The organism is Acinetobacter venetianus RAG-1 = CIP 110063 (assembly GCF_000368585.1).
Taxonomy (GTDB): domain Bacteria; phylum Pseudomonadota; class Gammaproteobacteria; order Pseudomonadales; family Moraxellaceae; genus Acinetobacter; species Acinetobacter venetianus.
In genome coordinates this window covers 759,941-840,695 of the sequence record NZ_KB849557.1, presented here as the reverse complement: position 1 = coordinate 840,695, position 80,755 = coordinate 759,941, and the positions used below count along the sequence as shown (strand labels likewise).

At 41.7% G+C, this 80,755-nt stretch carries 73 protein-coding genes, 2 tRNA genes and 3 rRNA genes; 41 read left to right on the top strand and 37 right to left on the bottom strand.

The window, feature by feature from the left end:
• Window positions 1–175 precede the first annotated feature (175 nt).
• The 8 genes from F959_RS05490 to F959_RS05455 all read left to right on the top strand — a co-directional run bounded on the left by F959_RS05490 (window position 176) and on the right by F959_RS05455 (window position 7,085).
• Window positions 176–1,712, top strand: a 16S ribosomal RNA gene (locus F959_RS05490).
• Window positions 1,713–1,771: 59 nt separating this feature from the next.
• A tRNA-Ile gene (locus tag F959_RS05485) sits at window positions 1,772–1,848 on the top strand.
• Window positions 1,849–1,919: 71 nt separating this feature from the next.
• A tRNA-Ala gene (locus F959_RS05480) sits at window positions 1,920–1,995 on the top strand.
• Between the two features lie 329 nt (window positions 1,996–2,324).
• Window positions 2,325–5,216: ribosomal RNA gene (locus F959_RS05475) — 23S ribosomal RNA — on the top strand.
• 157 nt (window positions 5,217–5,373) lie between these two features.
• Window positions 5,374–5,488, top strand: a 5S ribosomal RNA gene (gene rrf / locus F959_RS05470).
• The 16S, 23S and 5S rRNA genes sit together here with 2 tRNA genes alongside, the layout of an rRNA operon.
• 80 nt (window positions 5,489–5,568) lie before the next feature.
• Window positions 5,569–6,021: a GNAT family N-acetyltransferase gene (locus F959_RS05465; RefSeq protein ID WP_406564418.1), complete on the top strand. Its 453-nt coding sequence runs from the start codon at window positions 5,569–5,571 to the stop codon at window positions 6,019–6,021.
• A 75-nt stretch (window positions 6,022–6,096) separates the two neighbouring features.
• The gene (locus tag F959_RS05460; RefSeq protein ID WP_004878232.1) at window positions 6,097–6,498 is read left to right on the top strand and encodes a cytidine deaminase; all 402 of its coding nucleotides are present in this window, start codon (window positions 6,097–6,099) and stop codon (window positions 6,496–6,498) included.
• A gap of 275 nt (window positions 6,499–6,773) precedes the next feature.
• Window positions 6,774–7,085: an ankyrin repeat domain-containing protein gene (locus F959_RS05455; protein WP_004878230.1), complete on the top strand. Its 312-nt coding sequence runs from the start codon at window positions 6,774–6,776 to the stop codon at window positions 7,083–7,085.
• 294 nt (window positions 7,086–7,379) lie between these two features.
• Here F959_RS05455 and F959_RS05450 read toward each other — a convergent pair whose 3' ends face one another.
• Window positions 7,380–8,075, bottom strand: coding sequence for a TIGR04219 family outer membrane beta-barrel protein (locus F959_RS05450; RefSeq protein WP_004878228.1), 696 nt, complete (start codon window positions 8,073–8,075; stop codon window positions 7,380–7,382).
• 130 nt (window positions 8,076–8,205) lie between these two features.
• Between F959_RS05450 and F959_RS05445 the strand changes: the two genes are divergently transcribed.
• The 3 genes from F959_RS05445 (at window position 8,206) to F959_RS16440 (ending at window position 11,619) form a co-directional block, all read left to right on the top strand.
• On the top strand, window positions 8,206–9,648 hold the full coding sequence (locus F959_RS05445) for an aldehyde dehydrogenase family protein (protein WP_004878226.1): 1,443 nt from the start codon (window positions 8,206–8,208) through the stop codon (window positions 9,646–9,648).
• A gap of 381 nt (window positions 9,649–10,029) precedes the next feature.
• Entirely contained in the window at window positions 10,030–11,508 is a 1,479-nt protein-coding gene (locus tag F959_RS05440) for a sodium-dependent transporter (protein ID WP_004878225.1), read from the top strand.
• A 9-nt stretch (window positions 11,509–11,517) separates the two neighbouring features.
• Entirely contained in the window at window positions 11,518–11,619 is a 102-nt protein-coding gene (locus F959_RS16440; protein ID WP_004878224.1) for a methionine/alanine import family NSS transporter small subunit, read from the top strand.
• A gap of 56 nt (window positions 11,620–11,675) precedes the next feature.
• On the opposite strand, the gene rsmB is transcribed toward F959_RS16440, so the two are convergent.
• On the bottom strand, window positions 11,676–12,983 hold the full coding sequence (gene rsmB / locus F959_RS05435) for a 16S rRNA (cytosine(967)-C(5))-methyltransferase RsmB (protein ID WP_004878223.1): 1,308 nt from the start codon (window positions 12,981–12,983) through the stop codon (window positions 11,676–11,678).
• A complete protein-coding gene (gene fmt / locus F959_RS05430; protein ID WP_004878222.1) occupies window positions 12,980–13,942 on the bottom strand; it encodes a methionyl-tRNA formyltransferase in 963 nt (320 codons plus the stop codon). The genes rsmB and fmt overlap by 4 nt, the downstream gene beginning before the upstream one ends.
• A gap of 210 nt (window positions 13,943–14,152) precedes the next feature.
• On the opposite strand from fmt, the gene ilvD reads away from it, so the two are divergent.
• From ilvD to F959_RS05415, 3 genes are all read left to right on the top strand, one after another.
• On the top strand, window positions 14,153–15,982 hold the full coding sequence (gene ilvD / locus F959_RS05425) for a dihydroxy-acid dehydratase (RefSeq protein ID WP_004878219.1): 1,830 nt from the start codon (window positions 14,153–14,155) through the stop codon (window positions 15,980–15,982).
• Window positions 15,983–16,162: 180 nt separating this feature from the next.
• Entirely contained in the window at window positions 16,163–17,452 is a 1,290-nt protein-coding gene (locus tag F959_RS05420) for a hypothetical protein (RefSeq protein WP_004878218.1), read from the top strand.
• Between the two features lie 79 nt (window positions 17,453–17,531).
• Window positions 17,532–18,263, top strand: a complete 732-nt coding sequence (locus F959_RS05415) for a sulfite exporter TauE/SafE family protein (protein WP_004878215.1) — start codon at window positions 17,532–17,534, stop codon at window positions 18,261–18,263.
• Window positions 18,264–18,266: 3 nt separating this feature from the next.
• Here F959_RS05415 and F959_RS05410 read toward each other — a convergent pair whose 3' ends face one another.
• Entirely contained in the window at window positions 18,267–19,166 is a 900-nt protein-coding gene (locus F959_RS05410; protein WP_004878214.1) for a LysR family transcriptional regulator, read from the bottom strand.
• A 124-nt stretch (window positions 19,167–19,290) separates the two neighbouring features.
• A complete protein-coding gene (locus F959_RS05405; RefSeq protein ID WP_004878213.1) occupies window positions 19,291–20,193 on the bottom strand; it encodes a LysR family transcriptional regulator in 903 nt (300 codons plus the stop codon).
• A gap of 128 nt (window positions 20,194–20,321) precedes the next feature.
• Between F959_RS05405 and F959_RS05400 the strand changes: the two genes are divergently transcribed.
• Window positions 20,322–21,077, top strand: a complete 756-nt coding sequence (locus F959_RS05400) for an SDR family oxidoreductase (RefSeq protein ID WP_004878212.1) — start codon at window positions 20,322–20,324, stop codon at window positions 21,075–21,077.
• A 43-nt stretch (window positions 21,078–21,120) separates the two neighbouring features.
• On the opposite strand, the gene F959_RS05395 is transcribed toward F959_RS05400, so the two are convergent.
• The 3 genes from F959_RS05395 to F959_RS05385 form a co-directional block, all read right to left on the bottom strand.
• The gene (locus F959_RS05395) at window positions 21,121–22,416 is read right to left on the bottom strand and encodes a solute carrier family 23 protein (RefSeq protein WP_004878210.1); all 1,296 of its coding nucleotides are present in this window, start codon (window positions 22,414–22,416) and stop codon (window positions 21,121–21,123) included.
• 309 nt (window positions 22,417–22,725) lie between these two features.
• Complete coding sequence (gene ppc / locus F959_RS05390; RefSeq protein ID WP_004878209.1) at window positions 22,726–25,407, bottom strand: phosphoenolpyruvate carboxylase; 2,682 nt, start codon at window positions 25,405–25,407, stop codon at window positions 22,726–22,728.
• Window positions 25,408–25,491: 84 nt separating this feature from the next.
• A complete protein-coding gene (locus F959_RS05385; RefSeq protein WP_004878208.1) occupies window positions 25,492–26,115 on the bottom strand; it encodes a TetR/AcrR family transcriptional regulator in 624 nt (207 codons plus the stop codon).
• A gap of 153 nt (window positions 26,116–26,268) precedes the next feature.
• On the opposite strand from F959_RS05385, the gene F959_RS05380 reads away from it, so the two are divergent.
• The 6 genes from F959_RS05380 to F959_RS05355 all read left to right on the top strand — a co-directional run bounded on the left by F959_RS05380 (window position 26,269) and on the right by F959_RS05355 (window position 33,953).
• Complete coding sequence (locus F959_RS05380) at window positions 26,269–27,369, top strand: efflux RND transporter periplasmic adaptor subunit (protein WP_004878207.1); 1,101 nt, start codon at window positions 26,269–26,271, stop codon at window positions 27,367–27,369.
• A gap of 2 nt (window positions 27,370–27,371) precedes the next feature.
• Entirely contained in the window at window positions 27,372–30,500 is a 3,129-nt protein-coding gene (locus F959_RS05375; RefSeq protein ID WP_004878206.1) for an efflux RND transporter permease subunit, read from the top strand.
• A gap of 132 nt (window positions 30,501–30,632) precedes the next feature.
• The gene (locus F959_RS05370; RefSeq protein WP_004878205.1) at window positions 30,633–31,010 is read left to right on the top strand and encodes a hypothetical protein; all 378 of its coding nucleotides are present in this window, start codon (window positions 30,633–30,635) and stop codon (window positions 31,008–31,010) included.
• Window positions 31,011–31,153: 143 nt separating this feature from the next.
• Window positions 31,154–32,266, top strand: coding sequence for a molecular chaperone DnaJ (gene dnaJ / locus F959_RS05365; protein WP_004878204.1), 1,113 nt, complete (start codon window positions 31,154–31,156; stop codon window positions 32,264–32,266).
• A 115-nt stretch (window positions 32,267–32,381) separates the two neighbouring features.
• Window positions 32,382–33,203 carry a 4-hydroxy-tetrahydrodipicolinate reductase gene (dapB, locus tag F959_RS05360; protein ID WP_004878202.1) on the top strand — a complete coding sequence of 274 codons (822 nt, stop codon included), beginning with the start codon at window positions 32,382–32,384 and terminating at the stop codon, window positions 33,201–33,203.
• 102 nt (window positions 33,204–33,305) lie between these two features.
• Entirely contained in the window at window positions 33,306–33,953 is a 648-nt protein-coding gene (locus F959_RS05355) for an START domain-containing protein (protein ID WP_004878199.1), read from the top strand.
• Between the two features lie 36 nt (window positions 33,954–33,989).
• Here the strand turns inward: F959_RS05355 and F959_RS05350 are convergent, their stop codons facing one another.
• Both F959_RS05350 and dkgB read right to left on the bottom strand, forming a co-directional pair.
• Window positions 33,990–35,177 (bottom strand): MFS transporter, encoded by a 1,188-nt coding sequence (locus F959_RS05350; protein ID WP_004878197.1) that lies wholly within the window; start codon window positions 35,175–35,177, stop codon window positions 33,990–33,992.
• A 2-nt stretch (window positions 35,178–35,179) separates the two neighbouring features.
• Complete coding sequence (gene dkgB / locus F959_RS05345) at window positions 35,180–35,986, bottom strand: 2,5-didehydrogluconate reductase DkgB (protein ID WP_004878196.1); 807 nt, start codon at window positions 35,984–35,986, stop codon at window positions 35,180–35,182.
• 136 nt (window positions 35,987–36,122) lie between these two features.
• Between dkgB and F959_RS05340 the strand changes: the two genes are divergently transcribed.
• Entirely contained in the window at window positions 36,123–37,025 is a 903-nt protein-coding gene (locus F959_RS05340; protein WP_004878194.1) for a LysR family transcriptional regulator, read from the top strand.
• Here F959_RS05340 and F959_RS05335 read toward each other — a convergent pair.
• A complete protein-coding gene (locus tag F959_RS05335) occupies window positions 36,973–37,383 on the bottom strand; it encodes a hypothetical protein (protein ID WP_004878193.1) in 411 nt (136 codons plus the stop codon). The genes F959_RS05340 and F959_RS05335 overlap by 53 nt on opposite strands.
• Before the next feature lie 90 nt (window positions 37,384–37,473).
• Here F959_RS05335 and F959_RS05330 point away from each other — a divergent pair, with 90 nt between their 5' ends.
• Window positions 37,474–38,889, top strand: a complete 1,416-nt coding sequence (locus F959_RS05330) for an aminotransferase-like domain-containing protein (RefSeq protein WP_004878192.1) — start codon at window positions 37,474–37,476, stop codon at window positions 38,887–38,889.
• Here the strand turns inward: F959_RS05330 and ahr are convergent.
• From ahr to F959_RS16435, 7 genes are all read right to left on the bottom strand, one after another.
• Window positions 38,886–39,911, bottom strand: a complete 1,026-nt coding sequence (gene ahr / locus F959_RS05325) for an NADPH-dependent aldehyde reductase Ahr (protein ID WP_004878190.1) — start codon at window positions 39,909–39,911, stop codon at window positions 38,886–38,888. The two genes, F959_RS05330 and ahr, sit on opposite strands and share 4 nt — an antisense overlap.
• Window positions 39,912–39,947: 36 nt before the next feature.
• The gene (locus F959_RS05320) at window positions 39,948–40,502 is read right to left on the bottom strand and encodes a DNA-3-methyladenine glycosylase I (protein WP_004878188.1); all 555 of its coding nucleotides are present in this window, start codon (window positions 40,500–40,502) and stop codon (window positions 39,948–39,950) included.
• A 37-nt stretch (window positions 40,503–40,539) separates the two neighbouring features.
• Window positions 40,540–40,791: a hypothetical protein gene (locus tag F959_RS05315; RefSeq protein ID WP_004878185.1), complete on the bottom strand. Its 252-nt coding sequence runs from the start codon at window positions 40,789–40,791 to the stop codon at window positions 40,540–40,542.
• A 9-nt stretch (window positions 40,792–40,800) separates the two neighbouring features.
• Window positions 40,801–41,298 carry a M23 family metallopeptidase gene (locus tag F959_RS05310; protein ID WP_373278697.1) on the bottom strand — a complete coding sequence of 166 codons (498 nt, stop codon included), beginning with the start codon at window positions 41,296–41,298 and terminating at the stop codon, window positions 40,801–40,803.
• Between the two features lie 75 nt (window positions 41,299–41,373).
• Window positions 41,374–42,411, bottom strand: a complete 1,038-nt coding sequence (gene mutY, locus F959_RS05305) for an A/G-specific adenine glycosylase (protein ID WP_004878183.1) — start codon at window positions 42,409–42,411, stop codon at window positions 41,374–41,376.
• 493 nt (window positions 42,412–42,904) lie between these two features.
• The gene (locus F959_RS05300; RefSeq protein WP_004878182.1) at window positions 42,905–43,642 is read right to left on the bottom strand and encodes a dienelactone hydrolase family protein; all 738 of its coding nucleotides are present in this window, start codon (window positions 43,640–43,642) and stop codon (window positions 42,905–42,907) included.
• Window positions 43,643–43,804: 162 nt separating this feature from the next.
• Entirely contained in the window at window positions 43,805–43,963 is a 159-nt protein-coding gene (locus F959_RS16435; protein ID WP_004878181.1) for a DUF1328 domain-containing protein, read from the bottom strand.
• Between the two features lie 191 nt (window positions 43,964–44,154).
• Between F959_RS16435 and F959_RS05290 the strand changes: the two genes are divergently transcribed.
• From F959_RS05290 to F959_RS05265, 6 genes are all read left to right on the top strand, one after another.
• Window positions 44,155–44,607, top strand: a complete 453-nt coding sequence (locus F959_RS05290) for a YcgN family cysteine cluster protein (protein WP_004878180.1) — start codon at window positions 44,155–44,157, stop codon at window positions 44,605–44,607.
• A 103-nt stretch (window positions 44,608–44,710) separates the two neighbouring features.
• Entirely contained in the window at window positions 44,711–45,874 is a 1,164-nt protein-coding gene (locus F959_RS05285) for a PQQ-dependent sugar dehydrogenase (protein WP_004878178.1), read from the top strand.
• A 26-nt stretch (window positions 45,875–45,900) separates the two neighbouring features.
• The gene (gene blaAVDC, locus F959_RS05280) at window positions 45,901–47,079 is read left to right on the top strand and encodes an AVDC family class C beta-lactamase (RefSeq protein ID WP_004878176.1); all 1,179 of its coding nucleotides are present in this window, start codon (window positions 45,901–45,903) and stop codon (window positions 47,077–47,079) included.
• A gap of 91 nt (window positions 47,080–47,170) precedes the next feature.
• Window positions 47,171–48,445, top strand: a complete 1,275-nt coding sequence (locus F959_RS05275; protein ID WP_017196846.1) for a replication-associated recombination protein A — start codon at window positions 47,171–47,173, stop codon at window positions 48,443–48,445.
• A 105-nt stretch (window positions 48,446–48,550) separates the two neighbouring features.
• Window positions 48,551–49,438 (top strand): aromatic amino acid DMT transporter YddG, encoded by an 888-nt coding sequence (yddG, locus tag F959_RS05270; RefSeq protein WP_004878173.1) that lies wholly within the window; start codon window positions 48,551–48,553, stop codon window positions 49,436–49,438.
• A gap of 166 nt (window positions 49,439–49,604) precedes the next feature.
• The gene (locus F959_RS05265) at window positions 49,605–51,344 is read left to right on the top strand and encodes an amidohydrolase (protein WP_004878170.1); all 1,740 of its coding nucleotides are present in this window, start codon (window positions 49,605–49,607) and stop codon (window positions 51,342–51,344) included.
• A 58-nt stretch (window positions 51,345–51,402) separates the two neighbouring features.
• Here the strand turns inward: F959_RS05265 and purC are convergent, their stop codons facing one another.
• The 3 genes from purC to dapA are packed head-to-tail and all read right to left on the bottom strand — an operon-like array spanning window position 51,403 to window position 53,670.
• Window positions 51,403–52,122, bottom strand: a complete 720-nt coding sequence (purC, locus tag F959_RS05260) for a phosphoribosylaminoimidazolesuccinocarboxamide synthase (RefSeq protein WP_004878168.1) — start codon at window positions 52,120–52,122, stop codon at window positions 51,403–51,405.
• A gap of 36 nt (window positions 52,123–52,158) precedes the next feature.
• Window positions 52,159–52,761, bottom strand: coding sequence for a hypothetical protein (locus tag F959_RS05255; RefSeq protein WP_017196845.1), 603 nt, complete (start codon window positions 52,759–52,761; stop codon window positions 52,159–52,161).
• Window positions 52,762–52,776: 15 nt separating this feature from the next.
• On the bottom strand, window positions 52,777–53,670 hold the full coding sequence (gene dapA / locus F959_RS05250) for a 4-hydroxy-tetrahydrodipicolinate synthase (protein WP_004878166.1): 894 nt from the start codon (window positions 53,668–53,670) through the stop codon (window positions 52,777–52,779).
• Between the two features lie 289 nt (window positions 53,671–53,959).
• Between dapA and pncA the strand changes: the two genes are divergently transcribed.
• The 3 genes from pncA to F959_RS05235 all read left to right on the top strand — a co-directional run bounded on the left by pncA (window position 53,960) and on the right by F959_RS05235 (window position 55,991).
• On the top strand, window positions 53,960–54,592 hold the full coding sequence (gene pncA, locus F959_RS05245; protein WP_004878165.1) for a bifunctional nicotinamidase/pyrazinamidase: 633 nt from the start codon (window positions 53,960–53,962) through the stop codon (window positions 54,590–54,592).
• A 93-nt stretch (window positions 54,593–54,685) separates the two neighbouring features.
• The gene (locus F959_RS05240; protein WP_004878164.1) at window positions 54,686–55,150 is read left to right on the top strand and encodes an Lrp/AsnC family transcriptional regulator; all 465 of its coding nucleotides are present in this window, start codon (window positions 54,686–54,688) and stop codon (window positions 55,148–55,150) included.
• Window positions 55,151–55,352: 202 nt separating this feature from the next.
• Complete coding sequence (locus tag F959_RS05235) at window positions 55,353–55,991, top strand: YitT family protein (RefSeq protein WP_007480826.1); 639 nt, start codon at window positions 55,353–55,355, stop codon at window positions 55,989–55,991.
• Between the two features lie 74 nt (window positions 55,992–56,065).
• Here F959_RS05235 and glmS read toward each other — a convergent pair whose 3' ends face one another.
• The 8 genes from glmS to F959_RS05195 form a co-directional block, all read right to left on the bottom strand.
• Window positions 56,066–57,904, bottom strand: coding sequence for a glutamine--fructose-6-phosphate transaminase (isomerizing) (gene glmS / locus F959_RS05230; protein WP_004878162.1), 1,839 nt, complete (start codon window positions 57,902–57,904; stop codon window positions 56,066–56,068).
• Window positions 57,905–57,916: 12 nt separating this feature from the next.
• A complete protein-coding gene (gene glmU, locus F959_RS05225) occupies window positions 57,917–59,281 on the bottom strand; it encodes a bifunctional UDP-N-acetylglucosamine diphosphorylase/glucosamine-1-phosphate N-acetyltransferase GlmU (protein ID WP_004878161.1) in 1,365 nt (454 codons plus the stop codon).
• Window positions 59,282–59,303: 22 nt separating this feature from the next.
• Entirely contained in the window at window positions 59,304–59,825 is a 522-nt protein-coding gene (locus tag F959_RS05220) for a phosphatidylglycerophosphatase A family protein (RefSeq protein WP_004878160.1), read from the bottom strand.
• The gene (gene thiL / locus F959_RS05215) at window positions 59,803–60,720 is read right to left on the bottom strand and encodes a thiamine-phosphate kinase (protein ID WP_004878159.1); all 918 of its coding nucleotides are present in this window, start codon (window positions 60,718–60,720) and stop codon (window positions 59,803–59,805) included. Before thiL ends, F959_RS05220 begins: the two co-directional genes overlap by 23 nt.
• Window positions 60,721–60,735: 15 nt before the next feature.
• Complete coding sequence (nusB, locus tag F959_RS05210; RefSeq protein ID WP_004878158.1) at window positions 60,736–61,185, bottom strand: transcription antitermination factor NusB; 450 nt, start codon at window positions 61,183–61,185, stop codon at window positions 60,736–60,738.
• Window positions 61,186–61,188: 3 nt separating this feature from the next.
• On the bottom strand, window positions 61,189–61,659 hold the full coding sequence (gene ribH, locus F959_RS05205) for a 6,7-dimethyl-8-ribityllumazine synthase (RefSeq protein WP_004878155.1): 471 nt from the start codon (window positions 61,657–61,659) through the stop codon (window positions 61,189–61,191).
• A gap of 11 nt (window positions 61,660–61,670) precedes the next feature.
• Window positions 61,671–62,792, bottom strand: a complete 1,122-nt coding sequence (ribBA, locus tag F959_RS05200; protein ID WP_004878154.1) for a bifunctional 3,4-dihydroxy-2-butanone-4-phosphate synthase/GTP cyclohydrolase II — start codon at window positions 62,790–62,792, stop codon at window positions 61,671–61,673.
• Window positions 62,793–62,953: 161 nt separating this feature from the next.
• Window positions 62,954–64,264, bottom strand: a complete 1,311-nt coding sequence (locus F959_RS05195; RefSeq protein ID WP_171056593.1) for a hypothetical protein — start codon at window positions 64,262–64,264, stop codon at window positions 62,954–62,956.
• A gap of 61 nt (window positions 64,265–64,325) precedes the next feature.
• On the opposite strand from F959_RS05195, the gene serB reads away from it, so the two are divergent.
• The 3 genes from serB (at window position 64,326) to F959_RS05180 (ending at window position 66,915) form a co-directional block, all read left to right on the top strand.
• On the top strand, window positions 64,326–65,546 hold the full coding sequence (gene serB / locus F959_RS05190) for a phosphoserine phosphatase SerB (protein ID WP_004878150.1): 1,221 nt from the start codon (window positions 64,326–64,328) through the stop codon (window positions 65,544–65,546).
• 405 nt (window positions 65,547–65,951) lie between these two features.
• On the top strand, window positions 65,952–66,287 hold the full coding sequence (aciT, locus tag F959_RS05185; protein ID WP_004878149.1) for a ciprofloxacin tolerance protein AciT: 336 nt from the start codon (window positions 65,952–65,954) through the stop codon (window positions 66,285–66,287).
• 148 nt (window positions 66,288–66,435) lie between these two features.
• Window positions 66,436–66,915, top strand: coding sequence for a hypothetical protein (locus F959_RS05180; RefSeq protein WP_004878146.1), 480 nt, complete (start codon window positions 66,436–66,438; stop codon window positions 66,913–66,915).
• Window positions 66,916–66,961: 46 nt separating this feature from the next.
• Here the strand turns inward: F959_RS05180 and dtd are convergent, their stop codons facing one another.
• Window positions 66,962–67,402, bottom strand: a complete 441-nt coding sequence (gene dtd, locus F959_RS05175; protein WP_004878144.1) for a D-aminoacyl-tRNA deacylase — start codon at window positions 67,400–67,402, stop codon at window positions 66,962–66,964.
• A 152-nt stretch (window positions 67,403–67,554) separates the two neighbouring features.
• On the opposite strand from dtd, the gene pncB reads away from it, so the two are divergent.
• The 4 genes from pncB to F959_RS05155 all read left to right on the top strand — a co-directional run bounded on the left by pncB (window position 67,555) and on the right by F959_RS05155 (window position 71,255).
• Complete coding sequence (gene pncB / locus F959_RS05170) at window positions 67,555–68,760, top strand: nicotinate phosphoribosyltransferase (protein ID WP_004878143.1); 1,206 nt, start codon at window positions 67,555–67,557, stop codon at window positions 68,758–68,760.
• 302 nt (window positions 68,761–69,062) lie between these two features.
• Window positions 69,063–69,911 (top strand): sulfurtransferase, encoded by an 849-nt coding sequence (locus tag F959_RS05165; RefSeq protein WP_004878142.1) that lies wholly within the window; start codon window positions 69,063–69,065, stop codon window positions 69,909–69,911.
• Window positions 69,908–70,759: an archaetidylserine decarboxylase gene (gene asd, locus F959_RS05160; RefSeq protein ID WP_004878141.1), complete on the top strand. Its 852-nt coding sequence runs from the start codon at window positions 69,908–69,910 to the stop codon at window positions 70,757–70,759. Before F959_RS05165 ends, asd begins: the two co-directional genes overlap by 4 nt.
• Before the next feature lie 121 nt (window positions 70,760–70,880).
• Window positions 70,881–71,255 (top strand): hypothetical protein, encoded by a 375-nt coding sequence (locus F959_RS05155; protein ID WP_004878140.1) that lies wholly within the window; start codon window positions 70,881–70,883, stop codon window positions 71,253–71,255.
• A 384-nt stretch (window positions 71,256–71,639) separates the two neighbouring features.
• Here F959_RS05155 and F959_RS05150 read toward each other — a convergent pair whose 3' ends face one another.
• Window positions 71,640–72,524 carry a LysR family transcriptional regulator gene (locus F959_RS05150; protein WP_004878139.1) on the bottom strand — a complete coding sequence of 295 codons (885 nt, stop codon included), beginning with the start codon at window positions 72,522–72,524 and terminating at the stop codon, window positions 71,640–71,642.
• A 93-nt stretch (window positions 72,525–72,617) separates the two neighbouring features.
• Here F959_RS05150 and F959_RS05145 point away from each other — a divergent pair, with 93 nt between their 5' ends.
• On the top strand, window positions 72,618–73,070 hold the full coding sequence (locus F959_RS05145; protein WP_004878138.1) for a PACE efflux transporter: 453 nt from the start codon (window positions 72,618–72,620) through the stop codon (window positions 73,068–73,070).
• 97 nt (window positions 73,071–73,167) lie between these two features.
• Here F959_RS05145 and F959_RS05140 read toward each other — a convergent pair whose 3' ends face one another.
• The 4 genes from F959_RS05140 to F959_RS05125 form a co-directional block, all read right to left on the bottom strand.
• Window positions 73,168–73,635 carry a DUF2147 domain-containing protein gene (locus F959_RS05140; RefSeq protein ID WP_004878137.1) on the bottom strand — a complete coding sequence of 156 codons (468 nt, stop codon included), beginning with the start codon at window positions 73,633–73,635 and terminating at the stop codon, window positions 73,168–73,170.
• 120 nt (window positions 73,636–73,755) lie between these two features.
• On the bottom strand, window positions 73,756–75,114 hold the full coding sequence (phoR, locus tag F959_RS05135; protein ID WP_004878136.1) for a phosphate regulon sensor histidine kinase PhoR: 1,359 nt from the start codon (window positions 75,112–75,114) through the stop codon (window positions 73,756–73,758).
• Between the two features lie 8 nt (window positions 75,115–75,122).
• On the bottom strand, window positions 75,123–75,833 hold the full coding sequence (gene phoB / locus F959_RS05130) for a phosphate regulon transcriptional regulator PhoB (protein WP_004659793.1): 711 nt from the start codon (window positions 75,831–75,833) through the stop codon (window positions 75,123–75,125).
• 249 nt (window positions 75,834–76,082) lie between these two features.
• The gene (locus F959_RS05125; RefSeq protein ID WP_004878134.1) at window positions 76,083–76,757 is read right to left on the bottom strand and encodes a TetR/AcrR family transcriptional regulator; all 675 of its coding nucleotides are present in this window, start codon (window positions 76,755–76,757) and stop codon (window positions 76,083–76,085) included.
• 189 nt (window positions 76,758–76,946) lie between these two features.
• Here F959_RS05125 and F959_RS05120 point away from each other — a divergent pair, with 189 nt between their 5' ends.
• Window positions 76,947–77,774, top strand: coding sequence for an SDR family NAD(P)-dependent oxidoreductase (locus F959_RS05120; protein ID WP_004878132.1), 828 nt, complete (start codon window positions 76,947–76,949; stop codon window positions 77,772–77,774).
• 71 nt (window positions 77,775–77,845) lie between these two features.
• Here F959_RS05120 and F959_RS05115 read toward each other — a convergent pair whose 3' ends face one another.
• Window positions 77,846–79,213: an MATE family efflux transporter gene (locus F959_RS05115; protein WP_004878129.1), complete on the bottom strand. Its 1,368-nt coding sequence runs from the start codon at window positions 79,211–79,213 to the stop codon at window positions 77,846–77,848.
• Between the two features lie 98 nt (window positions 79,214–79,311).
• A complete protein-coding gene (locus F959_RS05110) occupies window positions 79,312–80,466 on the bottom strand; it encodes a pyridoxal phosphate-dependent aminotransferase (protein WP_004878126.1) in 1,155 nt (384 codons plus the stop codon).
• Between the last annotated feature and the right edge of the window lie 289 nt (window positions 80,467–80,755).

The window sequence follows — 80,755 nt, the reverse complement described above, 5'->3', positions numbered from 1 at the left end:
AGATCATTAAGAGAATAGAAGAACAACTTGTGTGGATTTTTACTAGTTGATCAATCGATATATATTATCATTGATAATTGGTAGAAATTTCTCGAAGTTTATTTGAGCAAATTTTTTGTCAGTAATTGATGAGCCAGAATTAGCACCTTGTCTTAACTAAGGTGCAAAATGATTTTAACTGAAGAGTTTGATCATGGCTCAGATTGAACGCTGGCGGCAGGCTTAACACATGCAAGTCGAGCGGGGAAAGGTAGCTTGCTACTGGACCTAGCGGCGGACGGGTGAGTAATGCTTAGGAATCTGCCTATTAGTGGGGGACAACATTCCGAAAGGAATGCTAATACCGCATACGTCCTACGGGAGAAAGCAGGGGACCTTCGGGCCTTGCGCTAATAGATGAGCCTAAGTCGGATTAGCTAGTTGGTGGGGTAAAGGCCTACCAAGGCGACGATCTGTAGCGGGTCTGAGAGGATGATCCGCCACACTGGGACTGAGACACGGCCCAGACTCCTACGGGAGGCAGCAGTGGGGAATATTGGACAATGGGGGGAACCCTGATCCAGCCATGCCGCGTGTGTGAAGAAGGCCTTATGGTTGTAAAGCACTTTAAGCGAGGAGGAGGCTACTAGTATTAATACTACTGGATAGTGGACGTTACTCGCAGAATAAGCACCGGCTAACTCTGTGCCAGCAGCCGCGGTAATACAGAGGGTGCGAGCGTTAATCGGATTTACTGGGCGTAAAGCGTGCGTAGGCGGCCATTTAAGTCAAATGTGAAATCCCCGAGCTTAACTTGGGAATTGCATTCGATACTGGATGGCTAGAGTATGGGAGAGGATGGTAGAATTCCAGGTGTAGCGGTGAAATGCGTAGAGATCTGGAGGAATACCGATGGCGAAGGCAGCCATCTGGCCTAATACTGACGCTGAGGTACGAAAGCATGGGGAGCAAACAGGATTAGATACCCTGGTAGTCCATGCCGTAAACGATGTCTACTAGCCGTTGGGGCCTTTGAGGCTTTAGTGGCGCAGCTAACGCGATAAGTAGACCGCCTGGGGAGTACGGTCGCAAGACTAAAACTCAAATGAATTGACGGGGGCCCGCACAAGCGGTGGAGCATGTGGTTTAATTCGATGCAACGCGAAGAACCTTACCTGGCCTTGACATACTAGAAACTTTCCAGAGATGGATTGGTGCCTTCGGGAATCTAGATACAGGTGCTGCATGGCTGTCGTCAGCTCGTGTCGTGAGATGTTGGGTTAAGTCCCGCAACGAGCGCAACCCTTTTCCTTACTTGCCAGCATTTCGGATGGGAACTTTAAGGATACTGCCAGTGACAAACTGGAGGAAGGCGGGGACGACGTCAAGTCATCATGGCCCTTACGGCCAGGGCTACACACGTGCTACAATGGTCGGTACAAAGGGTTTCTACCTAGCGATAGGATGCTAATCTCAAAAAGCCGATCGTAGTCCGGATTGGAGTCTGCAACTCGACTCCATGAAGTCGGAATCGCTAGTAATCGCGGATCAGAATGCCGCGGTGAATACGTTCCCGGGCCTTGTACACACCGCCCGTCACACCATGGGAGTTTGTTGCACCAGAAGTAGGTAGTCTAACCGCAAGGAGGACGCTTACCACGGTGTGGCCGATGACTGGGGTGAAGTCGTAACAAGGTAGCCGTAGGGGAACCTGCGGCTGGATCACCTCCTTAACGAAAGATTGGGGACTGGTAAGAATCCACAACAAGTTGTTCTTCGAAGATGTATCTGAGGGTCTGTAGCTCAGTTGGTTAGAGCACACGCTTGATAAGCGTGGGGTCACAAGTTCAAGTCTTGTCAGACCCACCACTACTGACGAAGTGATAAATAATCACAAGCTGCTAGATGAGAAGATATGTCGTTCATTATGATTGTAAGCTGGGGACTTAGCTTAGTTGGTAGAGCGCCTGCTTTGCACGCAGGAGGTCAGGAGTTCGACTCTCCTAGTCTCCACCACGTACTTTACGGAGTACGGGCTAAAGATTACAGAACTTAGTAAGTTGAAAGCTTATTAACTTCTGTGATTTATCACAGTTTACTACGCACCGACGAGGTGGTAGTTAATCATTAACAGATTAGTAGAATTGAGTCTGAAATAAATTGTTCACTCAATTCATTCGAAAGAATGAAATTGAGAACTAGCAAAAACACTGAATCAAGCGTTTTGGTATATGAATTTAGATTGAAGCTGTATGGTGATTAAGTTCACAGACAACGAATAGTAGCAATTAAGTTTGCAACGGTAACACTCACTTGTATGTGTTAACGACTGTTTGGGGTTGTATAGTCAAGTAATTAAGTGCATGTGGTGGATGCCTTGGCAGTCAGAGGCGATGAAAGACGTGATAGCCTGCGAAAAGCTCCGGGGAGGCGGCAAATATCCTTTGATCCGGAGATTTCTGAATGGGGGAACCCACCCGCTATAAGGCGGGTATCAATAACTGAATACATAGGTTATTGAAGCGAACGAGGGGAAGTGAAACATCTCAGTACCCTTAGGAAAAGAAATCAATTGAGATTCCCTTAGTAGCGGCGAGCGAACGGGGAGCAGCCCATTAAGTTGTGTGTGTTCTAGTGGAACGCTCTGGGAAGTGCGAACGTAGAGGGTGATATTCCCGTACACGAAAGGGCACACACAATGATGACGAGTAGGGCGAGGCACGTGAAACCTTGTCTGAATATGGGGGGACCATCCTCCAAGGCTAAATACTCCTGACTGACCGATAGTGAACCAGTACCGTGAGGGAAAGGCGAAAAGAACCCCTGTGAGGGGAGTGAAATAGATCCTGAAACCGCATGCATACAAGCAGTGGGAGCACCTTCGTGGTGTGACTGCGTACCTTTTGTATAATGGGTCAGCGACTTACATTCAGTAGCGAGGTTAACCGAATAGGGGAGCCGTAGAGAAATCGAGTCTTAATAGGGCGTTTAGTTGCTGGGTGTAGACCCGAAACCAGGCGATCTATCCATGAGCAGGTTGAAGGTTGGGTAACACTAACTGGAGGACCGAACCCACTGTCGTTGAAAAGCCAGGGGATGACTTGTGGATAGGGGTGAAAGGCTAATCAAGCCTGGTGATAGCTGGTTCTCCCCGAAAGCTATTTAGGTAGCGCCTCGGACGAATACCATTGGGGGTAGAGCACTGTTTCGGCTAGGGGGTCATCCCGACTTACCAAACCGATGCAAACTCCGAATACCAATGAGTACTATCCGGGAGACAGACTGCGGGTGCTAACGTCCGTAGTCAAGAGGAAAACAATCCAGACCGCCAGCTAAGGCCCCAAAATCATAGTTAAGTGGGAAACGATGTGGGAAGGCATAGACAGCTAGGAGGTTGGCTTAGAAGCAGCCACCCTTTAAAGAAAGCGTAATAGCTCACTAGTCGAGTCGGCCTGCGCGGAAGATGTAACGGGGCTAAAACTATGTGCCGAAGCTGCGGATGTATACTTAGTATACGTGGTAGGGGAGCGTTCTGTAAGCCGATGAAGGTGTATTGAGAAGTATGCTGGAGGTATCAGAAGTGCGAATGCTGACGTGAGTAACGACAAAACGGGTGAAAAACCCGTTCGCTGAAAGACCAAGGGTTCCAGTCCAACGTTAATCGGGGCTGGGTGAGTCGACCCCTAAGGCGAGGCCGAGAGGCGTAGTCGATGGGAAATTGGTTAATATTCCAATACTTCTGTGTAATGCGATGAGAGGACGGAGAAGGTTAAGTCAGCCTGGCGTTGGTTGTCCAGGTGGAAGACAGTAGGCATGCATCTTAGGCAAATCCGGGGTGCTCTATGCTGAGAGTCGATAGCAAGCTGTACTTGTACAGTGAAGTGGCTGATACCATGCTTCCAGGAAAAGTCTCTAAGCTTCAGTTACACAGGAATCGTACCCGAAACCGACACAGGTGGTCAGGTCGAGTAGACCAAAGCGCTTGAGAGAACTCTGCTGAAGGAACTAGGCAAAATGGTACCGTAACTTCGGGAGAAGGTACGCTGCTGACGGTGATGGGACTTGCTCCCTGAGCGGTTGGCAGCCGCAGAAACCAGGCCGCTGCAACTGTTTATTAAAAACATAGCACTCTGCAAACACGAAAGTGGACGTATAGGGTGTGATGCCTGCCCGGTGCTGGAAGGTTAATTGATGGGGTTAGCGTAAGCGAAGCTCTTGATCGAAGCCCCAGTAAACGGCGGCCGTAACTATAACGGTCCTAAGGTAGCGAAATTCCTTGTCGGGTAAGTTCCGACCTGCACGAATGGCATAATGATGGCGGCGCTGTCTCCAGCAGAGGCTCAGTGAAATCGAAATCGCTGTGAAGATGCAGTGTACCCGCGGCTAGACGGAAAGACCCCGTGAACCTTTACTGCAGCTTGACATTGAACTTTGACCTTACTTGTGTAGGATAGGTGGGAGGCTTTGAAGTTGGAACGCTAGTTCCAATGGAGCCGTCCTTGAAATACCACCCTGGTAATGTTGAGGTTCTAACTCTGCCCCGTAATCCGGGGCGAGGACCATGTCTGGTGGGTAGTTTGACTGGGGCGGTCTCCTCCTAAAGAGTAACGGAGGAGTACGAAGGTGCGCTCAGCGTGGTCGGAAATCACGCGTAGAGTATAAAGGCAAAAGCGCGCTTAACTGCGAGACCCACAAGTCGAGCAGGTACGAAAGTAGGTCTTAGTGATCCGGTGGTTCTGTATGGAAGGGCCATCGCTCAACGGATAAAAGGTACTCTGGGGATAACAGGCTGATACCGCCCAAGAGTTCATATCGACGGCGGTGTTTGGCACCTCGATGTCGGCTCATCTCATCCTGGGGCTGAAGCAGGTCCCAAGGGTATGGCTGTTCGCCATTTAAAGAGGTACGCGAGCTGGGTTTAGAACGTCGTGAGACAGTTCGGTCCCTATCTACCGTGGGCGCTGGAAATTTGAGAGGATCTGCTCCTAGTACGAGAGGACCAGAGTGGACGAACCTCTGGTGTACCGGTTGTGACGCCAGTCGCATCGCCGGGTAGCTATGTTCGGAAGGGATAACCGCTGAAAGCATCTAAGCGGGAAGCCTACCTCAAGATAAGATTTCCCTAGGAATTTATTCCTCTAAAGAGCCGTTCGAGACTAGGACGTTGATAGGTTGGGTGTGGAAGTACGGTGACGTATGAAGCTGACCAATACTAATTGCTCGTGAGGCTTGACTATACAACACCCAAACAGTTGTTGTATTCAAGATAAATTCAATACATAACTTGATTTAGTGAAGAAACTAGTTACAATACAGACCAATTTAACTAATCCGTTAATAACTCTTTCGGTACTAAGTGGCAAAACGTAAGACCACCGAAAGCCAAAACAGTTTGCTGGCGACAATAGCAAGAGTGAACCACCTGATCCCTTCCCGAACTCAGAAGTGAAACCTCTTAGCGCTGATGGTAGTGTGGCACTTGCCATGTGAGAGTAAGTCATCGCCAGCTTTTAAATCTAAAACACCCCCATTCGTATGAGTGGGGGTGTTTTTTATTGCATGATGGAAAGTAGTTGAATTAAATACAATATCGTTGGAAAAATTGCGAAATGGCACTATCACCTCTTCGGTCATCTCTCTTTAGAGATGACCGAAGAGGTGATATACCAAAAGGTGTTGGAAAAAGCAGCTCATTGGGATGTTATTCCTTTAGCAATCGTAGTCCACCATGAAAAAGAGTTGATTGGTGTCTTAGAGCTTAAGCGACATGAGAATAAAAATTACCCAGAATATGAATATTGGATTGGAGGTGTATTTGTTGATCCTGTATGGAGAGGACAAGGGATCGCAGGCAAAATGATTGCAATGGCAAAAGAAAAAGCCAAGCAATTAGGTATCACTACGCTCTATTTACAATGTGAAAGTCACAATATCGATTTATATCAAAGACATGGTTTTAAAATAATTCATCAAGCTTCCTACCATAACATTGAAACGACTATTATGCAGTTTGACGTTTTATTGAATCATAAAACAACATAAATAAAAGTGTAAAAGCAACAATTATGAGATATCAATAATAAGAATAGAGAGGCTATAACTCTGTTAGGAGGCAAAATGGAACAGAAATTATTTCAAGCTGCAAAAGCATTAATGGTGAGGCGTTATCCTACAGGTTGGGGTGGTGTTGCGGCATTAGTTACAGAGAGCGGAAAAATTCTAACAAGTGTTGCTCCTGAAACGCAGAATGATGCATTAGCACTCTGTATGGAAGTTGGCGCATGCTTAGAGGCATACAAAATCAATGAAAAAGTTACTCATTCTCTCTGTATCTGTAGAGAGTCAGAAAATGCAAATATTCTAATTTTAACACCTTGTGGGATTTGCCAAGAACGGCTTTCTTATTGGGGTGGTGATGTTCAAGTTGCAGTAAGTACACTGGATAATAGATTGCTATTTAAACAGTTAAGAGAACTGATGCCGTATCATTGGTCGATTGTGAATGGGATTAGTTTGTAATGTTATGTGGAGAACGCTGGAAGAATGAAGCATCAGGGTATGAAGTATAGCTAGCCTATCTTTAAAATTTTATACAGTTGATGAGGAGTAGTAGCGAATTGATGTTGTGGATATTCTTCGTGATTATCTAGATTCATCAAGACTATTTATTGGGGGTATTATTTATGGAATCTCAACAAGTTTTGTAGAACTTTATCGTAAAGTGCTTCATGAATATATTGCTTCTGTCATTCTGATGGAACGAAAACTAATTTTTTTTAAATTTGAGGAAGTAAATGAAACTCAACTCTTTTTCTCCAGTCCCTGAAGACGATGGAGAGTTAAATCTTCCTGAGCTGGTGTATTGGGCATCTCTTGGTGATGTGGAACAAGTCGAGCAACTATTGGTAGAGGGAATAGATCCAAACCAGACCGATGATGAAGGCTATAGCGCGTTACAGGCGGCTGCCGAGAATGATCATTTAGAGGTAGTGAAGCTGCTAGTGAGTAAAGGTGCAAATGTGGCGTATAAGAGCGAATATACAGCGCTACAGCTTGCTGAAATGGCAGAGCATAGTGAAGTGATTGCCTATCTAAAAAGTCTTTAAAATCGCAGATAAAAATGATAGATAAAAAGAAGCCCCATCATCCTGACGGGGCTTCTTCATATTCCGTTTATTGTCGTTTATATTCCTTATGAACGACCGCTTCCTGCGCATCTTGTTATTTTCAATGAGACTTCCTGTCTCTCTATGATTTGTATGATAGGCGAAAAGTTTGGATTGGGATATTCGCCAATTACTGCGATTGTTGTAGGTTTTGGCGTACACCAATAGAGAATGATGAAATGATTCGCTATAAAAAACGGAATCAAGAGATTCCGTTTCTATTTAATTTGGATCTTAGAAATGAACATCTAAACCGATATAAGGACCTTTAAAATTAAATTTAAGGTCATTTTTTTCGTAGTCATCTAATTTAATATCAAGAATACGATAACCTGCTTTTAAGCCGACATCGACCAATAAATTATCAATAAAGTTATATTGTAATTCGGTTTGGGCATCCGTAATTTTAGTGTCATTCACATTGCTATATAGCAATTCTGCTTTCGCACTTAGACCTGTAAATGGCAGTTTTACGCCTGCTGATCCATAGATAACAGGAATTGTTTTATCAATATCTGTTTTATTTAAGCCAAGCGTCTTAACATCACCATTGAGGTTACTCGCGCCAAAACCAATGTCTGCATCTACGATATTATCCAGTATTTCGTAATACAAAATAAAATCAGTATGGTCGATATCTAAGTCATAAACAGGTTGACCTGCAACTTCATTTTCGGTCTGTGTTTTTAAATTCACATAGCGAATTTTTGCATTTGGGATCAGTGGAATTGGATGTTCAATAGCCAATGAAATTTGTGCTGAACCTTTTCGGTCAAGATCTTGATCGGGTGCTGAGGTTTGTGCTGTCATATTGGCTTCACCATTGTAGTTCCAGTAGCTAAGATCGCCTTTTACACCGATCACATCGGCTTGAGCTAAACCACAAACGCTTGTCCCTAAAGCAAGTAGCGTTAATTTTAATAGTTTCATTGCATTGTCCTAATTAATATCAAAACCGTAATGAATTGTTATGAATTCACCCTAGATTGGACGCATCATATAGTGATCTTGAGCAATATGCAGTAGTCTAATTTTAAATTATGTGAAAAGAGAATAAATAATGACAGAAGTAGAATCGTGTGTGGATTACCCTTTATATGTAGCAGGGAAAGCAATTACAACAGGACAATGGCTCGAGGTACAGCATAAATATCAGCATACTGTCTATGCACGGGTTGCTTTAGCAGATGCAAAAGTTTTGGAAAAAGCCATTGCTGCATCGGTAAAAGCTGAAGCAGAAATGGCGGCATTAAAACCATATCAAAAACAAAAAATTTTATTGCACTGTGTGAAGCGGTTTAACGAATTAAGGGAGGAACTCACCGAGATTTTAATTGCGGAAGGTGGAAAGCCTCGCGGTGCTGCGAGTGCTGAAGTAGAGCGCTTAATTAATACTTTTCAACTCGCTGCGGATGCGGTTACTCAACTTGATGATGGTCGAATGTTACCTTTGGCGGTTACACCTGCTGCGGCACGTTTTAGAGGAATGGTGAAACATGTACCTGTTGGTGCGATCTCGTTAATTAGCCCATTTAATTTTCCATTAAATTTGGTGGCGCATAAGATTGCCCCTGCGATTGCGGCAGGTTGTCCTTTTGTTTTAAAGCCTGCCAGTTTAACTCCGATTAGTGCATTAAAAATTGCCCAAGTCTTAGCTGAAACCGATCTTCCAAAAGGTTCTTGGTCGGTATTGCCGTGTGATCGTCAAGCGGCGGATATTTTAGTCACGGATGATCGCTTTAAACTTTTGAGCTTTACTGGTTCAGATCAAGTCGGCTGGGACATGAAAGCACGCGCAGGTCGCAAGAAAGTCACCTTAGAACTGGGTGGAAATGCTGCGGTATTAATTGAGCCAGATACTCCCGTTGATGATGCTTTGATTGATCGTTTGGTTGGAGCGGCTTATGGTCATGCAGGTCAGATTTGTATAAGTGTGCAACGAATTTTAATTCATGCAGATATTTATACGGAGGTTAAAAAGAAATTACTCGCGAAAGTGAAAAAAATCAAAGTTGATGATCCAAGTTTAAGCACAACCTTGGTTGGTCCGATGATTAAGGAAGCAGAAGCAGTGCGCTTGAAAAAGTGGATTGATAAAGCGGAGAAAAAAGGGGCAAAAGTACTGATAGGGGGGACATTACAAGGTGTTCTATTTGAACCGACACTTTTGGAGAATGTAGATTCAAAGCTTGAGGTGTATAAAGATGAAGCCTTTGGTCCAGTTGCGATTTTAGAAAAGTACAAAGATTTTGAACAAGGGATCGCGACGATTAATCAAAGTCGTTTTGGGCTACAAGCAGGAGTTTATACACAGAATCTAAATAAGATGCTGTATGCATGGGATCATTTGCATGTGGGTGGTGTCATTATCAATGATGTACCGACTTTCCGTGTGGATAATATGCCTTATGGCGGTGTAAAAGACTCAGGCTTAGGTCGAGAAGGAATTCATTCGGCCATCCGAGATATGCAAGAAGAACGGTTACTCGCAATTAAACAATAAGCAATAATTTAGATAAGAGGGCGTGATGATTTTAATGATTGATTATTTTATAAACTTATCCTGTAAAACTTGACTGTCAGGTCAATATTGCAGTGAATTGAAAAATAATCAATCGTTCGAAAAATATAGTTTTTTCGTCCAGAATTTACAGTAAAAAGAAATAAAAACGGGTATTGTTCAGCTATTAAGTAGCAAAAAATGGACAAAGCTCTTTAAGGAAGAATTTTCTATTTTGCTCGTTTGTTCTGAAGAATCAATCTGCCCAAAAGGTGATGCTCTTTGACAAACAACACAAAATTTTTGTGGTACTTTTCTTGCTTGTAACAAAAAAATAAAGTGTAGGCAGCATTAAAAGTAACCTTTATCGTATTTAGGTGATTTATGACAGATACTCGTGAAAACTGGTCTGCTCGATCTGGTTTTATTATTGCGGCGGTTGGATCTGCTGTTGGTTTGGGTAATATTTGGCGCTTTCCCTATGTCGCTTATGAAAATGGCGGCGGCGCGTTCTTAATTCCTTATTTAGTTGCGCTTTTGACAGCAGGTTTACCGCTGTTATTCCTAGACTATGCCGTGGGTCATCGTAGTACAGGTGCACCTCCAAAAGCTTATGAACAATTGACTAAAAAAGCTGAGGCTTTGGGTTGGTGGCAAGCTTGTGTATGTATCATCATCGGTCTTTACTATGCCAGCGTCTTGACGTGGGCTGGTAGCTATATCTATTTCTCGTTCAATCAATCTTGGGGTGCTGATCCTGAGGGTTATTTCTTTAAAGCTTTCTTAGCAACTTCAGATGCCGCTGGTTTTGACATGACTTTTATTAGTCATTTGTTATGGCCATTGATTGGTGTTTGGGCGCTTGTGCTCGTGATTTTATACGGTGGTGTTCGGAAAGGGGTTGAGCTTGCAAACCGTATTTTCATGCCGCTTTTAATCGTTCTTTTTAGCATACTCGTGATTCAAGCATTACGTTTACCAGGTGCTTCAGAAGGTTTAAATGCATTCTTTACGCCGAACTGGGAAGCGATGAAAGACTATAAAGTATGGCTTGCTGCTTATGGTCATATCTTCTTCTCGTTATCTGTTGGTTTCGGGATTATGGTGACCTATGCCTCGTATCTCAAACCAAAAACGAATTTAACTGGTTCTGGTTTCGTTGTTGGTTTTGCAAACTCTTCGTTTGAATTACTTGCTGGGATTGGGGTGTTTGCTGCATTGGGCTTTATGGCACATGCTGCGGATAAGAGTGTTCAAGATGTGGTAAGCGGTGGTATTGGTCTTGCGTTTATTGCATTCCCTAAGATCATTTCAAGTTTAGGAGCGGGTGCTGAATTATTCGGTATTTTATTCTTTACTTCATTGTTCGTTGCAGGTGTAACGTCAATGGTGAGTATTTTAGAAGTGCCAATTGCAGCGATGCAGGACAAATTAAAATGGGGCCGTGCGAAAGCCGTAACCATTATTGGTGGTGGTACTGGTATTGTTTCTATTGCACTGTTCTCAAGCGCTAATGCCATTAAATTAGTTGATATTATCGATCATTTTATCAATAACTTGGGTATTGTTTCTGGTGCACTTGTTTCGATCATCATGGTGTCTTGGTTCAAGCGTTCATTGATGCGAGAGCTTGAGTTACACGTAAATAGTATTTCGACAATCAAGTTAGGAAAAATCTGGGAATTCACGTTGACCGTGATCACGCCAGTAGTGTTGTTATCTACGCTTGGTCTTGCTTTAAGTGCTTTATTGCAAAAAGGATATGGCGATTACTCAATGAGTTTACAGCTTTGGTTTGGTTGGGGCTGTATCTTGTTCTGTGCAATCGGTGCTTTATTCATGTCTAGTTTAAAAAATCGCTAGGAGAGTGAAATGACGACTTCAGCTATTATCATGTTAGTGATTGCAATTGCTTTACTATGGGGTGGTTTATCTCTTTCGATTTTGCACTTATTGCGCAATCCTGAAGACTAAAATCACGCTGAGATACTTAAAAAGTAAAAAAAGCAGGCTTAAAGCCTGCTTTTTTACTATGCTAATTTTTTAATTAAGCAATAATAGAAACCATCACCAGATTGTGCAGCAGGAAGTAACTGACGCCCATAGGTCTGTTCAATGCCCCAATCAGCTTCAATTTTGACTTCTTCTGCATCAGCATGTTCCGCAAAGAATGTCGCCATTTGCTGCTCATTTTCAGCTTTAAGAATTGAGCAAGTGATATAGAGCAATGTACCGCCGACTTTAAGCTGTTGCCACATTTGTTGCAAAATCTGCTGCTGTAAAGCGACTGTTTGCGCAATATCAGTGGACTGTCTGAGTAAGCGAATATCAGGATGGCGACGAATTACGCCTGTTGCCGAACAAGGTGCATCTAACACGATACAGTCGACCAGTTGCTGCGTCTGCCATGTAGTGGCATCTGCCTCGATAATCTCAACTTCGGTTTGATCTAAGCCAAGACGTTCGATATTTTCAGAAACACGCAATAAACGTTTCGCATCATGATCAAGGGCAATCAATTTTTTAGGGTTAAAGCGCTCAAGGATATGTGCTGTTTTGCCGCCAGGTGCAGCACAGGCATCAACCACCACTTTGCCATCTAGGTTCGGTAAAAGCGTGGCACACAATTGTGCATGTTCATCCTGAACAGAAAAACCACCTTCTTCAAAACCCGGTAAATGGGTAATATTGCCCGTTTGTTCCAAAACAATACCAACATTTGAAAGCATGCAAGGACGAGCATCAATCTGTTCCTCGTCCAAAATCTCTAAATATTCGTCACGACTGACTTGGCGTTCATTGACACGAAGGGTGAGCGGTGCGACTTGTTTTAAGGCTTGGCATAGAAGCTCTGTTTGCTCAGGCCAATCTTTTTTGAGTCGTTTGAATAACCAACTTGGTAAACCATGCGTATTATTCAATGCTGTTTGAAATTCATCTGTTTCACGTGAAACACGACGCAGAATCGCATTCACTAAACCACTCATTGGCTCGAAACCGAGTTGCTTGGCCGCATTTACCGTTTCTGAAATCGCGGCATGTACTGGAATACGAGTGCATAGAATTTGATATAAACCAAGATATAAACAACTTTCTAGTGCTTCATTGTCTAATGGCTTTGTGAGCAATGGTAAGGTAATGGCTTTTAATGAATGCCATTGGCGTAAGCAGCCTAAAGTGAGTTCATGATATAAACCACGGTCACGTTCAGAAACCATATTGATATGTTGATTTAAAACGGAAGACAGAGATTGCCCATTTTGAACCGCCAAAAGCGTTTTGACGACTTGAGCACGCAGATTCAAATTTTTTACAGAGGATTGATTTGATTGGCTCATGGGAGAATTTGTCCAATATGTAATTTTTGGGTTTGGGCAATTTGAACTGGATTGAGGGCTTTAGCACCCGGCCACTGAAGACTGGTGAGGCAGACTGCCGTATTGTCGCCACAAGCAACGTGTACACCTTGTTTGTCCATGGCTACAATCTCACCGACTTGAGCATCGGTTTTGCTGTGGGAAGAAAGCATAGAGCCCCATACACGCAGTGCATTGTTTTCATCCAGTTGAATAAAGGCAACTGGCCACGGGTTAAAAGCACGGATATTACGGTCGATTTGAATGGCATTTTGTGTCCAATCGATACGCGCTTCTGCTTTCACGAGTTTGTGGGCATAAACAGTGAGTGCTTCATCTTGCACTTCACGTTTCGCAATAAAATCTTGCAGGCTTTGTTCTGATTCAAGCACAGTACAAATCGCTTCTGCACCCTGATCTGCCAATTTGTCATGCAAGCTGGCAGAGGTATCTTCTGCTGTAATTGGGCAATAGGTTTTATACATCATATCGCCTGTATCTAAACCAGCTGCCATCTGCATGATGGTAATCCCTGTTTCATCATCACCCGTCGCGATTGCACGTTGAATCGGTGCAGCACCACGCCAACGCGGTAATAGCGAACCGTGAATATTCAGGCAGTCATACTTCGGTGTATCTAAAACCGCTTGCGGTAAGATCAGACCATAAGCTGCGACGACCATCACATCAGCACCCAAAGCTGCCAATTCTTGTTGAGCTGCTAGGCCTTCTTCAGTCGACGCTTTAAAATGCAAAGGTTGATAAACAGGTAAACCGTTTTCAAGCGCCAATTGTTTAACAGGAGATGGCGTTAATTTTTGCCCACGCCCTGATTTACGGTCAGGTTGGGTATAAACAGCAATGATCTGGTGTGATGTTTTTAATAATGCCGCCAATGCGGTTGCCGCAAATTCAGGCGTACCAGCAAAAATGATTTTCACAAAGATAATCCAACTAAAACTTGCTGCAAATTATAAGCGAAAAAGCCACTAGTCCCTAATTCGATGGATTGAATTGCTTTTGTGCAAAAAAGATAGGTCCACTGGTCATGAGTTAAACGATAACTTGTAGTATGATGGAAAAAGCTCAGTATCATTTCGCTAGAGAGAAAGCCCTATTTTTCTCGAGCACACACTTGTTGGGAATAAAAAATGCCTGATTATCGTTCGAAAACATCAACACATGGAAGAAATATGGCCGGCGCGCGTGGCTTATGGCGTGCGACAGGTATGAAAGATGAAGATTTTGGCAAGCCAATTATTGCGGTGGTCAACTCATTTACCCAATTCGTTCCAGGGCATGTGCATCTTAAAGATTTAGGGCAACTCGTTGCGCGAGAAATTGAAGCATCGGGTGGTGTTGCAAAAGAATTTAATACCATTGCGGTTGATGATGGTATTGCGATGGGTCATGACGGTATGTTGTATTCATTGCCTTCGCGTGATTTGATCGCTGACTCAGTTGAGTACATGGTCAATGCACACTGTGCCGATGCAATGGTTTGCATCTCAAACTGTGACAAGATCACCCCTGGAATGTTGATGGCAGCAATGCGTTTAAACATTCCAGTAGTATTCGTTTCTGGCGGTCCAATGGAAGCGGGTAAAGTGAAGTTCCGTGGTGATGAAAAAGCCATTGACCTTGTTGATGCCATGGTTGTTGCGGCTGATGAAAGCTATACCGATGAAGAAGTCGCTGCTTTCGAACGCTCTGCATGTCCGACTTGTGGTTCATGTTCAGGGATGTTTACTGCAAACTCGATGAACTGTTTGACAGAAGCGCTTGGTTTGTCTTTGCCAGGCAATGGTTCAATTGTTGCGACGCATGCAAATCGTGAAAAATTATTCCTTAAAGCGGGTCGTTTAGTGGTTGAACTGGCGAAACGTTATTATGAACAAAATGATGACAGTATTTTGCCACGTTCTATTGCAACCAAAGCTGCATTTGAAAATGCCATGACTTTGGATATCGCGATGGGCGGTTCGACCAACACTGTATTGCACTTACTTGCTGCTGCGCATGAGGCAGAAGTTGATTTCACGATGGATGATATCGACCGTTTGTCACGTCAAGTGCCTGTATTGTCAAAAGTTGCGCCTGCGAAATCAGACGTACATATGGAAGACGTGCATCGTGCGGGTGGCATCATGGCGATCTTGGGTGAGTTAGATCGTGCCAAGTTACTCAACACTGAATGCCCAACTGTACATGAAAAAACACTCAAAGATGCCTTAGACAAATGGGATATTATTCGTACTGAAGACGCAGATGTGTATGAATTCTATCGTTCATCTCCGGGTGGTATTCCAACGCAAGTTGCATTCTCTCAAAACCGTTATTACTCAACTTTAGATGGTGACCGTGAGAAAGGCGTGATCCGTAATGCTGAACATGCCTTCTCTAAAGATGGTGGTTTGGCAGTACTTTACGGCAACATCGCGCTGGATGGCTGTATCGTAAAAACTGCGGGTGTAGATGAGTCAATCCTTAAATTTACAGGAACTGCACGCGTTTTTGAAAGCCAAGATGCTGCTGTAGAAGCCATTTTAGATCATAAGATCGTTGCTGGTGATATCGTGGTCATTCGCTATGAAGGCCCACGCGGTGGACCGGGTATGCAAGAAATGTTATATCCAACAAGCTATTTGAAATCTAAAGGTTTAGGTAAAGACTGCGCCTTGATTACGGATGGTCGTTTCTCTGGTGGTTCTTCAGGTCTATCGATTGGTCACGTTTCTCCAGAAGCTGCGGAAGGTGGTGCAATCGGTTTGGTTGAAGATGGTGACACCATTCAAATCGATATTCCAAATCGTACGATTCATCTTGATATTGATGATGCAACGATGGCACATCGCCGTACGGTACAAGATGCTAAAGGCTGGCAACCAGCAGAAGAGCGTAAGCGTAAAGTATCTAAGTCGTTGAAGATTTATGCGATGCATTCGACTAGTGCTGCGAAAGGTGCGGTACGCGTTTTGTAAAATTCCTTTGCTGATCTAAATGCTCAGCATCGCTCTCCTTGTAATGCCATCGTTGTGTTACAAGGAGAATTTTTTGATGTTTGATTTTTATAATATAAAATACCATTGGTTCTCATTTAACAGTACACTTGGGAAATATATCTTCTTTTCTATCATTCATTACGCTTAGAGGCGATTGACATGTCTTTGTTACGTCGTTGGTTTGATCCCATCCGATCGAGTTGGTTCTATCAGAAACCTTCTCGTCAGGCGGTTTTACCTACGGAACAGGGTTTAAGCATTTACCTACGTCTAGACGATGTTTATAGCTATCTTGCGGTGCAACAACTTGATCAGCTCAATGAAATCTTGAGTGATGAGCTCAAGCCGCTGAAAGTGATTATTTCGAGGCAAGATGCAGAGCCTCCGAATGGTATGTCTGCACAAGATTGGCAGCAATATTGTTTAAATGATGCCAAAATTTTAGCCAAGCAACATCGTTTTGGCTTTGACGATACTCCCGAAATTCCAAGCGCTGAAGCATTACAACAAGCTGAAACAATTCTAAGAAATACGCCGTTAAGAGAACAAAACTTCCTACATCTACTTGAAGATGTCTTTCATATGTTGTGGCAACAACAATATGGTAAATTGCGTACCTTACATACCATGGCCAGTAAACATCAAACCCCACAGCATTATCCCGAACGTATTTTTAGTGACGTTCCTGTAGCTGCGAGCTATTTCGAATTTGGTGAGCGTAAATATCAAGCCGTTGATGATTTATTGCGCTTAACACGTCGCCTCAAACAACAGAAGTTGTTGACAGGAAATCCAATTTTCTTGATCAATCATATCGAATGGCGTGAGCATTTGATCAATGATGGCGAGGCACTGAATGAAGTGCAAGCGATGCATCCAGAGTTAGATCTTTATATTGCACTTGAAGATCCAATGAGCTGGTTACTGTTGGCATATATCAAAGAAGAACTGGCCAATTATTATAATATTCAGTTGAAAGTATATCCTCTGAGCTATCATGGTCGAGATTGGTTTGATTGGAGCTTAGCAACACGTGTATCTAAGCGAACACAAGTTGCCTTTACACCGTTCTGTCGCCCAACCAAAGAAGCCACTTATGAAATGGCTAAGCTGTTTTATAGCGTGCCTGAAGAGCAGCAAGTGGATGTTGTACATCAGATCTTAGAAAGTGTTTGGACACATGGCAAAGATATGTCCTTCAAAGCACATTTCCAACGGATGCAAAAACGTTTAGAGATCGAGCAACTGACTGAGCAAGATGTTGAAGTGTTGTTAAAACAAAATGATGAACTTTGCCAGCAAAAGCATCAGCCTGATTTTCCAGTCTTAGAATTGCGAATTGACGGGCAAAGTTATGTGTTTAATAGCTTATATCGTGTTTGGATGATCGAGAGCATCATCAGTAATGTGTTAGAAGATAAATACAAAATGGCCTCAAGCTCTGCCTGAGGCTGACTCCCAAAAATAAGAATAGGGCAGTACCTCAGTTTTTCGTAGCATAACTCCGATCTATCCATGGAGTATGTCTGTGACCTTTATCGCAATTATTGTATTCGTCTTTATCTTTGCAGGGATGATTAAGGGCATGATCGGTCTTGGTTTACCTGCCGTGTCGATGGGACTATTAACAATTGCAATGAGTCCTTTTCAAGCCGCTTCTTTACTCATAGTCCCATCCATGATGACGAACATTTGGCAGCTATTTGCAGAGGGTCGAGTTTGGACATTTATCTGCCGCTTTTGGTCATTGCTGATTGGAATTGTGGTGGGTTCTATTTGGAGTTTCTTACCGACCTTGAATCAAAGCCATGGACAAAGTAGTGAGCTTTTATTGGGCAGTATGTTGGCACTGTATGGTATTTACGGACTGTGCGTAAAAGCATTACCTGATCTAAGTCGATATGAAACTTGGTTATCCCCTCTGGTGGGCTATATCGGGGGAGCTGTGACTGTGGCAACTGGGGTGATCATTATTCCAGTTGTGCCTTACTTGCAATCTTTGCATTTGCAACGCGATGAGTTGGTACAAGCTTTGGGATTAACCTTTACCGTATCGACGATTTGCTTGGCTGTTTTTTTACATCACAACCCAATGGCTGGTGTCACACTCGATTATCGTCTTTCCATTGTGGCTTTGGTTGCGGCCTTAGTCGGGATGTGGTTGGGTAAAAAAATTCGCTATCAACTCAATGAACAACGTTTTCGCCGCTTATTTTTTATTGGCTTGGTGGCATTAGGGGCTTATATGTTATCGCATTAAGCGCTATTCGGATAAAGGGCGATGCTGCAATAAGAATTCTGCAAATTGTTGGTAATTCAAAGAAAGTTGATTGAAATCCTGTGTGGCGAGTAATAGTTTACGGTTCGCCCATGCCCCTCGCAATTGTACCGTATGAAAATGATAGTCAGCTTGCAAGCGTTGCGCTGCACGAGCAGGCATGATGGCAATTCCAACGCCCTGATCAACGACTTCGGCAATAGCGGAAAAATTAGGCAATCGCAAACGGTACTGAATATTAAAACCAAGTAATTTTGCTTGGGTTTCAATAGATTGTTGCAAAGAATGATGTGGCATTAAACCAATGAATCCATAGTTCAATGCATCGAGTAAATTTAATTGTTCAGAGTGTTGTAATGCATGAGCAGCAGGACATATCAAAACCAAAGGATCACTTGCAAACTCTTGTGTTTGCAGATGTTGTGTATCAAAAAAACTAGAGACTAAACCAAGTTTGGCTATGCCTTTCGTTAATGCCGCAACAATATCGGAGCTTTCAGCCTCATGTAAGTCGATATTAATTTCAGGGTGATGCATTAGATATTGGGGTAACAAGGTCGGCAAATATTCACTTTGTGCCGATGAGTTACACCATAGTGTTAATGACTCAGGCACTTGCTGCCGAAAGCGCTGCATGTCTTGTTCGAGTTGCTGCTTTTGAACCAGTAACAACCGCGCATGTTCAGCCAACGCATGTCCAGCGCTGGTCAATTCAACCCCTGTACTATGTCGAATAAATAGCGGCGTATCGAAATATTGTTCGAGCTTTTTAATCCGCTCACTGGCTGCTTGCAAAGAAATAGCAGAACGCTCAGCACCTTTGGTCAGACTGCCTGTTGTTACGATGTGTTGGAGTAATTGGATATCAAAAAAATCAAAACGCATATGAGCAACGCATTGAAATGCAAAAACTCATCATACTAAAAATGCTTGAAATAAAGATAGGGCGCTTCATTCCAAGCCAAAATAGTTTGATTGACTCAGCATTTGTCTGAAGATAAGAAAAGATTTAATTATTGTCTAAAGGATATTGTTCAAATAATTGTACGATCCAATCGATAAAGACTCGCTGTCTCGGTGACACTAAAGTTTTTGAAGGATAGAGTAAAGAAACAGGTAGAGAGGGAACTTGATATTCCGTCAATAATGGGCAGAGTTCGCCACTCTCGATGTCTTTTAAATGACCATAACGAGGGACTTGGATAATCCCAAAGCCTTCTACGGCGGCTGATGAATAGGAATGAGCGCCATTCACTTGAATCATCGATGTTAAATCATAAGTCTCTAGCTGTTGATTGACGATAAATTCTAGAGGGAGTGGTTTTTGTCGAGCAGTCGAGTAAAAACCAATCATAAAATGCTGTTTTAAATCGTTTAATGTGTTGGGCCTACCATATTTTTCTAAATATTTTGGGCTTGCGAGTGTTACTTGCTGAATATGTCCAAGATGTCGAACCACCAGTTCACTGTCATTTAAATATCCAATACGAATAACGCAATCAATGCCTTCCTTAATCACATCGACATAGCGATCACTCTCGGTGAGTTGTAGCTGGATTTGCGGATATTCAGTTAAAAATGCATGTAGCTTTGGAATAATAAAGTGAGCAGCAAAAATCCCATGTACTTCAATTTTTAATGCGCCTTGTGGCTTAGCATGTAAAAAGTCATGATCAGACTCATCAATATAACTCAGAATGTATTTACAACGTTGATAGTAAAGATTGCCCTCATCCGTAGGGTTGACCTGACGTGTCGTGCGAAACAAAAGCCGCGTATTGAGTTGCGCTTCGAGTTGTTTAATCGCATCCGTGATTGTTGAGCGAGGTAGGTTCAGGAGTTGTGCTGCTTTGGTAAAACTTCTTTGCTCGACCACATGTATAAAAACAGACATTGCATTCAATTTATCCATGTCACAGTGCTCATTATTTTGTTCGGAAAATTCGGACAAACATGCCGAAATATGATGGATTATCTTCTTTTATAAGAACAGTAGCATAGATCGTATCCAAAGATAAATTTTTTGATATGAGGTCAAATATGGATACTTTAGTAAAACCAGCTGACGACAAAAAAGTGATTTTAATTACAGGTGCATCGCGAGGGATTGGTGCTTTTACTGCTGCATTATTGGCGCAGCAAGGGCATAAAATTGTGATTAATTATGCTAATAATGATGCCGAGGCAACGCGGGTCGTTACACAAATTGAAGCGCTCGGTGGCGTTGCGAGTTGCTTTAAAGCTGATGTGAGTAAGTCCCAAGATGTTAGCGCACTATTTGATTATGCCATTCAAAGCTATGGCAAAGTAGATATCCTCATTAATAATGCAGGCGTGATGTGTTTTAAAAAGATCGAGGCTTTGGATGATGAGACGATTGAACGAGTGCTCGCGATCAACCTGAAAGGTTCGCTATATACCATGCGAGAAGCTGCAAAACGACTTGAACATGGTGGCAAGATTATAAACCTGTCGAGCAGTGTGATTGGAATGAAGCTTGAAGGCTATGGGATTTACACTGCGTCTAAAGCGGCGATAGAGTCGCTGACTGCTATTTTAGCGAAAGAATTAAGAGGTAAAAATATCACGGTGAATGCGATTGCTCCGGGGCCGACAGCAACAGAATTATTCTTTGAAGGCAAAAGTGATGAGCTAATTGCTCAGCTTAGCAAAGCGGCACCTTTAGAGCGTTTAGGTACGGTAGAAGATATTGCCGCCGTGATTCAATTTGCGGTAAGCCATCAAAGTGATTGGATTAATGCACAAGTCATCAGAGCAAATGGTGGCATTGTATAGTTCTACATTGCATAAAAAAGGCAGCTTACGCTGCCTTGGTTTTCTAGTTTTTATCTTTTAGGCTAAACAATAAGTTCAGGAAAATCGCAGCAAAAGTTGCGGTTCCGATCCCACCTAAATTGAAGTTACCAAAGAGCAGTTCGAAGTTACCTGCACCTAAAATAATGGTGACAGAAGCGATGATCAGATTTTTATTATTAGAGAAATCGACTTTATTTTCGATCCAGATTTTTGCGCCAGCAATGGTAATTAAACCAAAGACGACGATAGAAGCACCTGTCAGTACCGCCGTTGGGATGATGCTAATCACTGCGCCAAATTTTGGTGAAAGACCTAGAAAAATCGCAAAAACACCTGCAATCACAAAGATAATCGTCGAATAGACACGCGTCACAGCCATGACACCAATATTCTCGCCATAAGTGGTCATGCCGGGTGCTCCGACACTGCCTGATAATGTGGTTGCGAGACCATCTGCAACAAAGGCTTTACCCAACTGTGGGGTTAAGTTTTCACCTGTCATTGCACCGACTGCTTTGATATGACCAAGGTTTTCAGCGACTAAAATCAAGGCAACTGGCGCAATAATCAAAATCGCGTTTAAATCAAATTTCGGATGCGAGAACGTTGGAATACCAAACCAAGGCGCAGCAGCGATTTGGGAGAAATCAATCGGCTTGCCATACCCCAGAATATTGGTTGCAATTGCATAGATCGCATAAGCAATCAATAATCCAACGAGAAGCAATAAACGCTGCAATAAACCTTTGGTAAAGACTGCGATAATGCCCATACTGAGTACAGTGATCAGTGCCATCCACATTTCAAAAGGTTGACCTGCAACACCTTTAATCGTGACAGGAGCAAGGTTGAGACCAATAATCATCACGATCGCACCTGTAACCACAGGTGGCATCAATTTTTCGATCCAGCGTGTTCCTGTGAGCATCACAGCAAAGCCAATCAACGCATAAAAAATACCGCAGGCAACAATACCACCTAAGGCGATGGCTAAATTTGGATTCGCACCTGAGCCTGTGACATGACCTGTTGCGGCTGCCACAACACCAATAAAGGCAAAACTTGATCCTAAGTAACTTGGAACGCGTCCACCAGTGATGAGGAAGAAAATAATGGTACAGATCCCTGACATGAGGATCGCAAGGTTGGGGCTAAATCCCATCAACAATGGTGCAAGAACAGTTGCTCCAAACATTGCGAATGCGTGTTGAACCCCGAGCACCGCGCTTTGTAAGGGCGGTAAATATTCATTTGTCGCAACAGGACGATGATCAATCTTTCCCTGATACGGCTGCCATTTTGGAAACCAATTTGACATAGATGAGACTCATTATGTGATATCAGCGCGTATCATACTCTGTCTTAAATCGCGCTTTCACCTATCCTCGTCTGAGAATATTGAGTGCTAAGGCTTTGAAGTTGATAATTTTTACCTTTTGGTAAAATAAGCATTAAAATAACTTATCGGATTTATTATTTATTTTGCTTCGATCATATGAAAAGTGAAATAACAACTTGAGAAAATAAATTTTAAAAAAATTCTAAAAATTTTTATAAAAGTGGAATATTTTGCCAATCGAATTATCAGCAGACATCATTATCCGCTGATAACTCATTCAAAGAGTATTTAGCCCGTATTACGTAAACCTGCTGCAATCCCTGCAATACTGACCATAAGTGCATGATCAATAGGGGTGTGTTCAGATTGATGAGTACTTAAATACAAACGACGACGCTTCATCAATTCTGCCTGTAATAGATGTAATGGCAACAGATAAGGTTTGCGCACTTGCATCGATTGATCAAGTACCTCATTATTACTGAGTAGCTTAGATTCACCTTTGAGACTCAACAAGGTATCTACGGCATTTTGTAGACGTTGGCGTAGTTCAACGCCAAGCAGTTTTAAGTCCTGGTCTTGGGTGAGGTGTGACTCGTAATACAGCGCAATATCCGCATCTGATTTAGACAACACCATTTCCAGCATGTCGATCAGGGTTTGGAAATAAGGCCATTGTTCTAACATCTCATCCAGTGTGTTTTTGTGCTGCTCATGGACTTGATTAATCGCCGTCCCTGTTCCAAGCCAAGCAGGGAGCATAAGACGAATTTGTGTCCATGCAAACACCCAAGGGATGGCGCGCAGTGACTCAATACCACCACTGACTTTACGTTTGGCAGGACGTGAGCCGAGCGGAAGCATTTGCAGCTCAAGCTCAGGCGTGACTGTACGCAGATAACTCACAAAATGAGGGTTTTCACGAACGGTTTGACGATAGACTTTTACTGATAAATCGGTCATTTGATTCATCAATGCACGCCATTCTTGTTTTGGTACAGGCGGCGGCAAGAGTGTCGCTTCTAATGTTGCCGCGGTATAGATCTCTAAGTTCTGTAAGGCAATGCCTTCTAGTCCGAATTTAAATCGAATCATTTCACCTTGTTCAGTGACACGAATTGCACCTGAAATCGATCCTGGTGGTTGAGAGAACAAAGCTTGTTGTGTCGGCGCGCCACCGCGACTAATCGAACCGCCACGACCATGGAATAATGTCAGTTGTACACCATGCTTTTGAGCGATCGCAGTGAGTTCTTCCTGCGCACGATACTGTGCCCAGTTTGCTGACATAAAGCCTGCATCTTTGGCTGAGTCCGAGTAACCAATCATGACTTCGTGTTTGGCATCAATATGTTGCTTATACCAATGCATACTAAACAGCGTATCCATGGTTTTTGCTGCGCCGTCTAAATCTTTAAGCGTTTCAAAAAGTGGAACCACACGTAATGGTTGCTGAATCCCTGCTTCTTTTTGCAATAACAAAACAGCAAGGACATCACTTGGATATTCAGCCATAGAAATGATATATGCACCCAAACTTTCAGGCGGTTGTTCCGCTAAAGTTCGCATTGTTGCAAATACTTCCAATACATCAGGATGCTGAATCAGGCTACCTTCAGGCTCATTTAAATATTTTGGCAGCAGTGGACGCTTACTTTGTAATTCTTGGATCAAGAAATTTTGACGCGCTTGCTCAGTCCAAGATTCGAAATTGCCGAGACCTAAATATTCCGTAATCGCTGAAATGGCTTGGCGATGTCGTCCAGATTCCTGACGAATATCGAGTTTGAGTAGCTCGATTCCAAAACAATTCACCCGATAGATGAAATCTAACAATTGACCATTGGCAATTTCGGCTAAATTACTGTCAACCAAAGAGCGATAGCACAGCAATAATGGTTGTAGCAATTCATCCTTATGACGAATGATATTTCGATCATCTGCTTCTAAACCTTGTAAACGTTGCCCTAAGCAATAACGAGTTGCTTTTAAACGTTCACGTGTTTCACGCAAATATTCACGATACGGTTCAGGGTGTGGCTCACCCAGTGCTTGCGCGAGTTCATCAGAACAATGCTGAATCGACAGTTCCCAGCGTAAGTTTTCAATATCACGTAAATATAAGTCCGCTGCTTGCCAACGGGATAGCCATAATACTTCTTGCGTTATTTTATGAGTAACATTTGGATTACCGTCACGATCACCACCCATCCAAGAAGCAAAGCGAATCGGTGCAACTGTCAACGGTAAGTTTTGCTCACAATGTTGTTGTGTGAGCTCATTGAGTTCACGAACGAATTTGGGAACTGCATTCCATAAGGTCTGTTCAATGGTTGCAAAACCCCATTTAGCTTCATCTACTGGCGTTGGGCGATGTTGGCGAATTTCATCTGTTTGCCATGCCGAACTAATCAATTGCTTCAATGTCGCAAGCGTTTGTTGGCGCTCACGGGGTGTCAACTTTTGCTGATCAAGCTGAGACAGGCAATCGGTAATATCATCATATTTTTGAATTAAGGTACGGCGACTGACTTCGGTTGGGTGCGCGGTGAGCACTAGCTCAATTTTGAGATCACAGAGCTGTTGGAACAGTTGTTGTTCATTGATTTGTTGGGTTTTGAATTTTTCAAATAAATGCGGTAATGGATTCGGGCTTGGTGCTTGTTCATCAAACTCAGCCTGACGACGACCACGAACCACATTATATTGCTCTGCAATATTGGCGAAGTTGAGAAAATGAGAGAAAGCACGGGTGAGGGGCAAAATCTCTTCATCTTTTAAGCCAAGGAAAAGTTGTTCTAATTGTTTTTCTGCTTCGATTTGACCGTCTCGTGCGCCTTTGGCGAGTGCACGGATTTGCTCAACTTGATTAAACAAATCTTGCCCAGCATGTTGCTTTAAGGTTTCACCAAGTAAATTGCCCAATAAGCGGACATCTTCACGTAATGGAGCCGTGATTTGCTGAATCATTCTATTTCTCCTGATGTTCTCATTTGACTATAGCGCGATTGAGAGACATTCCAAGTGGAGAACGTAAATAAATGTGAAATTTATTTAAATTTTAGTTTGATATTTAAGCAAAAATAGCTCAACTGCTTGTTGAATCATCTGATCGATTTCAATTGCGGTTGGTACCGTATCTAAACCTAACAATACACGGTAGTGACGTAAGCCTAGCATCAAGGACACAATCATTTCTGTTTGTTTAAGTGGGTCATCGGCTTTGATAAAGTTCAAGTGGATGGCTTGTCGGAAAAAATCACACCAAACATTACTCATCCGTGTATGTGATGCATCAAAAAACTGTTGGGTCAGCGGACTCTGTTCCGCGGCGAGTTCAAACAGCACACGATCAAGTTTCAGCGCTTCAGGAAGATAAATAATACTAAGTGCACGGTGACACATCACATACAGCGCTTGTTCGAAGTTACTTTCCTCGGTGAGGACAATTTCTTTGGCACAAATGGATTCTTCACAACTTTCTTCAATCGCACAAATAAACAGATTGGCTTTGTCTTGAAAGTGGTTGTACACCGTCAGTTTAGTCACGCCTGCGTCTTTGGCAATTTGATTCATATTGGTGGCGTGGTAACCCATTTTCAAAAAAATAGATTTTGCAGCCTGTAAGATTTTGGCTCTTTTCTCTAAATCTTTTGGGCGACCACTGTTGTTTTGCACGCTGTCATTCTCTTTTAATTAAATTAAAAATCAATTAAATAACTTTATTTTTTAATTAATGTACTCATGGGTATATTAATTAAAAAATAAACAATTTATCATGATATGCATATTGTGCCTTAAAAAATCAATCTGAATAAGAGCGAAAAAGAGATGAATCTGCTAAATCATGTAATTGTGGGGTTGCTCGTACTCAGCAGTGTCACTTTATCCGCATGCCAAAAAGAGGTTCCCAAGACTGAGGAAATTCCGTATGTCATGGTGACGCAACCGAGTAGCACGCATGTTGATCAAAAGAGCTATGCTGGCGATGTGCAGGCGAGGCAAGAAACGGCTTTGGCATTCCGTGTCGGGGGACAAATTACGGAACGTTATGTTGATGTGGGTGATCGCGTTAAAGTTGGGCAAGTCTTGGCAAAGTTAGATGTTAAAGATGCACAACTGCAAATGAATGCTGCAAAAGCGCAACTAGATAGTGCGCAAGCCGCAGCAAAAATTGCAGCGCAGGAATATCAACGTTATCAGCAATTACTTCCAGTCAATGCGGTGAGCCGTTCGCAATTTGATGCGATCAAAAATCAGTACGAATCAGCTCAAGCAACCTTACAACAAGCGCGCTCGAATTATGAGGTGTCTTCAAACCAAACAGGTTATAACCAACTTGTTTCTAATAAAAATGGTGTGATTACTCAACGGCAAATTGAAATTGGACAAGTCGTCTCTGCTGGACAGCCAGCGTATCAACTTGCAATTGATGGTGAGCGTGAGGTGGTATTTGGTGTGCCTGAACAAGCAGTCAGCCAAATTAAAGTCGGTCAGTCAGTTTGGGTCACGCTATGGTCACAACCTGAAGCACGTTTTGCTGCCAAAGTTCGTGAGGTTTCACCCGCAGCTGACCAGTCCAGAACGTTTACGGTGAAAGTCTCATTGTTGGAAGGGCAGTCTTCGATTCAGCTGGGGCAGAGCGCTCGCGTCTTCTTTGTCACGCAACAAAACAACGTACTGAGCGTGCCTTTGTCTAGCGTCACTGCCAATGGTCAAGATGCTTATGTATGGGTTGTGAATGCGAATAACACCTTACGTAAAGTGGCTGTGAACTTGGGGGCATATGGACGTGATAGTGTGCCGATCATTTCAGGTTTAAAAGCAAATGATTGGGTTGTGGTCGGTGGGGTACATTTACTTCGCGATCAGCAAAAGATTCATCCTGTAGATCGTGATAATCGTGAAGTCACAGTCAAAACGGGAGGTTAAACATGAAATTTAACCTTTCAGAATGGGCACTTAAGAATAAGGGCATTATTCTCTATTTTATGCTGTTACTTGGCATTGTAGGGATCATGTCCTATTCGAAACTCTCACAAAGTGAAGATCCACCATTTACCTTTAAAGTGATGGTTGTCCAAACCTATTGGCCGGGTGCAACTGCGAAAGAAGTTTCCACACTGGTGACTGATCGCATCGAAAAAGAATTGATGACCACGGGCCAGTATGACCGCATCATGGCGTACTCTCGCCCTGGCGAGTCTTTGGTTACTTTCGTTGCTAAGGATTCGCTACCATCAAGCAAAATTCCTGATGTTTGGTACAACGTCCGTAAGAAGGTCAATGACATTCGTCATCAGTTACCGAGTGGTGTACAAGGTCCATTTTTCAATGACGAATTTGGCGATACCTTCGGCAATATCTATGTCCTCACGGGCAAGGATTTTGACTATGCAGTAATGAAAGAATATGCCGATCGTCTACAACTGCAATTGCAGCGTGTTAAAGACGTGAGCAAGGTCAATCTCGTTGGCTTACAAGATCAAAAAATCTGGATTGAACTTTCCAACACCAAAGCGGTTCAGCTCGGTGTGCCTGTCACTGCCATTCAAGAAGCGATTCAAAAGCAAAATGATATGGCATCTGCGGGTTTCTTTGAAACAGGTACAGATCGTATCCAAATTCGTGTCAGTGGGCATTTACACAGTGTTGATGACCTGAAAAAACTGCCATTGTTGGTGGGTGATAAAACCATTCAGTTGGGGGATGTCGCTGAGATTTATCGCGGCTTTAGTGAACCTGCACAACCACGTATGCGTTTTATGGGCGAGAACGGGATTGGTATTGCGGTATCGATGCGTAAAGGCGGTGACATTATTGCTTTGGGTAAAAATCTCGAAACTGAATTTACCCAATTGCAAAAGACTTTACCTTTAGGTATGAAGCTGCAAAAAGTTTCTGATCAGCCCGTCGCGGTACAACGTAGTATTCATGAGTTTTTAAAGGTATTGGCTGAAGCAGTCATTATCGTGCTGTTAGTGAGTTTCTTCTCACTGGGTTTCCGTACAGGCTTAGTGGTGGCGCTATCCATTCCACTGGTGCTTGCGATGACCTTTGCAGGCATGAATTTATTTGATGTCGGACTACATAAAATTTCTTTAGGCGCTTTGATTCTCGCATTGGGTCTGCTGGTCGATGATGCCATTATCGCAGTTGAGATGATGGCAATCAAAATGGAGCAGGGCTATAGCAGGCTTAAAGCTGCTGGTTTTGCGTGGCAAACGACGGCTTTCCCAATGCTGACAGGAACACTGATTACCGCAGCGGGTTTCTTACCTATCGCGACTGCGCAATCTGGAACGGGAGAATATACCCGTTCTATTTTCCAAGTGGTGACGATTGCGCTGATCGTATCGTGGATTGCTGCAGTTTTGTTTGTTCCCTACCTTGGTGAAAAGCTGTTGCCTGACTTCACCAAACAACAGCAACAAGCCGCATGGTATTTACGTCTATGGGCGAAATTACGTAAGCAGCCTGCGCCTGTGGTTGAGGCACATGGCCAACACCATGACCCTTATCAATCGAAGTTTTATCAATCGTTCCGCCGTGTGGTTGAAGTTTGTATCACTTATCGTAAGACGGTGATTGCAGTGACGGTTGGAATCTTCATCTTTTCTGTCGCAATGTTTAAGTTTGTACCGCAGCAATTTTTCCCACCATCCAACCGTGCCGAAATTTTAGTGGACTTGAAACTAGAGGAAGGCGCATCGTTGACGGCAACCGAGCAAGCCGTACATAAAGTCGAAAAATTCCTCTCTAAGCAGAAAGGGATTGATAACTATGTAGCTTATGTAGGGACAGGTTCACCACGGTTCTACTTACCGTTGGATCAACAGTTACCGCAGGCGAGTTTTGCTCAGTTTGTAGTATTGGCATCTTCTTTAGATGATCGTGATGAAATTCGACGTTCTTTAGAAATGCAAATTAAGCAGCTCTTGCCACAAGTGCGCACGCGTGTGTCATTACTCGAAAATGGCCCACCTGTCGGTTATCCATTGCAGTATCGGGTTTCGGGTGAGGATTTAGCGACAGTACGTCAATGGGCACAAAAAGTGGCCAAAGTATTGAGTGAAGATCCAAACACCACCAATGTACATTTGGATTGGGGTGAACCAAGTAAGATTATTGCGATTGAGATAGATCAAGATCGTGCGCGTCAGATGGGTGTTTCTAGCGCTGATTTGGCAAATTTCTTAAATGCCTCGGTTACGGGTACGGTGATGAATCAATACCGTGAAAAACGTGAGTTGATTGAAATTCGTCTACGTGGTGATAAAACGGAACGTGCTGAAGTTGCTTCTCTAGCCAGTTTAGCTGTTCCAACGACTCAAGGCACGACAGTTCCATTAGCGCAAATCGCGAAAATTGAATCACGTTTTGAAGAAGGCTTAATTTGGCATCGTAACCGCTTGCCAACGATTACTGTCCGAGCAGATATTCGTACGCATTTACAACCTGCAACGGTTGTTCAACAGTTGGCTGATCAAATGCAGGCTTTACGAACTGACTTACCGAATGGTTATCTACTCGAAGTTGGCGGTACGGTAGAGGAATCGGCGAAAGGACAAAGTTCAGTCAATGCGGGGATGCCTTTATTCCTTGCGGTGGTGATGACTTTATTGATGATCCAATTGCGTAGTATGTCGCGTGCAACCATCGTGTTGCTGACAGCACCACTTGGCTTAATTGGTGTCGTGGCGTTTTTGTTATTATTCAATAAACCCTTTGGTTTCGTCGCAATGCTTGGAACGATTGCCTTGTCTGGCATGATTATGCGGAACTCGCTGATTCTCATCGATCAGATCGAACAAGATATACATGCTGGGCAAGCGCCTTGGGATGCGGTGATTGATGCAACCATGCGCCGATTCCGTCCAATTGTTCTTACTGCATTGGCTGCTGTTTTGGCAATGATTCCGTTATCACGCAGTATTTTCTTTGGTCCAATGGCTGTTGCAATTATGGGCGGATTGATTGTTGCGACCTTATTAACCTTATTTTTCTTGCCTGCGCTCTATGCCGCTTGGTTTAAGGTGAAAAAAACAACATATCTATCGTAATTATTTTGTGAATAAAGGTGCGAAATATTGAAAATTTCAATATAGTAGCACCTATATTTAAAGACCAAAAAATAATTGAATTTCATTGCATGACAAATTTGGCAAAATGCACTGGATGAGGTGATATAGAGCATGGGGCAAGACAATATTGAGCAGCATCGCCGCTATGTGGCGATTTCTTACGTGTTCATGTTTCTTGCATTATTTACAATAGTGTTTGCAGCGTTTGCATACCTGTTAGCACGCAAAGTTGCGATTGTGGATAATGCAGAGGTATGGATACATGCGCATGCACTCTGGATTATGCGTAATGTGCTGCTATTTATCTTGATGGCATTTTTTGCCGCCCTTTGGTTTATTCCTCTATTCTTTTTTGCATGGGATAGCGCAACTTGGGTGACCGCAATGACGGTTGCTGGTGTGGTATTTAGTTCAATTGCATGGTTATTTTTATTGAATGCTTGGATTCAAGGTATTGCTAAATACTTTAAAAATAAAGCAGTTTTTTAAATTTATTGCTTTTTTATTGCGATAGACCTTGTAAATTTATCATACAGCCCCTATTAAGGCTCTGTTGACTTTAGAAATAAAAAGTCAGCAGAGCTTATTTGTTTGTATAGATTTAATAAATTCCGTGAGGAGCATCGCCAACCATGGCTAAACGTGATTATTATGAGGTTTTAGGCGTATCGAAAACCGCAGGTGATGATGAGATCAAAAAAGCCTATCGTAAGTTGGCGATGAAGTATCACCCTGACCGCAATCCTGACAACGCTGAAGCTGAAGACAAGTTTAAAGAAGCGTCTGAAGCGTACGAAGTTCTTTCAGATAGTGAAAAGCGTAGTATGTATGACCGTGCGGGTCATAGTGCTTTTGAAGGTGGCTTTGGCAGTGGTGGCTTCGGTGGCGGTTTTAGCGCTGAAGATATTTTCAGCCAGTTCGGTGATATCTTTGGTGGTGCGTTTGGTGGCGGTGGTCGTCAGCAACAACGTCAGCGCCGTGGCTCAGACCTTCGTTACGTGATGGAATTGACGCTTGAAGAAGCAGTCAAAGGCGTGAAAAAAACCATTACTTTCACTGCGCCAGCGCCATGTGAAACCTGTGATGGTAAAGGATCTAAAAATCCAAATGATGTAGAAACTTGCCGTACTTGTCACGGTGCTGGCCAAGTGCGCATGCAACAAGGTTTCTTCTCTGTTCAGCAGACGTGTAGTACCTGTCGTGGTCAGGGCAAGATTATTAAAAATCCTTGTAATACATGTCATGGATCTGGTGTATCAGACCGTCAGCAAACGCTTGAAGTTACTATTCCTGCAGGTGTAGATAATGGTGATCGCGTACGTTTAACGGGCAAAGGTGAAGCGATTCGTGATGGTCAATCAGGTGATTTATACGTAGAAGTTGTTGTTCGTGAACACGAAATCTTCCAACGTGATGGCGCTGATTTATATATGGATGTTCCTGTGAGCATTGCCGATGCTGCATTAGGAAAAGAAATTGAAATCCCGACCCTAGAAGGGCGTGTGAGCTTGAAAATTCCTGAAGGCACTCAAACAGGCAAATTGTTCCGCTTGCGTGGTAAGGGTGTTCGTCCAGTACGTAGCAGCATGGTCGGCGACCTATTGTGCCGTATCGTGGTAGAAACACCAGTGAATTTAAATAACCGCCAACGTGAATTGCTGAAAGAATTACAAGCTTCTTTTGATGGTGATGGACATGTTTCATCTCCAAAGAAAAAATCATTCTTTGATCGTTTATTCGATTAATTTGCATCAACAAAAAAACCTGCTTCGGCAGGTTTTTTTGTGGGAAATTTTTTAGCGGAGCGACAGAGTTTTGCTATAGTAGCTGGATTGTTTAAATAAAAGACTGGGAAATATTATGTCAACTTCTCCACGCATTGGGATCTTGGGTGCAGGCGGACGCATGGGGCGTATTTTGATTCAAGCCGTACAACAGGCGGGTTATCAGCTTGCGGCAGCAGTTGAGCGTCCTGAAAGCAGCTTGGTGGGTGCAGATGCAGGGGAACTTGCAGGCATTGGCAACATCGGTGTCAAGATCGTGGGAAGTTTGAGTGAAGTCTTGAAAGACTGTGATGTGGTGATTGATTTTACTGCACCTGTTGCAACTGAACAGCACTTAAAGTTATGCCGTGAAGCGGGTGTGGCCATGGTGATTGGCACCACAGGGATGTCGGATGAGCAAAAAGCATTCCTTGATGAAACAGCAACACAGACACCTGTGGTGTACGCTGCCAATTATTCAGTTGGAGTGAACGTTTCGATCAAATTGTTGGAACTCGCAGCGAAAGTATTTGGCGATACAGTTGATATTGAAATCATTGAAGCACATCATCGCCATAAAGTAGATGCTCCATCTGGTACGGCATTCATGATGGGTGAAGCGATTGCAGATACACTTGGTCGCAATTTGAAAGAAGTCGCTGTATATGGTCGTGAAGGTTATACAGGGCCTCGTGACCGTCAAACCATTGGTTTTGAAACGATTCGTGGTGGTGACATCGTAGGTGAACATACCGTGATGTTTATTGGTGAAGGCGAGCGCGTTGAAGTGACACATAAAGCGACGAATCGTATGAACTTCGCTGCGGGTGCAGTGCGCGCAGCAGCATGGGTGGTCGGACGTGAAGCTCGTAAATACGATATGAAAGATGTTTTAGGCTTTAACGATATTCAAGTATAAAAAGTTCCTTTTTTGCACTATAAAAAGAGCTTGTCGAGCTTTTTACTGGATCGTTCTAAGTGAAAACAAGCTCTCTTCATCATTAAAACAATCGAGCATGACATGAATAAAAAGCATATTGTTCTTGCTACGCTGCTCAGTCTGACGAGCTTTGTCGTAACTGCTGCCGAAGCCCCAAAACTGAGTTTACATCGTAATAATATTAAGGTTTGGACGTACCAGACTGAAAATAATCCCGTTTTTCAATATAAAGCAGAAACCACATTTGATGTGCCATTAGAGCGTGCAGTTGCTGTGGTTCTTGATGTTGAACGGACACCACAATGGGTGCCTTATGTTGGGAAAGCACAGCTGCTTTCTCGAGATGAGAAGAAAGGTGAGTTTACACTTTATATGGTGCTTGATTTTCCATTTCCTCTGAAAGATCGTGATGTCGTGATTAAGGGGAAAATGACTAAGAATGCCGATGGCAGTATTAGTATTAAAAATAATGCTGTGCAAAATAATTATCCTGAACAGCCTGATATTATCCGTTTAACCAAATATGCGGGGGATTGGACATTCCAAAAACTTGCCAATAATAAAGTCAAGGTGACAACCACAGGTTATGCTGATCCAGCAGGTGCGATTCCTTTGAGTTTTGTGAATATGTTTGTGCAACAGCAACCCTATCAAATGCTGATGAAGATGAAGAAAGAAATTTATAATCCATTGTATGCGCAACCGAAGTTGCCCGATGTTTTAAAATAGAAAAATGCCTGATTCAAAATCAGGCATTTTTTTCGGTTAAATTTGAGGGCATTGCTGATAATCAGTACTTTCTTGTTGAGATAATTTAATCTGAATAAAAACTAGGATTAAGCCGATCCCTGCGAGTAAAGCACCAATCATCGACACTGCGGCATAACTTAGCCCTAGGCTGAGTACCGCTCCACCCGCTGCTGCACCAATGGCATTGCCCAAGTTAAACGCACCAATATTCACGGAAGAAGCAAGGCCAGAGGCTTCGTGTGCCACCGACATCACGCGCATCTGTAATGGTGGTACGATGGCAAAGGCAGCTGCGCCCCAGATTACTAAAGCAAGGGCTGCACCTACTTGTGTTTGAGCAAGGATTGGGAAAATGAGCATCAATCCGATTAATAAGCCTAAGAAACCAATTAAAGTTTTATTGATAGAAAGGTCAGCAAATTTGCCACCGAAATGGTTACCAATTGAGAAACCAATCCCGATGAGCACGAGCATCATGGTAATAAAGGTCGGCGAAGCATGCGTAAATTCAACCAAACTTGGTGCGATATAGGTGTAAAGCGTAAACATTGCCGATGCACCAAACACCGTCGTAAGTAATGCCAAGATCACAGGTAGACGAGTAAGCACGCGAAGTTCCATTTTTACATTCGGTTTTTGGCCTACAGAGCCAACGGGTAGTGCTTTCCACAGTGCGAACATGGTAATCACACCGAGTGCTGAGATAGCAAGGAAAGACATTCGCCAGCCAATGTTTTGCCCGACCCAAGTTGCCAAAGGCACTCCACCAATATTGGCAATCGTAAGCCCCATAAACATCATCGCGACGGCACTGGCTTGTTTATTGGCAGGAACGACACTAGCAGCAACAACTGAACCAATACCAAAGAATGCACCATGATTGAGGCTAGTGATCAATCTAGCCCCCATTAAGCTCATGTAGTTAGGTGAGAAGGCAGCAATCAAGTTCCCGATGGTAAAAATAGCCATCAATAGAATCAGCGCATTACGACGCGCAAAACCACCAAACCATAGGGTCATGATGGGAGCACCCAACATTACCCCTAAAGCATATCCCGTGATCAGCATCCCAGCACTAGGAATTGAAACACCGAGATCATTGGCAATGTTCGGTAATAAACCCATAGGTGAAAATTCAGTAGTTCCAATTGCAAACGCACCAATAGCTAATGCGAGCAAAGGAAGATTGATGCGTTGCTTCATATTCATTTATCCCATACTGGTGCAAGTTCAGGAGGGTCAATTTCACGACCATTACGTTCTAATTGAGCAATCATTTGCATTTCTTCAGCACTCAGTTTTAAGTCTTGTGCCTTTAAGTTGCTGATTAGATTCTCACGTTTAGTGGATGAGGGGATCACGGCATAACCTTGTTGTAAGGCCCATGCTAAAGCGACTTGTGCGCTTGTCGCTTGGTGCTGTGCTGCGATTTCCAGTAGGGTTGGATCATTGAGTACCTTGCCATAAGCAAGGGTCATATAGGACGTTACATCAATATTTTGTTCCCGTAGATAATCGACTAAATGCTGGTTCTGCAAATAGGGACTCAGCTCAATTTGATTGGTTGCGATATGTTCAACACCAATGCTATCAATCGCTTGTTGGGTCAAGGCAATATTGAAGTTTGAGATGCCAATCTGTTGAGTTAAACCTTGTTGTTTAGCTTCTAATAATAATTGCATCACTTCTGTGATATCAGTTCCTTGCGATGGAGCTGGCCAATGAATCAAGGTCAGATCAACTGCATCGGTACCTAATTTCTGCAAACTTTCTTTTAAGCTTGGAATGAGGCGTTGTTCAGAAAAGTTATTGATCCAAATTTTCGTTGTTAAAAAAATGTCTTTACGTGCGATGCCACTTTCACGGATTGCTTGTCCTACGGCAGCTTCATTTTCATAAATTTGTGCTGTATCAATAGCGCGATATCCGACATCTAACGCAGTTTTGACTGAATTAATGAGGATTTGATCATTTAAACGATAGGTGCCTAAACCAAACTGAGGGATTTGCATATTCTTCATCTCATCTTTTAAATGCTCCACGGAGCATATTTTGCTAATGATCGAAATTTTGCATGGATTATCATTGCTAAAAAATATATGGATTAGCAAAATATAGTTGACTAAATATCAATAATGGACAGCATGAATGAAATCAACAATTGAGGAGTTACTGACGTTTATCACGATTGTCGATACAGGTTCTTTTATAGCGGCGGCAGAAAAATTAGAACAAACCTCATCTGGGGTAAGCCGTGCATTGAGTCGATTAGAAGCAAAACTTGAAGTGACTTTGTTGGAAAGAACCACGCGTAAATTGAAACTGACACAGGATGGTCAAAACTTTCTTAATCATGCCCGTAAAATATTAAATGATCTCAATGCTGCTGAAGAAGCACTACAAAAATCGGATCAAGATACAGCTGGACTAATTCGAATCGATTCTGCCAACCCCTTTATTTTGCATGTGATAGCGCCGTTGATACATGCATTTCAACAGCGTTATCCAAATATTGAACTTGAATTGAATAGCAATGATCAAGTGATTGATCTATTGGAGCATAAAACGGATGTCGCATTTCGGTTTGGTGAGTTACATGACTCAAGCTTACACGCCAAACTGTTGTGCACAAGTCGCATATATATCGTTGCAAGCCCTGACTATTTGGCGCGTGAAGGAATGCCTCAACAAGCTTCAGAACTTTTGACACATGAAGTGATCGGTTTCTCTCGACCAGTTAGGGTGAATCAGTGGCCAATAAAAGTCGAGGGTGAGTACTTTTTCGCGAAGTCTAAAATAAAAGCCTCAAGCGGTGAAACGGTTAGACAGTTGTGCTTACGGGGCTTAGGAATAGCACGATTATCTGAGTTTGAGATTTGGAAAGATCTACAAGAAGGTCGTTTAGTTGCGCTGTTTGAAGATCAAATTGAGCACTCTTATCAAAGCATCCATGCTGTTTATTATCAACAAGAGCATTTACCCAAACGCGTGCGTTTGTTTATTGAGTTTCTGAGCGAGCAACTAAGTCAGGGTTTCTCGGTGTGTCGTTAGTTGGCTTAGGTAAAATAACTTCCAAAACTTGAAGGTTTTTCCCTGTCGGTTGCGCGACAGAAACGACAATATGTTGTTGTTTCAATGTGCATTCAAGTTCTACTGTTGGCAGTAATAAACCCGTTAAAACCAGTCCGTTTTCATTTGGTTTTTTATAGATCAGCTTTAATGTGTTTTGCTCAGCTTGGTTTGGAATCTGCTCTAATTTCCAAAACTCATAGGTCTGCTGATTTTGTGTTTTGAGATACCCTTCAGAAAGTGTCTTACATATTTCCTGTTGCTGATGTGTTTTTTGATCAGTGATTTGGCATCCAGTAAATACAAGGCTGCATAATATAAATAAGACTTTATTTTTCATTGCTTTATCCTCCTGTAGTTGATTTTTATAGCTTAACGGTGTTGTATAAACCAATACAGATACAGAAATTTCTAAAAAAGCAGTACAGAAATGAGTTTTCAATATCAAAGATTGGCAGATCAACTTGCCCATAAGATTTATCAACATGAGCTTCAGCCTCAACAAAAGCTGAGTTCTCTAAGAGAATTTGCTCGTCAGCAAGAGGTTAGTTTGAGCACAGCTCAACAGTGCTATGAGTTGTTGGAGGCAAAAGGGCTGATTTATGTCAAAGCAAAATCGGGTTATTTTGTTAGCCCTCGACAATATCAAAGTGCTATTCCTGATAGTCCCCATTTTGAATCTATGCCGAGACAAGTATCAAATTTAGACCTGCAAAATCAGATTCAGACCGCTTCGATACAAAGCCATTTGACACCGTTAGGCGCAATTCAGTTGTCACCGCATCTGATTCCAGTGGATGGTTTGCGCCGCTCTTTACAACGTGCGCTCAAGCATTGTCAGCCTGAGGATTTCTTATATTGTAATAAGCAAGGACATATGCAATTGCGTCAGGCACTGTCTGATCATTGGCGTGAAGACGGAATTTATGTGGCGATTGAGGATATTTTTATTACCAATGGTTGTATGCCTGCTCTTTCATTGCTGATTCAGCAAATGACCAAAGAGGGCGATAGTATTCTTATTCCTACTCCAACATTTAATGGTCAACTGCAAATGTTGGCGGGATTAAAGCGGAAAATTATTGAAATCCCTGCGGATCATCAAGGGATTGATCTTGAGCGACTGGAATCGTTTATGCGACAGGGGGCTGCGAAATTATGCTTACTCACCGCTAATTTCCAAAATCCATTGGGTTATTGCCTAAGCAATGAACAAAAGCAGCATATCGCGCAGCTGGCCGAGAAATACCAATGCTTTATTTTAGAAGATGATATTTATGGAGAATGTAGTTTTCAAAAAGAACGACCATTGCCGATTCGCTATTGGGATCAACAAGGCTATGTGATTTGGTGTGGCTCGGTGTCTAAATCGCTATCCAGTGCTTATCGCGTTGGATGGTTTTGTTTAGGACAACAGTTGCAGCATTTACGTCCACAGTTGATGGCAAATAATGTTGGTGTGAATACACCGTTGCAATTGGGTTTGGCAGATTTTATTTATAGCCGTGGTTATCGCGAGCATTTGGAGCGCTTACGTCCAAAATTGATGCAGCAGGTTGAACAGTATCGAGCCTATATCTTAGAAGCTTTCCAAGGGCTGCCAATTGCCTTGAGTCAGTCTGAAGGGGGATATGCACTGTGGTTACAGTTACCGAAATCAATTTCAGGCTTAGAACTCTATTATTTAGCTCAAGCAAAAGGGATTAATATCGTGCCTGGTGAAGTGTTTGGTGAAGATAAACGTTATCAGCATTTTGTGCGTTTAAATGCGGGACATGCTCTAACAGAAGAAATCCGCCAAGCGCTTCAGCAGTTGGCGGATTGGGTTCGGAAAAGCTTACATTAATCAAAATCTGCTTTGAGGACGATACGATAACGTGCTTGTCCTGAATGTAGCCGCTCAATCGCGTCATTGAGCTGAGACATTGGATAAAGTTCGATTTGCGGTGCGATATTGCGTCGCGCAGCAAATTGCAACAGTTGGCGCAGTGCCAAAGGAGAACCAGTCGGTGAGCCTGTGACAGACTTTGCGCCATCGATCAATGCACCGACCGATACAGGCACAGGTTCTAATGTAAGACCTAGAAAATGTAATGTTCCATTCGGCGCTAAGGTACTTAAATATGCCTGCCAGTTCAACGTCACATTGACCGTACTGAGCAGTAAATCGAATTTACCTCGTTGTGCTTTGATGGCTTGAGCATCACGGCTATTGACCACATGGTCAGCCCCCATCGCCTTGAGTTCATCTGTTTTATCAGGGTTTGAACTAAACGCCGTAATTTCACAGCCCCATGCTTTGAGCAGTTTAATTGCCATATGACCTAAGCCACCGATACCGATGACAGCAACATGATGTGTCGCTTGGATTTTATGTTTGAGCAAAGGATCAAACACCGTAATGCCACCACAGAGAAGAGGACCTGCACTTTCTGGATCTAAATCATCAGGTAGGGGAATGATCCACTGCCAGCCTGCACGGACTTTATCTGCAAAGCCTCCCGCATGTCCGACGATTGTGGCAATACTTTCGCCTGTACATAAGACTTGATTGCCACCGATACATGGATCACAAGCTTGGCAGGTTTCTGCTGTCCATCCAATCCCAACACGTTGCCCCAATTTCAGTCCTTTTGCTTCAGAACCGAGTGCAACGATCGTTCCGATAATTTCGTGTCCTGCAATCACTGGATAACTCGATGAGCGCCAGTCATTATTGATCACAGAAATATCAGAATGGCAAAGACCACAATATTCAACTTTAACTTCAACTTGATGGGCTTGTAATTCACCTGCATCGAATTGATAAGGAACCAGTTGCTCACCAGCTTGCATGGCTGCATAAGCACGTATTTGGTTGTTACTCATGGACAGACTCCTATGGAAGGAAAATCGAGAGAGAATTTATTTGAAATGACAGTGATTTTCATGGTCATTGACCATCCCAACCGCTTGCATAAATGCATAGCATGTCGTTGGCCCGACAAATTTAAAACCGCGCTTTTTGAGTGTTTTAGATAAGAGTTGACTGATCTCAGTTTGGGCAGGTGCAGCACGATAATTTTCAACATCATTATCCAGTGCTTGATGATCTACAAAATTCCATAACCAAGCGGATACATTGCCGACTTCTTGCTTTAATGCTTGCCAAGCAATCGCATTATCACGAATGGCTTTGAGTTTTCCTAAATGGCGAATCAATCCAGCATCTGTGAGTTTGAATTCAAGTTGATCATCGGTCAGCGCCGCGACCTGCTCAATCGGATGTTGGAAAAAATGAGAACGATAGCCTTCACGTTTTTTAAGAACCGTAATCCATGATAAGCCTGCTTGCTGACCCTCAAGACAAAGCATTTCAAATAAGCGAGCTTCATCGTGTTCAGCTTTGCCCCATTCTTCATCATGGTAAGCAATATACAGTGGATCATCTGAACACCATCCACAACGTCGAATTGTCATTTATTGAAGCTCCTTATTGTTATTTGCAAGTGATTATTTAAAGTGTAAAAGGTACCCATTCATTTGGGCGAGTATCCCAATAAAAGAGTTCAGTTGTTTCTAATTCTAAGTCTGTAAATTTAAGCCAAAAGTCTTTGCCTGATTTGTCTGCAAAGCCAGTGCTAATCAACAATGCATCCTCTGTGATTTCCATGATCCAGCCCTGATAGCTAGTCCCATTGATGATGATTTTTTGTTGATTTCCAGACTCTGCAAACGTCACCAGACGTTCAATCAATGCTTCTGACATTGTGGATTCCTAACGTAAATATGGGTATGGATTAACAGCTCCACGCCCTTTGCCATTTAAATAAATGCCATAGTGTAAATGTGGTGCAGTGTGGCGTGCATTACCTGTATTTCCCACATACCCAATCAAATCACCTTTGCGGACAGTGTCACCGACGCTTAAACCACGTTTGTGTCCATCAAGATGTGCGTAATAATGCCAAGTCCCCGCTGGACCAAGAATCCAAATGACCTTTCCGCCTAAATTATTATTGCGTAAATCCGCAACGAGACCTTCGGTAGCACTATACACTTTCGTGCCACGCTCTGCCATGATATCAATCCCTTCGTGGCTTCGCCCTTGACTACGGGCAGCTCCCCACGTATCACGAAGTTGACTTCGACTAACGCCTTTGACAGGAACAGGCAGGCGATTATCCAAGCGCATATTTTTAAGTTTATTGACTTGGGTATTGGGTAAAGGTGTTGGTTTCTTAGGGGCGGTGGCGCATGCTGATAATAAAACCATCACTACACCAAGAACCGTATAAGAAATTGAATGTCGCACGCAAACTCCTTGCAGTTAATATTCAGCGTTCGAGTTCTAAGTCTTCTGTTTTGCTGTAATCAACTTTTTCATGGCTGTTGGAATGCCTTTGGCAATCGCATTTTCAGGACTTAACCATATGCCATTTAACTCGATACTGAGTTGTTCTTTTTGGTCGTGTTCCACGTGGAACAGTTTTTCATTCAGCAACCAAGTAAAGTGTGTGAAGCTATGGCTAATCTGCAATGATGATACTTGAGCTTGTAGTTTAAAGTGCTGTTCAATCTGTTGTAATTCGGTTGCTTGCTCAATGATGGGGAGGCAATACAAACCGCCCCAAAGTCCATGAGATTCTCTTTGTTGCCATAGCCACTCGTCACCCGATTGTATTAGCAATACATCGGCAGTTTTGATGGGTACAGGTTTTTTTGCTTTTTTAAATGGTAGTTCTTGTTCTAAACCTTGTTGATACGCTTGGCAATGTTGCTGCATTGGACAGTATAAACATAGCGGTTTTTTCGGGGTACACACGGTTGCGCCTAAGTCCATGATCGCTTGGGTATAATCATGGTTACGCTGTTGTGGGCATAGTTCCTCTGCGATATTCCACAAGGCGCGTTCATGTTGTGGTTTAGAGAGGTCATCTTCAATGGCAAAGAAGCGTGCTAAAACACGTTTCACGTTACCATCCATAATCACACCATATTGACGTAACCCCAGCGACATTAATGCGCCAGCGGTAGAACGTCCGATCCCAGGCAGTTCGATCCATTGTTCTAGAGTTTCAGGGAAATGACCCTGTTGGCTAACGATGCTTGCTGCTTTATGTAGATTTCGCGCGCGTGCGTAATAGCCTAATCCTGCCCAATAGGGGGCAACGTCATCCCAACTAGCTTTACCCAAATCTTGTACGGTTGGGAAGCGCTCAATAAAGCGGTCGAAGTATTGTAGAACTGTTTTGACTTGGGTCTGTTGTAGCATGATTTCTGAGACCCAAACTTTATAGGGATCGTCGGCAACTTGCCATGGTAAGTCGTGACGACCATGTTGGTCGAACCATGTGAGCAGTGCATCAGAAAATGAAAAATCAGACATGAATCAGAACAGTAAAAAGCAGAAGTGTAGTATAGCGGAAATGGAGAGGCGAGTTGGTGAATGCAAACAAATTCGTTATTAAATTCTCATTAATATTCGCTGGTGCACAGGCGGCATGGATGCTGCCCATTGAGCTGTGGTATCAGGGATGTACCATCAGCTAAATAGAGGTGTTTTGTTACTTTTGACCCATCAAAAGTAGGTGCTATTCTGCACGAAAATATTTGCATTTGGGAATGAAAGTGTGAGCAGTGATAGTATTACGGAATTCTCATCCAGTTTCAGGATATGCCTTTGGCAAGTTACTTTGGTTTTGCCCAAAGTAACCAAAGGCATTTGTTGGACTGACATTACATCCATGTAATGCAGTCCAACAGGCGACATCCATGTCGCCTTAGCACCAGTAATATTTACAAGATTTTAATGTTCAGACTTCCTAGTAGCCTAGTAAATGTTTTCAAGGTTTTTTGAGTGCAGTTTAGAGTTCGACTTTTTATTTTAAATGCTTATCTAACAACTCATACATGGCTTCAAGACCCTGACGTTCAGCCTCAGCGTTATAGCCTAAATCCACGTTATTCGCTTTAGCACGTTCATCCGCAAGCGGATTACTAAAACCATGTTTTGCATCTTCAAAAATCACGACTTCATGATCAACGTCAGCATCGTGCATTTCCTGACGGAAACTTGCTACATTGTCCAAAGTCACCATGCTGTCTAGTTCGCCATGTAACACAAGAATCTCAGCTTTCACTTTGCCTTTTTCCGCTGGGGCGCTTGCTGCCAACACAGCATGGAACGTTACAACGGCTTTAATATCAGCACCTGAACGTGCTAAATCAAGAACCACTTTACCACCGTAGCAAAAACCAATCGCCGCTAATTTTTCAGTATTCACTTCGGGTTGCGCAGCTAAAGTTGCTAAACCTGCTTGTGCTCGATTAACGATGGTGTCCGCTTGTTCAAATGTTTGATTCATCCAAGCCGATGCTTGAGGAACTTCTGTGGTGACTCGTTTATCGCCATACATATCAATTGCGAGTGCGGCGAAGCCATGCTCAGCAAGCTCACGAGCACGTTGTTCTGTGTATTCATTACGTCCCCACCATTCAGGTGCAACAATCACACCTGCGACAGGCTGATCAGTCGTTGGTGTAGCAAAGTAACCAATTAAGCGTTGACCATCTGGGGCAGTGTATTCAATTTCACGTGTGGTAATCGGGAAGCTCATGATGTAAGTCCTAATCTGTTCTTTTAGAATGTATTGATTAAAGCATAAAAAAGAAAAATTGATGACACCACAAAATTATAAATGGTGGATTGTTGGTATCTGAAAATAAAAAAGAAGAATACGAGGATTCTTCTTTTTTATAATGTTTTTAAGCGGAAGTCGTTAGACTTTACCTCTTGAGAGGAAGCCCACAACAGCCAAAATAGCAGCAACAACAAGTAGGATAACGGCAAAGTCTTTGGATAAACCTGCGACACCACCAAAACCGAGTAAACTGGCGATTAATGCAATCACTGCAAAAATAATAGCCCAACGGAACATTTTGTACCCTCCTAATTTTTTCATTATGTTTCCACTATAGCGTGTGTTTTTTGAACAAAATGTGGTGTTTATGTGGTTGAAGTGTTCAATCCTTAAAGAAATGTTAATCGGATAAGCCATTTAAAAACGGAGATTATTGCGAAGCAATGCTATAATTTAGAACTGTTTCTGATGTCTCAAAAAAGCCTTTTATGTCCACTGAATTACGCCCAAATTTTTGGAAAAAATATTCACTCGATCAACTCAGCAATACTGAGTGGGAAGCGTTGTGTGATGGTTGTGGGCTCTGCTGTTTAGTGAAATTAGAGGATGAAGAAACCGCTGAAGTTGCTTACACCAAAGTATCTTGTAAATTGTTGGATTGTAAGACTGCACGTTGTTCAGATTATGCCAATCGTCAGGAACAGGTTCCTGATTGTATTCAGCTAACACCTGAACGTTTACAAACAATTACGTGGTTACCACCAAGTTGCGCATACCGACGTTTAAGTGAAGGAAAAAATTTACCTTCATGGCACTATCTCAATACAGGATCTCGTCAGAGCGTGATCAAAGCCAAGAAATCAGCTGCGGGTCGCTGTATCTCTGAAACCGAAGTAGATGAAGAACAAATCGAGGATTATGTCGTTCGTTGGGTTCGTTGAGAGCCATTTAACTCATCTATTTGTTAATTATAAGCACAACACTTTTACAGTATTTTTATTTGCTTAACCCCTTAAGATAAAGACTCAAATAGGGAGATAAGCAATGAATAAACTGTTAGTAGCACCTGTGCTGTGTAGTGGCTTTTTATTATTGTTGGCTTGCGGTTCAAATAATAGTAATTCTAAAACCTTGGAACAAAATACAACGCAGCAAACTGAAAATAACAAGATTGCACAAAGCTATCAGATTGAGACCGTCACCGCATTCAATGAACCTTGGGCAATCACAAGCCTACCTGATCAACGTCTATTGATTACAGAGCGCAAAGGGCGATTAAAACTATTTGATCCGAAAGCAAAGACCACAATCAATGTGTTAGGCGTGCCGAATGTAAGTTACGGGGGACAGGGTGGCTTGGGCGATGTCATTTTGCATCCTGATTTTGCTAAGAATCATTGGATTTATTTAAGTTATGCTGAACGAGGGGCGAGTGGAGATGGCGCTGTGATTGCGCGTGCAACATTAGATCTCGCTGATCCTGCACAGCCCAAACTGGTTGATGTAAAGCGCATATGGGAGCAAGTCCCAAAAGTTTCAGGGCAAGGGCATTATGGACATCGGATGCAATTTGGTCCTGATGCACAGCTTTGGGTGAGTTCAGGGGAACGACAAAAATTTGATCCTGCTCAGGATTTAGAAAGTAATTTAGGAAAAGTTTTACGCTTAAATGATGATGGCACGCCAGCAAAGGGAAATCCGTTTGAAAAACAAGGTGGTGTCACTGCTGAGATTTGGTCACTGGGACACCGTAATCCACTGGGAATGGCATTTGATGCTCAAGGGCAACTTTGGGTTGTAGAAATGGGGCCAAAGGGTGGCGATGAATTAAATCGCATCGTAAAAGGGGGAAATTATGGCTATCCAGTGGTTTCAAATGGCGACCATTATTCAGGATTGCCTATTCCAGACCATCACACCCGCCCAGAATTTAAAGCCCCTGAAATTGATTGGACTCCCGTTATCTCACCATCGAGTCTTATCATTTATTCAGGAAAACAATTTCCGCTTTGGAAAGATAAAGCTTTGATTGGTGGTCTTTCCTCTAAATCGATTGTTGTTGTCGATCTTAAATCAAAACCTGTACGTGAAGTTCAGCGTTTGGATATGAAACAGCGTATTCGTGGTTTGCATCAAGCTCAAGATGGCTTGATTTGGGTGATTGAAGATGGTTCTCGAGCAAAATTACTCAAGCTCAGTGCTGAGTAAAGTATTAACTAGAAGTGAAATGATAAATGACTAAACCGAAACACCTTTCGATGAATTTGAAAAAATTGCTGATCGTTGCTGGCGTATTTTCTGTTAGCTCAACGCTTTGGGCAAAAGACTTGACAGAGCAGCAAGTCAAAGCTGTGATTGATCAGCAATTTAAACCCTTATTAGCACAATACAATATTCCGGGTTTAGCTGTTGCTGTCACGCTGAATGGTCAGCATTATTTTGTTAATTATGGTGTTGCATCCAAGCAAAGCCAGCAACCTGTTCGCAATGATACGCTATTTGAACTTGGATCCGTCAGTAAAACTTTTAATGCTACTTTAGCTGGATACGCGCAAGCACAAGGGAAATTGTCTTTTTCAGATCACCCTGCGAAGTATTTTCCTGAGCTAAACAATACCGCAGTTAATCGTGCGACTATTTTAAATCTCGGTACTTATACTGCAGGTGGCTTTCCATTGCAGTTTCCTGATGAGGTGGTTACTCAGCAGGATATGGTCAAGTATTTTCAAAAATGGCAGCCTAAGACAAAAATTAGCGTCGCTCGTCAATATTCCAATCCAAGTATTGGCTTAATGGGCTATGTCACAGCGTTAGCAATGAAAAAGCCATATTCCGAGCTGATTGAAAAAACACTGTTCCCTGAGCTTGGGTTGAAGCAAAGTTTCATTCATGTTCCAGAGTCACAGATGAAGAATTATGCATGGGGTTATAAAAATGATCAGGCAATGCGTGTCTCCGCTGGAATGTTTGATGCAGAAGCCTATGGGGTGAAAAGTAGCAGTGCGGATATGTTGAAATTCATAGACGCTCAACTGAACCCTCAACAATTAAAACAGCCGATGCGTAAAACGATTGAAAATACCCATGTCGGGTACTTTAAGGTTGGTGCAATGACGCAAGGTTTGGGATGGGAGCAATATACTTATCCTGTAAGTTTAGCGACTTTATTGCAGGGCAATTCAAGCAAAATGGCTTTGGAAAGTCATACAGTTACACCAATCAAACAACCTAAGCTTGCTTCAGCAGCGACTTTGTTTAATAAAACAGGAGCGACCAACGGTTTTGGTGCTTATGTGGCCTTTATTCCGCAGCAGAAGATCGGGATCGTGATGCTCGCTAATACTAATTTTCCGAATGAAGCACGTATTACTGCGAGTTATCAAACTATACAACAGTTGCTCAAACAGCAATAAAGCTAAACAATCATGTTGTGATCACAGATTCAAATTGTAGATTTGAATCAGACACAATAGACTACGTTAAAAGACCATAAAGCCAGTGATGATGTCAGATACGCATATTCCTTTACCCGAACGTTTACGTCCTCGTGATTTGTCTGAAATTATTGGACAAGATCATCTATTGGGTGAACATGCACCGTTACGTCAAATGATTGATCAGGGGCATTTGCCTTCGATTATCTTTTGGGGGCCACCAGGGGTAGGTAAAACCACGATCGCATTGTTGCTGGCGCAAGCCGTGGATCGTCCTTTTATCAGTTTATCTGCCCTGAATACAGGGGTTAAAGAGCTGCGTGAAGTCATTGCAGAAAGCGGTGATTTACTGACGCCTGTAGTGTTCATTGATGAGATTCATCGCTTCAATAAGTCACAACAAGATGCCTTACTCAATGCTGTTGAGAAAGGAAAAATCACTTTGATTGGTGCGACGACTGAAAATCCATCTTTTGAGGTAAATAGCGCGCTGTTATCACGTTGTCAGGTGTATACCCTGAATAGCTTGGATGCGGATGCAATTCAAACGTTGCTCAATAAAGCCATTCAAACGGATAAATTTCTAAAAGAACGTTTTATTCACATCGAAGAATATGATGCGTTGATTCAGTTCGCTGCGGGTGATGCACGTAAAGCGCTAAATCTGATTGACTTGATCGCAAGTACTTTTGAGCCTGATGTTGAAAACATTGTGACCAACGCAATAGTGGTCAAAGTTGCACAGCAAAATATTGCACGTTACGACAAATCTGGTGAACAACATTACGATCTGGTTTCAGCATTTATCAAATCCATTCGCGGTAGTGACCCTGATGCGACCTTGTATTGGATGGCTCGAATGTTGAAAGGTGGTGAAGATCCTGTCTTTATCGCACGTCGTATGTTGATTGCTGCGTCAGAAGATATTGGTAATTCGAATCCAAATGCATTATTGCTGGCAGGTGAATGTTTCCGCTCAGTTCAAGCTGTTGGAATGCCTGAGGCGCGTATTATTTTAGGGCAATGTGCTGTGTATTTAGCGACGAGTCCAAAAAGCAATAGTACTTATTTAGCGATTAACAAAGCCTTAGAGCTTGCAGAAAAAACGGCAAATTTACCTGTACCGTTGCATCTACGTAATGCGCCGACCAAGTTAATGAAGCAGCAAGGTTATGGTGTGGATTATCTCTACCCACACAATTATCCAGAGCATTTCGTGCTACAGGAATATTTACCACCTGAGCTGCGTGGAACCAAGTTATACGAGCGAGCCTTAAATAAACGAGAAGTAGAGGCTGAACGCTTACAACAACGTCGTTGGCAGCAAGAACAGCAACAGCAATAGGTTTCACTCGGTTAATTTGCCGACTAGATTAAAATTTTCAAAGTTATCATTCCTATTCAAATATTTAGGAATTTGCTTTGTGCAGAACGATGTGTTGATTTGAAAATGAATGCAAAAAAAGCAACGCTAATTGGGTTGGTTGCGATCTTATTATGGAGTTTGATCGTTGCTTTAATTAAAGATGTTAGTAGTCATTTTGGGGCAGTCGGTGGGGCTGCATTGATTTATACGCTGGCATCCATTTTTTTACTTGTATCGGTTGGTTGGACGCAACTTAGAACTTTTCCCAAAACTTATTTAATTTGGGGCAGCATTTTATTTGTTGCTTATGAAGTGTGTTTATCACTGTCGATTGGCTATAGCGATAATAATCGTCAAGCGATTGAAGTGGGCATGGTGAATTATTTGTGGCCAACTTTTACCATGGTTGCTGCGATTGTTTTCAATCAACAAAAAGCCAATCTCTTAATTATTCCTGGATTTATCTTATCGATATTAGGCATCTGTTGGGTGCTTGGTGGCGAACAAGGTTTCGACCTTGCTAGTATGCTCAATAATATACAGGCAAATCCTCTTAGCTATGGTTTGGCATTTATTGGCACGTTATTGTGGGCGGCTTACTGTACTTTAACTGCAAGGATTGCCAAAGGTGTAAATGGTATCACCCTGTTTTTTATACTTGTTGCGATTGTGCTTTGGCTTAAATATCTACTTATGGGCGGAGGCGCGTTCCATTTTGATATGCAGTCATCTATCTCGTTGATTTTTGCAGCAGCGGCAATGGGTTTTGGTTATGCTGCTTGGAATATTGGTATCCTGCATGGCAATGTGACCTTACTGGCGGGCGCTTCTTATTTTATTCCTGTTCTGTCTGCTTTTTTCTCTGCAATTATCCTCAGTACCTCTTTGGCGATGTCTTTTTGGTACGGTGCTTTTCTAGTGTGTATTGGTTCAATTTTGTGTTGGATTTCAACCAAAGCAAAAGCTAAATAAATGCGATAGAAACACCTAGTATATTAAATAGTAGGTGTTTCTAATCTAAGTAATTGATCATGTTGCTCTTTACCAAAAATTATAAAAAGCAATCAATCTAGCCTTTCTATTCCTCAAATAATAAGCTTTAATCATAAAGGCATAATAAAAATATGGAATTTAATTCATGACGTACAAACATATCAATAAACTTACACTCGCATCGGCAATTACCATCGCTTTAGCTGGCTGTGCGACCACGACTATGCCCGTTTCCTCAACAGCGAAATTATTCTATGGTGGGCCGATTTTAACGATGGAGGGGAATGAACCGCATTATGCAGAAGCTTTGTTGGTTAAAGATGGAAAAATTATATTTGTAGGAACCAAAAAAGAAGCAGAACAGCGAACAGATCGCCAAGTACAGCATATTGATTTAAAAAATAAAACACTTTTACCGGGACTGATCGATGCCCATAGTCACGTCAACATGGTGGGTTTTCAGCAGACCGTTGCCAATCTATATCCAGAACCCGATGGTACGGTATCAGATATTAATTCATTGATTGATGCTCTCAAAACATGGAAAGCACAAAATCCAGAATTTGTTAGCACAATGAATGGTTGGATTTTGGGAAATGGCTATGATGACGCACAATTAAAAGAACAGCGTCATCCGACCGCAACGGATTTGGATCGAGTATCAAAAGATCAGCCTGTCATGATTTTACATCAATCTGGTCACCTTGCTTCCGTCAATCACAAAGCCTTAGAGTTACTCAAATTTGATAAAAACACAGCAAATCCTGATGGTGGCGTGATTCGTCGTGAACCAAATTCAAATGTACCAAATGGAGTGCTCGAAGAGTCCGCTTTATTTTCAGCAGTTGGTGCGATTTTCAACGGTGCTCCACCTGACGTATTGTTGGGTATGGCAAAAAAAGGGATTCAAGTCTATGTGAAGAATGGATTTACAACGGTGCAAGAAGGGCGTGCTGATCAGGGGACAACAGACATGTGGCGTGCCTTGGGACAACAAAACCAATTGCCTGTTGATGTGGTTTCTTATCCTGATATTACCACCAGTAAAGACTATATGTTAAAGCATGGTAGTAGTCTGCAATATGATCATCACTTCCGTATCGGGGGTATCAAGATTAGTTTAGATGGCTCACCCCAAGGCAAGACGGCATGGTTGTCACAGCCTTATGTTGTACCACCTGAGGGTGAGACTAAAGATTACAAAGGCTATCCTGCCTTCAAGCATAGTCAGGATGTAAACAACTATGTGAATCTTGCCTTCAAACAAGGCTGGCAAGTGCTTGCGCATGCCAATGGTGACGCTGCGATAGATCAATTTATTCAGGCCGTTCGCTATGCAACCAATCAACAAGGCAAAGCAGATCGTCGAAGTGTATTGATTCACTCTCAAACGATCCGTGAAGATCAATTAGATCAGCTTAAAGCATTAGATATTATCCCTTCCTTTTTCTCATTACATACCTTTTATTGGGGTGATTGGCATAGGCAGCAAACAGTTGGGGAGCAGAAAGCACAACATATCTCTCCGACAGGAATGGCATTCAGAAAGAACATTATTTTTACCGAGCATCACGATGCACCTGTCATTCCGCCAAATAGCATGATGATGCTCGATGCATCTGTGAATAGAACGACACGAAGTGGTTATGTGTTAGGTGCGGATGAGCGAATTAGTCCATATATTGCACTGAAGTCGATGACCGACTGGGCTGCATATCAATATTTTGAAGAAAAAAATAAAGGAACCTTGACGCAAGGTAAGCTGGCTGATTTAGTGATTCTAGATAAGAATCCGCTGAGCATTCCAAGCAAAGAGATTAAAAATATTAAAGTTGTTGCGACTTATAAAGAAGGCAATTTAATTTATCAGCAACCGACAAGATAAAAAGCCCTCTATAAAAAAACCAGCCGAATTGGCTGGTTTTTTATTTGATTTTACTGAATTAGATATCAGATAAATCTACGCCTAAACGTGTTGCAACTTCTTCATAAGCTTCAACAACGCCGCCTAAACCTTGGCGGAAACGATCTTTATCTAATTTCTTCTTGGTATCTTTATCCCATAGGCGGCAGCCATCTGGAGAGAATTCATCACCCAAAACGATGCGGTCATGGAATACACCAAACTCAAGTTTGAAGTCGACCAAAATCATGTTGCCTGCATCAAATAATGCTTTAAGTACATCATTGACTTGGTAAGTGAGTTCTTTCATTTTGGCAAGTTGGCCTGCATTTGCCCAACCTAAAGCAATTGCTTGAGACTCGTTCACCATTGGATCGCCAAGTGCATCATCTTTGAAGAATAATTCAAATGTTGGAGGCGTTAATTCTTTACCTTCTTCAACACCTAAGCGACGGCAAAGTGAACCCGCTGCATAGTTACGAATCACGCATTCTACAGGAATCATTTGCAATTTTTTAACCAATACTTCAGTTGGTGAAAGCAATTTTTCAAAATGCGTTTCGATACCCGCTTCAGCCAATTTTTCCATGATGAAGGCGTTAAAACGGTTGTTCACCTTACCTTTACGATCTAGCTGCTCGATTTTTTCGCCATTGAACGCAGAGGCATCATCACGAAAGACTAAAATCAGGTGGTCAGCATTGTCTGTTTCATATACAGATTTTGCTTTACCAGTATAGAGCAAGGTTTGTTTTAACATGGGGGAACCTTTTTGAAAAATGTGCCTAGTAAACGACTAGGCTGGCCAATTTTGGTAAATCTGGGATAACACTTCGGTTGCAACCGCTGGGTCTGCAAAGGTGGTGTCAAGTTTGAATAGCGCGACAGTATTGCTTGAGCCTACAGCAGAAAGCTTGAGCAGATAATTCTGATCGTTCACAGTAATGGTTGCTTCATAACCATGATCTGCTTGAGAAATAACTTTGTAATTTAGGCTGTTTAATGTCGCAAAAGTATATTGCCAAGCAGCAGCAGTAGGACCTTCCACTTTTAGTAATGGGTTTTTGTTCCCATCCATAACCAGTTGTGGACGACCCAATGTTGTCGTCGTATTTTCAGTGCTACTTGCTGTTGTTTGCAGTGCCTCTGGACGAGGCAAAGCATAGCGGTTGCCACTTTTATTTTCGAATGACGGTGCATGTTCGATCGCAAGTGGATCAACCGAAGGAGCTGGATACAATGGAGTAAATGGTCTGACCGTTGCATTGTCAGGGAATTTGAGAGGTTCAAGCGCTTTTGCTTTTTTGTAATCCAATGAATGATTATTGAGGGCAAAACGACCACAACCAGCCAAACTTAAAGCTGAAATGACAAGGACAACACCAAGACGTAATTGCATCATAAATTGCTCGTATTAAATAATTCCCGCAACTTTTAAGTCGTTGCGAAGAGGTTCACGATATTGTTCTGCTAGAGCGGTTAAAGGCAGGCGTAGGCCTGTGCTAATGTATCCCATCTCATGCAATGCCCATTTCACAGGAATTGGGTTTGATTCGCAAAACAAAATATTGTGTAGATTTGCAATTTGTTGATTCAAGCTTTGCGCTTTTGCTTTATCACCAGCCAATGCTGCTTCACAAACTTCGCTCATTTGTTTTGGCGCTACGTTTGCAGTGACCGAGATATTACCTTTAGCACCAAGTAAAATCAGTTCCCATGCTGTTTCATCATCACCTGAATAAACAGCCATTTTACCGTTTAAGCCTTCGATGAGTGCTTGACCACGAGGAACATCGCCTGTTGCATCTTTAATACCAATAATGTTTTTAACATCAGCAAGGCGAATGACCGTATCATTTTGCATGTCAACACCAGTACGACCTGGAACATTATAAAGGATTTGAGGAATATCAACAGCTTCTGCAATTGCTTTATAGTGTTGATATAAGCCTTCTTGCGTTGGTTTATTATAATATGGCGTAACCAATAGCGCTGCGTCAGCACCTAACTCTTTTGCTGCTTTGGTCAGTTCAATCGCTTCACGCGTTGAGTTAGCGCCTGTACCCGCAATAATAGGAATACGTTTATTCGCGACACGAATCACTTCTTTAATGACTTGTGTATGTTCTTCCATGCTGAGTGTAGAAGCTTCGCCCGTTGTGCCGACAGCAACAATGCTATTAGTACCTTGTTGGATGTGCCACTCAACGAGCTTCTCAAGACCCTTCCAATCTACGCTGCCATCTTCAAACATTGGGGTGACGATTGCGACAATTGAGCCTTGAATATTCTGTGCTAGCTGAGTCATTTTAAAAAAATATCCTATTTTCCCATCCGAGATTGAAGTAATTTAAACGAAATATTGGATGGTTGCAGTATTTTGATTCGTCGTTCAACAGAAGTCGAGTTGAATGACAATTATGCAAATTATGACTGATCAGAGACATAAGAACAATATGCTTTGGTCAAACTGTAGAAAACTTTAATTCATCTTTAACTTGAATAGTTTTCATCTTAATTAAAAGTTTTGCTATCTCTAGTCAGAATAACGCAGGCAGGGTATTGTAAAACCAGATGGTTTAGAGGGAAAGACAGCGATGTCAGTGAATTCAAAGAATATCGCATTGATTGTGGTGGATGTTCAGAATGGTTTTACACCGGGTGGAAACTTAGCCGTCGACCAAGCTGATCAGATCATTCCTTTAATTAATCAGCTCGCTACAAAATTTGGTCATGTGGTGTTGACCCAAGACTGGCATCCAGAACAGCATATCTCTTTTGCTGAAAATCATCCGCATAAACAGCCATTTGAAACCATAGAGTTGAATTATGGTACTCAAGTGTTATGGCCGAAACACTGTGTGCAGGGGAGTCATGATGCAGCATTTCATCCTGATTTGAATATTCCAACCGCTCAACTCATTATTCGTAAAGGCTTTCATCCCGATATTGATAGTTATTCTGCATTTATGGAGGCAGATCGAAAAACTCCGACAGGATTAAATGGGTATTTGAAAGAACATCAAGTTGATACGGTATATATCGTGGGGATTGCGACAGATTTTTGTGTGGCGTGGACGGCACTTGATGCCGCAGCCTTTGGATTTAAGACCTATGTGATTGAAGATGCATGTAAAGCAATTGATTTAAATGGGTCTCTACAACAGGCTTGGCAGCAGATGTTGGATCAAGGGGTAGAGCTCATTCACTCAACGACGATTCTGCCTTGAGCTTGTTGCAATTAATCTAAAGACGTTACACTTTTCGATCATGATCAGCTTTCATGATTGTTACTATGCCGCGCTATTACCACAGAGAGTTTTATGACAGACCAACTTGATGATTTTGACCGTAAGATTATTCATCATTTACAGCGAAATGGACGTTTAGCCAATCAAGAGTTGGCAGAGTTGGTTGGCTTATCAACTTCACAATGTTCTCGTCGTCGTATTTATCTCGAACAGCAAAATATTATCACTGGTTATTATGCCCAAATCGCATTGAGTGCTGATCCAGCACCAATTATGGGTATTATTGAAGTGAAGCTACAAAATTATAATGATGCAACACACGATCGTTTTGTTGAGTTTCTGATGCATGAGCCTGCGGTCAAAGATATTTACAAACTCACAGGGAGTTATGATTTTGCCCTCAAAGTTGCAGTCAAAAACTTAGATGAAATGGTTAAATTGATCGGTATTTTATCCTCCCAAAACTTTGGGGTGAGTAATTTAAATACCTCAATCGTGCTTGAAAAATTAAAAGAAAATGGTATTGCGATTAAATAGAACAACGCTTTCCTAAGCTGGGTGTTATCGCTCGGCTTTTTTGGGTTTTGATTATACCAATTGGATTATTTTGAATATAAATTGCATTTATGGTGAAAATATAAGAAAAAATTGCGAAAATTAAATAAAAATGATCAAATATGTCATATCTTTTTTAAAGATTTCTCTCCCTTCTGTTGTTCTCCTATTAAGTTGTAGCGTTATGAATACCGATCAAAAAGTATCTTTGGTAAGCCCAGTCATGCCTGTAATTGATCAACACTCAAAGATTGAAGATGCACTTGCCATGTTAATCGGCACTTTTATTCTTTCATTTGCGATGACATTGTTAAAGCAAGCAGGAATTATGACGGGTGGAACAGCTGGCCTGTCATTGTTGATTCATTACATCACAGATATTAAGTTTGGTATTTTATTTTTCCTGATTAATATTCCATTTTACTATTTTGCTTATAAAAAAATGGGCGTTGGTTTAGTCGTAAAGACGTTTATTGCCGTGGCTTTACTGGCAGGTTTTACGGAAATGATTCCCCATTTTTTTCACCTGTCAGACGTAAATCCATTTTATGCGACGATCTTCGCGAATGTGCTGATGGGTGTGAGTTTTCTGATTCTTTTCAGACATCGCTCTAGTTTGGGTGGTATTAATTTATTGGTTCTTTATTTACAAGAGCAGTTTAAGATTCCAGCAGGCAAGGTACAGATGGGAATTGATGTTGCGATCTTATTGATTTCATTATTTTTTGTGGATTGGAAATTGATTCTGATTTCTATACTGGGAGCTGTGATTCTGAATTCTATTATTTTGTTAAATCATAAAACCAATCGTTACGTGGCTTAAAGTCAGATACTTCTCATTTTTCTATTGGCATTTGAGAATGGAAGAAAGGTGAACCTTTCTTCCATTTTTTTTAATTATTCCACAGTAACACTTTTCGCAAGGTTACGAGGTTGGTCGACATCTGTACCGCGTAATACTGCAACATGATAAGAAAGCAACTGTACAGGTACGCTGTAAACGATTGGCGCTAACCATTCATTCACTGCTGGGATGTGTACAACGTGTTGACGATCTTTCTCTTGAATGCCGCTGTTTTCATCTGCAAATACAAAAAGTTCGCCGCCACGCGCTTGAACTTCTTCCATATTCGATTTTAACTTATCGAGCATTTCGTCATTTGGCGCTAAGATCACCACAGGCATTTCATTATCGACTAATGCCAACGGACCATGCTTCAATTCACCTGCTGCATATCCTTCTGCATGAATATATGAAATTTCTTTCAGTTTCAAAGCACCTTCCAATGCGATAGGGAAGTGTGTGCCACGGCCTAAGAATAAGCAGTGATTCTTTTCTACAAACAGTGCAGATAAACGAAGAATCGCTGTGTTGTGCTGTAGCGTATCTAAAATTACTTTCGGGCAGTGCCATAACGCTTCAGTAATTTCAGTCAGCTGAGCTGCTGCGAGACGCTGCTTAACTTGACCGATTTTGATAATTAATAACATCAAAGCAGCCAGCTGAGTTGTGAATGCTTTGGTTGAGGCAACACCAATTTCAGGGCCAGCAAGTGTCAGCAAATGATGATCTGTTTCACGTACCATTGATGACGTTGCAACGTTACAAATCGTCATGGTGCTGATATTGATGTTATTTGCTTTGGCACGCTTTTGAGTTTCACGTAACGCTGCCAATGTATCCGCGGTTTCTCCAGACTGAGAAATACAGATATAAAGTGTATTTTCCACAATAACAGGCGTGCGGTAACGGAATTCGCTGGCAATTTCAACTTGGCATGGAACACCAATTAGCTGTTCAAACCAGTATTTCGCAATCATACCTGCATGGTAGCTGGTACCGCAGGCAATGATTTGTACTTGCTGAATTTTGTTAAAATCCGCATTGGCATGTTGAAGAAAATCTTCACGCAAATTATTGCCATTCAATGCTTGTGAAATCGTTTGTTGAATGGCTTCAGGTTGCTCATAAATTTCTTTGAGCATGAAGTGTTTATATTCGCCTTTCGATGCATTACTTACAGTCGCATCAAGCTCTTTCACTGGGCGATCAACACGTTCACCATTCACAAAAACTTCAATGCTAGTACGTGTTAAACGCGCAATATCACCTTCTTCTAAATAAACGAAGCGATTGGTCACAGGTAACAAAGCAAGTTGATCTGAACTAATAAAGTTCTCACCAATACCAACACCAATCACGAGCGGAGAACCTTCGCGAACGGTGATGAGTTCATCAGCATGTTCAGTATGAATAATACCTAAAGCATAAGCACCTTTAAGACGTGGTGTTACCTTTTGAACAGCTTCTAATAAGCTATCTGTTTGCTTTAAGGCATCATTGACAAGGTGAGCAACAACTTCTGTGTCAGTTTGAGAGGTAAAGATATAGCCAAGAGCTTGTAGTTCATCTTTGAGTTCTTGGTAATTCTCAATAATACCGTTGTGAACAACTGCAACATTGCCTGAAACATGCGGATGTGCATTGTTTTCAGTTGGCTTACCATGAGTTGCCCAACGTGTGTGTGCAATACCGATATTACCCGTCAAATGCTGTTCTGAAACAGCTTCAGCCAAGTTAGCAACTTTACCAACACGACGTTCACGTAAAATTTGTTCTTTATTTAAGAGTGCTAAACCCGCAGAGTCATAACCACGATATTCAAGGCGCTTTAAACCTTCGATCAAGATCTCAGTTACACAACGTTCAGCAACGCCTCCAACAATACCACACATAATTATATCCTCTTATTTTTTCAGCTTTTGGGGACGTTGATAATTTGCTTTTTCAAATTGTTTAGCACGTTCCACAGCTAAACTATGATCAGCGACGTCTCTCGTTAGGGTTGAGCCAGCACCAGTGGTCGCACCCTGACCAATTTTGATCGGTGCAACCAAGGAATTATTTGTGCCAATGAAGACATTGTCTTCAATCACAGTACGGTGTTTGTTTGCACCATCATAATTACAAGTAATCGTGCCTGCGCCAATATTACAATCCGCACCGATATCAGCATCACCTAAATAGGTAAAATGATTGGCTTTGGACCCTTGACCAATGTTTGAATTTTTCACTTCAACAAAGTTGCCAATATGCACATCATTACCCAAGTTTGTACCTGGGCGTAAACGTGCAAAAGGTCCAATTTGGGTATTTTCGCCCACGATAGCGTTTTCAAAAACGCTGTAGGCTTGAACTTTTGTTCCAGCGGCAATGCGTGTGTTTTTCAAAATACAGCCAGCGCCAAGTTGAACGTTATCGCCAAGCTCGCAATCACCTTCAATAATGACATTGATATCAATCTGCACGTCTTGACCACATTTGAGATGACCTCGTAGATCAAAACGACTTGGATCAATCAGGTGTACGCCTTGTTGCATCAATTCTTTGGCTTGTTGTTGCTGAAATTCACGTTCCAATGCCGCTAATTGCAAACGGTCATTTACACCTTCTACTTCAAACTCAAGTTCAGGTTGGATCGATGCAATTTCTAAACCATCGGTAACGGCCATTGCAACAATATCAGTCAGGTAGTATTCACCTTGCACATTATTGTTAGACAGTTTTGGTAACCATTGATGCAGCTTTGCATTACTTACGCAATAAATGCCTGTATTGATTTCTTGGATTTGTCGTTGTTCTTCATTGGCATCTTTATGCTCAACAATCGCTTGGATTTTTCCAGCTTGGCGTACGATACGACCATAACCTGTTGGGTTTTCAACATTTAAGGTAATCATCCCAATGCCTGATTGGCTTGATGCTTCAAGTAGTTGTTCAAGTGTACTTTGGCGAACCAGAGGAACATCACCATATAAGATAAGTGAAATACCATCCTGAGGTAAGACAGGTAAAGTCATTTGGACGGCATGACCTGTGCCCAACTGCTCCGCTTGCTCCACCCACTCGATTTGTTCAGCGGCAAAGCGATTTTTAACCAGTTCTCCTCCATGCCCATAAATGGTAATAATATTCTGAGCTTGTAGTTTTTTTGCTGTTTCAATCACATGACCTAAAAGTGGACGACCAGCAAGCGGTTGTAACACTTTTGGTAGTTGTGAACGCATTCGCGTTCCTTTCCCTGCAGCAAGAATAATGACTGTTGTTGACATAATTAACCCTAATATTAATGTGTTAGGTCAAAAAATAAAAATGGATTATAAAAATACAGAGTGCGGCCCAAAGTCCAGCAATAATGTCATCGAGCATAATGCCAAAGCCACCTGACACTTTTTGATCAGCCCAACTAATAGGGAATGGCTTCCAGACATCAAAGATACGAAATAAGATAAATCCCACAATGACCCACAACCAATTCATTTGTTGTAGATAAAGCAAAGGCAATAGAGTAATAGATTGACCTGCAAACTCATCCCAAACGATACGTCCATCATCATGAACGTGGATGACTTTTGCCGTATGTCCACAAATATAAATACCGACCAGTGACATGAGGACAATTGCGACGATACTGCCTAGCAATCCAAGTTGTAACCAGAATGGAACAAACAGCAGCGCAAAGGCAGAACCAAACGTTCCAGGCGCTTTCGGGCTGAGTCCTGAACCAAAGCCGACACCACAAAAAACGATAAAGCGGTCGTACCAACTCATTTGGTTGAAGTGGATGGGAGGTTTATGCAAAGTGTTGGTATCCATGAACATGTAATGGGTAAATATCGCCCATATACTCAAATAACAATCCAGATTGTTGGGTAATTTCGCCGATTATTGTAAGCGGAACATCGAGTTGCTGTTGCTGTAGTTTCTCATAGTTTTGCGGTGATATTGTAAAGCATAATTCGTAATCATCGCCACCTGCGAGTGCATATTGCCAAGCATGTCGTGGTTCAATTTGTTTTAGTGATGGATCTAACGGAAGCTGTTCAAGTTGTAATTTTGCCCCAACCTTGGAGGCTTTGAGAATATGACCTAAGTCTTGTGCGAGTCCATCAGAGATATCGATCATGCTGGATGCCAAGCCTTTTAATTGTTGACCGAGCTGGCAACGTGGCGTTGGGTAATCTAAGCGATGTTGTAATGGATGCCCTAGATGTTTTAGTCCATATGCCGCATCTCCGACTTGCCCACTCACACAAATATAGTCACCGGTTTGAGCGCCTGATCGAGTCACAGCTTGTCCATGATCAATCCAACCCAATGCTGTCACGCTAATGGTGAGTTGAGTGCTTTGAGTTGTATCGCCACCAATCAGCGAAACATTGAACTGGTCACAACAGTCAAACAAGCCTCGACTGAATTCAGCCAACCAAGCTTCATCCACATGAGGGAGGCTCAAGGCGAGTAAAATACTGTGAGGTTTTGCTCCCATTGCAGCAATATCAGATAAATTGACTGCGACGCTTTTCCAGCCAATCGCATGCGCTGAGGTTTCTAATGGGAAATGACGACCAGCAACCAATGTATCTGTGCAGATCACTAGTTGTTGTGAGGGAGGAGGGGTAATAATAGCTGAGTCATCGCCAATGCCTAAACTTACATCAACTTTAGACGTTCGTTTAAAATAACGGTCAATAATCGAAAACTCAGCCATAGAACATCAAGCCTATTATTTTGCTTGTTGTTTTTCAGCTTCACGAAGCTTTGATGATAAACGGTCTAATACACCATTGATGTATTTATGACTATCTGCACCACCAAAGTGTTTTGCTAATTCAATTGCTTCATCCAGTACCACGCGATATGGAATTTCGAGATGATCTCGTAATTCATAAGCACCTAGGCGTAAAGCTGCAAGCTCTACACCATCAAGTGCAGTCAGTTCACGGTCAAGTACAGGAATAAGGAGCTCATCTAAAGCTTCATGTTGAGCAACCACTTGAGTGAGCAATTCATGGTAATAATTTAAGTCAACTTTGTGCATTGCATTTTCAACACGCGTACGTGCTTCAATCTCATGTACAGGATTTTGACTCATTTGCCATTCATAAATCCCTTGTACAGCAAAACGACGTGCTTTGCGTTTCGCTGCATAAGCGGCCTGAAGTGTTTGCGACATGCTTTAAATTGCCTTTAATAAGTTAACCATTTCGATTGCAGTAAGTGCAGCTTCGCTACCTTTATTTCCTGCTTTCGTACCAGAACGTTCAATAGCTTGTTCAATGCTATCCGTTGTTAAGACACCATTGATCACTGGCATTGTGCTTTCAAGTGCAACAACACCTAAACCTTTTGCACATTCACCTGCAACAAAGTCGAAGTGTGGTGTGCTGCCACGAATGACTGCACCGAGTGCAATGATGGCATCAAATTGATTTGAAGCTGCTAATTTTTTCGCAACGATTGGGAGTTCCCACGCACCTGGTGCATGAATAACAGTAATCGCTTCTTCTGAAACGCCGTGACGTTTTAAAGTGTCGATCGCACCTTCAAGTAAATGCTCAACGACGAAACTGTTGAAACGACCAACTAAGATCGCATAACGACCTTCGCTTGCGAGATGTAATAAACCTTCAATTCGGCGAATTGCCATAGCAACCTCGATTATTTTGCTGTGATTTGATCGGCAGTGATGTATTCCACTACCTCTAAATTAAATCCTGATAAGGCATTGAAACGAAGCGGAGAACTTAATAGCTTCATTTTCTCTACACCAAGATCACGTAAAATTTGCGCACCGACACCAATCGTTTGATATTGTTGGGAGAGTGCTGCATTTGATTTTAATGGTTTTGGTTGATTCATGTGATGCAAAGCATGACCTAAGTCTTCCAAATGATCCTGACCGATCCATACCAACACGCCACGATCACTTTCCGCAATCGTTTTCATCGCAAGGTCTAGATTCCAAGCAGGAGAACCATCTGCTTTATTGAGCTTTAATAAGTCACGAACTGGATTGAAGCCATGCACGCGAACAGTAGTGATACCATCTTTTGGCTCACCTTTCACTAAAGCTAAATGAATATCTGGGTTACCAATTTCACGGTATTTATACAGTTCAAAGGTACCATATTGGGTTTGAATGCTTTCCTGTGATAAACGTTCAACAGTTTGCTCGTTGGTCATGCGGTAATGGATTAGATCTGCGATCGTACCAATTTTAAGACCATGTTTTTCTGCGAAAACCTCTAAATCTGGACGACGCGCCATTGTGCCGTCTTCATTGATGATTTCACAAATCACAGATGCTGGTTCAAGACCAGCAAGGCGAGTTAAATCACAACCAGCTTCAGTATGACCTGCACGATGCAGTACACCACCAGGTTGCGCCATCAATGGGAAAATATGACCCGGTTGCACAATGTCACTTGGTTTGGCATGTGCCGCAACCGCAGTACGAATCGTATGTGCACGTTCAGCAGCAGAAATACCTGTGCTAATCCCTTCAGCAGCTTCAATTGAAAGGGTAAAGTTTGTTGCATGCTGCGCGCCGTTTTGATCAACCATTAATGGAAGATTAAGTTGCTTACAGCGTTCACGGCTCAGTGTGAGGCAGACCAAACCACGTGCATGGGTAATCATGAAGTTAATATCTTCAGGACGAACATGCGTCGCAGCGATGACTAAGTCACCTTCATTTTCACGATCTTCATCATCCATCAGAATGACCATTTTGCCTGCACGAATATCTGCGACAAGCTCTTCAACACGACTCAGCGGCATTCGCTTTCACCTTTTAAGCTGCCAGTAACGGCATTAGTATTCGATAAATCTGGCATAGTTTACCGCATTTTAATAAATTTCGCCTGTGTGCTTGATCATCAATTAAAAAACCTAGTTCTATAACAAAGAACTAGGTTAGTTTTGCAGTCATGATGGACGCGTTATGGCGTTGAAATATCGATAGATTCAGCAGGTGATTTTGCTTTTTTACCCATCAAAATCTCAGTGCGAAGGTTTTGAGCAACCGTTGCACATGCTTCATTCATACCATTAATCATAAAGGCATGACGGGTCATAATATTGCTTGGATTTGGCATTGCGACCAATTCATAATTATTTTGAATCTCTTTGAGTTGATCATGATTCAAATGCAATGCTGCTTCTTTAGCATGTAAATGTTGAGTTAAACGTTTGGATGCTTCAATCGCATCGAGTTGCATTGCATCGACTGCACAAGCAACAGCACCGCGAGTTTGCAGTGCAAAGCGTTTATCTTCACGGTAGCGTTTATATAGAACATCTGCCAATAATTGGAAAACTCCCCCAACCATCATCAAACATTCAAGCGCATGTGGTTGATCTGCACTTGTTGATAATGTCGCACCATCCGCATTAAATTCTTGAACAACTTGAATTTTCTCTGCATCGATTTGGTAGTGCTTCGTACATAGATCAATACTTTTATCTAAGAATAATTGGCACAATTTAAAATAAGGCAAAGAAACTGATTGATTGACGCTACTCAATAACTGTTTTGGATCATAAAACTGAATATTAAGCGCCAATGATTGGTCATCTAACGGTGCTTGATCGCTCACACTTTTTTCAATACGTGGTTTCGGTTGAGCTTTCGCTTGCTGCTGTGCTTGAGCAACCAAGGTGACAGTATTTTGCTTTTCTAAAGCTAAAGCTTGTGTTAAACGTTGAATTTCATGCTTAAGATGATTTTCTTGATTGATCTGCGCAAGATATTCACTGCGTGTTGGTCGCGCGATTGCACGATACGCAAGCCAAATTAAGCCATGAATAAACAATGAAACTAGAATCGCCAACCATTGTGTTCTTAAGATTTCGCCAATACTTGGTTCGATCAGCGTAATTTCAACCGTTCCGACTTTCTTTTCATTTTGTAATGCATCACGGACAAAGACCTCACCTTGACGTGTCTTTGCCATACCACTAGTCGCAAGGACTTGTTTATTGGCATCCAAAATACGAATCGAGGCAACGCTCGGATTGGTTGCATAACGATTGGCGACCAATGCCAAAGAGACTGTATTTGCAGGCTCTAATTCTGAAAGACTATCTGCCACCAACTGACTGGTCATCAGTTGTCCTTGGCTAGCGCGATTTTCATTAAGCTGATGGGTTGTTGCAATCACCAATAAAAAGGTATGCAATGCAAAACTTACGGTGAGTAGGCTAGCAAATAGCCCTTGTCGAGGCGCATTCAAGTTAAACTTCCAAGGCAAATAGATTCATGGGTTATGTTATGATTCTTACAATAGTTGTCGCTCAACCACGAGTCAATTCATGCGAGAAATCATTCTTATATCCTTTTTAGGACCAGATCAACCGAATCAGTTTACTCGATTAATGCAGGTACTCTCCGTACATTCTTTGCAAATACTCGATGTTGGTCAGGCTGTTATCCATAATCAACTCACCCTTGGGATCGTTGTTGCTTCGGATAATGAGACTGCAACAGCATTAGCAATGAAAGAAATACTGATTTTAGCACATGATATTGGCTTAACTGTGCGATTTAAACCAATCTCCAACGCAGAATATGATCAATGGGTGAGTGAAGGTGGGCGCACACGTTATATCGTGACTGCATTGGCACCTGAATTAACGGCTGAACATTTGCAAGCCGTCACAAAAATTGTTTCTAGTCAAGGCTTTAACATTGAGACGGTCACACGTTTGTCAGGTCGTTTGGATTTAGATGCGGAGCAAAGTTCTCCTCGTCGTGCCTGTGTGCAATTTGGTCTCAGTGGGCAAATGCTGGATGCGCAAGCCATGCGTGCCGCTTGTTTAAGTTTATCGGGTGAGTTGAATATCGACGTTGCCGTACAAGAAGACAATGCTTACCGTCGTAATCGTCGTTTAGTGTGCTTTGATATGGACTCAACGTTGATTGAGCAAGAAGTGATTGATGAATTAGCGCTAGAGGCAGGTGTGGGTGCCCAAGTCGCTGAAATTACTGAACGTGCTATGCAGGGTGAACTTGATTTCCAACAAAGTTTTAGAGCACGTGTCGCTTTATTAAAAGGATTGGATGCATCTGTTTTACCGAAGATTGCTGAACGCTTAACCATTACTGAAGGCGCAGCTCGATTGATTTCAACCTTAAAAGCATTGGGTTATCGTACAGCAATTTTATCTGGTGGTTTCCAGTATTTTGCTGAATACCTCCAAGAGAAATTAGGCATTGACGAAGTCCACGCCAATATTTTAGATGTCGAAAATGGTGTTGTAACAGGCGAAGTAAAAGGCGCAATTGTCGATGGTGCACGTAAAGCTGAATTATTACGTCAGTTAGCCGATAAAATGGGGATTTCTTTAGAGCAGGCGATGGCTGTAGGGGATGGCGCAAACGATTTACCGATGCTTTCGATTGCAGGTTTAGGCGTGGCTTTCCGAGCGAAACCATTGGTTCGCCAAAATGCCAACCAAGCGATCTCAAGCGTTGGTTTAGATGGCGTGCTGTACTTATTAGGTATGCATGATAAAGATTTAAACCGTGCTTAAAATATAATCTTGGGTGTTAAATTATGCCGTGATTTGTCACGGCATTCTCCATTTTGGTGCGTCATTAATCCGTCATATTTATGTCTAAATGTATAGAAAAACAACGATAAAAAAATTCAGAAAAAAGTTTTTTCTCAGCGAAAATGAGGCATGTTTTTTTGTAATGACACGCGGAAATTGACGCTATATAGAGATTCAGGTTTTTTGTAGATTAAAAAAATGTAATGACAAAAGCATATTGCGACATCTTATGTCGTATGATTAATTTCAGGCTCTTTTTTTCTAAAAAAAACGCTCCATAATGCATAAAGAAGTTAATGCAATACGAATCACTGTTTAGAGATTACAGAACAATATGAGGTCTGATGATTGATACAGACCACCTTATTTAAGACGGAGGTTTCTATGGAAGCAGCGAATTTCACCATGTGGGTTGGATTTGGCTTAATCGCTGTCGCAGTTATTGCTGTTTTCTTTTCTCCTTATCGTCGTTGGTTAGGTTTTATGTTGGCAGGTATGTTGAGCTGGGGACTGTTAGAAGTGGTGCGCTTTGGTGTGCAAACCGCGTTCGAAATGTCAGTCGCCTATAGTTATCTGACGGCACTGAGCCTCGCGATGGTGACGGTTACATTCATTCTTTTACGTGAAGACAAACAAGCACAAAAACAGCTGGCAAATCGTCAGTATATTGAACATACACCTGTATATAAGGATGACCAACAACAATGTTCTAGCCGATAAATCATAATAATTCGAACAACATCAAAGGCATGCTTAGCATGCCTTTTTTGTATCAACTTTCTGCAACAAAGCTTTTACCGACGCCGCTACAATTGTGCTAGGATACGGTTGTCTTAATTTTCATCATTATACTGTGGGCATAATTGTCATGAAGCTTTCTTCTTTACCTGTGGTTAAGTTACCTATTGTTGATGTAAGCACTGATCCACTTGATTTGTTGGTGGCAGGTTTGGCGTTGCGTATGAAGCAATTGGCACGTACTAGCCCTAAGTTTATTGAGTTGGTACATGACCGCGAGTTCCGTATTCAAATTGGTACAGATTTGGGTATGGCACGTCAGATTATTGTGAACCATGGCAAGATTGATACCGTTGCAGGTAACCCTGAAAAAGCAGACTTTATTTTACAGTTTGCAGATAGTGAACAAGGTGTGAAAACACTAGTTAAAGGTGATCCAACTGCGTTCATGACAGGTATGCAAGACGGTAGCATTAAAATGGAAGGTGATTTCAGCTTACTCGTGTGGTTCAACCAAGCTGCGAAACTGATTCCACCTAAAGTGCCAAAACCTGTAAAAGAGAAAATTCGTCAGGCGCGTGCATTTATCAAAGAAAAAACAGGCAAATAAGCCCAATAAAAAAACTCCCAAAAGGGAGTTTTTTTATTCTCATGTATTATTCAATTTCTAAGTTAAATGTGACGGGTCCATCATTGATCAGATGGACTTTCATGTCAGCTGCAAAAATTCCCGTCTGAACATTTGTGAACTGTTGCTGAGCATATTCAACCAGTTGTTCGTAAAGTGCTTTGGCTTCTGCTGGTGGCATCGCTGGTCCAAAGTCTGGACGTAAACCTTTCTGTGTTTGTGCCATTAGCGTAAATTGAGAGACCAGTAATAGACCGCCATTGGCTTGGCTGATATTCCAGCCCATTTTGCCTTGTTCATCATCAAAGATGCGGTATTTTAAAATCTTATCAATCAGCTTTTTGCCTTTCTCTAAATCATCTTCTTTCCCTAATCCTAAAAAGACCAACAGACCTTGTTGAATTTCACCTGTAGTTTGACCATTAACAACTACTTTAGCTTCAAGAACTCGTTGTATTAATGCGCGCATAAGAGGAAATGATCGATTGAAAAAAGACAGACCAGTTTAACAGAGAGTTTGGGTAAAAATGAGCTGTGCAGCAAAAGTCTACTATTCAAGATTGGCTATTTGGTTGTATAACTAGAAATATTATGCAAAAGAATTGGTTAAAACCATCATCCATGTCTGCGATTATTCGATCTTTACTTGATACTGACTTATATAAGTTCACCATGTTGCAAGTGGTGTTACATCAGTTTCCACAAGCGCACAGTGTTTATTTATTTCGTTGCCGAAATTTAGACGATACGGTTTATCCTCTGGTTGAGATATTGGATGATTTGAATCATCAATTGGATGTGTTATGTGAGCTTCGTTTTGCTGAGGATGAGCTGCAATATTTACGCTCATTGCGTTTTATTAAAAGTGACTTTGTCGATTATTTAGAACTATTCCAACTCAAGCGCCGTTTTATCAAAGCCAGTATAGATGAAGCGGGTCGTTTAGATATTCGTATCGAAGGGCCGATGGTTCAAGCGATGATGTTTGAGATTTTTGTGTTGGCGATCGTCAACGAGTTGTATTTCCGTAGAATTCGTCATGATGAGGTTTTTGTTGAAGGTGAACGACGTTTACAACAGAAACTACTACAACTGCAAAAATATGCAGAACAACAGCAAGAAAATGATCCTCCATTTTTAGTCTCAGATTTTGGGACACGTCGTCGCTATAGTTTTGAATGGCAAAAACATGTCGTACAAGCATTTCATTCAGCAGCACCGAAAGTTTTTCGTGGTACGAGTAATGTGCTATTGGCAAAACAATTGGGGATCAGTCCGATTGGAACCATGGCACATGAGTTTTTACAGGCTTTTCAGGCGCTTGATGTTCGGTTGCGTAATTTTCAAAAGGCTGCATTAGAAGCATGGGTGCAAGAGTACCGAGGGGATTTGGGTATTGCCTTGACAGATGTTGTCGGTATGGATGCATTCTTACGTGATTTTGATTTGTATTTTGCCAAGCTGTTTGATGGTTTGCGCCATGATAGTGGCGATCCTTATGAGTGGGGTGATAAAGCCTATGCACACTATTGTAAGTTGAAAATTGATAGTAAAACCAAAATGTTGACCTTTAGTGATGGTTTGAATTTAGAGAAAGCATGGCAATTACATCAATATTTTAAAGATCGTTTCCAAGTGAGCTTTGGGATTGGTACGAATCTGACCAATGATATGGGGCAAACGCCTTTGAATATCGTGTTGAAGTTGGTGGAGTGTAATGGTCAATCTGTGGCGAAGATTTCGGATAGTTCGGGCAAGACCATGAGCGATAATGAAACGTTTTTGGCGTATTTGCGTCAGGTGTTTGAAATTGAGGAGGTTGAGTAGAGACATTACAGTGTCTTACCTAATTCTCATCAATTTTCAGGATAGACCTTCGGTAAGTTACTTTGGTTTTGCCCAAAGTAACCAAAGGCATTTGTTGAACTGACGGCACATCCTTGATGCCGCAGTTCAACGGGCGGCATCCATGCCGCCTCCGCACCAGTAAATTTTATACTTTTAGTCCATAATCTTTAAACTTTTTGCTATATCTCCTTTTCTGCTAAATCAATGCAAAAAATCAGACAAAGATAAAAAGTCGGCTATGCTAAAATTACGCATAAGGCGGATGATAAAACAGCATAACAATGACTGACGTAGATTTTAAACTTGATTTACTGATTGAACCTGAACAGCTCGTTCCTTATTTGGGACATGAGTTGATTCGTGTGGTTGATCTCAGCCGAGCATCGGTATATGAGCAACTTCATATTCCCCATGCTATCCATTTACAACCTAAGTATTTGGTTGCTCAACAAGAAAATGCCAATGGTGTATTGCCTGATATTGAAGGGCTGCAAGCACTGATTGACAAGTTGAATATTTCACCACAGCATCATGTTGTTGTGTATGACGATGAAGGTGGAGCTTGGGCAGGGCGTTTAATTTGGAATTTACATTGTCTTGGTTTCTACCGTACCAGTTTAATTAATGGTGGAATTCATGGTTGGCTGGGGGCAAGTTTGCCAACAACGGCAGAAGTTGAGACTGTCGTACCTGTTGCTGATCCTTTACAAGTTGATTTGGATACAGTTCAACAGCATCGGATTGAATACAACGAATTATTAGAACACGTTCAAACTCAGAATATTCAGCTATGGGACTGCCGTACCAATGAAGAATATACGGGGTTACGTTTGGCTGCGCGACGTGGCGGTCACATTCCAAATGCACTGCATTTTGAGTGGAGCACTGCCCTTAATCGTGAAAATCATCTAAAATTACACCCGCTTGAACGCACACAACAACGTTTAGAACAATTAGGCTTTAATTTACAACAACCTGTGGTGGTGTACTGTCAGTCTCATCATCGTTCGGGCTTAGCGTATATTTTGGCAAGATTGCTCAATTGGCAAGTGAGAGCCTACGATGGTGCGTGGAGTGAATGGGGCAATCGCCTCGATAGTCCTATTATTTCAGGGGAGTCACCATCTTGAGTTTTGCAGCAGATTTAAAAAAACAATTGTTTATCAAAGCACAAAATCTTGTGCCACAACATCAACTGAGCCGTGTAGTGGGTAAAGTTGCTGCAAGCGAAAATTTTGTGGTGAAAACTGCTGTGATTCAAGCGTTCAAAGCAAAATATGGCATTGACATGAGCATTGCCGAGCAAACAAATCCAAATCAATATAAATCATTTAATGAGTTTTTTACTCGTGCTCTGAAAAATGGTGTGCGTGGTATTGATGAACAAGCAGATAGTATTGTTTGCCCTGCGGATGGTGCGATTTCTCAGTTAGGTAAGATTGAAGCAGGTGATATTTTTCAAGCCAAAGGTCAAAGCTTTTCTGTTGAGAAATTAATTGGTGATCCACAACTGGCAAAACCATTTGTAGATGGTCAGTTTGCAACAGTTTACTTATCACCGAAAGATTATCATCGTGTACATATGCCTTTAGCGGGTACATTGACCGAAACTTTATATATTCCAGGTGAGTTGTTTTCAGTTAATCAAACGACTGCTGAAAATGTACCAGGTTTATTCGCGCGTAATGAGCGTATGGTGTGTTTATTTGATACAGAACTTGGTCGTATGGCGGTGGTTTTAGTTGGCGCAATGATTGTTGCGGGTATTGAAACTGTTGCGACAGGTAAAGTGAAACCTTCGGGTAAAGTTGAATTACAACATCACCAAATGCAGTTGGATAAAGGTGCAGAGTTAGGTCGTTTCTACTTAGGTTCTACTGCTGTAGTTTTATTTGAAAAAGATAAAATGGTGTGGGAAGAGCAATTTAAAGCCAATTCAACTGTAGTGATGGGTGAGCGTTTAGGTCATTCGGTTTAATTAATAAAATTATAAAAAGCCCCTAGATAGGGGCTTTTTGTTTTTAAGTATTTTGTATAAGGCGTATTATGTTAATTTTAGGAAAAATTAAATTCTAGTTCCTTTAGAGACCATCGATCCAATGTTAAAATTTATTATTCCTGTCCTTTTAATGATTAGCCCAATTACCTATGCTGGCTATAATATGTATATAACAAAAAAAGAGTTTTATTTTAATGATGGAGAATGTATTACTAAACAAGAATGGAACACATATTTAAAAACAGACTCAACAGTAACGATAGATCTTCAAAATTCAGAAGAAGACTTTCTTGTATCCATTGATGCACAAGAGTTTTCTTTATGGTATGACCGTAACTCTTGTGACTTACTAACGAAAAATCCAACACCTGAAGCTATTGGTAAAATGATTGATATATCAAAAAAATTAAAAGCTACTGTGCAAGGTGAAGAATCAGAAATTTATTTAACTCCTAATGATGTGATTAAACGATAAATGAATACCATTTAACATAATGGCCGTTATGCGGAACCAATCTTATTTGTTTTAATTAAATCAAATGCTCGTGCATTTTACATATTCCTCAAAAACACCCAAAAGTAGACTTAGAAATAAGTCAGCTGCTTTTTAAGCATGTTTGGTATTTCTTGCCAAGCATAAAACTATTCTGTAAGCCATTTCCTACATAGATTAACGTCAATGTCCCATTTTCAGTCTAAGTTAAATTGCCTAATATGAACTAATCAGGAACAGGAAGTTCCAAAACATAAAACAAAAATAATAAGTTTGAGCATCAGGACGTGAGGTACGACAGGAGTTATACCTAAAGTGCGAAATACGAAAAAGCCCGACAGGATGTCGGGCTTTTTTTATGATGCTTTAAATTTGCTTTTCCCACAGTTGAATTAAACGCTGAAGTGTTTTACTCAGCGGTTTGTAACTTGGCCAAATTGCATGAATGGGCATATCGAGACCATTGGTGGTATTACTAAACTCTAAACGAATCAAACTTTGCTTAGAAAAATGTTCACTCACGATGGAAAGCGGGAAATTACCCCAGCCCATACCTTGCTCAACCATATTGATGGCCATTGCTAAATTATCGCTATACCAATATGCATCTGAAACCAAGACACGACGATCAGGCAAAGGATAATGCTTACTTGCGACGATGATTTGCCGTAACTCGGATAGCATGGTCAGTTCATTTTTATCGTGATCTTTGAGATGTTGCGCATCTTTTGGAGAAATGGCAGCAACAAATTTCTCTACACCCAATAAACGGAAACGTTCATTTTTATCGAGTTCAGAAGAACTATAGGCAACATAGAGATCAATGTCATTATTTTGCAAACGTGCTTTAAGTTCTTGTTGTGGCGCACACACCATTTCAATATTTAACAGCGGATAAAGTTGTATCAATTGTTCAACACCAGCCAGTAAATAACGTTGATTCATATCAGCAGCAATACCGATTGAAATACGGGTTTCTAAACCAGTGGAAAGTTCTGTTAAATGCATGTCGAGTTGGCGCATTTTTGTCACGATCAATCGTGCATGTGGTTCAATTGAAAGTGCAACCTCTGTCGGTTCGAGATGATTTTTACTGCGTTCAAAAAGTTTTAAATTCAGTTCTGCTTCTAAATTGGCAATCGCCATACTCACCGCTGAAGGAACGCGATTCAATGCGCGTGCTGCCGCCGAAAAATTACCGCGATCAATAATTTCAAGGATCAGTTCAAGCTGTTCACGATTGAGTCTCATGTAATTCCTTGTCAGTAAACCTGATAACGATTAACTTTTTTTATCAAAATTAAGGCGTAAAATCCAATTTTTTATTGATTGCTAGGTGTTGTCATGCAAGGAACGAAAAGAAGAGTGACCTATGTATTTTTCTACGAAGTACTCAGCTTTTTTATCTGTGCCATGATTTTGGCTGCACTGTCAGGAACCACACTCAGCCATACCGGCCCTTTGTCGATTTTGATTGCAGTGATCGCCGTGACGGTCAACTTTTTCTATAACTACGTTTTCGAGTTATGGGAAAAAAGACAAGTCTCTAAAACCAGAACGGTGAAAAGACGAGTGGCACATGCGATAGGTTTTCAGTTGGTGTTAATTACGATTTTAATTCCATTGATTGCATGGTGGATGCAGATTAGTTTAGTTAAAGCATTTTTATTGGATTTTAGTTTGATGATTATTATTCCATGCTTTACGTTTATTTATAATTATTTGTTTGATTTAATCTTTGGTTTACCGAGTCATCTTTTAGAGTCTAAAGAATTAAATGCTAAGCCGAATCATTGATTTAGCATTTAGTTTTTCTGAATAGACCTTGAGCCAGTTTATTCAATAAAAATGAGTGTATTTAATCACTCATTTTTATTGTTTTAGTACTAAAAAATTATAAGCGAATCCATGTCATATTACGAAAGGTATTATTGCTTGGATTTTTTGCATTAATATTGAGCATCTTGCCTGTTTTACTCAAACGTCCATTGATGCTGTATTTATAACCATCATAAGGATTGACCCAAACCCCTTGCCCAAACTCTTCATTTTGAATCAGCATTTTTAAGCCCGTCAAAACTTCCATTCCAATAATAGGTTGGTCTTTTAATGAGCCTGAACATAGCGTACATGTGGTTGGAACAGTTTCCTGAGCTGAAGGGTACATTTTGACAATGACAGCACTATATTGCTCAGTCTTGGAATTTCTTCGAATCACAATATCAGATAGGTATGAACCTGTACGTGAATCAACGACTTTCCAAGTTCCAATCAGCGGGTCAAAGGGTGTTGCGTGAACAGTAAAGGGAGTACTTAGTCCAAGAAATAGGACAAAATTACGGAGAAAACGAGTATTCATCATGAGTTTTTAGATCGAGATAAAGTATAGAAATAGCGAAATGAAACAACGAGTTATTATATTCTTATTATTTTGTAATGATAGCGTAATATTCAAAGGGAACTGAGCAGTTCCCTTTATTTTTTAGACCATGCGGTATAAACGCTCTTTTGGAAAAACTGCGGTAAAGGTTGAACCTTCATTTTCTTTTGAACTAATTTCAAGATGCGCACCATGTTGCATTAACACGTGTTTGACGATGGCAAGGCCTAAGCCTGTTCCACCAGTTTGTCGACTGCGTGCACTGTCAACACGATAAAAACGTTCTGTTAAGCGGGGCAAATGTTTAGGGTTGATCCCAATACCATTGTCTTGCACACTGAAATAGGCTTGATCACCATCTTCATGCCAGCCGATGGTAATAATTCCACCTTTGGGTGTGTATTTGATGGCATTGGTTATTAAATTGCTAAATGCGCTGGCGATTTCCATATCCGAACCAATCAGATCGCAGTGGCTATCAATATCTAAATTAAGGGTATGGCCATAATCTAAATTGTAAGCACGGGCGTCATCAAACAATTGATTCATCAGATTAGCCATATCAATGATCTGATTTTTCGCAATTTTTTTATTATTTTCTAGGTTAGATAACAACAATAAATCATTGACCAATGCATTCATACGTTTGGTTTGAGATTGCATTTGGGTGAACGCACGTTTCCAACGCGGGGTAATGTCATCTTGGTCAGTAAAGGTTTCGATATAACCACTTAACACCGTGAGAGGGGTACGTAATTCATGTGAAATATTGTCGACAAAGTCTTTACGCATTTGCTCAAGGTTGTGCATACGGGTAATGTCGTGCGCGACCAAAAGACGGCTTTCACCGCCAAAGCGGGTCAATTTTACCTGAACGTAGCGCTCTTCATCCATCAGTGCTTGTAGACGAATACCATCAGGCGCTTGATCACTATTTTTGAAATATTCAATGAAGTGAGGTTGGCGCAATATCGACAATAAATTCCGTCCACGATCGGAAGGATTGATGCCCAATAGCTTTTCTGCTGCTGGATTCCACCATTCAATTTGATGTTGATCATCAATCAAAACTACTGCTTCTGCTAAAGCAACTAAAGAAGACTGAGCACGATCAATTAAGCCGACCATTTCTGCTTGAACAATACGCTCTTGGCGTTGTGCTCGATAGACATTGAACAGTAGTGCACCCCAAATCCCACTTAAATTCGGTGGGGCATCATAGGGGCGATTAGAAATCCAGTCATTTACGAGATAAAGTGAGCGAAGCTGCAATAGGAAAAACAGTACAAATGCAGCAAAAATACAGCTCCAAAAGTATTCAATACCAAATCCAATTAAGCTCGCAATCAATAAGAAAAATAGTAGTAATCTTAAATCTTGTTTTGCAAACGTCCATAAACTGCTGTAGCGAAACTGTTGATGTTCACGTGCCAGTTCAGGGACGGGATAGGGTTCATACATATAGGATTTTAACCTGCTGCTAAATCAGCGCGTGTAGAGAAACGATAACCTGTGCCACGTACCGTTTGTACAAAGCGATCAACGCCGAAAGGTTCTAACACTTTGCGTAAACGACGAATATGCACGTCAATGGTACGATCTTCAATATAGACATTTCCACCCCAAACTTGGTCAAGTAGTTGGGCACGTGTGTAAGCACGTTCTGGATGGGTCATAAAAAAAGCAAGTAAGCGATATTCCGTTGGCCCCATATCTAAAATACTGTTCCCAAAGCTCACGCGTTGGCTGACAGGATCAAGCATTAAACCATTGGCATCAATCACTTTCTCACCGCTGAGTGCATTGGCACGACGGAGCACAGCTTTGATACGAGAAACCAGCTCACGTGTTGAAAATGGTTTGGTCATATAATCATCTGCACCAGCATCAAGACCTTGAACTTTATGGTCTTCTTCGCCACGTGCAGTTAGCATAATCACAGGGATTTCAGCTAAATTTTCATCTCTTTTGAGGCGGCGGCAAAGATCTACACCACTGACACCACCCGGCAGCATCCAATCCAGCAAAATAAGTGCAGGACGCTGATCAACGATAATCTGATGCGCTTGTTTGGCATCCTCAGCTTGTAAACATTGGAAGCCTGCCATATCCAAAGAGGTATGGATCATTTCACGAATCGGTAGCTCATCATCGACAATTAAAATATAGTCATCTTTCACAGCGCAATACCCTTAAATCTGTAACGGTGAACCGTTTTGTTGTTATGACAGGCTTATTACAAAGATTAATTATGACAATATCATTGCAAAAGAGTTAATAAAGTCGAATTTAGCAATAAATTGTGACAATTATGCGTCACAGTAGTGACCAGATGATGACAAGTTGTTTAACAATAATGCAAATAAATTCATTTGGTTAATATCAATGCATTTTAACAGTTTTGATTGTCACAAAACTGTAAAACGATTTTAATTTTTTTGTGATGTTGTCTCGATGAAAGATAAAAATACCGCACAACATGCCGATAAAACATCTGCTAAGGGCTGTTTAAAGCCTTCAGAGACCCAACGAATAATAATATGTGTTACATAACCATTCAGTCCTGTGGCCATTAATGACACTTCTTCGGCACTTTGAGGTGCATTCGGCATGGTAATCATGACAAAGCCTTGAATAATGCGGTCGAACTGGGTCAACGTCTCTTGGATAGTTGCTTGGTTATGTAAATCCTGTACCAGCATCGCATCAATATAAATAATACGTGCCATGCGGGGGTCATCTTTAATGGCATTTAGTAATGCAGATAATCCAGCTGTGACCATATTTGTAGGTACAGGTGCCGCCATAAGAACAGCTTGAGTGAGGCAATTTTGCATTTTCTCAATCATTTTTAAGAAAACGGTTTGGAAAAGCTCCTCACTTTTTTTAAAAGATTCATAAAAATAACGTTCAGTCAGTTTGGCTTCATTACAAACATCTTTCACGGTGACTGAAAAAAAGCCATTTGTCCCATATAGATGAATGCCTGCTTCTATCAGCTTTTCGCGGCGCACTTCTTTGCGCTCAGTTAAAGATAAGCCCTTAAATTGACGTTCTTTTGGCGCTTTTGGTTTTTTTTGCACATTATCAGTTGAAATTGTCATTGAATTAACCGTCACCTAAAAATATAACTACCGAGTTTGAGGAAATAAATGTATTTGATCAAATGATTTAGTAGAAAGCTATAGTGTACTATATTGACAAGCATCATTGTCAAAACTATATTGACTATAACTTAAACTGCACATGATTTATGCAAATATGTGCATATCATTCGTAACAAGGGATAGGCAATGAAAAATTTTAAAAATAAAGTCGCAGCGATCACAGGTGCAGGTTCTGGGATTGGACAACAGCTTGCAATTTTATTGGCTAAACAAGGCTGCCACTTATCGATTAGTGATATCAATGAAAAAGGCTTAGCACAAACTGTTGAGATCCTTAAAGAATATCCAGTGACAGTAACAACTAAAGTACTCGATGTTTCGAACTGCGATGCAGTAAAACAGTGGGCACAAGAAACTGTGCAAGATCATGGTTGTGTCAATATGATCTTCAATAATGCAGGGGTTGCATTAGGCTCAACAGTAGAAGGCGCGAGCTATCAAGATTTAGAATGGATCGTAGGAATTAATTTCTGGGGTGTGGTATACGGCACGAAAGAGTTCCTTCCATTTATCAAACAAACCAAAGATGGTCATATCATCAACATCTCGAGTATTTTTGGTTTAACATCACAACCAACGCAATCTGCGTATAATGCAACCAAGTTTGCTGTACGTGGTTTCACTGAATCATTACGCCAAGAGTTAGATATTGAGAAAAGTGGTGTAAGTTCGCTTTGTGTTCACCCAGGTGGTATCCGTACCAATATCGCAAAAGCTGCAAAAATGAATGACAGCTTGAAGAGCTTAGGTATGGACCCGAATAAATCAATTAAACAATTTGATAAGTTCCTTCGTACACCACCAGAAGAAGCAGCTCGTCAAATTCTCAATGCTGTATTGAAAAACAAACGTCGCCTCTTGATTGGTACGGATGCTCGCATTGTTGATACTTGCCAACGTTTATTCCCAACGGGTTATCAGCGCATTGCTGCACTTGCAACTAAAATGATGTAAGTTGTCATCATTAAAAAAGCCATTCTCTGTGAATGGCTTTTTTATTTTTGGTCGAAGTCAACAGTCCCTAATTAAATCAGAACTTTAATTTTTGATTTCTTCCAAAAGAATTGATAATAACTGGCTTGAAATATACATAAGCACACAAAGGAAAGTGCATAGGCAATCCAAATGCCCGTTAATCCCCAAAGTGAGCTAAACCAATAAGCACATGGCACTTCGATTAAAATAATCGTGAAAATATTAATCAGCATCGGTACATTAACGGTTCCGCTGGCACGCATAATTGAAGCAAAGATCGCACTCGCGCCAAAGAATAAAATTGACCACAACACTATAAATAAGAGCTGTTGACCTAATTCAATCACGCTGTGTTCGGTAATAAATAATGCCATTAAATACTTTGAGAACAGATAAGCAAGCGTGATTAAACTTCCAGTGAATAACAGATTCATGCCTAAAGCTGTACGCGTCACCTTAGCGAGCAAATCAGGTTTACCTGCGCCAATTGCCTGAGCTGCAAAAATAGAAGCCGCGATGGAAATGGATAAGGCTGGAAATTGAATATAGTTCAAGACTTGGTTCACTGCACCATAAGCAGCAGTGGCATGTGCACCATAACGGTTGACGAGTCCAATGATGACCAGACCTGCTAAAGAGGTCGTCACCATTTGAATACCCGTCGGGATGCCTAATTTTAAGATTAACTTACATAATTCGGCATCATAATGAATATGCTGCAAAAGTTGACGGTCAATTTTCAGCGGATGATTTTTATAGTTAAGATAAAAAGCCAAGAAAATTAAAACTGCCGCATAGCCCATAATGGTTGCGATGGCTGGTGCAATAATGCCGAGAGCAGGAAAGCCAAAATAGCCTTTCAGTAACACAGGCGTAACGGCTAAGCCAATTAGACTGGTAAGGCTCAAAGCAATCAGTGGGGTGACACTATCCCCAACGCCTCGCAGAATCGACGTATAAATAATATAGACAAATAATAACGGGCTGCCCACGAGCATCCATTCTACATAAGGGAGTGAGAGATGCATGACGGTTGGATCTGTGCCTAATAAATTCAAAATATGTTTAGCGAAGATCAGACCGAGAACAGCAATAATACTGCCGCCGATCAAGGTCATAAATAAAGTTGAGCCGATGACAGCACGCACTTTTTCTAAGTTTTGTGCGCCCCATGCCTGACCCACTAACACCGTTGTACCTGCTGAAATCCCGATCACGAATGCCAACAAGAAGAACAAAATTGGAAAGAACACTGATACAGCGGCAATCGCATCAACCCCCATCATTTGCCCGACAAAAATTGTATTAATCGTGCCTGACAGATTTTGCAGAATGTTGGTGGCGATCAGCGGTACAAGGAAAACAAAAAAGGTTTTCCATAAATTGGGTTGCATGACGAGGGGTTGACGAGGTGTCATTCAAATTCCTTAACGCTTCATCCTAGAATGAACAGCTTTTGTTCAACATAGCACAAGCAACGTTGAAGTGATGGTAATTCAATTTTATTTTTTGTTGATTAGCAACGCTCTAGGATTTCACCCGCTCGTTGTAAGGTTTGATCTGTCTTGGCAAAGCAGAATCGGATTAATCGCAGTGAACTCGGTGCTTGCTGGTAAAATACAGAAATTGGAATCGCAACAATTTTGTGTTGCTCCGCCAAGAATTGACACATTTCAATATCATTTAAATCGGGGCGAATCTTACTGTAATCGAGATTTTGAAAATAAGTACCTTGTGATGGCACAAACTTGAAACGAGAGTTTTGGATCTGTTGATTAAACAGGTCTCGTTTCTGCTGATAAAAACTTGGCAGCTCTAAAATATGCTCAGGATGCTGTTGCATATAATTTGCTAAAGCGATTTGACAGGGCGTAGTGCCACAGAAATTGGCAAATTGATAAATTTGTCTAAACAGCTGCATCAAGGCTGGAGAGGCGACACAATAACCCGTTTTCCATCCTGTAACATGATAAGTTTTTCCAAAAGAACCGATGACAAAACTACGATCACGGAGTTCTGGAAAATGAAGTGCGCTGTAGTGCATTTGTCCATCAAAGACCAAATGTTCATATACCTCATCGGATAAGACCACAATATTTTTATCTTGAATGAGTTCAATCAGTCGCTTCCAATCTTGTTCTGACCAAATTGCACCTGTTGGATTGTGAGGAGTATTGACAATAATCATGCGAGTTTTTTCGTTAATACTGTCTTTTACTTTTTGCCAATCTACGTGAAAAGTAGGCGCTTCCAAATGGATATGGATCGACTGACCACCTGCCAGTTGCACTGTTGGGTCGTAACTGTCATAGCTTGGATCAAAGATAATGACTTCATCACCTGCATGGATACAGGCTTGGATCGCGCAAAAAATCGCAATGGTTGCGCCGGGTGTGATGGTTATTTCAGTAACAGGATCAAGTTGTTGTTTATCGCGTGCAAAGAACTGTTTCGCGAGTTGTTCTCTTAATGCCAGTACTCCATCACCAGCAGGGTATTGATTATAGCCATCTAGTGTTGCTTGGCTAAGCGCTTCAAGCAGTGCGGGTGGTGCAGGAAAATTAGGAAAACCTTGTGAAAGATTTAGGGCTTTGAGTCGCTGTGCAAGCTCAGTCATGACACTAAAAATCGTAACGCCTTGGTTTGGGAGTTTTGACTGAAGTTGCAACATGATGATTAACCTCATTCCATTTTATTTTGATGTGATTGTAGCGATAAAAAATGGCTTTTTCCAAATTGTCGATCTCAAAAATAAAAAGTGATCTGTCTCTCTCGATCTTTCGAAAAATGTGTTTCTGATCAATAGAAATACTGGAATTGTGTCTTAATAAAAGCAATACTGACAGAATTGGTCGGTTTTGATTTAAATTTGTCAAATTAATTGTTAATTTTCAACTATATACAGTGTTTTATTTTTATCTGTTAAGCGATATAATTTATAGCAAGTGATTAAAAGAAAT

What these genes read in the sequence shown, in the direction of transcription:
- F959_RS05460 (WP_004878232.1), top strand. Translation starts at nt 6,097, where the DNA reads ATGGAACAGAAATTATTTCAAGCTGCAAAAGCATTAATGGTGAGGCGT.
- F959_RS05455 (WP_004878230.1), top strand. Translation starts at nt 6,774, where the DNA reads ATGAAACTCAACTCTTTTTCTCCAGTCCCTGAAGACGATGGAGAGTTA.
- F959_RS05450 (WP_004878228.1), bottom strand. Translation starts at nt 8,075, where the DNA reads ATGAAACTATTAAAATTAACGCTACTTGCTTTAGGGACAAGCGTTTGT.
- F959_RS05445 (WP_004878226.1), top strand. Translation starts at nt 8,206, where the DNA reads ATGACAGAAGTAGAATCGTGTGTGGATTACCCTTTATATGTAGCAGGG.
- F959_RS05440 (WP_004878225.1), top strand. Translation starts at nt 10,030, where the DNA reads ATGACAGATACTCGTGAAAACTGGTCTGCTCGATCTGGTTTTATTATT.
- F959_RS16440 (WP_004878224.1), top strand. Translation starts at nt 11,518, where the DNA reads ATGACGACTTCAGCTATTATCATGTTAGTGATTGCAATTGCTTTACTA.
- rsmB (WP_004878223.1), bottom strand. Translation starts at nt 12,983, where the DNA reads ATGAGCCAATCAAATCAATCCTCTGTAAAAAATTTGAATCTGCGTGCT.
- ilvD (WP_004878219.1), top strand. Translation starts at nt 14,153, where the DNA reads ATGCCTGATTATCGTTCGAAAACATCAACACATGGAAGAAATATGGCC.
- F959_RS05420 (WP_004878218.1), top strand. Translation starts at nt 16,163, where the DNA reads ATGTCTTTGTTACGTCGTTGGTTTGATCCCATCCGATCGAGTTGGTTC.
- F959_RS05410 (WP_004878214.1), bottom strand. Translation starts at nt 19,166, where the DNA reads ATGCGTTTTGATTTTTTTGATATCCAATTACTCCAACACATCGTAACA.
- F959_RS05405 (WP_004878213.1), bottom strand. Translation starts at nt 20,193, where the DNA reads ATGGATAAATTGAATGCAATGTCTGTTTTTATACATGTGGTCGAGCAA.
- F959_RS05400 (WP_004878212.1), top strand. Translation starts at nt 20,322, where the DNA reads ATGGATACTTTAGTAAAACCAGCTGACGACAAAAAAGTGATTTTAATT.
- F959_RS05395 (WP_004878210.1), bottom strand. Translation starts at nt 22,416, where the DNA reads ATGTCAAATTGGTTTCCAAAATGGCAGCCGTATCAGGGAAAGATTGAT.
- ppc (WP_004878209.1), bottom strand. Translation starts at nt 25,407, where the DNA reads ATGATTCAGCAAATCACGGCTCCATTACGTGAAGATGTCCGCTTATTG.
- F959_RS05380 (WP_004878207.1), top strand. Translation starts at nt 26,269, where the DNA reads ATGAATCTGCTAAATCATGTAATTGTGGGGTTGCTCGTACTCAGCAGT.
- F959_RS05375 (WP_004878206.1), top strand. Translation starts at nt 27,372, where the DNA reads ATGAAATTTAACCTTTCAGAATGGGCACTTAAGAATAAGGGCATTATT.
- F959_RS05370 (WP_004878205.1), top strand. Translation starts at nt 30,633, where the DNA reads ATGGGGCAAGACAATATTGAGCAGCATCGCCGCTATGTGGCGATTTCT.
- dnaJ (WP_004878204.1), top strand. Translation starts at nt 31,154, where the DNA reads ATGGCTAAACGTGATTATTATGAGGTTTTAGGCGTATCGAAAACCGCA.
- dapB (WP_004878202.1), top strand. Translation starts at nt 32,382, where the DNA reads ATGTCAACTTCTCCACGCATTGGGATCTTGGGTGCAGGCGGACGCATG.
- F959_RS05355 (WP_004878199.1), top strand. Translation starts at nt 33,306, where the DNA reads ATGAATAAAAAGCATATTGTTCTTGCTACGCTGCTCAGTCTGACGAGC.
- F959_RS05350 (WP_004878197.1), bottom strand. Translation starts at nt 35,177, where the DNA reads ATGAAGCAACGCATCAATCTTCCTTTGCTCGCATTAGCTATTGGTGCG.
- dkgB (WP_004878196.1), bottom strand. Translation starts at nt 35,986, where the DNA reads ATGCAAATCCCTCAGTTTGGTTTAGGCACCTATCGTTTAAATGATCAA.
- F959_RS05340 (WP_004878194.1), top strand. Translation starts at nt 36,123, where the DNA reads ATGAAATCAACAATTGAGGAGTTACTGACGTTTATCACGATTGTCGAT.
- F959_RS05335 (WP_004878193.1), bottom strand. Translation starts at nt 37,383, where the DNA reads ATGAAAAATAAAGTCTTATTTATATTATGCAGCCTTGTATTTACTGGA.
- F959_RS05330 (WP_004878192.1), top strand. Translation starts at nt 37,474, where the DNA reads ATGAGTTTTCAATATCAAAGATTGGCAGATCAACTTGCCCATAAGATT.
- ahr (WP_004878190.1), bottom strand. Translation starts at nt 39,911, where the DNA reads ATGAGTAACAACCAAATACGTGCTTATGCAGCCATGCAAGCTGGTGAG.
- F959_RS05320 (WP_004878188.1), bottom strand. Translation starts at nt 40,502, where the DNA reads ATGACAATTCGACGTTGTGGATGGTGTTCAGATGATCCACTGTATATT.
- F959_RS05315 (WP_004878185.1), bottom strand. Translation starts at nt 40,791, where the DNA reads ATGTCAGAAGCATTGATTGAACGTCTGGTGACGTTTGCAGAGTCTGGA.
- F959_RS05310 (WP_373278697.1), bottom strand. Translation starts at nt 41,298, where the DNA reads ATGGTTTTATTATCAGCATGCGCCACCGCCCCTAAGAAACCAACACCT.
- mutY (WP_004878183.1), bottom strand. Translation starts at nt 42,411, where the DNA reads ATGTCTGATTTTTCATTTTCTGATGCACTGCTCACATGGTTCGACCAA.
- F959_RS05300 (WP_004878182.1), bottom strand. Translation starts at nt 43,642, where the DNA reads ATGAGCTTCCCGATTACCACACGTGAAATTGAATACACTGCCCCAGAT.
- F959_RS16435 (WP_004878181.1), bottom strand. Translation starts at nt 43,963, where the DNA reads ATGTTCCGTTGGGCTATTATTTTTGCAGTGATTGCATTAATCGCCAGT.
- F959_RS05290 (WP_004878180.1), top strand. Translation starts at nt 44,155, where the DNA reads ATGTCCACTGAATTACGCCCAAATTTTTGGAAAAAATATTCACTCGAT.
- F959_RS05285 (WP_004878178.1), top strand. Translation starts at nt 44,711, where the DNA reads ATGAATAAACTGTTAGTAGCACCTGTGCTGTGTAGTGGCTTTTTATTA.
- blaAVDC (WP_004878176.1), top strand. Translation starts at nt 45,901, where the DNA reads ATGACTAAACCGAAACACCTTTCGATGAATTTGAAAAAATTGCTGATC.
- F959_RS05275 (WP_017196846.1), top strand. Translation starts at nt 47,171, where the DNA reads ATGTCAGATACGCATATTCCTTTACCCGAACGTTTACGTCCTCGTGAT.
- yddG (WP_004878173.1), top strand. Translation starts at nt 48,551, where the DNA reads ATGAATGCAAAAAAAGCAACGCTAATTGGGTTGGTTGCGATCTTATTA.
- F959_RS05265 (WP_004878170.1), top strand. Translation starts at nt 49,605, where the DNA reads ATGACGTACAAACATATCAATAAACTTACACTCGCATCGGCAATTACC.
- purC (WP_004878168.1), bottom strand. Translation starts at nt 52,122, where the DNA reads ATGTTAAAACAAACCTTGCTCTATACTGGTAAAGCAAAATCTGTATAT.
- F959_RS05255 (WP_017196845.1), bottom strand. Translation starts at nt 52,761, where the DNA reads ATGCAATTACGTCTTGGTGTTGTCCTTGTCATTTCAGCTTTAAGTTTG.
- dapA (WP_004878166.1), bottom strand. Translation starts at nt 53,670, where the DNA reads ATGACTCAGCTAGCACAGAATATTCAAGGCTCAATTGTCGCAATCGTC.
- pncA (WP_004878165.1), top strand. Translation starts at nt 53,960, where the DNA reads ATGTCAGTGAATTCAAAGAATATCGCATTGATTGTGGTGGATGTTCAG.
- F959_RS05240 (WP_004878164.1), top strand. Translation starts at nt 54,686, where the DNA reads ATGACAGACCAACTTGATGATTTTGACCGTAAGATTATTCATCATTTA.
- F959_RS05235 (WP_007480826.1), top strand. Translation starts at nt 55,353, where the DNA reads ATGAATACCGATCAAAAAGTATCTTTGGTAAGCCCAGTCATGCCTGTA.
- glmS (WP_004878162.1), bottom strand. Translation starts at nt 57,904, where the DNA reads ATGTGTGGTATTGTTGGAGGCGTTGCTGAACGTTGTGTAACTGAGATC.
- glmU (WP_004878161.1), bottom strand. Translation starts at nt 59,281, where the DNA reads ATGTCAACAACAGTCATTATTCTTGCTGCAGGGAAAGGAACGCGAATG.
- F959_RS05220 (WP_004878160.1), bottom strand. Translation starts at nt 59,825, where the DNA reads ATGGATACCAACACTTTGCATAAACCTCCCATCCACTTCAACCAAATG.
- thiL (WP_004878159.1), bottom strand. Translation starts at nt 60,720, where the DNA reads ATGGCTGAGTTTTCGATTATTGACCGTTATTTTAAACGAACGTCTAAA.
- nusB (WP_004878158.1), bottom strand. Translation starts at nt 61,185, where the DNA reads ATGTCGCAAACACTTCAGGCCGCTTATGCAGCGAAACGCAAAGCACGT.
- ribH (WP_004878155.1), bottom strand. Translation starts at nt 61,659, where the DNA reads ATGGCAATTCGCCGAATTGAAGGTTTATTACATCTCGCAAGCGAAGGT.
- ribBA (WP_004878154.1), bottom strand. Translation starts at nt 62,792, where the DNA reads ATGCCGCTGAGTCGTGTTGAAGAGCTTGTCGCAGATATTCGTGCAGGC.
- serB (WP_004878150.1), top strand. Translation starts at nt 64,326, where the DNA reads ATGCGAGAAATCATTCTTATATCCTTTTTAGGACCAGATCAACCGAAT.
- aciT (WP_004878149.1), top strand. Translation starts at nt 65,952, where the DNA reads ATGGAAGCAGCGAATTTCACCATGTGGGTTGGATTTGGCTTAATCGCT.
- F959_RS05180 (WP_004878146.1), top strand. Translation starts at nt 66,436, where the DNA reads ATGAAGCTTTCTTCTTTACCTGTGGTTAAGTTACCTATTGTTGATGTA.
- dtd (WP_004878144.1), bottom strand. Translation starts at nt 67,402, where the DNA reads ATGCGCGCATTAATACAACGAGTTCTTGAAGCTAAAGTAGTTGTTAAT.
- pncB (WP_004878143.1), top strand. Translation starts at nt 67,555, where the DNA reads ATGTCTGCGATTATTCGATCTTTACTTGATACTGACTTATATAAGTTC.
- F959_RS05165 (WP_004878142.1), top strand. Translation starts at nt 69,063, where the DNA reads ATGACTGACGTAGATTTTAAACTTGATTTACTGATTGAACCTGAACAG.
- F959_RS05155 (WP_004878140.1), top strand. Translation starts at nt 70,881, where the DNA reads ATGTTAAAATTTATTATTCCTGTCCTTTTAATGATTAGCCCAATTACC.
- F959_RS05150 (WP_004878139.1), bottom strand. Translation starts at nt 72,524, where the DNA reads ATGAGACTCAATCGTGAACAGCTTGAACTGATCCTTGAAATTATTGAT.
- F959_RS05145 (WP_004878138.1), top strand. Translation starts at nt 72,618, where the DNA reads ATGCAAGGAACGAAAAGAAGAGTGACCTATGTATTTTTCTACGAAGTA.
- F959_RS05140 (WP_004878137.1), bottom strand. Translation starts at nt 73,635, where the DNA reads ATGATGAATACTCGTTTTCTCCGTAATTTTGTCCTATTTCTTGGACTA.
- phoR (WP_004878136.1), bottom strand. Translation starts at nt 75,114, where the DNA reads ATGTATGAACCCTATCCCGTCCCTGAACTGGCACGTGAACATCAACAG.
- F959_RS05125 (WP_004878134.1), bottom strand. Translation starts at nt 76,757, where the DNA reads ATGACAATTTCAACTGATAATGTGCAAAAAAAACCAAAAGCGCCAAAA.
- F959_RS05120 (WP_004878132.1), top strand. Translation starts at nt 76,947, where the DNA reads ATGAAAAATTTTAAAAATAAAGTCGCAGCGATCACAGGTGCAGGTTCT.
- F959_RS05115 (WP_004878129.1), bottom strand. Translation starts at nt 79,213, where the DNA reads ATGACACCTCGTCAACCCCTCGTCATGCAACCCAATTTATGGAAAACC.
- F959_RS05110 (WP_004878126.1), bottom strand. Translation starts at nt 80,466, where the DNA reads ATGTTGCAACTTCAGTCAAAACTCCCAAACCAAGGCGTTACGATTTTT.